General features: G+C 43.9%; 90 protein-coding genes, 2 tRNA genes and 1 riboswitch (1 of these 93 running past the window's edge). Of the genes, 38 read left to right on the top strand and 54 right to left on the bottom strand.

Annotated elements, in window-relative coordinates; genetic code table 11:
* The 13 genes from lpxA to rpsB all read right to left on the bottom strand — a co-directional run.
* Nucleotides 1–703: the 5' portion of an acyl-ACP--UDP-N-acetylglucosamine O-acyltransferase gene (lpxA, locus tag MJ764_RS06400; protein ID WP_239325656.1), read on the bottom strand. 74 nt of this gene lie to the left of the window's left edge; 703 of the gene's 777 nt are visible here — the first part of the coding sequence; its start codon is at nucleotides 701–703; the stop codon falls past the left edge of the window.
* A gap of 101 nt (nucleotides 704–804) precedes the next feature.
* Nucleotides 805–1263, bottom strand: coding sequence for a 3-hydroxyacyl-ACP dehydratase FabZ (gene fabZ / locus MJ764_RS06395; protein WP_239325654.1), 459 nt, complete (start codon nucleotides 1261–1263; stop codon nucleotides 805–807).
* A 4-nt stretch (nucleotides 1264–1267) separates the two neighbouring features.
* Nucleotides 1268–2329, bottom strand: coding sequence for a UDP-3-O-(3-hydroxymyristoyl)glucosamine N-acyltransferase (lpxD, locus tag MJ764_RS06390; RefSeq protein ID WP_239325652.1), 1062 nt, complete (start codon nucleotides 2327–2329; stop codon nucleotides 1268–1270).
* A gap of 9 nt (nucleotides 2330–2338) precedes the next feature.
* Nucleotides 2339–2839: an OmpH/Skp family outer membrane protein gene (locus MJ764_RS06385; RefSeq protein ID WP_239325650.1), complete on the bottom strand. Its 501-nt coding sequence runs from the start codon at nucleotides 2837–2839 to the stop codon at nucleotides 2339–2341.
* Between the two features lie 24 nt (nucleotides 2840–2863).
* Nucleotides 2864–5239 carry an outer membrane protein assembly factor BamA gene (gene bamA, locus MJ764_RS06380; protein ID WP_239325679.1) on the bottom strand — a complete coding sequence of 792 codons (2376 nt, stop codon included), beginning with the start codon at nucleotides 5237–5239 and terminating at the stop codon, nucleotides 2864–2866.
* 3 nt (nucleotides 5240–5242) lie between these two features.
* Complete coding sequence (rseP, locus tag MJ764_RS06375; RefSeq protein WP_239325648.1) at nucleotides 5243–6583, bottom strand: RIP metalloprotease RseP; 1341 nt, start codon at nucleotides 6581–6583, stop codon at nucleotides 5243–5245.
* A gap of 14 nt (nucleotides 6584–6597) precedes the next feature.
* Nucleotides 6598–7800: a 1-deoxy-D-xylulose-5-phosphate reductoisomerase gene (ispC, locus tag MJ764_RS06370; protein ID WP_239325646.1), complete on the bottom strand. Its 1203-nt coding sequence runs from the start codon at nucleotides 7798–7800 to the stop codon at nucleotides 6598–6600.
* The gene (locus MJ764_RS06365) at nucleotides 7800–8615 is read right to left on the bottom strand and encodes a phosphatidate cytidylyltransferase (RefSeq protein ID WP_239325677.1); all 816 of its coding nucleotides are present in this window, start codon (nucleotides 8613–8615) and stop codon (nucleotides 7800–7802) included. Before MJ764_RS06365 ends, ispC begins: the two co-directional genes overlap by 1 nt.
* Nucleotides 8616–8619: 4 nt before the next feature.
* Nucleotides 8620–9369 (bottom strand): isoprenyl transferase, encoded by a 750-nt coding sequence (locus MJ764_RS06360; protein ID WP_100137966.1) that lies wholly within the window; start codon nucleotides 9367–9369, stop codon nucleotides 8620–8622.
* Nucleotides 9370–9397: 28 nt separating this feature from the next.
* On the bottom strand, nucleotides 9398–9955 hold the full coding sequence (frr, locus tag MJ764_RS06355; protein WP_100137967.1) for a ribosome recycling factor: 558 nt from the start codon (nucleotides 9953–9955) through the stop codon (nucleotides 9398–9400).
* Between the two features lie 131 nt (nucleotides 9956–10086).
* Nucleotides 10087–10806: a UMP kinase gene (gene pyrH / locus MJ764_RS06350; RefSeq protein WP_239325644.1), complete on the bottom strand. Its 720-nt coding sequence runs from the start codon at nucleotides 10804–10806 to the stop codon at nucleotides 10087–10089.
* A gap of 174 nt (nucleotides 10807–10980) precedes the next feature.
* The gene (gene tsf, locus MJ764_RS06345; protein ID WP_239325642.1) at nucleotides 10981–11853 is read right to left on the bottom strand and encodes a translation elongation factor Ts; all 873 of its coding nucleotides are present in this window, start codon (nucleotides 11851–11853) and stop codon (nucleotides 10981–10983) included.
* A gap of 112 nt (nucleotides 11854–11965) precedes the next feature.
* Nucleotides 11966–12715, bottom strand: a complete 750-nt coding sequence (gene rpsB, locus MJ764_RS06340; protein ID WP_239325641.1) for a 30S ribosomal protein S2 — start codon at nucleotides 12713–12715, stop codon at nucleotides 11966–11968.
* A gap of 216 nt (nucleotides 12716–12931) precedes the next feature.
* Here rpsB and MJ764_RS06335 point away from each other — a divergent pair, with 216 nt between their 5' ends.
* Complete coding sequence (locus tag MJ764_RS06335; protein ID WP_239325639.1) at nucleotides 12932–13549, top strand: 5-formyltetrahydrofolate cyclo-ligase; 618 nt, start codon at nucleotides 12932–12934, stop codon at nucleotides 13547–13549.
* Nucleotides 13550–15280: 1731 nt separating this feature from the next.
* On the opposite strand, the gene nfsB is transcribed toward MJ764_RS06335, so the two are convergent.
* The 3 genes from nfsB to MJ764_RS06320 form a co-directional block, all read right to left on the bottom strand.
* Entirely contained in the window at nucleotides 15281–15925 is a 645-nt protein-coding gene (gene nfsB / locus MJ764_RS06330) for an oxygen-insensitive NAD(P)H nitroreductase (protein WP_239325637.1), read from the bottom strand.
* Nucleotides 15926–16257: 332 nt separating this feature from the next.
* Nucleotides 16258–17190, bottom strand: a complete 933-nt coding sequence (locus tag MJ764_RS06325; RefSeq protein ID WP_239325635.1) for a nuclease-related domain-containing protein — start codon at nucleotides 17188–17190, stop codon at nucleotides 16258–16260.
* 302 nt (nucleotides 17191–17492) lie between these two features.
* Nucleotides 17493–17577: transfer RNA gene (locus tag MJ764_RS06320), tRNA-Leu, on the bottom strand.
* A 207-nt stretch (nucleotides 17578–17784) separates the two neighbouring features.
* Between MJ764_RS06320 and MJ764_RS06315 the strand changes: the two genes are divergently transcribed.
* From MJ764_RS06315 to MJ764_RS06290, 5 genes are all read left to right on the top strand, one after another.
* On the top strand, nucleotides 17785–18432 hold the full coding sequence (locus MJ764_RS06315; RefSeq protein ID WP_239325633.1) for an SCO family protein: 648 nt from the start codon (nucleotides 17785–17787) through the stop codon (nucleotides 18430–18432).
* A gap of 102 nt (nucleotides 18433–18534) precedes the next feature.
* Entirely contained in the window at nucleotides 18535–19188 is a 654-nt protein-coding gene (gene hisG, locus MJ764_RS06310) for an ATP phosphoribosyltransferase (protein WP_239325632.1), read from the top strand.
* Nucleotides 19189–19218: 30 nt separating this feature from the next.
* Nucleotides 19219–20706: an NYN domain-containing protein gene (locus tag MJ764_RS11630; protein ID WP_420853936.1), complete on the top strand. Its 1488-nt coding sequence runs from the start codon at nucleotides 19219–19221 to the stop codon at nucleotides 20704–20706.
* Nucleotides 20707–20754: 48 nt separating this feature from the next.
* The gene (gene hisD, locus MJ764_RS06295; protein WP_239325630.1) at nucleotides 20755–22044 is read left to right on the top strand and encodes a histidinol dehydrogenase; all 1290 of its coding nucleotides are present in this window, start codon (nucleotides 20755–20757) and stop codon (nucleotides 22042–22044) included.
* Nucleotides 22045–23060: 1016 nt separating this feature from the next.
* Nucleotides 23061–23228, top strand: a complete 168-nt coding sequence (locus MJ764_RS06290; RefSeq protein WP_239325629.1) for a VOC family protein — start codon at nucleotides 23061–23063, stop codon at nucleotides 23226–23228.
* 170 nt (nucleotides 23229–23398) lie between these two features.
* On the opposite strand, the gene purB is transcribed toward MJ764_RS06290, so the two are convergent.
* The 5 genes from purB to queF all read right to left on the bottom strand — a co-directional run bounded on the left by purB (nucleotide 23399) and on the right by queF (nucleotide 28165).
* Complete coding sequence (gene purB, locus MJ764_RS06285; protein ID WP_239325627.1) at nucleotides 23399–24769, bottom strand: adenylosuccinate lyase; 1371 nt, start codon at nucleotides 24767–24769, stop codon at nucleotides 23399–23401.
* Between the two features lie 67 nt (nucleotides 24770–24836).
* Entirely contained in the window at nucleotides 24837–25649 is an 813-nt protein-coding gene (locus MJ764_RS06280; RefSeq protein WP_239325626.1) for a glycosyltransferase family 2 protein, read from the bottom strand.
* Between the two features lie 61 nt (nucleotides 25650–25710).
* Nucleotides 25711–26815 (bottom strand): peptide chain release factor 2 gene (gene prfB / locus MJ764_RS06275; protein WP_100090345.1). Its coding sequence is split into 2 segments (ribosomal slippage): nucleotides 25711–26733 and nucleotides 26735–26815, totalling 1104 coding nucleotides; the frame shifts between segments, so codons are not numbered across the junction.
* Between the two features lie 118 nt (nucleotides 26816–26933).
* On the bottom strand, nucleotides 26934–27593 hold the full coding sequence (locus tag MJ764_RS06270) for a 7-cyano-7-deazaguanine/7-aminomethyl-7-deazaguanine transporter (RefSeq protein WP_239325624.1): 660 nt from the start codon (nucleotides 27591–27593) through the stop codon (nucleotides 26934–26936).
* Between the two features lie 101 nt (nucleotides 27594–27694).
* Nucleotides 27695–28165: a preQ(1) synthase gene (gene queF, locus MJ764_RS06265; RefSeq protein ID WP_239325623.1), complete on the bottom strand. Its 471-nt coding sequence runs from the start codon at nucleotides 28163–28165 to the stop codon at nucleotides 27695–27697.
* Nucleotides 28166–28171: 6 nt separating this feature from the next.
* Nucleotides 28172–28216, bottom strand: a riboswitch (PreQ1 riboswitch).
* Between the two features lie 269 nt (nucleotides 28217–28485).
* On the opposite strand from queF, the gene aroG reads away from it, so the two are divergent.
* A complete protein-coding gene (gene aroG, locus MJ764_RS06260; RefSeq protein ID WP_239325621.1) occupies nucleotides 28486–29541 on the top strand; it encodes a 3-deoxy-7-phosphoheptulonate synthase AroG in 1056 nt (351 codons plus the stop codon).
* A 92-nt stretch (nucleotides 29542–29633) separates the two neighbouring features.
* On the opposite strand, the gene ftsX is transcribed toward aroG, so the two are convergent.
* A complete protein-coding gene (gene ftsX, locus MJ764_RS06255) occupies nucleotides 29634–30545 on the bottom strand; it encodes a permease-like cell division protein FtsX (protein ID WP_239325620.1) in 912 nt (303 codons plus the stop codon).
* Nucleotides 30542–31195: a cell division ATP-binding protein FtsE gene (ftsE, locus tag MJ764_RS06250; RefSeq protein ID WP_239325619.1), complete on the bottom strand. Its 654-nt coding sequence runs from the start codon at nucleotides 31193–31195 to the stop codon at nucleotides 30542–30544. The genes ftsX and ftsE overlap by 4 nt, the downstream gene beginning before the upstream one ends.
* Before the next feature lie 146 nt (nucleotides 31196–31341).
* Between ftsE and grxC the strand changes: the two genes are divergently transcribed.
* Nucleotides 31342–31599, top strand: a complete 258-nt coding sequence (gene grxC, locus MJ764_RS06245) for a glutaredoxin 3 (protein ID WP_239325617.1) — start codon at nucleotides 31342–31344, stop codon at nucleotides 31597–31599.
* Between the two features lie 87 nt (nucleotides 31600–31686).
* Nucleotides 31687–32151: a protein-export chaperone SecB gene (gene secB, locus MJ764_RS06240; RefSeq protein ID WP_239325616.1), complete on the top strand. Its 465-nt coding sequence runs from the start codon at nucleotides 31687–31689 to the stop codon at nucleotides 32149–32151.
* A 90-nt stretch (nucleotides 32152–32241) separates the two neighbouring features.
* Here secB and MJ764_RS06235 read toward each other — a convergent pair whose 3' ends face one another.
* Entirely contained in the window at nucleotides 32242–33537 is a 1296-nt protein-coding gene (locus MJ764_RS06235) for an MFS transporter (protein ID WP_239325615.1), read from the bottom strand.
* 214 nt (nucleotides 33538–33751) lie between these two features.
* On the opposite strand from MJ764_RS06235, the gene MJ764_RS06230 reads away from it, so the two are divergent.
* Nucleotides 33752–34771: a sulfate ABC transporter substrate-binding protein gene (locus tag MJ764_RS06230; RefSeq protein ID WP_239325613.1), complete on the top strand. Its 1020-nt coding sequence runs from the start codon at nucleotides 33752–33754 to the stop codon at nucleotides 34769–34771.
* Between the two features lie 94 nt (nucleotides 34772–34865).
* Here MJ764_RS06230 and cysI read toward each other — a convergent pair whose 3' ends face one another.
* Nucleotides 34866–36635: an assimilatory sulfite reductase (NADPH) hemoprotein subunit gene (cysI, locus tag MJ764_RS06225; protein ID WP_239325612.1), complete on the bottom strand. Its 1770-nt coding sequence runs from the start codon at nucleotides 36633–36635 to the stop codon at nucleotides 34866–34868.
* A gap of 165 nt (nucleotides 36636–36800) precedes the next feature.
* On the opposite strand from cysI, the gene MJ764_RS06220 reads away from it, so the two are divergent.
* Nucleotides 36801–37010 (top strand): DUF1653 domain-containing protein, encoded by a 210-nt coding sequence (locus MJ764_RS06220; RefSeq protein ID WP_239325610.1) that lies wholly within the window; start codon nucleotides 36801–36803, stop codon nucleotides 37008–37010.
* 133 nt (nucleotides 37011–37143) lie between these two features.
* Here MJ764_RS06220 and mnmE read toward each other — a convergent pair whose 3' ends face one another.
* Together mnmE and MJ764_RS06210 are read right to left on the bottom strand one after the other, a co-directional pair.
* Nucleotides 37144–38520 carry a tRNA uridine-5-carboxymethylaminomethyl(34) synthesis GTPase MnmE gene (gene mnmE, locus MJ764_RS06215; protein WP_239325609.1) on the bottom strand — a complete coding sequence of 459 codons (1377 nt, stop codon included), beginning with the start codon at nucleotides 38518–38520 and terminating at the stop codon, nucleotides 37144–37146.
* A 75-nt stretch (nucleotides 38521–38595) separates the two neighbouring features.
* Nucleotides 38596–38922, bottom strand: a complete 327-nt coding sequence (locus tag MJ764_RS06210; RefSeq protein ID WP_239325608.1) for an FKBP-type peptidyl-prolyl cis-trans isomerase — start codon at nucleotides 38920–38922, stop codon at nucleotides 38596–38598.
* A 96-nt stretch (nucleotides 38923–39018) separates the two neighbouring features.
* On the opposite strand from MJ764_RS06210, the gene MJ764_RS06205 reads away from it, so the two are divergent.
* On the top strand, nucleotides 39019–39954 hold the full coding sequence (locus tag MJ764_RS06205; protein WP_239325606.1) for a D-2-hydroxyacid dehydrogenase: 936 nt from the start codon (nucleotides 39019–39021) through the stop codon (nucleotides 39952–39954).
* A gap of 7 nt (nucleotides 39955–39961) precedes the next feature.
* Here MJ764_RS06205 and MJ764_RS06200 read toward each other — a convergent pair whose 3' ends face one another.
* The 10 genes from MJ764_RS06200 to MJ764_RS06155 all read right to left on the bottom strand — a co-directional run bounded on the left by MJ764_RS06200 (nucleotide 39962) and on the right by MJ764_RS06155 (nucleotide 56246).
* The gene (locus tag MJ764_RS06200) at nucleotides 39962–41137 is read right to left on the bottom strand and encodes a DUF2827 domain-containing protein (RefSeq protein WP_239325605.1); all 1176 of its coding nucleotides are present in this window, start codon (nucleotides 41135–41137) and stop codon (nucleotides 39962–39964) included.
* A gap of 77 nt (nucleotides 41138–41214) precedes the next feature.
* Nucleotides 41215–42345: a DUF2827 domain-containing protein gene (locus MJ764_RS06195; RefSeq protein ID WP_239325604.1), complete on the bottom strand. Its 1131-nt coding sequence runs from the start codon at nucleotides 42343–42345 to the stop codon at nucleotides 41215–41217.
* Nucleotides 42346–42348: 3 nt separating this feature from the next.
* Nucleotides 42349–43494 (bottom strand): DUF2827 domain-containing protein, encoded by a 1146-nt coding sequence (locus MJ764_RS06190; protein ID WP_239325602.1) that lies wholly within the window; start codon nucleotides 43492–43494, stop codon nucleotides 42349–42351.
* A 98-nt stretch (nucleotides 43495–43592) separates the two neighbouring features.
* Nucleotides 43593–49529, bottom strand: a complete 5937-nt coding sequence (locus MJ764_RS06185; protein ID WP_239325601.1) for an ESPR-type extended signal peptide-containing protein — start codon at nucleotides 49527–49529, stop codon at nucleotides 43593–43595.
* A 952-nt stretch (nucleotides 49530–50481) separates the two neighbouring features.
* A tRNA-Gly gene (locus MJ764_RS06180) sits at nucleotides 50482–50555 on the bottom strand.
* A gap of 768 nt (nucleotides 50556–51323) precedes the next feature.
* The gene (gene purD, locus MJ764_RS06175; protein ID WP_239325599.1) at nucleotides 51324–52604 is read right to left on the bottom strand and encodes a phosphoribosylamine--glycine ligase; all 1281 of its coding nucleotides are present in this window, start codon (nucleotides 52602–52604) and stop codon (nucleotides 51324–51326) included.
* A gap of 77 nt (nucleotides 52605–52681) precedes the next feature.
* Nucleotides 52682–53290, bottom strand: coding sequence for an IMPACT family protein (locus MJ764_RS06170; protein WP_239325598.1), 609 nt, complete (start codon nucleotides 53288–53290; stop codon nucleotides 52682–52684).
* Entirely contained in the window at nucleotides 53287–54339 is a 1053-nt protein-coding gene (locus MJ764_RS06165) for a threonine aldolase family protein (protein ID WP_239325596.1), read from the bottom strand. The genes MJ764_RS06170 and MJ764_RS06165 overlap by 4 nt, the downstream gene beginning before the upstream one ends.
* 201 nt (nucleotides 54340–54540) lie before the next feature.
* Nucleotides 54541–55485: an electron transfer flavoprotein subunit alpha/FixB family protein gene (locus MJ764_RS06160; protein ID WP_239325595.1), complete on the bottom strand. Its 945-nt coding sequence runs from the start codon at nucleotides 55483–55485 to the stop codon at nucleotides 54541–54543.
* Nucleotides 55486–55496: 11 nt separating this feature from the next.
* Nucleotides 55497–56246 carry an electron transfer flavoprotein subunit beta/FixA family protein gene (locus MJ764_RS06155; protein ID WP_239325594.1) on the bottom strand — a complete coding sequence of 250 codons (750 nt, stop codon included), beginning with the start codon at nucleotides 56244–56246 and terminating at the stop codon, nucleotides 55497–55499.
* Nucleotides 56247–57230: 984 nt separating this feature from the next.
* On the opposite strand from MJ764_RS06155, the gene tsaA reads away from it, so the two are divergent.
* The 7 genes from tsaA (at nucleotide 57231) to MJ764_RS06120 (ending at nucleotide 69257) form a co-directional block, all read left to right on the top strand.
* Nucleotides 57231–57950, top strand: coding sequence for a tRNA (N6-threonylcarbamoyladenosine(37)-N6)-methyltransferase TrmO (gene tsaA / locus MJ764_RS06150; protein WP_239325592.1), 720 nt, complete (start codon nucleotides 57231–57233; stop codon nucleotides 57948–57950).
* Between the two features lie 301 nt (nucleotides 57951–58251).
* A complete protein-coding gene (gene lpxC, locus MJ764_RS06145; RefSeq protein ID WP_239325590.1) occupies nucleotides 58252–59169 on the top strand; it encodes a UDP-3-O-acyl-N-acetylglucosamine deacetylase in 918 nt (305 codons plus the stop codon).
* A gap of 115 nt (nucleotides 59170–59284) precedes the next feature.
* The gene (locus MJ764_RS06140; RefSeq protein ID WP_239325588.1) at nucleotides 59285–59644 is read left to right on the top strand and encodes a hypothetical protein; all 360 of its coding nucleotides are present in this window, start codon (nucleotides 59285–59287) and stop codon (nucleotides 59642–59644) included.
* 826 nt (nucleotides 59645–60470) lie between these two features.
* A complete protein-coding gene (locus MJ764_RS06135) occupies nucleotides 60471–66371 on the top strand; it encodes an ESPR-type extended signal peptide-containing protein (RefSeq protein ID WP_239325586.1) in 5901 nt (1966 codons plus the stop codon).
* Nucleotides 66372–66842: 471 nt separating this feature from the next.
* Entirely contained in the window at nucleotides 66843–66992 is a 150-nt protein-coding gene (locus tag MJ764_RS06130) for a hypothetical protein (protein ID WP_174827964.1), read from the top strand.
* Between the two features lie 139 nt (nucleotides 66993–67131).
* Nucleotides 67132–68001, top strand: a complete 870-nt coding sequence (locus MJ764_RS06125) for a patatin-like phospholipase family protein (RefSeq protein WP_239325584.1) — start codon at nucleotides 67132–67134, stop codon at nucleotides 67999–68001.
* 56 nt (nucleotides 68002–68057) lie between these two features.
* Nucleotides 68058–69257 carry a CynX/NimT family MFS transporter gene (locus MJ764_RS06120; RefSeq protein ID WP_239325582.1) on the top strand — a complete coding sequence of 400 codons (1200 nt, stop codon included), beginning with the start codon at nucleotides 68058–68060 and terminating at the stop codon, nucleotides 69255–69257.
* Between the two features lie 23 nt (nucleotides 69258–69280).
* Here the strand turns inward: MJ764_RS06120 and MJ764_RS06115 are convergent, their stop codons facing one another.
* Nucleotides 69281–70054 carry a HesA/MoeB/ThiF family protein gene (locus tag MJ764_RS06115; protein ID WP_239325580.1) on the bottom strand — a complete coding sequence of 258 codons (774 nt, stop codon included), beginning with the start codon at nucleotides 70052–70054 and terminating at the stop codon, nucleotides 69281–69283.
* Between the two features lie 99 nt (nucleotides 70055–70153).
* On the opposite strand from MJ764_RS06115, the gene MJ764_RS06110 reads away from it, so the two are divergent.
* On the top strand, nucleotides 70154–70723 hold the full coding sequence (locus MJ764_RS06110; protein WP_239325578.1) for an L-threonylcarbamoyladenylate synthase: 570 nt from the start codon (nucleotides 70154–70156) through the stop codon (nucleotides 70721–70723).
* Nucleotides 70724–70827: 104 nt separating this feature from the next.
* Here the strand turns inward: MJ764_RS06110 and MJ764_RS06105 are convergent, their stop codons facing one another.
* Both MJ764_RS06105 and MJ764_RS06100 read right to left on the bottom strand, forming a co-directional pair.
* Nucleotides 70828–71724: a polyprenyl synthetase family protein gene (locus tag MJ764_RS06105; protein ID WP_239325576.1), complete on the bottom strand. Its 897-nt coding sequence runs from the start codon at nucleotides 71722–71724 to the stop codon at nucleotides 70828–70830.
* A complete protein-coding gene (locus tag MJ764_RS06100; RefSeq protein ID WP_100091087.1) occupies nucleotides 71708–71935 on the bottom strand; it encodes an exodeoxyribonuclease VII small subunit in 228 nt (75 codons plus the stop codon). Before MJ764_RS06100 ends, MJ764_RS06105 begins: the two co-directional genes overlap by 17 nt.
* Nucleotides 71936–72864: 929 nt before the next feature.
* Between MJ764_RS06100 and MJ764_RS06095 the strand changes: the two genes are divergently transcribed.
* Together MJ764_RS06095 and dnaJ are read left to right on the top strand one after the other, a co-directional pair.
* Nucleotides 72865–74739, top strand: coding sequence for a ribonuclease catalytic domain-containing protein (locus MJ764_RS06095; RefSeq protein ID WP_239325574.1), 1875 nt, complete (start codon nucleotides 72865–72867; stop codon nucleotides 74737–74739).
* Nucleotides 74740–75031: 292 nt separating this feature from the next.
* Entirely contained in the window at nucleotides 75032–76141 is a 1110-nt protein-coding gene (dnaJ, locus tag MJ764_RS06090) for a molecular chaperone DnaJ (RefSeq protein WP_239325572.1), read from the top strand.
* Nucleotides 76142–76677: 536 nt separating this feature from the next.
* Here dnaJ and MJ764_RS06085 read toward each other — a convergent pair.
* From MJ764_RS06085 to MJ764_RS06070, 4 genes are all read right to left on the bottom strand, one after another.
* A complete protein-coding gene (locus MJ764_RS06085; RefSeq protein ID WP_239325571.1) occupies nucleotides 76678–77097 on the bottom strand; it encodes an HIT family protein in 420 nt (139 codons plus the stop codon).
* Nucleotides 77098–77150: 53 nt separating this feature from the next.
* On the bottom strand, nucleotides 77151–79370 hold the full coding sequence (locus tag MJ764_RS06080) for a UvrD-helicase domain-containing protein (RefSeq protein ID WP_239325569.1): 2220 nt from the start codon (nucleotides 79368–79370) through the stop codon (nucleotides 77151–77153).
* 125 nt (nucleotides 79371–79495) lie between these two features.
* On the bottom strand, nucleotides 79496–80272 hold the full coding sequence (locus tag MJ764_RS06075; protein WP_239325568.1) for a 2-keto-4-pentenoate hydratase: 777 nt from the start codon (nucleotides 80270–80272) through the stop codon (nucleotides 79496–79498).
* Nucleotides 80273–80311: 39 nt separating this feature from the next.
* Nucleotides 80312–81244 (bottom strand): LysR family transcriptional regulator, encoded by a 933-nt coding sequence (locus tag MJ764_RS06070; RefSeq protein WP_239325566.1) that lies wholly within the window; start codon nucleotides 81242–81244, stop codon nucleotides 80312–80314.
* A gap of 296 nt (nucleotides 81245–81540) precedes the next feature.
* Here MJ764_RS06070 and metE point away from each other — a divergent pair, with 296 nt between their 5' ends.
* Nucleotides 81541–83814 (top strand): 5-methyltetrahydropteroyltriglutamate--homocysteine S-methyltransferase, encoded by a 2274-nt coding sequence (metE, locus tag MJ764_RS06065; RefSeq protein ID WP_239325564.1) that lies wholly within the window; start codon nucleotides 81541–81543, stop codon nucleotides 83812–83814.
* A 564-nt stretch (nucleotides 83815–84378) separates the two neighbouring features.
* Here the strand turns inward: metE and MJ764_RS06060 are convergent.
* Nucleotides 84379–85251 (bottom strand): LysR family transcriptional regulator, encoded by an 873-nt coding sequence (locus MJ764_RS06060; protein ID WP_239325562.1) that lies wholly within the window; start codon nucleotides 85249–85251, stop codon nucleotides 84379–84381.
* Nucleotides 85252–85368: 117 nt separating this feature from the next.
* On the opposite strand from MJ764_RS06060, the gene MJ764_RS06055 reads away from it, so the two are divergent.
* A complete protein-coding gene (locus tag MJ764_RS06055; protein WP_239325560.1) occupies nucleotides 85369–86031 on the top strand; it encodes an NADPH-dependent F420 reductase in 663 nt (220 codons plus the stop codon).
* A 63-nt stretch (nucleotides 86032–86094) separates the two neighbouring features.
* A complete protein-coding gene (locus MJ764_RS06050; protein WP_239325558.1) occupies nucleotides 86095–86883 on the top strand; it encodes an SDR family NAD(P)-dependent oxidoreductase in 789 nt (262 codons plus the stop codon).
* Nucleotides 86884–88347: 1464 nt separating this feature from the next.
* Here MJ764_RS06050 and MJ764_RS06045 read toward each other — a convergent pair.
* From MJ764_RS06045 to bioH, 3 genes are read right to left on the bottom strand one after another with little or no spacing between them, the layout of a single operon-like run.
* Nucleotides 88348–89238: a patatin-like phospholipase family protein gene (locus MJ764_RS06045; RefSeq protein ID WP_239325556.1), complete on the bottom strand. Its 891-nt coding sequence runs from the start codon at nucleotides 89236–89238 to the stop codon at nucleotides 88348–88350.
* A gap of 6 nt (nucleotides 89239–89244) precedes the next feature.
* Nucleotides 89245–90060: a class I SAM-dependent methyltransferase gene (locus MJ764_RS06040; protein WP_239325554.1), complete on the bottom strand. Its 816-nt coding sequence runs from the start codon at nucleotides 90058–90060 to the stop codon at nucleotides 89245–89247.
* Entirely contained in the window at nucleotides 90057–90809 is a 753-nt protein-coding gene (gene bioH, locus MJ764_RS06035; protein WP_239325552.1) for a pimeloyl-ACP methyl ester esterase BioH, read from the bottom strand. Before bioH ends, MJ764_RS06040 begins: the two co-directional genes overlap by 4 nt.
* On the opposite strand from bioH, the gene MJ764_RS06030 reads away from it, so the two are divergent.
* From MJ764_RS06030 to MJ764_RS06000, 7 genes are all read left to right on the top strand, one after another.
* Entirely contained in the window at nucleotides 90808–91518 is a 711-nt protein-coding gene (locus MJ764_RS06030; RefSeq protein WP_239325550.1) for a ComF family protein, read from the top strand. The two genes, bioH and MJ764_RS06030, sit on opposite strands and share 2 nt — an antisense overlap.
* Before the next feature lie 328 nt (nucleotides 91519–91846).
* Nucleotides 91847–92596, top strand: a complete 750-nt coding sequence (locus MJ764_RS06025; RefSeq protein WP_420853935.1) for a septal ring lytic transglycosylase RlpA family protein — start codon at nucleotides 91847–91849, stop codon at nucleotides 92594–92596.
* A 79-nt stretch (nucleotides 92597–92675) separates the two neighbouring features.
* A complete protein-coding gene (gene ruvA, locus MJ764_RS06020; protein ID WP_239325548.1) occupies nucleotides 92676–93254 on the top strand; it encodes a Holliday junction branch migration protein RuvA in 579 nt (192 codons plus the stop codon).
* 41 nt (nucleotides 93255–93295) lie between these two features.
* Nucleotides 93296–93844 (top strand): 5' nucleotidase, NT5C type, encoded by a 549-nt coding sequence (locus MJ764_RS06015; protein ID WP_239325546.1) that lies wholly within the window; start codon nucleotides 93296–93298, stop codon nucleotides 93842–93844.
* 38 nt (nucleotides 93845–93882) lie between these two features.
* On the top strand, nucleotides 93883–94497 hold the full coding sequence (locus tag MJ764_RS06010; protein WP_239325544.1) for a Type 1 glutamine amidotransferase-like domain-containing protein: 615 nt from the start codon (nucleotides 93883–93885) through the stop codon (nucleotides 94495–94497).
* Between the two features lie 184 nt (nucleotides 94498–94681).
* Complete coding sequence (ftsY, locus tag MJ764_RS06005) at nucleotides 94682–95971, top strand: signal recognition particle-docking protein FtsY (RefSeq protein ID WP_239325542.1); 1290 nt, start codon at nucleotides 94682–94684, stop codon at nucleotides 95969–95971.
* A 314-nt stretch (nucleotides 95972–96285) separates the two neighbouring features.
* Nucleotides 96286–97344 (top strand): hypothetical protein, encoded by a 1059-nt coding sequence (locus tag MJ764_RS06000; protein WP_239325541.1) that lies wholly within the window; start codon nucleotides 96286–96288, stop codon nucleotides 97342–97344.
* Nucleotides 97345–97435: 91 nt separating this feature from the next.
* On the opposite strand, the gene MJ764_RS05995 is transcribed toward MJ764_RS06000, so the two are convergent.
* The 3 genes from MJ764_RS05995 to MJ764_RS05985 form a co-directional block, all read right to left on the bottom strand.
* Nucleotides 97436–98539, bottom strand: a complete 1104-nt coding sequence (locus MJ764_RS05995; RefSeq protein WP_239325539.1) for a 5-methylcytosine restriction system specificity protein McrC — start codon at nucleotides 98537–98539, stop codon at nucleotides 97436–97438.
* Nucleotides 98540–98544: 5 nt separating this feature from the next.
* Nucleotides 98545–100248 (bottom strand): AAA family ATPase, encoded by a 1704-nt coding sequence (locus MJ764_RS05990; protein WP_239325537.1) that lies wholly within the window; start codon nucleotides 100246–100248, stop codon nucleotides 98545–98547.
* Nucleotides 100249–100546: 298 nt separating this feature from the next.
* Nucleotides 100547–102646, bottom strand: a complete 2100-nt coding sequence (locus tag MJ764_RS05985) for a M3 family metallopeptidase (protein ID WP_239325535.1) — start codon at nucleotides 102644–102646, stop codon at nucleotides 100547–100549.
* A gap of 129 nt (nucleotides 102647–102775) precedes the next feature.
* Here MJ764_RS05985 and MJ764_RS05980 point away from each other — a divergent pair, with 129 nt between their 5' ends.
* The 3 genes from MJ764_RS05980 (at nucleotide 102776) to MJ764_RS11455 (ending at nucleotide 103778) form a co-directional block, all read left to right on the top strand.
* Entirely contained in the window at nucleotides 102776–103315 is a 540-nt protein-coding gene (locus MJ764_RS05980) for a gamma carbonic anhydrase family protein (protein WP_239325533.1), read from the top strand.
* A 15-nt stretch (nucleotides 103316–103330) separates the two neighbouring features.
* Entirely contained in the window at nucleotides 103331–103471 is a 141-nt protein-coding gene (locus MJ764_RS05975; RefSeq protein WP_239325531.1) for a hypothetical protein, read from the top strand.
* A 181-nt stretch (nucleotides 103472–103652) separates the two neighbouring features.
* Nucleotides 103653–103778, top strand: a complete 126-nt coding sequence (locus MJ764_RS11455) for a hypothetical protein (RefSeq protein WP_275415260.1) — start codon at nucleotides 103653–103655, stop codon at nucleotides 103776–103778.
* 535 nt (nucleotides 103779–104313) lie between these two features.
* Here the strand turns inward: MJ764_RS11455 and MJ764_RS05970 are convergent.
* Nucleotides 104314–104823, bottom strand: coding sequence for a hypothetical protein (locus MJ764_RS05970; protein WP_239325529.1), 510 nt, complete (start codon nucleotides 104821–104823; stop codon nucleotides 104314–104316).
* 297 nt (nucleotides 104824–105120) lie between these two features.
* Between MJ764_RS05970 and MJ764_RS05965 the strand changes: the two genes are divergently transcribed.
* Nucleotides 105121–105354, top strand: a complete 234-nt coding sequence (locus tag MJ764_RS05965; RefSeq protein WP_239325527.1) for a hypothetical protein — start codon at nucleotides 105121–105123, stop codon at nucleotides 105352–105354.
* Nucleotides 105355–105698: 344 nt separating this feature from the next.
* On the opposite strand, the gene tldD is transcribed toward MJ764_RS05965, so the two are convergent.
* Complete coding sequence (gene tldD, locus MJ764_RS05960) at nucleotides 105699–107150, bottom strand: metalloprotease TldD (RefSeq protein WP_239325525.1); 1452 nt, start codon at nucleotides 107148–107150, stop codon at nucleotides 105699–105701.
* 393 nt (nucleotides 107151–107543) lie between these two features.
* Nucleotides 107544–108572 carry a UDP-glucose 4-epimerase GalE gene (galE, locus tag MJ764_RS05955; RefSeq protein ID WP_239325523.1) on the bottom strand — a complete coding sequence of 343 codons (1029 nt, stop codon included), beginning with the start codon at nucleotides 108570–108572 and terminating at the stop codon, nucleotides 107544–107546.
* A gap of 680 nt (nucleotides 108573–109252) precedes the next feature.
* Here galE and MJ764_RS05950 point away from each other — a divergent pair.
* Together MJ764_RS05950 and MJ764_RS05945 are read left to right on the top strand one after the other, a co-directional pair.
* The gene (locus MJ764_RS05950) at nucleotides 109253–110902 is read left to right on the top strand and encodes a leucine-rich repeat domain-containing protein (RefSeq protein ID WP_239325521.1); all 1650 of its coding nucleotides are present in this window, start codon (nucleotides 109253–109255) and stop codon (nucleotides 110900–110902) included.
* 369 nt (nucleotides 110903–111271) lie between these two features.
* Nucleotides 111272–115343: YobI family P-loop NTPase (locus MJ764_RS05945; RefSeq protein ID WP_239325519.1), on the top strand; the 4072-nt coding region annotated here is incomplete at its 3' end.

Genomic DNA, 115343 nt, shown 5'->3' with positions numbered 1-115343 from the left:
CTGCAATAATTCTGGCTTTGGCATCAGCATAACTTAATCCCTGCCGATAAAGAATTTTATACAAGCGTTTGATGTTGGCAATTTGTTCTGCTGTAAAGTTATGGCGGCGTAAACCTTCGGTATTAAGCCCGGCAGGTTCGGCGCGATAACCGGCGGCCATTACATAAGGCGGAACATCTTTGTGTACACCGGCAGCGAATGCGGTCATGGCATAGTCGCCAATATTACAAAATTGGTGTACCAGTGAGAAACCACCCAGTATTACATAATCACCAATGACAACATGTCCGGCAAGTGATGCATTGTTGGCAAAAACTGTGTGGTTGCCAACAACACAATCATGAGCCAGATGAACGTAAGCCATGATCCAGTTATTGTCACCTACACGGGTTTCACCAATACCGGTAATGGTACCGGTATTGAAGGTGGTAAATTCTCGGATGGTGTTGTTGTTACCAATAATCAGTCTGGTAGGTTCGCCACGGTATTTTTTGTCCTGTGGAATTGCCCCCAGCGAAGCAAACTGAAAAATCCGGTTGCCTGTTCCAATAGTGGTATGCCCATCTATAACAACATGCGATCCGATATCGGTATCGGCACCAATCTGCACATTGGCGCCAATTACGGTATAAGCACCCACAGATACGCTACTATCGAGTTCGGCTTTGGGATCAATAATGGCTGTGGGGTGAATCTGCGTCATGTATATTTCCTACAGTCGTGGTTTACGACCAGTTTAATCATATGTGATTAATGTTTCAGTTGTGCACTGAAGCTATTGTATTGTGTGGCTATGGGTAGCCTTTATTTGTCTACTTTGCGTTTGGCACACATGATTTCGGCCTCAGCTGCAATCTGATTTTCTACCCATGCAGTAGCTTTGAATTTGCCGATATCGCGTTTGTTTGCCAATAGTTTAACTTCAAATCTCAGTTGGTCACCGGGTATAACCTGACGTTTGAAACGGGCGTTATCAATACCAACGAAGAAATAAATTTCATCATCGTCACGACCACCATGACTAAGAATGGCCAGTGTGCCGCAGGCCTGCGCCATGGCTTCGATAATCAGAACGCCGGGCATAACTGGAAAATCGGGAAAATGACCCAGAAAAAAGTGTTCATTAGCGGTTACATTTTTGATTGCACTCAGGGTCATGGCTTCGCTATCGTAAGCGGTAACACGGTCAATCAGTAAAAATGGATAGCGGTGAGGCAGTAATTTTTGTAGGGTACGAACGTCTAATGGTAAAGACCAATCCATTGCTTTAATCCTGTTGGTTTGATGAATTGCCGTTCAACTCGGCTAATTTGTGTTCCAATGCTTTTATTTTCTGGTTCATTTCGTGTAAATGACGAATATGCGCAGCATTCTTTACCCAGTCACTGTGTTTTTGTAATGGGAATATAGAAGCATAATGGCCGCTTTCCTTGATACTGTGACTAACAGCAGTAGCTGCACCAATGGTTGTTTGTGGCGGTATGTTTAGATGACCGCCAATCATGGCTGCGCCACCAATAACGGAATAGGCACCCACTTCTGTGCTGCCAGCAATGCCGGTACAGGCCACAATGGCTACATGAGCACCGATTTTGCCGTTATGACCAATCATCACCTGATTATCAATTTTGGCGTCGTTTTCGATAATGGTGTTTTCAATGGCACCGCGATCAATTGTGGTATTGGCACCGATTTCAATATCATCACCCAAAACTACACAGCCAGTCTGAACAATTTTAAACCATTCGTTTTTCTGTTTGTCCCAGGCAAATCCAAACCCATCGGCACCAATAACACAACCGGAATGTAGTTCTACCCGGTTACCCAACTGACAGCCATGATAAATGGTTACGTTGGCATGAATAATGCAATCATTGCCTACTGTACAGTTTTCTTCAATGACTGTACCAGCCAGAATACGCGTATTTTCACCAATGACACAGTGCTCTCCAATAACTACATGGGCACCAATTTCACAACTGGCTGCAATTTGTGCTGTTGGAGCAATAACTGCACTGGGATGGACACTTGCTTTGGGCTGCGAGCGTGGATGAAACAGACGCGCAACGCGAGCAAAATAAAGATAGGGATCGTCGGTGATAATCAGGGAACGACCGGCCAAAATTTCAGCAGATTTTTCGGTAACAATTAATACACCAGCACGGCTGGCAATGGCTTCAGCACGCAGACGGGGATTACTCAGGAAGCTGATATCATGCGCCTGCGCCTGTTGCAATGAGGTTATATTGGTGATAGTGGCATCATCACCACGCAATTGTCCGCCCAGTTGTTCAACCAGAGCTGTGGCGGTTATTTGGTTCACTGCCATGATTCTGCCTTACTGTTTTTGTGCATTTAATGCTTTGATAACGGCATCAGTGATGTCAAATTTGCTATTGACAAATATGGCATCCTGAATGATAAGGTCATAACCCTCTTTTCTTGCCATATCGATGATGACTTTATTGGCATTTTGCTGGAGTGAGGCAAATTCTTCATTTCGGCGCAGATTGTAATCTTCTGCCAGTTCAGCCGCCGCTTCTTTATACTGCTGATCCATTTGCAGCATCTGTTTGATTTTTGCTTCCCGTTCTGGTATAGGAATGTTGCCGGACTCAATTGCTTCTTTGAGTTTCAGGCCTTCAGTTTGCATGGCTTGCAGTTTTTTCTGCCGTGGTGCAAATTCTTTATCCAAATCTTTCTGGATGGACTGCGCCTGAATTGATTGCTGATAAACCCGGCTAGTATCAATAAAGCCAAGTTTTTGTATGCTTTCTGCCCATGTCAGAGTACAGGAAAGCAGGGTAGCAGCAAATGTTAAGAGAATTTTTTTAAGCATGAGTTTGTCCTTATCTGACTACGATTAGAACGTGGTTCCTAACTGGAACTGGAAGCGTTGTAGCTGGTCTTCCGGCTTTTTGTTAATCGGATAGGCATAACTGAATTTCAGTGGTCCCATCGGCGATAACCAGGTAACAGCCAAACCTGCGGAGTAACGCGCTTCGTTACCAAAGCTGGATTTGTGTGCTTTGGAACCGCCATAAGGATCCTTTTCATCATGGTAGTTGTAGGTTTTGTTATCCCATACGCTACCTGCATCAGCAAACAGACTCAGGCGGACAGTATGCTGGTCTTTAATTCCCGGAAACGGAAATAACAGCTCCGCAGTTGCATTAGCTGTGTAATTACCACCATAACTGCTGGAATCACTACTGTAAGAACCATTACTGTAGCGATTGAAGTATTTGGGACCGAGTGTACCGGATTCATAGCCACGTACTGAACCTAAACCACCACCACTAAAGGCATACATAAATGGTAAATCTTTGGTTTTACCATAGCCGTCAGCATAACCGAGCTGGCCATATAGCATGATGGTGAAGTTTTTACTTAATGGGAAATACCAGCGTTGATCGTGATTGATTCTGTAATATAGTAAATCACCGCCAGGTAAACCGCTATCTATATTGGCATTCATTATGTAGCCGCGAGTAGGCCATAATGCACTGTCAGTGGTATTGCGTCCCCAGCCTACGGTACCTTTTAATATCCAGTTATCTTTACCATATTTCTGCACAAACTCAGCATAACGTTGCGGTGCGTAGTCACCATACAGGTTTACGGCCAGATGCTCGGCGCCAAGGCTGAAATTCACCCGATCGTATTCAGTAATTGGCACACCCATAGTCATGGCTGCACCGATGGTGGTGGTTTTGTAGTCCATGGAGTTACTATCGGATTTACTGGGGTTGTAACCACGATAGTACATGTTGTAACCCAGACTTACACCATCGGGGGTAAAATACGGATCGGTAAATGATAAGGCGGCAACCTGATTAACCTTGGAACGGGATAGTTGCAGGCTGGCAGATTTACCGGTACCAAACAGGTTATCCTGTGCAATACCTGCTGACAGCAGCAAGCCATCATCCTGTGCCCAGCCTGCACCAACATTGATGGAACCGGTTGAACGTTCTTTGACGCTCATATCCAGATCGACCAGATCGGGTGTACCTGCCACGGGCTTAACATCTACCTCAGCATTATCAAAGTAGCCCAGTTGTTGAATGCGTTCTTTGGAACGGTTAATTTTGGATACATCGTACGGAGCGCGTTCCATTTGCCGCAACTCACGCCGCAATACTTCATCGCGGGTTTTGTTGTTACCGGTGATGTTGATCTGATTAACGTATACTTTCCGATCTGGTACGACGTTCAGGACGAAATCTACAACATGGGTGTTGTCATCAGGCACTGGACGAACATTAACCTGACAGAAGGCATAGCCTGAACTGCCCATTTTTTCCTGAATTGCTCTGATGACATCAATCAACTGTGCGCGGTTATACCATTTACCCTGTTTGATTTTAACCAGCTTCTGTAACGATTCTGCCGGTACTTCGCGGGTATCACCGCCAATGGTTACTTTACCCCAGCGGTAACGGGCACCCTCATCCACCGTGATATTAATTATCCGCCCCGCTTTGTCTTCGTTATTGTTTACTTTGACATCGGCAATGCGAAAATTCAGATAACCATGATCTTGATAATAATTATTGATTTTATCCAGATCCTGCTGTAACTGGGTATCGGAATAACGGTCATCTCTGGTTAGCCAGCTTGTCCAGCTTTTCTGGCTCAGTGACATCTGATTGCGCAAGGTATGTGCTGAGAACTGTTCGTTGCCACTAAAATTGATGGATTTGATGGTTGTGGTTGAACCTTCGTCAATATTCAGTTCGAGTGCAACACGATTACGTTCCAGCCGAGTAACTTTAGGTGTGATTTTCACGGCATTTTTACCGCGCTGACGATATGCATCCTGCAAACCGAGCATGGCCTGCTCCAATGTCGCCGGATTAAACACGCGTGATTGACCCAAACCAAAGCCACTCAGGTTTTTCTTGATATCGTTATTGTTGATTGATTTGCCGCCGGTAACGTCAAAACTGCTGATAATCGGCCGTTCGACCACGGTTAACAGCACCTGATTGCCCATGGTTTCGACCCGGATATCATCAAAGAAACCTGTGGCATATAATCTTTTAATGATGTCTTCGCCTTCGGCATCGGTGAACGTATCACCAATTTTAACCGGCAGGTAACTGAAAACGGTTGTCGGTGCCGTACGCTGCAAACCTTCTACCCGAATGTCTTTTATGGTAAACGGTTCGACTGCCAACGCCAGTGAAGACAGGCCCAAAGCCATTAAACTGACAGTAATCTGCTTTAATTTCATCATTCATCCAAACAAGCGGGTAATATCATTGAAGAAAGCCACCAGCATCAACATTAACATGGCGGCGATACCAAAACGTAGTCCTATTTCCTGTATACGTAGACTCAGAGGCTTACCGCGAATCCATTCGATCGCATAATACAGTAAATGCCCCCCGTCTAACACGGGAATGGGTAATAAATTCAGCACACCAAGGCTTACGCTAACGAGTGCCAGAAATTCTGTATAACTCTGCCAGCCCATGGCCGCGGTTTTGCCAGCTACATCAGCGATAGTTAAAGGACCGGAAAGATAATGCAGCGATGCCTGTCCGGTGAGTAATTTGGCAAACATGGAAAGGGTTAGTGTAATGTAATCCCAAGTACGCTGCATAGCCAGTTGTACTGACTGAAAAAAACCGGGCTGATAATGCTGGCGAATCTGGGTATCCCAGGCTTTATCGCGCATGGCACCTACACCAACCTGTCCGATAATGGCACCATTTTCCACTACTGAAGCAGGTCGCAAACTGGTTTGTAGGGTCTGCCCGTTGCGCTGATAAGTAATATCCAGTTTAGCACCGGCACTGGCACGGATGCTATCCACCCAGTCCTGCCAGCCTGTGAGTTTGCGGCCATTAATGGTTAACAGGACATCACCGACACGCAGGCCAGCTTTTGCTGCAACGCTATCGGGTACAACCATGCCTATCTGGTTGATAACTTTAAATGGCATGATACCCAGATAACCGGTTTTGGCAACATTATCTGCGGCATCTGTACCGGCAATATTCAGCTGCCGCTGTCCGGCATGTCCTGTAGCAGTAATGACGTCAACCTGAACTTTACCACCATCCAGATTCAGCATGATTTTTGCCTGAGCATCTGTCCAGTCGGTGACGACCTGTCCATTCACTCTCACGATGCGGTCACCCGGTTGAAAGCCGGCTTCTGCTGCTACGCTTGCCGATTCAACCATGCCAATCCACGGACGAATCTGGGTAATACCGCCCACACTGAAACTGGCGGCATACAGCAATACGGCCAACACCAGATTGGTTAGTGGGCCGGCAACAACGATTGCAATGCGTTTCAGCGGGTGTTGTCGGTCAAAAGCGTAAGGCAAATCAGCCTCACTGACGTCACCTTCACGGGTATCAACCATTTTGACATAGCCACCGAGTGGGATTGGTGCCAGACACCATTCAATATTGGCTCGTTTGACGCAAAAAAATGGCTTACCAAAACCTATGCTAAAGCGCAGTACTTTGACCCCGCACCAGCGTGCTACAACCAGATGGCCTAATTCATGCAAACTTACGAGCAGTAAAATCGCTACGATAAAAGCAACTATGGTTAATAACATGGTTTATCCTGTTCTTATCTGGCAGCTCGGTTAGCTACCCATGTTTTTGCTACGCTACGCACTTGTGCATCCAGCCGTAGAAGCTCCTCTATGGATGATGCAGATTGCCCACTGAAATGTTGCAGACAACTGTCTACCACTGATGCCAGTTCGGTAAAGCAAATGAACCCATCCAGAAAGGCACCCACTGCAATTTCATTGGCCGCATTCAGTATACAGGAGCTGGCAGCGTGGCTGCTATGCAATACATCATAAGCCAGTTTGAGGCATGGAAAACGGACAAAATCTGGTGCCAGAAAGTTTAAGCCACTTAAACGGGTAAAATCCAGCTTTTTAACTCCTGAGTCAATTCTGTCTGGTAATCCAAGACAATGTGCAATCGGAATACGCATATCCGGCTCACCCATTTGTGCCAGCACTGAACCATCTATGTAGCGTACCATACTGTGTATCACACTTTGCGGATGGATAACTACTTCCAGCCGTTCGGCAGCGGCATTAAATAACCAGCGCGCCTCGATCAATTCTAGCCCCTTGTTCATCATGCTGGCTGAATCAACGGAAATTTTGCGTCCCATTTGCCAGTTGGGATGACGTATCGCGGCTTCTGGGGTAATGGCAGCAAAATCTGCCAGTGGGGTATGCAGGAAAGGGCCGCCTGATGCAGTTAAAATCAGCGAAGCCACTCCGGCCTGCTCCAAATCACCCTGATAATCAGCCGGCAAAGCCTGAAAAATGGCGTTGTGTTCACTGTCAACCGGTAACAGACGTGCACCATTTTGCTGTACAGTTTGCATAAATAATGCACCGGCAACTACCAGTGTTTCTTTGTTTGCCAGATAAATGATTTTACCTGCTTTGGCTGCGGCCAGAGTAGGCTTTAGCCCAGCAGCACCGACGATAGCAGCCATAACTGCATCAGTTTCAGTAGCCTGAGCGACATCACATAAAGCCTGTTCACCGAATAATACTTCGGTTGTCACTGCTGCTGCCTGTAATTGTACCTGTAAAATATTTGCCTGTGCTGCTGAGGCGACTACAGCATAAACCGGCTGAAAACGAATACATAATTCGGCCAGACGATCAATTTGCTGGTATGCAGTCAGCGCGAAAACAGCAAACCGTTCGGGATGGCGGGCAATAACATCCAGAGTACTCAGGCCAATACTTCCGGTAGCCCCCAGGATGGTTATGGACGTTGGATTACAACCACTCATCAGGAAATCACTTTACTAAAACAGGCCACTAAGGCTGCATAAACGCTTAGTACGGCAATCAGAGAATCTACCCGGTCAAATACTCCGCCATGGCCGGGTAAAAGCTGGCTGCTGTCTTTTACACCGCCAGCACGCTTAAGCCAGCTTTCCAGTAAATCACCACAAACACTCACAGCAGTCAGGATCACCGCCAGACATAGGTTTTGCCACCAGGGCAAGGTAATGGGTAGCCAACCTTGCTGTTGCAGAACAACTGTATAGATAGCAACACAGATAACAGCGCCAATGGCACCTTCCCAGCTTTTATTGGGGCTGATTGTCGGTGCCAGCTTTCGTTTACCCACTGCCCTGCCGACAAAATAGGCTGCAATATCGGCAATCCACACCAGTGCCATAATGGATAGCAGAGCAGTAGCTGCTGCGGTATCTGGCCGCAGGGATATTAAAGCCTGCCAGAAAGGTACCATTAACAGCCAGCCAATCAGAATACCAAACAGGTTTGCCCTGATTTTCCATTTAAATTTTAGCCAGACTGGCACGATAATCAGCCAAAACAGTAGTACTGTTATCTGTATCCACAGCGGTAATGCAGTCTGCTGATAATAGAAATAAAGACAATAGCCACCTGCAGCACTCAGTAGCAGATAGAGGGCGTTCTGGATGCTAGAGAAATGAACAATACGGGCGTATTCCCATAACGCCAATAATGCGATCAGACCGCTGAAAGCAGTCCATAAACTATTGCTGGCCCCAAACAACATACCTATCATTAGGGGCAATAAAACCAGAGCAGTGAGAATACGTTGTTTGAGCATAAAATCAGGGACGCTGTTGGGTAAGAGGCAACTGCTCCGAAGTTCTGCCAAACCGTCGCTCCCGCACCTGATAGGAGCGGATAGCAGTGTCTAGCTGGGATTCGTCAAAGTCAGGCCACAAAACCGGCGTGAAATACAATTCGGTATAAGCCAGTTGCCATAAAAGAAAGTTACTGATGCGGGTTTCACCACCAGTACGGATAAACAGATCCGGCTCCGGAGCATCACCAAGTGACAGATACGGTAGAATACTGGTCTCAGTCAGCTCGGTGGCACCAGCCGCAATAGCTTGATTGGCTGCCTGCAAAATATCCCAGCGGCCACCATAATCGGCTGCGATTGTGAGCGTAAGGCCAGTATTAGCGGCTGTTAATGCTTCGGCTTCTTCAATACCACGTACGATTTCTGCTGCAAAACGGCTACGATCGCCAATAACACGCAGACGCAGGTTATTTTTATGCAGTCTTTGTACCCGTTTTTGCAATGATTGCAAAAACAGGTTCATGAGAAAATTAACTTCATCAACTGGGCGACGCCAGTTTTCGGTAGAAAAAGCAAAGACAGTCAGATACTCTACGCCCATACGAGCGCAATTGGCTGTCATTTCTTCTAGCATTTCCAGACCTTTTTTATGCCCCATGATACGCGGCATAAAACGCTTTTTAGCCCAGCGTCCGTTACCATCCATGATAACGGCTATGTGACGCGGAATTTCAGTGTGATCAGGTACGCTTTGGGTACTGCTGGTAGTCAAAACACATCCTTTACGTCAATTAAAAAGTTTAGATTGCCATCAGATCGGCCTCTTTGGTGGCCAACATTTTATCAATTTCAGCAATGTATTTATCGGTAAGTTTTTGAATGCCCTCTTCGCCACGGTGTGCTTCATCCTCACTGATTTCCTTGTCCTTGAGCAGACGTTTGAGGTCATTATTGGCATCACGACGGACATTACGGACTACTACCCGGCCATCTTCCACTTCGCCACGGACTACTTTTATCAAATCCTTACGCCGCTCTTCAGTGAGCATTGGCATTGGCACCCGAATTAAATCACCCATGGCCGCTGGATTCAAACCCAGATTGGAGTTGCGGATTGCCTTTTCGATAACGGCAGCCATTTTGCTTTCATAGGGTTTAACCCCAATGGTGCGTGCATCCAGCAAAGTTATGCTGGCAACCTGACTAACTGAAACCATGCTTCCGTAGTATTCTACTTCTACCTGATCAAGTAATCCGGTATGCGCGCGTCCTGTGCGGACTTTAGACAGATTATCGCGCAATACTTCAAGGGATTTCTGCATTTTGGTTTCAGCGGTGTGTTGAATTTCGTTAATCATGAACATTCCTGTCTGAACTGGTTGCATTTATTTCAATTTTTTCGAAATTTTTGCTACCAGAAAATGGCAAACGCGCATACTAACGCAGTTATACGCGTCACCACAAGTTTAGTTAAGCACTCTGGTGGGTTTTATACGTGAACCAATGTACCTTCGTCCTCACCCATAATGACATTTTTCAGTGCGCCTGGTTTGAATATACCAAATACTACGATATTCAGTTTCTGCTCGCGGCATAAAGCAAATGCGGTAGCATCCATCACCTTGAGGTTCTGGCTAATCGCTTCATCAAAGGTAATCTCTTGATAACGTCTAGCCTCAGGATTGGTTTTGGGGTCGGCAGTATACACACCATCTACATTGGTAGCTTTTAACATAATATCACAATTCATTTCCACACCACGCAAGCTAGCTGCTGTATCGGTGGTAAAAAATGGATTACCAGTTCCTGCCGCGAAAATCACCACCTTGCCTTCTTCCAGATACTGAATGGCTTTGGGACGAGCATAGGTTTCTGCAACCTGCTGCATACTCAGGGCAGACTGAACTCGGGCTTTAACCTGCTGGGTTTCAAATGCCTCTTTCAAGGCCAGCGCATTCATCACCGTTGCCATCATGCCCATGTAATCGGCTGTTGCGCGTTCCATGCCTTTGGCTGACTGTGCCATGCCACGAAAGATGTTACCACCACCAATAACAATGGCTACTTCTACGCCCATCTCGACCACTTCCTTGACCTGTGCGGTGATTTGCATAATGGTATCACGATTGATACCAAATGCATCTGGCCCCATTAGAGACTCACCGGATAGTTTCAATAATACACGTTTGTATTTAGCTGGTTTAGTCATGATCATTCTTTCTGTCAGTTTGCCATTAGATAATTAACAGCTATTACTATAATTTTCAATGGATAAGGATGGGAACTTTTATTTCAGTTATCTCAACCGGAGCAAACAGATAACTCAAAAAAAAGCACCCTGATTCAGTATCCTGAATCCAGAGTGCCCGTGGCATTAACTGCCTTATACTTTAGAAGCAGCAGCGACTTCAGCAGCGTAATCTACTTCTTTTTTCTCAATCCCTTCGCCAACGTGGAAAGCAACAAAACGGCTTACTTCCGCATTCTGTTCTTTCAGGAATTTTTCCACAGTCTGATCAGGATTGATAACAAACTGCTGTCCCAGCAGGGTTACTTCAGCCAGAAACTTCTGTACGCGGCCTTCAACCATTTTTTCAATGATGTTTGCCGGTTTACCGGAAGCTGCTGCCTGTTCTTCATAGATGTGGCGTTCTTTAGCCACAATTTCCGGATCCACTTCAGCAGCAGAAACACATTGTGGCTTGGAAGCAGCAATATGCATTGCCACCTGACGGATAGCCTGAGTATCACCACCTTTATGCTCAACCAGTACACCGATTTTGGTACCGTGCATATAGGTAACCAGACTGTTGTCGGTTTCAATGCGTTCGAAGCGACGTACGGTAATGTTTTCACCCAGTTTGGCAATAACGGCTTTACGTGCTTCTTCAATAGTTACGCCGTCATCTGTTTTGGCTTCAGCCAGAGCTTCCAGAGTAGCAGGGTTATGTACGGCAACAGCTTTGGCCACAGCCTGAGCAAATGCCATAAAGCTGGCATCTTTGGCTACGAAGTCAGTTTCACAGTTAATTTCGGCAACGGCACCTACTTTGCCATCCACATAATCAGCAACTACGCCTTCTGCCGCAGTACGGCCGGCTAGTTTGCCAGCTTTGGCACCGGATTTGATGCGCAGAATTTCTTCTGCTTTTTCCATGTTACCTTCGGCTTCTACCAGTGCTTTTTTGCATTCCATCATGCCCAAACCGGTAGCAGCACGCAAATCACCTACCATTTTTGCAGTAATTGCAGCCATGTTTTACTCCTTAAACTTGTTTACGCTCAGCCGGACGGATATCAGGCTGAAAATTGTTTCAAAAAAAGGGGCACTGACGTCCCCTTCTTTTACAAAGATGCGAGATAACTGATTACTCAGCAGTAGCTGCAGCCTGTTTTTCTTCAGCAGCCTGAGCAGCCTGAACCACTTCCTGTAAAGACTGAGCCTTACCTTCCAGAATGGCATCAGCAATACCACGGCAATACAGACGGATTGCCTTGGCTGAGTCGTCATTACCCGGAATCACGTATTTAACGTCGTCAGGGCTGTTGTTGGTATCAACGATAGCGATAACCGGAATACCCAGCTTGGCTGCTTCTACCAGTGTACCTTTCTGATAGCCGGTATCGATAACAAAAATCGCATCCGGCAAGCCTTTCATGTCTTTGATACCGCCCAAAGAACGTTCCAGCTTAGCTACTTCGCGCTGCATTTCCAGCACTTCTTTTTTACCATAACCGGCTTCAGTGGCATTTTGCAGCGCTGCGGTTTTTTCTTCCAGACGTTTGATAGACTGTTTTACGGTTTTGTAGTTGGTAAGCATACCGCCCAGCCAGCGATGATCCACGTAAGGAGCACCAGCACGGGTTGCTTCTTCTTTAACGATATCACGTGCCTGGCGTTTGGTACCTACAAACAGAACCGTACCTTTGTTGGCAGCCAGACGGCGCACAACATCCTGTGCTTCTACAAACAGCGGCAGGGTTTTTTCCAGATTGATAATATGGATTTTGTTACGCGCACCGAAAATATACTCAGCCATTTTCGGGTTCCAGTAACGAGTCTGGTGACCAAAGTGTACGCCTGCTTCCAGCATCTGGCGCATGGTAATTTGTGACATAATTCGATCCTTAAAGGGTTAAAGCCTGACACCGCCACGCATAGAACTCTGCAATAGAGCACCCTTTCGCGTACGATGCGAGCGTTACTAAAATTTTTTACCGAGGTAAAACCATGGAATAATACAGGAAAAAATACATCTTCACAAGTATAGCAATCCATACTTTCTTATTCCATTGTCTAAAACCATTGTATATAAATTTGTTAGTTTAAATCCATGACTACTCACTCAGATAAACCACAATTACGGCAACTATTGCGCCAACGCAGGAAAGCATTAAGCCAAGAAACGCGTCGATTAGCGACCAAGAAAATCAACTGCCTCTTATACCCATTTATCCGTCGCCAGAAACGTATAGCCGTATATTGGGCTGTTGGGAGTGAATTATCCTTATGGCCATTAATCGTAACGGCACAAAAACGCGGCGCTCAGGTTTATTTGCCTTATATTGAACCTAAAAAACGCCAGCTATGGTTTACGCTCTGCCCTCGTTTGCCTCGCCGTCACGCTACTGTTCGTTATCTGAGCTTGCATCACCAGAATACTGGCAAGCATAAAATACCTCAGTTTAATGGATGCAAAATCAGAGCGCGCTATTTACATACTCTGCTGATACCTCTACTTGGCATAGATTATCAGGGTAATCGACTGGGACAAGGTGGCGGCTATTATGATGCAACTTTGGCAAAATTTCGCTATCGTCAGCCATTAGTGGTAGGTGCTGGTTTTAGCTGCCAGCAAGTGGATACAATTAAGTCAGAAGACCATGATATTAATATACCTATATTTGTCAGTGAAAATGGCTGCCAATACCTCAACTGCCAGCAAAATTAATGATCACTGACTCACAACTATGTAAAAAATATATTTGTATTGAAGTACGATATAAAATTTTACGCGTTTTGATTAATCTGTAGGGTGCCATTTTGAAATAATCGGCTTAGTGCTTATATTTTTATTATAAATAAGCTTAAAGTCCCTGCTTTATTGTAGAAAAATAAATATAAATTCTGAGTTAGAATATATTGAATTTCATATAATTATAACGCAATATGCCAATAAACTTAGCGGAAATAGATTCACTCATGCTATACATTATTCTACTCTAAGACAAGTGACGATAATTTGAAACATAGCTATATTTGCTACCTATGCCTCAAATGAGTATAACAATAAGGATTGGAAATTCTGTATTAGATACAGAGAATTTATCCATGTAAGAAATAAAGCACTTTTTTGGGTTATTCGTTTTATTTTTGCTATAGCGACAATATTTTTTGAGCAATCTGCTTTTGCTAAGAGGAAACGTTGGATTACAAATTCTTCTTTACTAAAAAATGCTTTTACTGTTTTCGAGCCATTATCCAACCAATTACACATAAAACAAGAAGAAATAATATAACATCCGTTATCCCATAAACCCTCGCTTCTTTGTTATATTAATCAATAAATTCTGTTTTCAAACCTTGCAAACGATACAAATTGTTAAAAAAACAATTATCGCCAGCAATAATGTCAAAATAAAAGCAATGGTGAAACTAAAAATTAATGCTTTTACTCGTACTTTATCTTCGTCAACGGTAAATTGTTGGCGTAAAGTAAAATAGCTAATCATGGTAACAATCAATACAAAATCGAATAAAAAGCAATAATTACGACATCACGTTCTAAAGATTCTGTAGCAATACCAAGAAAGAAATTTAAAATGAAGAATACATATAAAAGATTTTTTTGTAGGCCTGATAAATCGCATACCAGTGCAACGCTATTGCTGAATTAATAAAAATTACAACCAGATTTGCTATCTGATTAAAAGGATTAAGTAAGATTATACGAATAATTATTGATGCAAGAGAATTTACCGGAATATACGGCTTTAGCTTTGTCTAATTAAAAACGGTAGCGTCAACAAAAAATTCCCGTCCAATCAAAAAAGTGGTATCAAGCAGCCAATAAAACAGCATAAAAAAGAACGATAATTTGAAAAAGGTGGGGTTCATGTATTTTTTCTTATGGTAACAATTTGGTGAATTAATTATTGATATCCATAATCAACAACTTTAATTTCGTGTTGATTTCACTGTAAGCAAATTTTTTATTGAGCCAATGAGTCATCATGCCATTTGATATTATGAATCTGCTAACTGGATATTTTGTATATTAATTGCAGGCCTGACTTTGAAACCTAGTTTGTAGGGAGAATTTCCCTTTATACATTGAACTTAGCCTCAGCCATTAAACACATAGCGTATTAAACCACTTCAATCGGATACTGGCACTTTCTTCATCCAGATAATAGAAAATCAATGTTTTATTTTAAAATTCAATGATATAAATTAGATAAGATTTTCATGTTATTGCTGAAATATTAGGATTACGAGGCTAATACAAATAAATTTCGTATCAAATCTAACTGGTTATACTATCTGTTAACATCAAATATTATCATCTAAGTACGTAAATATTGTTGGCGTGGCTACTGCTAATACCGAATAGTCTTACATCAAAATAGATTCTTGCAGTTAACTGAAAGAATCTATTTTATTTATAAGCTCAGAAAATAAATTATATTTGGGTAAATATCTGTTCTATCGGCAGACGCGATTTCGGACGGCTGGCATTACTGTCATTAGCTGCACGATAACCGAGACTTACCACCAGAATGCTTTTTAAACCTTGTTGTTTTAATTCTAAAATATCATCCATTTTCTCGTCATCAAAACCTTCGATCGCCGTTGAATCAATGCCAATGGCCGCAGCAGCAAATAATAGCTGTCCCAGTACAATATATAACTGTCTGCTTTCCCATTCGAGCTGAGCTTGTGACGTAGTGCTGTTTTTATTTACGAAAAAATGGCGACCCTTATCCATCATTTCCTTGATTTCATCTTCTCCAAAACGCCCGTCTTTTTCTTCCTGAGCCAGCACAGTTTGTAAATGCTGTTCGTCCAGTGGTGTTTTGGCACAAAATATCAGGGTATGAGATGAATCTGCTATTCGTGGATGATTTATTTCCATTATTGCCGGCATGATTCTGGCACGTGCTGCATCATTATCCACGACAAAGAAATGCCAGGGTTGTGCATTTACTGAAGAAGGACTGTTTCTGATAACTTCGAATAATTGCGCCAATTGCTCAGCCGGAATTTTTCTGGTTTTATCATAATGCTTGGTGGTATAACGCTGTCTGGAAATATCGGCAATGTTCATGATTGGATTCCTGTTATTGTCTACAATATTGATATGACAATTCAAATTATTGAATTTATAGAGGAATAATATTTGTGATAGTTTCGTCAGTATGACTACTCATGGAAACAAATATCACCATTGCATATTACTTATATAAATTCAAAAGTCACATTGTCATATCTGATAATGATAGTATTGCATTTCTGTAACTTTTTTTACCAGTACCTATTGTGTAAAAAAATATTGGCTTTAATCCATACTGGCTATGGGCATCTGATATCAATCATTTTTGTTGACGATAAAAGCTAAGGTATATCAAACGAAAATACGGCAATTCACGCGTGATGGATTTATTGCTGTTGCAGTTTAATTTTTTGCTGGCATTGATAACAATAAGCTTTTCCACCGAATATATTTTTATGATTCCAGCAATAGTAAGCGGCGCTGGCGGTAATATCTTTATGACAGGCAATACAAAAGTAACGGCGAGCCGTTTTACTCTGAGTTTCAGTTTGTGATTGTGCCTCAGCAATAGGCTGAGCAAATTTATTGGTTAAATGATTCAAGCCAAAATAGCCTAACCAGTCATATTGTGCCGGTTGATGCTGCTGCACTAGCTGGCAGGCAAATTTATGCAGACTGGTACGCGGTATTGTGCGGACAAATCTGAATATACCCAAACTTTTGCTTAACTGGTGTACTTTTGTTTGCAACTGCTCATTTTTAATAACGCTATCCAGTTCTGGCATAGAAATTTTAGGACGCCGGATATAGGCATCATTGGAAACGAGTATCAGACTGTATATTGATGGTCGTAGCCGCCAGCCGAAACAGCTGGGCAACTGAATCAGATTTGTCTGCAATAGTTTGCTCAGTAAGGTGATATGGCGCTGGTTCTGTTCCAGTGGCGAAGGCATACCTTGTCCTTTGCCTTTATACATGCGTGAAAATTCACCCAGTTCGTTGATAATCAGTCCACCAGCTATTCTTTTGCTTTCACATACAAATATTTGCAGATGGCGGTTAATCAGTATATGGTCTATTTGTGCCACTTTACCCTGATATTGCAACCTCAAATCGTTAATAACTACCCAATCAGGGTGATTGTCAAAATGAAATCGCAACTGATAGGCAGATTCTGTTTCACCTTTAACACCTGCTCGAATTAATCGTATTTTTTGCTCAATACTTTGGCGTGTCTGTTGCGCCAAATCAGGCCATTGCAATAGCTGCTCTAGTGCCTCCAAATCTTTGTTTCTGCTATCAGCCTCTTTGATAATCATTTTTTTCAGTCAATTTTAATAATTTATCTGGAAAATTTTTCAGTAATGTCCGGCCTGAAATTGCATTATATTGAAAGTAAATGTATCCATGATAAACATGGGGCATTTATTATAATAAAGTCTGCAATCTGTGAAATCCACCATAAAAGCTGTGTTTTACAGACTGGATTTAACCACAAGGTTTTTTGTCTGTTTAACCATATATGACCAGCAGTCTGGCTCATTGCCTATTATCAGGGACATATAAAATCACTAGGTAACAGGCGTAAAAAAACCGCTGTTATCAGCGGTTTTTCAAAATCTGGTGCCCAGGGACGGACTCGAACCGTCACACCTTGCGGCGGGGGATTTTGAGTCCCCTGCGTCTACCAATTTCGCCACCTGGGCTAGCGAAGAAAACGGCATTATAACGGATTTTCCGATGTTGTAAAGAATTTTTTTATGGTTAAAAATTTTTTTTAATTATTTCCGGTTAAAATATTGATTTTATTTTTGGATTTTTTTATATTTTACTTATTAATTAGAGCTAAAAATCTGTATAGTATTGTTATCTGAACATTATAAATGTGCAATTTTTGTATTATTAATAAATTTATGCTTAAAATCCAATCTTTTCTGGCTGTAATGATATCTGCACTGATGCTGGGAGCATGCCAGCCACAGCCGGCAGCTTCTGCGGCACAAGCGGCAAGCACAAATGCTGTCGAGCCAAAGCAATACAGTTTTGAAGGCAGCGATGTACGTGATGCAGGCCTTGGTGGCAAAAATTTTTCTTTGCTGGGTGCGAATGGAAAAACAGTACATTTGCGTGATTTTCAGGGTAAAGTGGTAGCTTTGGTATTTGGCTATACTCACTGCCCTGATGTCTGTCCAACCAATCTGCTTGCCTATGCAGATGCAATAAATCAACTGGGGGAAAAGGGTAAACAGGTACAGGTATTATTTATTACTGTAGACCCTCAGCGTGACACGCCACAGGTTATGACGGCTTATGCATCCGCTTTTAATCCGGACTTTATTGGTTTAACTGTAGACAAACAGCAAATGGAAGCGCTTAATAATGTCATCGGTCAATATAAAATCGCTGTACACAAAGTAGCTGGCCGTAGCTCAAATGAATATTTAATTGACCACAGCACAGGTACTTTTTTGCTAGATAAACAGGGACATACCGTGGTTTATGAACCACACAGCCAGACGGCCACTCAATTGACCCATGACATAAAACAATTGTTAGATTAAAATTATTTAATTAATATTTTTATATTTTACGAAAATTTATTTTTACCCAATAATAAATTTATAGCTTAAAAAAGTTTTACTTTTCCTCTATACTGAAAAAAAATGACTGCACAATTAACCATAGCGTTATCCAAAGGTCGAATTTATGAAGAAACTCTGCCATTACTGGCAGCAGCGGGCATTCATGCAATTGAAGATCCGGAACAATCACGCAAACTGATTATTAATACGAATCATGAAAATATCCGTTTAATTATTGTTCGCGCAACAGATGTGCCAACATATGTGCAATATGGCGCGGCAGATTTTGGAATTTCCGGAAAAGATGTTTTAATTGAACATGATGGCGATGGGCTATATCAGCCTCTGGATTTAAATATTGCCCGATGCCGGATGATGGTGGCGGTACGCAAAGGCTTTAATTACGTGGCAGCTTCGCAGCCTGGTTGCCGTTTACGGGTAGCCAGTAAATACCCGAATATTGCTGCCGAGCATTTTGCCGCTAAGGGTGTGCATATCGATTTGATTAAACTGTATGGTTCGATGGAACTGGCTCCTCTGGTAGGATTAGCCGATGCAATCGTCGATCTGGTTTCTACAGGTAATACATTACAGGCAAATAATCTGCATGCAGTGGAACATATTGTGGATATTTCCAGTCAGCTGGTGGTAAACAAGGCGGCTTTAAAGCTGAAATATGCAGCCATACAACCCATTATTGATGTTTTTGCTCATGCAAAAAATCAACCAATTTAAACTTATTTATATTGAATAGGAACTCTTTAAATGACTACAGAAAATTCGGCCAAACTGGCAGTACTCATTGATGCAGATAATACTTCAGCCAGTACTGTGGAATCTTTACTGGAAGAAATTGCGAAATATGGCATTGCCAGTGTTAAACGTATTTATGGCGACTGGAGTAGTGGCTTGTCCAAATGGAAAGACGCACTATTACCACATGCGATTACCCCGGTGCAGCAGTTCGCTTACACCAAGGGGAAAAATGCCACTGACATGGCTATGGTCATTGATGCGATGGATTTATTGTACAGTAATACTTTTGATGGTTTCTGTATTGTCTCCAGCGATAGTGACTTTACCCGTCTGGCTTCACGTATTCGCGAAAATGGCCTGACCGTGTATGGCTTCGGGCAGAAAAAAACGCCAGAATCATTCCGCAAAGCCTGCGACAAATTTATTTATACTGAAAATCTGCTCAGCCATACTACGATAGAAATCGGTGAAGACAAAACCCAAACACCAATTTTCCGCAATAAACGCAAAAGCCCAGCCGAGCTGAAACAGGATACAGCACTAATAAATCTGTTCCGTAATGCGGTGAAGGAACATGCTGATGATGAGGGTTGGACATCACTGGGTGTGGTTGGCCAATATATCAACAAGGTAAATTCTGATTTTGATGCGCGCAATTATGGCTATACCAAACTTTCCTATCTGATTAATGCCATCGATATTTTTGAAACTCAGATGCATGGTAATCATTTATGGCTACGTCTGAAAAAACGCAATAATAATCTTGCTCCGAAAACAGAAAGCAAGTCTTATGCACCGGTTGGTGAACAAGCGGCTTTTCAGCAGAACAATGATGCACCGCTGGTAATTACCATTCCGGCAGTCTCTACAGCAATGCCGGCAGAAAAGGTCAGCGTAACCATTGAACCGGAAGAGAAAAAGAAAGATAAAGAACCGCTGCTGGTACAAGTTGAAACTCAGGAACCGGAATTTACCAGTTACGATAAAACGCGTGAAGACCAGACCAAGCGCGGTCGTGGACGTCCACGCAAAACCGTATTTGAAGCTACAGTAACCCCAGCCACCAGTGGCCGTGGTCGTGGTCGCCCGTCTAAATCTGCTTTCAATAGCCGTTCAGCCAAGCCCGGCCGCTCCAGTAACGAAACTTCCAGCCGACATCACTGGAATCGTCTGGTGCCAATGGTGCAGAAAGCTATTGAACGCACCTGTGATATCGAAGGCTGGGCAACAGTCAGCTCGGTTGCCCGTGAGCTGGTAACCAGCGATGGTGGCTTCAATGCCAGAGATTATGGCTTTGATAGTGCTAATAATGCCATTGCAGCCATCAGCAGTGAATGGGTAGACAGCCGCAAGGCCGGCCGTGGCTTACGGGTACGGGTAATTAAACCCTATGATGTTGAAGTAGATGGCAATACCATTCCGGCACATGAGCTGGCTGCCAAATCAATAACACCGGTTATTGATGAAGATGATGATAATTTTGGTAATAATCTTTAATTAATAATATCAGGATCGGGCAGCTTAGGCTGCCCGAAATACAAAGGTATGAAATATATTTCTACGCAGGATGCTGATTTTAAATCGCAGTTAACTGCACTACAGGCGTTTGAAACTGCACAGGATCCACAAGTGGATGCAGCCGTGGCCGCTATCTGTGCAGATGTACAGCAGCGTGGTGATGCTGCTGTAATCGAATACACCAATCGCTTTGACCATACGCAGGTTCAATCCATGGCTGAGCTGACTTTAAGTCAGGCAGATCTGGCCGCAGCCTTTGCCCGCCTGCCGGCGGATGTACAGATGGCTCTACAAACCGCAGCCAAACGGATTGAAAGCTATCATCTGCACCAGAAACAACAGTCTTGGCAGTATGAGGATGAAAACGGTACGCTACTGGGACAGCAGATTACTGCTCTGGATCGGGTAGGTATTTATGTTCCCGGTGGCAAAGCTGCCTATCCGAGCTCGGTAATGATGAATGCCATGCCAGCACATGTGGCTGGTGTGGCTGAAATTGTGATGGTTGTACCTATGCCTTATGGAGAACGTAATGATATCGTTTTGGCCGCAGCATATGTAGCCGGTGTAACACAGGTATTTACCATTGGCGGAGCACAGGCTGTAGCAGCACTGGCTTATGGTACACAGAGTATTGCTCAGGTTGATAAGATTACCGGCCCGGGCAACGCCTATGTTGCCGCAGCCAAACGGCGTGTATTTGGTGTGGTGGGTATTGATATGGTTGCCGGTCCAAGTGAAATTCTGGTTATTGCCGACGGCACTACTCCGGCTAAATGGGTGGCAATGGATTTATTCAGTCAGGCAGAACATGATGAAATTGCTCAGGCGATTCTAATTACTACCGATGCTGACTATGCGCGCGAGGTAGAAGCACAGATGCAGGCACTATTGGCACAAATGCCACGCAAAGCCATCATTGAAGCGTCACTGGCCAATCGCGGAGCCATTATTCAGGCACAGAATCTGGATGAAGCCTGTGAAATTGCCAATTATCTGGCACCTGAACATCTGGAATTATCGGTAGCCAACCCGCAAAATTGGACACCGAAAATTCGCCATGCAGGTGCAATTTTTATGGGACGGTATACCAGTGAAAGTCTGGGAGATTACTGCGCCGGCCCTAATCACGTCTTGCCAACCAGTCGCACCGCCCGCTTTGCTTCTCCTCTGGGCGTATATGATTTTCAAAAGCGTAGTAGCCTGATTCAGGTTTCTGCTCAGGGAGCCAGAGAGTTAGGCCAGATTGCCAGCATTCTGGCACATGGTGAAGGGCTGACGGCACATGCCCGTGCAGCGGAATTACGTATGGAATAAAAAATTTAATTGCTAATGCCAATGCTTTTTAAAAGCATTGGCATTTTTATATCTACCGTTTGCGTAATCGTTTTATTCCAAATGAGCTAAGTAGCGTTATTGAGCAGTTATCATATAATTTGCTATATACATTGATAATTAAAATATAAATCTTCCTGATACTGACTGACAGATACTGCTTACCATAAGTAAGCTGCTAAGATATTTATGCTATAAAAATATTTAATTGTAAATATTTTGAAAATTCAATTATTAACAGATAAACATTATGTAATGGCAATTGAATATAATTGCTATTATATATGACTATATAATGTATTTTGTCTGATATATTATCTTAGCGACAACGTATTTATGCCACATAAAAGGGATAACCATTTTAATAATCCCTGCTACCCAATTGACTGTATCATTTCTAGTACCTCTGCCATGCAGCTTTCTATTTTGGCGTATCGATACCAGCTCTTATCAAGCGCTACATTTGCACAGACTGCACAGATTTTATTTCAGATAAAATTGCATAGCGCTTTTTATTGGCTATTTTTTGAGCACAAACGTTAACACTGGTTCTAAGGATATTTAATTGTCTGTTACTAATCGTTAAGCAAAATAATTGTGTTAGTTCACTCATAGATAAATTGTAGGTTTATGAGCCAGCCATACCAATTGACTACAACTAATAGTGCTAACGAGCTTATTTCCTAAATCTGTAGCATAAAAATCCATATCTATATCAGGCAGATCAGATTTATACTGAGGCTAAAATCCAATACATTTCATGGTAAAGGAGCAGCTTATGCAGATTAAAGCACTGGATCATCTGGTATTAACCGTTAAAGATATTCAGGCGTCGTGCGCTTTTTTATGCCAATGTACTTGATATGCAGATAAGTACCTTCGCTGATAACCGCACTGCGCTGCATTTTGGTCAGATGAAAATTAATTTACACCAGCTAGGACATGAATTTGAGCCAAAAGCATAATATCCTACCCCGGGCTCAGCCGATTTGTGTTTTATGGTCGAAGAAACGCTGGATGATGTAATGGCCATCCTGCACCAGCATAATATTCCACTGGAACTAGAACCAAGCACCAGAACCGGTGCCTGTGGAAAAATCACTTCGCTTTATATTCGTGACCCGGATAATAATTTAATTGAGCTGGCAAACTATCCACATAAATGATAAGCGCCAATTAACTTCTGCCAAGTTATCCACAACTGGACAAAATCAATGCCAGTAACAGTGGTTCGGTATTTAATTGTGCTGCTGTTTTAGTCGTGGCTAGGAAGTTTCTCTAGTATTCAGATAAACAATAACGGTGGGCAGTGCCCACCGTTATGTCTGAAAAAGATTTAAATCCGTTCAGCCAGTTCCTGCGCTTTACCTACATATAATGCTGGTGTCAGTGCCAGTAACTGCGCTTTTGCTGTATCTGGAATAGCCAGTTGATTAATAAAGACCTGTAAGCTTTCGGGAGTAATGCCGTGTTTACCACGGGTAAGTTCTTTGAGCTGTTCATATGGGTTGGCTACGCCGTAGCGGCGCATGACTGTCTGAATCGGCTCAGCCAGTAATTCCCATGTGGCATCCAAGTCTGCGGCAAATGCGGCTGAATTGATTTCCAGCTTATTCAGGCCACGCAGATGGGCTGTTAGACCCAGTATGGTATAGCCAAAGCCCACACCCATGTTTCGTAGCACGGTACTGTCGGTTAAATCACGCTGCCAGCGCGAAACCGGCAGTTTTTCGGCTAGAAAACTCAGAATGGCATTGGCCATTCCCAGATTACCCTCTGAATTTTCAAAATCAATCGGATTGACTTTGTGTGGCATGGTAGACGAACCTACTTCGCCGGCTTTCACTTTCTGCTTAAAGTAACCAATAGAGATATAGCCCCAGATATCGCGGTTAAAATCAATCAGAATGGTGTTGATACGGCTGATGGTCTGGAAAAATTCTGCCATATAATCATGTGGTTCAATCTGAATGGTATAGGGATTGAAAGTCAGTCCTAGATTGTACTCAACAAAACGGCGGCAATGGCCTTCCCAGTCTATATCGGGATAAGCCACCAGATGGGCATTATAATTACCCACAGCACCATTGATTTTGCCCAGAAACTGCTGTTGCTGTATAGCCTGAATCTGGCGCTGTAATCGTGCCACCACATTGGCAATTTCTTTGCCAAGGGTACTGGGGGTAGCTGGCTGCCCATGAGTACGACACATCATCGGTAAAGCCGCATGGGTATGTGCCAGATTACGCAATACGGTTACCAGTTCGTTAAGCTTGGGCAACAATACTTCATCCCGCGCCTGTTTCAGCATCAAGGCATGTGACAGATTGTTGATATCTTCACTGGTACAGGAAAAATGAATGAACTCACTGACAGTCAGCACTTCTGGCACATTGGCAAAGCGCTGTTTCAACCAGTATTCTATGGCTTTAACATCATGATTGGTTGTTGCTTCAATGGCTTTAACTGCCTGAGCATCTTCGAGAGAAAAATCAGCAATGACGCGGTCAATCTCGGCAATGGTGGCCGCACTGAATGGTGGCACCTCGCTGATTCCTGCTTCGGCTGCCAGTGCTTTGAGCCAGCTCAGTTCTACCTGTACGCGCGCATGCATCAGACCATATTCGGAGAAAATCGGCCGCAGGTCGGCCACAGCCGGCGCATAGCGCCCATCCAGCGGGGACAGGGCAGATAACGGATTTATCATGTTTCTTCTACTTCCAGAGTTATAAAAAGACAAAATTCAGTTAACTATTTCACACAGTGTGAGGCGGTTAATCGGTAAAAAGCTGTAACGCTTGCTTACCCGGGTTGGGATAATCCAGTATCTGGCGCAAATTCTGCAAACGTTGCACTATGATTTGCGTAACGGCATTTGCCTGCTGCAACGCTGCATCATCACAATCAGAACGATTCTGCCCGAACAGCATGGCATCCAGCAGTTTACGTACATGCATGCTGTCGTGGCCATAAAAATCGACACCGATATCAGCCATACCGGCTTCATCAAAGAGAGTAGCCACCATACAGCTTTCTACTGTGGCCAGACCAAGGGCGCCGTCTTCGCCGCCCAGACGTCGGAACAGCGAATCAGCCGGAAAACCTCCACAGGCTAGAAAATAGGCGCGGTTAAAAACTGTATTGGTGGCCGTAATCATTTCAAAAGTACGCCAGACCAGAGCAAACTGCGCATGCTGGCGGTAATGTTCTGGAATATTGTGCCCGCTTACCGGCAAACGCAGCAAACCAGTCTGCGGACGAAAACGAAATACTGCACTGGCTGCCTGTAGCGCATGGGGCTGATAGGCATCATCGGCATCTAGAAAAGCAATATGGCTGCTGGCAGATAGCAGTGCAGCCCAGTTACGTGCCAATGCAGCCCCACGGTTAGTCGCCAGAAATTCTGCCCGAATCTGCTGTGGATAACGCTGCTGCCATTGCTGAATCAGGCTGGCAGTATTATCAGTAGAAGCATCATCAACCAGCCACAGGCAACCCAGTTCCGGCTGTACCAGCACACTTTTAATTGCCCGCGTCAGGGTGCTTTCTGCGTTGTAGCAGGGAATGATGACATCAATGCAGTTCATGCAACGTACCTTACAAAATTAAGGCTGCCCAGATACAACAGGCAGCCTTGTGACCCTTTATTTAAACACCTTGTTTCAGGCTGGCTTCGATAAAGCCATCAAGGTCGCCATCCATAACCGCCTTGATATTGCCGACTTCGTAGCCGGTACGCAAATCTTTGATGCGCGATGAATCAAATACGTAAGAACGAATCTGGTGCCCCCAGCCTACATCATCCTTACTGGCCTCGAGATTCTGTTTTTCTTCATTGCGGCGGCGCATTTCCAACTCAAACAACTTTGCCTTAAGCATATTCATCGCTTCTTCGCGGTTGCGATGCTGCGAACGGTCATTCTGGCACTGTACCACAATGCCGGTAGGTTCGTGCGTAATGCGCACGGCTGAATCGGTTTTGTTAATGTGCTGTCCGCCGGCACCAGATGCACGGTATGTATCTACGCGTAAATCTGCCGGATTGATTTCAACTTCAAAACTATCGTCCACCTCGGGATACACAAATACTGAAGCAAACGAAGTATGCCGTTTGTTATTGGAATCAAAAGGTGAATAGCGTACCAGACGATGGATACCAGTTTCAGTACGCAACAATCCATAGGCATACTCACCATCCAGCTTGATGGTAGCCCGGTTGACGCCGGCAATTTCACCCTCGTCTTCTTCGAGGATTTCTACCTTAAAGCCTTTGCGTTCGCCATAGCGCACATACATGCGCAGTAACATGCCTGCCCAGTCTTCTGCCTCTGTGCCACCGGCACCGGCAACAATATCAATAAAGCAGTTGTTGACATCGGCCGGCTGATTAAACATGCGTTTAAATTCTAGCTGTGCCACTTCTTCTTGCAAGGCAGTAATATCTGCCTGTACCGCAGCAAAGGCGTCGGCATCATTTTCTTCTACGGCCATTTGCAGCAGCATGCGATTATCTTCGATACCACTATGCAGGTGATCCAGCGTCAGTACAATGCCTTCGAGTACTTTGCGCTCTTTGCCCACTTCCTGCGCTTTTTTGGGGTCGTTCCACAACTCTGGGTCTTCTGACAAACCAATTACTTCTTCCAGACGGTCTTTTTTGCCAGCGTAGTCAAAGATACCTCCGTAAATCGTGACTGCGGGATGCCATATCATCCAGAATATTGTTTAACTGATTAATCCGCTCTGCTTCCATGATGTTCTCTTAGCCAGGTATTTGAAAATAGGCGCGTATTATAACAGAAGCTGCCATGGCAATCAGGCCACTTTTAAAGCGGCCTGAAGGATGACATATCATGGTTTGATACTGAATTTTACCCGTTTACGTTACGCGGGGATAAAGCTGTCAGCCGGTACAATAAATAGCGCAGCACAATTCCATAAGTAGGCAGAAAGAAAAGTGCGGCAACACTGATTTTAAAAGCATAATCTGTCAGGGAAATCTGTAACCAGTTGGCTGCCATAAATGCATCCGGGGAATGATAAAACGCCACGGCAAAAAACAGTAATGTATCGACAGCACTGCCCAGAACAGCAGAGGCACTGGGTGCCGGCCACCAGCGCTGACATTGCCGCAGCCGATTAAATACCAGAATATCCATCAGTTGGCCGACAACATAAGCAGCAAAACTGGCCAGTGCAATCCGTGCCACGAATAAATCAAAATGGCTTAATGCCGCCCAGCCCATCCAGTGGCCATCCTGAAACAGCACGGAAATGGCATAGGAAAACAGCAATGAAGGCAGCATTACCCAGAAAATAATCCGTCTGGCTAAGCCAGAACCAAAAATCCGTACAGTTAAATCCGTAGTAAGAAAAATAAACGGAAAGGTAAAAGCTCCCCAGGTATTGTGCAAACCGAACAAGGTAAAGGGAAACTGTACCAGATAATTACTGGCCACAATCACCAACATGTGCCAAAAACTGAGCCAGCGCAACGCTTTATGGCGCTGTGCAGCAGAAAATTCATACATATTTGTTCCTATCAATCAACCAGCCACTATCACATCAGGTAGCGCAAACCACATCAATGCGCTGAATCTGGCAAAAGGTATAGCAATGCAATGTGCGGCTATTATTTCACCTGAAACTGGAATAAACGCTGTACGGCCATATCGCTATAGCGCGTATCCGCTTCACCGTAATTGGCATACGGATGGATGGCAATACCGCCACGCGGCGTAAATTCACCATATACTTCAATATATTTTGGCTGCATCAGGGCAATCAGGTCTTTCATGATAATGTTGACACAATCTTCATGAAAATCACCATGATTGCGAAAGCTGAACAAATATAGTTTTAAAGATTTACTTTCCACCATGCGCAAACGCGGCAGATAATTGATATAAATGGTGGCAAAATCCGGCTGGCCGGTTTTCGGGCACAGGCTGGTGAATTCGGGACAGATAAATTTAACGAAATAATCGTTATCGGGATGTTGGTTGTCAAAGGCTTCCAGCAGCTCAGGCGCATAATCACTACGGTATTCCGTATGCTGATTACCCAGTAAGCTCACCGTGCCCAGATCATTTTGTGCACGCATATAGTTGATTTCCTAGTTTTTTAATGTGGGAGGTTTACGAACCACAGGATGGACGATTATACCGGAAATTTACTTGGGGTTAAAATCACGGTTGCAAGGTTTTAATTACTATGCAAAGACAACAAAATGGTTTTTATTAATATATTATTCCAATAATATGTACAAATCAGGCATAAAAAATGATTATCTGCCATATAAATTAATATTTGAGCAATAATATAGCTATGCGAAAGTTTAATCCTTGCTTTTTAAGCATATTCATTATAGCCTGATAGGTAAATCATTTAAATTTAGAATAATAGTGTTAAACAGGAATTATTATGAATCAGGTTGCATCTCGCCCAATAGATGACGTTAGAATTAAAGAAATTAAAGAACTGTTGCCACCTATTGCCCATTTATATGAATTGCCCATCACGGAACAAGCTTCTGAAGTAGTACATAATACACGCGACGAAATTGCTGCGCTGGTGCATGGCAAGGACAAGCGTTTACTGGTCATTATCGGCCCTTGCTCTATCCATGATCCAGCAGCCGCACTGGAATATGCACAACGGCTGAATGTGTTACGCAAAAAATATGCTAAAGAATTATTAATTGTGATGCGGGTTTATTTTGAAAAACCGCGTACCACCGTAGGCTGGAAAGGTTTTATCAATGATCCGCGTATCGATGGTTCCTACGATATTAACTATGGCCTGCGTCTGGCTCGCAAACTGTTGCTAGAACTGAACAACATGGGCATGCCGGCAGCTACCGAATTTCTGGACATGATTACTCCGCAGTATTTTGCCGACCTGATTTCCTGGGGCGCAATCGGTGCTCGCACCACGGAAAGTCAGGTACACCGCGAGCTGGCTTCTGGTCTAAGCTGTCCGGTAGGCTTTAAAAACGGCACAGATGGCAATCTGAAAATTGCCATTGATGCCATTGGCGCTTCCAGCCATCCACATCATTTCCTTTCCGTGACCAAAGCAGGCCATTCAGCCATTGTGCGCACCAGTGGCAATCCGGATTGTCACATCATCCTGCGTGGCGGGAAAACACCCAATTATAGCCATGAATATGTGCAGGCAGCAGTGAATGAACTGAACAAACATCAGGTAACAGCTAACTTGATGATTGATTGCAGCCATGCCAATAGCTGCAAGGATTACCGCCGGCAAATGGAAGTGGCACAGGATATTGCCGCCCAGATTCAGGCCGGTGAGCAGCACATTATGGGGGTGATGGTAGAAAGCAACCTGATGGCCGGAAGACAGGACAAGCCGGAAAATTATGGCCAGAGTATCACCGATGCCTGCATTGGCTGGGAGGAAACAGAAAGCATGCTTGCCTTACTGGCACAGGCTGCACAGGTGCGTCAGCAAAAATAATTTAGTATCGATACCGGAGAGTGTGCAAAAGCCGATTTTTTTTGCTGATATAGTCTTACTCAAAAATATCCCCGCTGCCTGCGGGGATATTTTTATCGTACGGATTTAAAGCTGAGTAAATGCTGGCGAGTGGCCAGCCATGCACCTAACATACCCAATCCACAAACCACCAGCAAAATGGCCAGCACTTCCCAGAGATTGAAAAAACGCCAGACAACATGCACCCCATATGGCTGCAAAATAGCACTGAGTAAGGGCTGAGTCTGATAGTTGAGCCAGTAACACAATCCAATACTGATGGCCGTAGCCAGGAGGCTTTGCCAGATAGCCAGATACAAGAATGGCCGACGGATAAAAGATGCCGGTGCTCCTAACAGCTTGGTGATTTCGATTTCTTCACGGTGGCTGAGAATCTGCAAGCGAATGGTGTTATAGGCCACCAGAGCAAACGCCAGCCCCAGTGTAATGGCCAGAAACCACAACAGGTGATGGACAAACTGATTAATCTGATACAGGGTTTGCATCCATTCAGTGTCCATTTTCACACTTTCTACCATTGGTAGCTGTGCGAGCTGAGTCTGTAATGCGGCCAGCTCCTCTGGTGTATCCACTTGTGGAGTAACGGTAAATGCGTCCGGCAAAGGATTGCTGTCAAGCATTGAAATCAGGTCCTGATTACCCATACTGCGCTGTAACTCTTCTAGCCCCTGCTGTTTACTTACAAACACCACTTTTTCTAGCAGCTTATTGCCACGCAAGGCTTTTTCAACAGCCTGATTGTCGCTGGCCTTGGCATCAATCTGCATATACAGGGTCATGGTAGGCACCTCATCCATCTGTCCCAGTACCTTCTGCCCACTCTGCACCCCGAGATATAAAGCCAATGGTAAAGTCATGGCAATTGCCAGCATGAGTAACACCAGCAAGGTTGCAACCGGCTGGCGCAGCAACTGGCGCAGTGCTTTACAACCTGCCTCTTTATGTAGTGAAATAAACTGATTCATGCGTATAACCTGCCTTCCTGCAAGCGGATGATACGGTGCCCATAATCAGCCATTAATGTTTCATCATGTGCGGCCACCATTACCGTGGTGCCTGCTTCATGAAATGTTTTGAACAGTTCCATGATATCCAGTGCATAGGCTCTGTCCAGATTAGCCGATGGTTCATCAGCAATCAGTAAGCTGGGCTGGTGTACAATTGCACGGGCAATACACAAGCGCTGCTGCTCACCACCAGACAGGGTAATCGGATCAGCCAGCTCACGCCCGCCCAATCCAACTTTCTCAATGGCCACCCGAGCCCGGCGCTCTGCCTGTTTGCGCTCATAACCGGTAATACGCAGCGGTAACATCACATTTTGTAACACATTGCGGTCAAACAGCAATTTATGGTCCTGAAACACAATACCGATATGCTGGCGCAAATAGCCGAGTTGGTTGTCATTCAGGCGCCCTAAATCCTGATTATTCAGCCACACTTTACCCTTGGTTGGTTTAACAATACCGCTAATCAGTTTAAGAATGGTTGATTTGCCTGCACCAGAATGGCCGGCAATAAAAATCATCTCACCTTTGTTGATAGAAAAACTGAGGTTTTTCAGTGCGGTAAAACCGCCCGGATATGTTTTCGAAACCTGCTCAAAACGAATCATCTGTATATGTCCGTTTGTTATATGAATATTGGCCAATTATACCGCAGCATACAGCCAAAGAAAGCCTGTACCTGTTCAGTATCGCCAGTTCGCGGTATGCTACTCTATTAATTAATCAGTATCCGTACGCAAACGAGGAAAGTACAATGCAACCGATTACCATGTATACCACGGGTGTATGCCCTTATTGCCAGATGGCCAAAGCATTACTCAAACAGAAAGGCGTAACCGATATTAATGAAGTCCGCATTGATACCGACCCACAAATCCGTGAACAGATGATGCAGCGCACTGGCCGTCGCACTGTACCGCAGATTTATATTGGTGAAGTACACGTTGGTGGCTTTGACGATTTGAATGCTTTGAATCAAGCAGGTAAACTAGACACTCTGCTGGCAGGCTAAGCACGTACTATCCCCTTTTCTCCTTCATCCTGCGCAGTAGGATGAATCTGCAACATTAACTTTTATCCCTTTGTTGAAAGAAAAAGCATGAGCAAAAAAGAAGAAACACCAGAACAAACTACACAACAACCGGTATTCAGCATTGAAAAAATTTACCTGAAAGATTTGTCACTGGAAGTACCACATGCACCACAAATCTTTTTAGAAAGCGGCGAACCACAAATCGAAATGCGCGTAGCTACTGCTGCTGAAAAACTGGAAGACGAATTTTATAACGTAACCGTTACCGTAACCGTTACCGCCAAAATGACCGAAGAACGTGTTCTGTTTTTGAACGAAGTGGCACAAAGCGGTATTTTCCGCATCGCCAATATTGCTGAAGATGATGTGGAAATATTGCTGGCCGTGGCCGCACCGAACATTCTGTTCCCATACGCCCGCGAAACCGTATCCAATACCATTACCCGCTCTGGTTTCCCGCCAGTAATGCTGGCTCCGATCAACTTCGAAGCCATGTATCAGGCCGAACAGGCCAATGCAGGCAATGCCTGATTTTTGTAGATAAAAAAGCTGCTTTATCCCAGTGCAGCAAGCACTGTGGATAAAGCAGCTTTTTTGCGACTGCCACTGATGGCTATTGCATCAGCGCTGATAACGGCACTGAAATGCATAGGCAGTCAGCATACCTAATACGCATAAAGGCAGAATATAATACATGGCACCAATCGGGCTAAAACTGCTTAACCATTGTACCAGCGGCAAGGTTAAAGCACCGACAATCGCATAAGCCACATTATAGGAAAATGAAATACCCGTAAAGCGAATAGCTGGCGGAAACATCCTAATCATGGCTGCTGAAATAATACCGGCCACACCAGTAGCCAGCCCCAGCAGCATATACAGGGCAAAAATCATACTCTCACCATATTGCCCCAGAGCTGGATAAAATACCACAACCATCAAACCGGTAAACGCAATCCCGCCAATCAGCATCCGCCCCGTACCCACACGGTCAGCGAGCAAACCAAAGATAACACAGCCAAGCATTTGCATCACAATAGCCATGCTCTGCATTTCAAATGCCTGAGTACTGGAAAAACCAAAGCTGCCGGTCAGTAATTGCGGCATAGCCAGCAAAATCACCACCACACAGCCGGTCAGAAACCAAGTGAGCAGCATACCAATAGCGACAGCAGTCTTATGCTGGGTAATCAGCACTTTAACCGGCATTTCCGTTACCAGCTCCTTGCGTTGCTGCATTGCCTTGAAAACCGGTGTTTCACGCAGATAACTGCGTAAATACAAAGTCAGCAGGCCAAACAGACCACCCAGAATAAAGGGAATACGCCATGCCCCCTCTAGAATCTCGGCGTTACTAAAAAGTTTTGCCATTACCAGCGCAATCAGCGAACCGAGCAAAATGCCCAGTGACAGACCCGCAGTAAGAAAGCCATTGGCCATACCGACATGTTTTTCAGGCACATGCTCAGATACAAAAGTCCAGGCTGCCGGAATTTCACCACCAATCGCCACCCCCTGAATCATACGCAACAGCAACAGCAATACTGGCGCAGCGTAGCCAATAGTAGCAAAAGTAGGCATCAGCCCCAGAAACAGCGTCGGCAGTGCCATCATCATAATAGAGAGCGCAAACAAACGTTTACGCCCGAATAAATCACCAAAATGCGCCATCACAATACCACCCAGCGGGCGGAACAGATAGCCGGCAGCAAAAATGCCATAGGTATTGAGCATCGCCCAGAACGGGTTTAATCCGGCCGGAAAAAACAGTTCAGATAACACTTTGGCATAAAAAACATAAATTACAAAATCATAAAACTCCAGCGCACCACCAAAGGATGACAGCATCAAGGTACGCACATCTTCCCGTGTTAACAGCTTTTTATCGGCTGCAAGCTCTGCATTCTGGCTATTCATGTAACCTTCTCAATCAAACAGATTAAAATCAAAAGCGGTTTATAACAGCCCCGTCCAACTTTTTCAAATCCATAGTAATCAACCATGCAAGCATGCTTGCACCCAGCCAGACCACCACCTTGTTTTTAGTTATAAAGAAACAAAAAAACAGTATTTCCGTTCTTATACCTGCATTGTTACATTAAAACATCCATTTACAAACAAAATTTCTGGCATGAACAAATTCCGCCACTATGGCCTGTTGGGGACGATATTGATAGGCATGACAGCATGCGATGGCAATAACAACAGCAAAACAACTCTACTTAATGCTTCTTACGATGCCACTCGTGAACTGTACCAGCACTATAATACTGATTTTCAGCACTACTGGTATCAGCAAACCGGCCAGAAGATTCATATCCGTCAGTCTAATGGCGGTTCCGGCAAGCAGACTATCGCCGTACAGAATGGCCTGAAAGCTGATGTCGTGACACTGGCACTGGCCGGCGACATCAACGCCCTGAACCGTGGCAAAAAAGTGTTACTAGAACCAGACTGGCAGCAGCGTTTACCTCATAACAGTACTCCCTATACATCTACCATTGTCTTTCTGGTGCGCAAAGGCAATCCCAAACACATCCACGACTGGGGCGACCTGATACAGAATAATGTCCAGATCATCACCCCTAATCCGAAAACATCCGGCGGGGCACGCTGGAATTTTCTGGCCGCGTGGGCATGGGCCAAACACCAGCCGGGTGGTAACGATGCCAGTGCTCAGGCATTTTTACGCGCCCTGCTCCAGCATGTGCCCATGATGGATACCGGCGCACGTGCCGCAACCATTACCTTCACCCACCGTCAACTGGGTGATGTATTACTGGCATGGGAAAATGAAGCCAGACTGGCACTCAAACAGGCACCAGATGAATTTGAAATCATTACCCCTTCCCTGTCTATCCTGTGCGAACCTCCGGTAGCAGTAGTGGACAGCAATGTAACTACCCCAGATAAGCGCAGGCTGGCCAGTGCTTATCTGCAACACTTATACAGCGACAGCGCACAGCGGCTGATTGCACAAAGCTATTTCCGGCCGGTTAATCCGAAAATCATGGCAGAATACCGCCATCAGTTTCCCCGTCTGCAACTGGTTAGCATTGATAAAGAATTTGGCGGCTGGACAGCAGCACAACAACGATTTTTCAGTGATGGCGGCATATTTGACCAGATTTATGCCAGCCCAAATTCATAAACCAAAAGCATAAATATTAAAATGGTCTGAACCAGCCATCAGCTATTCAGACCATTTACTTCAAACACAGTAACGCATCCGTCAGACTTATTCCTCACACAGGTACTTTGTCTGCATCCCAGAAATCCACTGCTGCATCCACTACCGGTTTGACAATACCGACACGAATGGCAAAATCGCCAAAATCTTCAGCTACATTACGTTCCTGTGCCCAGCGGGCAATCCACTGCTGTAAGATAACCAGCACCTCATCAACCGTAATATTCTCGCGGAACAAACGCGGAATACGCGTACCGGCACGATTACCACCAACATACAGATTGTAGCGGCCAATTGCCTTACCAATCAGCCCAATCTCGGCCAGCAATGCACGGCCGCAATTATTTGGGCAGCCTGTAACGCGCAGGATAATATGTTCCTGTGCCAGACCATATTGCGCCATCAGCGCATCAACCTGATCAATAAAGCCAGACAAAAAGCGTTCAGATTCTGCCATCGCCAGCGGGCAGGTTGGAAAAGCAACACAGGCCATGCTGTTTTTGCGCTGCTCCGTAATCTCATCATCAATCAGTCTGAATTGACGTGCAATCCGTTCAACCTCATCCTTATCTTCAGGCTGCACACCGGCCACAATCACATTCTGATTGGCTGTCAGCCGGAAATCACCTTTATGAATTCTGGCCAGCTCACGCATACCCGTTTTCAGCGGACGATCCGGATAGTCGAGCAAACGACCATTTTCAATAAACAAAGTCAGATGCCAGCGCCCGTCTTCACCGTGTACCCAGCCGATACGGTCGCCACGCTCAGTTAATTCATAGGGACGGCTGGCAGCGAATTTAAAGCCCTGTCGCCGCTCCACTTCCTCCTTAAATACATCCTCCCCCACACGCTGCAACGTATAACGCGTGCGCGCGTTCTTGCGATCACTGCGATTGCCCCAGTCCCGCTGTGTTGTTACCACCGCTTCCGCACAGCGCACTACCTGCTCTACCGGAATAAAACCAAAATCCTTGGCCGTATTGGGAAACGTACGCTGATTACCATGATCGATAGACAAACCACCACCTACCAGCACATTAAAACCAATCAGGCGGCCAGCTTCACCAATGGCCACAAAATTCAAATCATTGGCGTGCAAATCCACATCATTCAGTGGCGGAATAACCAGCGCCGTTTTGAATTTGCGCGGCAAATAAGTTTTGCCATTAATCGGTTCCACCGCATCACCACTGACACCCTCAGACAGAGGCGCGGCCAGTTCCGAACTGAGTACCTTCTCCCCGTCCAGCCAGATATCAGCATAAGCATGTGTGCGCGGCAATAAATGTTCGGAAATTCTGCGTGCCCATTCGTAGGCTTCCCGATGCAGACTGCTTTCAACCGGATTACTAGTACACAAAACATTACGGTTAATATCACCAGCTGTAGCAATCGAATCCAGCCCCAGTTGATGCAACCACTGGTGCATCGGCTTGATATCATGTTTCAACACCCCGTGAAACTGGAAAGTCTGGCGCGTAGTCAGGCGAATACTGCCATACAACGTATGTGCCGTAGCAAACTCATCTATTCCCAGCCACTGTTTTGGCGTAATAATTCCGCCAGGCAAACGACAGCGCATCATCACATTTTTCAATGGTTCCAGTCTGGCTGCCTGCCGCTGTGCACGCACATCGCGGTCATCCTGCTCATACATGCCATGAAAACGAATCAACTGGAAATCATCACCATTAAACCCACCGGTAATTCCATCATGTAAATCAGCAGCAATCTCGCCATACAGATAATTACTGTCACCTTTGAGCCGCTCATTGTCTGACAATGGCGCATCCGGCATTCTGGCACGTGGGTCATTATTCATGTTCTGTATTCCTTAATATGGCATCTTGTTATAATTCATTCAAAACATTGTATAATTAATCAGCAAGCAGCCAAAAGAATACCGAGTTGTAATCAAAGAGATTTTAGTTATATCACCCCGCCGTCAGAACACACCGGCACCATTCACCCAACGCAGGAAACACACATGCAACGTGGCATTTATCAGCATTACAAGGGCAAGCTGTATCAGGTTATCGGAACAGCACGCCATAGCGAAACCGAAGAAGAACTGGTTATCTACCAGTGTCTATATGGTGATTATTCAACATGGGTACGCCCCAAAAGCATGTTTAACGAAGCCATAACCATCAATGGCCAGACCCACCCAAGATTTGCCCTCTTACAACCGCTGTAACCAAATCAGTAATCCCCGCCCGCTTTATTATCACTATAGCAATTAAGCCACATCCAAAGCAGAAAAAAGCACTAACTATCCACCAAAAGCGATAGTTAGTGCTGCTGTCAAACAATCGTCTGCTGACAAAAGCTTATTTACCAATACAAAACCGGCTGAAAATCACCCCCAGCAAATCATCGGCACTGAATTCACCGGTAATTTCATTTAATGCATTTTGTGCCAGACGCAAATGTTCTGCGAATAACTCAACCTGATTATCCTGACACAAACTGGCATTCACCAGCTCCTGCTGAGCCTGTTCGAGTGCCTGAATATGGCGTGTTCGTGCCAGAAACAGCCCCTCACTTTCTCCCTGCCAGCCCACTTGCTGCAACAGCGCCTGACGCAGCAAATCCAGACCAATACCCGTTCTGGCGGACAGAGCAATCACCTGCTCTGCATCCGTAAACGCCTGTAGCTGGCCGGTTTCACGTGAAACACTCGCAGCATCTTCACCTGTTAAATCAATCTTGTTATGCACTTCAATCTTGTGCAAACCAGCCGGTAACTGCGCCAGAATCGCCGCAGTGGTGGCATTTATTCCTTCACGCTGGTCAACCAGTATCAGCGCCACATCCGCCTGCTGTACTGCCTGCTGGCTGCGTTCAATACCAATACGTTCAACCACATCCTCCGTTTCACGCAAACCAGCCGTATCAATAATATGTACCGGTACTCCATCCAGCGTAATCTGCTCTCTTACCGTATCCCGTGTGGTACCAGCAATATCAGTGACAATCGCCACATCATCACCGGCCAGTGCATTGAGGAGGCTTGATTTACCCACATTTGGCGCCCCTACCAGCACCACATTCATACCTTCACGCAGCAGCGCCCCCTGTTGTGCATGTTGCAGCACCTTATCCAACTGGCTGCGCAACTGTAGCAGCTTGCCACTGGCATCCGCTGCCTGTAGAAAATCAATATCTTCCTCCGGAAAATCCAGCGTTGCTTCCACCAGCATGCGCAAAGTAATCAGCTCATCCACCAGCCGGTGAATTTCCTGCGAAAATGCCCCTTTCAGGCTGCGCACCGCCATGCGTGCTGCTGACTGACTGGAAGCATCAATCAAATCAGCCACACTTTCAGCCTGTGCCAAATCCAGCTTGTTATTTAAAAAAGCACGCTTGGTAAATTCACCCGGTTCAGCCAGACGAGCACCCAGTTGCAGGCAGCGTTGTAATAACATCTGCAACACCACCGGCCCGCCATGCCCCTGTAACTCAACCACATCTTCACCAGTAAAGCTGGCCGGTGCGGCAAAATACAGCAGCAAACCATTATCAATAACCGCACCCTGTTCATCAACAAAATCAGTGTACATCACCCTGCGTGGTACAGGCGTTTTGCCACCACTTAATTTTTGTGCCAGAGACAGTAGATTTTTACCGGATAAACGCACTACCCCCACACCACCACGCCCGGGCGCAGTTGCAATCGCAGCAATAGTCGGATTATTCTCCATCATCAAAACCCCAGCTTATCAAAACAGTTCAGGCAGCCTGAAACAGCTGCCTGAACAAAACCTGTATACAACTGCAAATCAATCATCAACCTGCAATAATTCCACATCAAAAAACAGCGTCGCATCAGGCGGAATCACCCCGTCAACACCACGGCGACCATAGGCCATATGTGGCGGAATAGTCAGTTTACGTTTACCGCCCACTTTCATGCCGTCAAAACCTTTATCCCAGCCAGCAATCACTATACCAGCGCCCAAAGTAAATGTAAGCGGCTGCTGACGGGCAATACTGGAATCAAACACCGTACCGTCTTCCAGCATACCAGTATAATGTACCGTGATTTCCTTACCTTTAGTAGCCTCCCGGCCAGTACCCTGCTGCAAGTCTTCAATCACCAGACCCATACTCATTCATCCTTGACTAATAAATTAGCGTACACTGTAACACAGACATTTAACCCATGCATGCCACAGCAATCTTTTCATTTATCAGGAGACAACATGAATACCAGCGAAATTGTTTTTCTTGACCGTGCTACCTTACCCGAGTTCCCGTTCAACTTCGATTTTCCCCATCACATCACCAGCTACAGCCATAGTAGCCCAGATGAAGTCGCTGCCCGAATCGCTCACGCCAACATCGTCGTATCCAACAAAGTACGCATTAATGCAGAAGCCATCAGCAACAACCCGCAACTGCAATTAATTGCCGTACCTGCTACCGGACTGGATCACATTGATCAGCAGGCCGCACAACAGCACAACGTAGCCATCCGCAATGTCCGTGGCTATGGCAACGATACTGTTGCCGAGCATGCAATGATGCTGATTCTGGCATTAATGCGCCAGTTACCTGCCTACCAGCGCGATGTAGCGGCCGGATTATGGCAAAACAGCCCTTTTTTCTGCCACTTCGGGGCTCCTATACACGATCTGAACGGCAAAACACTGGGTATTTTCGGCAAAGGAGGCATTGGACAGGCACTGGCAACCCGAGCTCAGGCTTTCGGGATGCATATTCTCTGGGGGGAACACAAAAATGCCGCCAACTGCCGTCATGGCTACACACCATTCACCCAGCTTATACAGGAAGCAGACGTCATATCCCTGCATTGCCCACTGAATGAACAAACCCGTAATCTGATTGATGAGGCAGAATTAAAAATGATGAAACCACAGGCCATACTGATTAATGTCGGGCGCGGTGGTCTGGTAGCAGAACAGGCTTTGGTAGCCGCATTGAAATATGGCCAGTTAGGCGGAGCAGGCGTAGATGTATTGAGCGAAGAACCACCCGTACATGGTAATCCATTACTGCGTGCTCAGCTACCTAATCTGATTGTTACTCCGCATATGGCATGGGGCAGCGAAGAAGCCATACAGCGTATCTGCACCATGCTGGAGGACAACATCAATACTTTTATGCGTAAAAAATAATAGCAATTTAGCGTAATGGTCTGGCCACTACTTCTGCCAGCAAAGCAGAATAGCTGGCCACCAGATCAGAATTATTCGGCAGGAAGCGGGCGATCTGCTGACGCTGATCATACATATATTGAGCTGCGTTATAGGCATGATTGCTCATCGCTGCAAGCAACTGTTTGGCACCCGCCTGCACATCATTGCCAGGGTAATAATAGCCCAGATCAGAAATCAGCTCGGCATTGTGAATCAGAGGATAGCCCTGCCAGCATACTTCCAGATAGAAGTAGTTAAGCGGATTTTCCCACTGATGTGAAATTACTGCATCAGTGTTGGTAGCCAGAAATGTTGGCGTATCATAACGCCCCAGAAATACTGACTTGTGACCTTTCACAATATCCAGCCGATTCATCAGCGCAATGAACTCCATGCATTTCTGTGCCATTGGCAAAGTATTGCAAACCTGCAGAATATTAATGGCTTCAGGCGCACTGCGATATGCCATTTCAGCAATCAGAATCGGATACAGACAGAACTTCACTACATCAATATTCGGCTCCATTATCGACAAGCGCCAGCCCTTGCGCGAATCCGGCTGCTGCCATAAGCCCTCAAATGGCATGGCTGCGGTTTTCTGAAGCAGAAATACCGGACTCCAGACAAACGGTACCACACGTGCCTCATGGCGACGAAATACCTCAAAATACGCCCGACTGCAATTGGCAACCTGTGGAATCATCCAGATATCATCATAACGCTGGTTAATAAACAGATTAGCGCCACCCATATTGCGGGAAAACAAAATCGCTTCCATCATCTGAATATACTCAACACCACAGCAATAAGAAATCAGATGTACGCCTCTATCCTTGATATAGGCCGTCTGTGCAGCACTAATCTGTCCACCTAGCTCAATCAGTACATCAACCTGATCCTTGGCCTCAAAGAAACTTTTAGTCGGCCATATCTGCAAATCCCATGGAAAACTTGAGGTAATCGGTATATCAGTGGTGTTTACCAACACCACTGAGTCTACATTAGGACAATTTTTCAGTGCTTCAGCAAGAAAAACCGCATTCTGTTTAATGCCATTATTCCACAGCGTTTCTTTAGGATGACTCAGACCAATGGTAATCCCAATACGCAAACGTGCTGGCGTATGGCTGGAAATTAAATCCGGATTATTAGATAAATTCATGATTTCAACAGAAGTATATTATTGCAGACTGGTTTTATATATACCTGATACCAAGCAGTAAGCCAAATCAGTGTAACTTAGGCTTTAAACAGTGATTCAAGTGCCTCAGTGTAACAGCGGACATTACTTTCCGCTTCAGGATCCAGCGTTGCCAAAAAGACCTTTGCCCGCTCACGGTAACTGGCAAGATTTTCATCATGCATCTTATATGCATCCACCAGTTTCTGCCCACCTTCTTCACAGTCAAAATCATGATAGCGATATCCGCAATCACCAATCAAGTGTGAATTATGAATCAATGGATAGCCACCATACAAAGCTTCATAATAAATATAATTCTGCGCATTTTCCCATTGATGACAAACAATTGCTTCACAATAACGGGATACCACCTGCCAGATCGGATAACGACCTTCAAACGAAGTTAAGCCATGCCGCACAATGTTCAGACTCTGGGCAAACAAATTGAAAGTATTTTGCTTTTTCAGATTCATGGTATTACAGGCGTAAATATGCTCAATAAAATCAGGATTCAGCCGATGTGCGCTTTCACACACCAGCATGGGCATATAACTGGTTTTCACCATACACATATTGGGTTCAAACATACCCAGACGCCAGCGTCTGCGGCCAGGCTGATATGCAAACTGTTCGCTTTCAGGTAGTTTTTCACAGGCGCGATCCAGAATAATCGGGCTCCATAAATGCGGCATAAGCCGTACCGGAGCACGAAATGTACTGGCAAAATATGACATACAGGTTTTTTCGTATTCAGGTAATGTCCATACCTCATCATATGGTGCGCCCGTAATCAGCAAGGCAGATGGCTTATCAAACAGCATACGTTCAATATCAATCACATAATCATTACCCACGCGCATGCTAACTACTTTACCACCTTTGGCCTTGAAATTTATCATCCATTCCTTGGCCAGCTGGGCACTCATTTCAATCATGACATCCAGCTCATTCATGGCACTGGCCATATCAATCACCGGTACTGGTGAATCCTGCAGAAAATTCATTGCATCCTGCATATCCCCATCGCCGGAACCAGTCACCAGCACCACATGACCGACAATCGGTGATTTCTGTAGCAACATCGCCAGAAACAGACAATTCTGAAAAATGCCGTTTTCCCACAGCGACTGTGCTCCTTTGCGCACATAAATCGAAACACCTACCCGAAGTGAAGACACCGACGACATAGGTTAACCTCTTAATAATTCTGGACGATCTGCACACAGATTAGATAACAGTTGTGCATGGGCAGCAATATTGGCTTCAGCCAGAGGCGCCGTAGCCTTAAACAACGCCTGCGCGGCCTGACGCTGACTACCCAGATTTTCCTCATGATGCTGCCAAGCCTGAATCAATTGCCTGCCGGCCTCACGTGCATCAAAATCCGGATAATAATAACCAGCACCAGATTCTTTTAACCACGGCGAGTTGTGAATCAGCGGATAATCACCGTACAGCGTATCCAGATACAGATAGTTCTGGTCATTACACCATTGATGCGAAACCACAGCATTGGCATACTGCGCCATAAAACCGACTATATCATGGCGGCCATAAAAGCAGGCTTTATGCTCCTTAACCAGATTCAGTGAGTTGGCCAGATGCAACATCGTCAGATGGTCTTTCATATGCAGCGTATTGAGCACATGCATCATACCCACAGACTGCGGCTGCTGGCGATAAGCCTCATCACAGCCCAGCATCGGAATGGATGACGTTTTCACAACAGAAATATTGGGTTCAAAAATGGCTACATTCAAAGGTGTCTGAATACCATCATGCAAATTGCTGCGCCAGCCAAAATGAAAACCAAGCTCACCGATTTCCTGCTTGCGTCTGGATACAAATATCGGATCCCACAGATAGGGCGTAACATGTACCGGACGGCGATACATTGTACGCAGCATGGGAATATAAGCTTTATCTTTTGGTAATAGCCATACCTCATCAGAACGGTCTACTGGCGGGAAATTAGTCGGTTTTTCAAATATATTATATTCCACCAATCCTACATAAGGCTGGCCAACACAATAATACACCACCTTTTTACCACGAGCCCGCTGTAAAGCCAGCCATTGTGGACTCAATGCACCTGCCAGTTCAATAATGACATCGAAAGCATCACCAGCTTCCTGCTCTGACATTAAGCGCAAATCAAACAAATTTAAATCAATCTGTTCGGCCATATCCGGCTGCCCGCCCACATTAATCAGATCCACCGATTTAACAAACGGGATAGCCTTCAGACTCTGAGCCAAAAATATAATATTCTGACCCATGCCATTCTCCCAGATATTCTGGTTGGCATGAGTGATAACAGAAATACCGATGCGCATACAAATCCGTATTATGAGTAAAAATGCTATTACTGATAAACAAATAAGACTTCTGGCTTCACAGTGGAAGACCAGAAGTCTACTCAGTCAGAATTTTTTTACCACTTCAAGCCAAGTGCTGAGTTAACAGCTACTTCCTTACCAGTAGTGGAAACACCTGCGCCCCATGTAACCTTACCGTTTTTACTTGCCGCCTTATAATTTACACCAACGGCACCATAGCTACGATATGCACCCACACCGAGACCCACAGTCTGTCCACCAGAGTCCAGAGATGGCAGATAAGCACCGGATAAAGCCATGGCCATTGCTGTACCTGAATAGGCACGACGCTCAACATGGTGAATGTTATCATTTAGCTGGTTAACATATTCATTTACCTTGCCAATCTGATTATCCACAGCTTTAAGCTGAGCCACATTCACAGCATCCGTGTCTTTACTACCCGCAGCAACGCCGGTTATCTGACGGTAATTTCCCTCTTTTTCATTACCCACAGATACCGCGCCAGCCCAACTTGTCGTTCTATGGATGTCATCTTCCTGCTCCTTGGTTGCCGTTCCCGGTACAAAAGCTATCCTTCCGGCTTCCCTGTCCGCTATTGATCCAGCTCCCAGAGCCACACCTCCGGCCACCTCTACCTGTGCACCGCTACCCAGTGCTATACCATCTATCGCTTGTGCTGTTGCACCAGCACCTATCGCAATCGCCGAATTACCCTTGGCTTGCGCATTTTCGCCTAGTGCTATCGAATCAGAACCTGATGCACTTGCTGCTATTCCGTTCGATCCGTTCGGGGAGTTGACCTTCGCATACTTCGTACCATAATCCTGTATCTTTTGCAGTGCATCAGGCACATTAGTTACTTTCTCTATACTACCATCCGGCTTATGAATATCATATCCATTCAAATTAACGCCGTCAGACGGATTGTACGAAGCACCCAGACCTGATGCTATGGTGGCAATCTGGTTGCCAAGTGCAGTTGACAGACTAGTCAGAGCGTCTTGGGAGGAAATCTGGTTGCTAATTGCGAAAGCGTCTTGTGAAATACCGCCACCTGTAGGCAAGCTATCTACTCTCATAGACAGATTAGCCAGATCGTTTTTCACAGATGACAACTGACCAAAATTGACTGCATCGGTAGTTTCCTGACCGGCAGCCACATTGGTAATCCGCTGTGCTGTAGCTACACCATCAATTTTATGACGGGCATCATAAGCATGCAATGAATTATCCCACTGCAATGCATTTTCCTGTAAGCTAGAAATATTTACCTGTAGGCTAGAAATACTGCTACTAATCCCCCCTGTTTGCAACATATTGTTTATCGAAGACAAACTGCTTGAAGTAGCGGTAGACAAACTGGCCAGATCACTTTTCACAGTAAACAACTGTCCACCTGTTACTGCATCATGCGAATGCTCACTAATATCGCCATCGGCCACATTAATAATCTTGCCAGGCTCAGAAGCACGAGTGAGGCTGCCTGGTTTGCTGGCATCAAATGCGCCTTCACCTCCATTATACTCACTATTCCATCTCAGGCTGTTCTGGCTGTCCTCTTGCAGTTTAGCCACATTGTTGTGCATTTCCAGATAACCGGTAGACAGACTTTCTATGCGGGTATTGGTATCGCTCACCAGATTGTTCAGTCTATCATTTGTTGTACTCAGGCTCTCTGACAGACCCGAATATCCGCTAGACAGGGAGTTAGTGATACTACCGATTTCAGTAGGCATTGTCGTTGAAACTGCTGTCGACAAACTATCCAGATCGGATGCAATAGAGCTGGACAAAGTTGAGAGCTGGCTAAAATTAATCGCATCGGTAGCTTCCTGGCCGGCTGCCACATTGGTAATCCGCTGTGCCACCACTTCACCATTAATATTACGGCTGGCATCATAAGCTTGCAACGAATTATTCCACTGCATTGCATTCTGCTGTAATGCCGTCAGATTCTGATTAGTACTATCCAGACTAGACGACAGAATGCTCAGACTAGATGAGGTCGCCGTTGACAGGCTGTGCATCTGCATACCATTGATAGCATCAGTTGAAGTTTCACTGATTGCGCCATTGGTAATACCGGTTAGTTGCTGAGGTTTGCTTTCACGGGTTGCATCAAACACACCCTCAGTACCATTGGTACTCTTCCATTGCAATGTATTCTTCTGCAATGCAGTCACATCGTTACCGATTACGTCCAGCTTGTCAGATATAGCACTCAGACTACCAGCAATAGCGCTGGACAGACTGCCCGACTGGTTTTCGGTAAGAGCCTCCAGACTGGTCGACAGGCTGCTCAAACCTGTTGAGGAAGTGCCGGCCAGACTAAAGAGCTGGCTGCCGTTAATGGCATCAGTAGAATCTTCAGCCACAGCACCAGCATGGACATGGGTAATAAGCTGAGTACTACCGCCATGACTGGCATCATACATGCCTGTACCATCAGGATTAGACTTCCATTGCAATGCATTGTTCTGCAAACTGGCTATACCGCTGCTGATACTATTCAATTTTAATGCTGTATTTTCAGTCAGACTTGTCAGTTCAGTATTGGTTTGTTGCAATGAATTGGTTAAATCAGCTATGCTTTCATCGGATATGGTGCTCAGAGAGTTGGTTAAACTGCTCGCATCGGCGGCTACTTTGTCACCCAGATTACCGATGGCTGTATTGGTGTTATACAACTGATTACCAGTTACTGCATCTTTTGACTCTTTGCCCACCTCACCTTCAGCAACATTAGTAATTTTCTGATTTCCATCACTACTGTGTCTGGCACTGAATACTTTAGCACCCTCATCCCATTGCAAGGCATTCTGCTGTAGCGCAGGAATCTGATTATTTATTTCGTTCAGGCGCGTCTCGGTTTCGGCAGACAAATTATCCAGACCTGCAACAGAAGAATTTTGCAATATATTAGAGAGATTGCCCAGCTCAGATGTAGTTGCCTGTGCAAAGTCAGAGATTCTGTCAACGACTGAAGTAGAGAGCGAAGTTATCTGGCTATTCGTACTGTATAGCTGTGCACCAATTACGGCATCTGAGGAATTTTGCGCTGTACTTCCTTCGGCCACATTAGTAATGCGCCCTTTATTGCCATTAACATCGCTGGCATCATAGACTTTGCCATTCCATTGCAATGCATTTTGTTTTAATGCCGTTATATTCTCGTTGGCGGTTCTGAGACCTGAATCAATGTCAGTTGTCAGTCTGTTAATCTCTTCTATAGATGAACCATTTAGACCATTACTCACTTTCTGTATTTCTGAAGCAGTAGAAAGCGAGAACGAATAAATCTGGCCAACATTTATCGCATCAGTTGAACCTGACACCACATGGCCATCGGCCACATTGGTAATTCTCTGTTTTCCATCACTACCATGATTGGCACTGTATGCCTTAACTGTGTTATCCCACTGTAAAGCATCACTCTGCAAAGCACCAATACCTGTACCAACGCCATTTACAAGATTAGTTGCACTTTGCCGGATATTTTCAGAGTATTGGGTCAGTTGTGGAGCAAAATCGGACAGACCAGTACTGGTTGAAGTGGTTAATGTGTTCAGAGAGCCATTTGTAGAATATAACTGTGCGCCAGTAACAGCATCGCTTGAAGCACTGTCCAACGTAGCGTTTGCAACACCAGTAATTTTCTGATCTATTTTATCCCGCTGAGCATTGAAACTGTCACCTACAAGCCGCAACATTTGTTGCGGTAATTCGGAGATACTGTTATCTATTTTACTCTGGACAGATGATGAGAGCGTACTTACGCTGGTATCTATTGATGTGCTCAGATCATAGTACTGGCTACCGGTTACTGCATCAGTTGATGCCAAACTAGAAATATCACCAGCCTCGACATGAGTAATTTTCTGGTTTCCATCACTACCGTGTCTGGCACTGAATCCTTTAGCGCCCTCATCCCATTGCAAGGCATTCGCTTGCAAAGCGGAAACTTTTTCCTTAGTCTCATTCAGGCTAGCCGATATTTGCGTCGGATTGTGACCAGCTGCAGTAGACAGCGAACTGGACAAATCACTAAAACTGCTAGAAAAAGAACTGGACAGACTGCCAATATTGGTATTAGTAGTATATAGCTGCCCGCCATTAACCATATCAGTAGAATCAGCGGAAAGATTTTCGGAAGCCGCCACATTGATTATTTTATTCGTGGTTTGCCCGTCTGCACGGCCAGCATTATAAACACCATCTTGATACAGCAAAACATTCTGTTGTGATGGAATAATGATTCCAGATATTACACCTGCTTTGGCAGATATAGTTGTACTCAAGTCTATTAATTGAGGATTAGCCGTAGATGAGACAGTATCAATCTTTCCACTAAGCTTATTTACCTCAGTGTCTATTGAAGTGGAAACATTACCAATAGCAGTAACAGTATCATCAATGCTGATCGACACATTATTCAAACTGTTTGCAACAGACGAAGCCAATCCCTTTAACTGGGCGACATTGGCTGCATCAGTATCCGCCGTACCCGCCGCAACATCCGTTATCTGGCGTGTAATCCCCCCCTCTACGTTTCCTACGGCTACCGCACCGGCGATACTCCTCCATGCCGGCGAGCTACTAGGATCAATATCAGTTACACTGTTATCGGGATTAAAGCCAGCCTGATATGCGGCGGTATTGGCAAGCGAACCGGCCCCCAGAGCAACCGCACCAGCGGTTGTGGCCTGAGCATTAGTGCCCACAGCAATCGCATCAGTGGCACTGACAGAGGTTTGATTACCCAATGCCAAGCCATTGGTTGCACTGGCACTGGCCTCATTACCGATTATGGTTGCGTAATTGGAGGTACCAGCAGCACCTACTGTATTGCGGTTACCAATAATATGAACCTCATCAATAGCGTTGTTGATGGTATTATTGTTACCAAATATAGCGGTATTGGTTGCTGTAATAAATTCGCTGGAACCAGCATTACTGTTCCCCAGAGACAGGGTATAGTTGCCGCTGATACGGGTATTGTTGGTAGACTTATTTTCTACTGTACTGTCTGAATTGTATGTGGTGGCTGTTGCTGAATTGCCTATGGCAATTGATTGCACACCTGAAACCTCATTATCGGAACCAATACTGATGCTTTGCTTACCAGTGGCTTTATTGTTATTACCGATGGCTACAGCAGAATCCACTGAACCCTGCCCAGCCTGAGATTGCACCCCAACCGCTACAGTACCGTCAGCAGTCGCTTGTGCCTGCAAGCCAAGAGCCACGCTTCCTACGCCGTCAGAAGTGGCTACAGAACCTAAAGCCACCGCGGATACACCTGTAGCCTGTGAAACAACACCGATGGCATTGGAAGCACGGCCGCCAGCCAGCGCCGCTATACCAAAAGCCTGCGCACCGCCGGCTGTACTGGTAGCATTGGTACCAAAAGCAAGACTATGATTACCTGTTGCATATGCCCCACAGCCAAGAGCAAACGAATTAATACCATGGGCTGTTGCTAGCCTATTGGGGTCTCCGCCTGTGTGTGCGCCTTGATAGCCTGAATTACCAGTAGTGGTTCCACTCCCCCGCCAATCTTCTCGTTCCAGTGTTACATCATATGGATGATATTCTCTATTTCCTAAAACAAATTTGTGGTTTTTTGCAAAACGCCAATATTCATCTATTGGATCTAAGCCAGTGCCGGAGCCAAGTCCCGAACGGTATTTAATAAAATCTGCACCGCAATAATTATCATCTCCAGTCACAATGGTTGCATTAGTACTTGCATGAGTATTACCGCCATTTGGTGCATTACTACCAACCGAATTATGCCCAATTATACCTGCACGACCGGCTGCATAAACATTTGGAATGGCCAACGCCATATTCACAACCGAGGCAAGCAACCCCATCTTAAATGCAGTAATGCCAAATTTACCTAATAGCGATGACTTAACAGTCTGGCTGGAAACGGTATTTGCTTTAGTTTTACTCTTAGCCAATTCGGAAGCAGCCACCCAAGTATGAGTGGATTCATTCCATATCGCACGATATATTTTATTCAATTGGTTTACTCCTAAAATTTTGTAAAATCATGCGTTTATCAAAAATTATTTAATAACTTAAAAATACGTTAGTATTCTAAGTTAAACTATTAAGTAATATAACATAAATATTTGTATAAATGTGGTTAAACAAGTCCTATTGTTTGACTGACTGATTTATCACTCCATCCCATTCATAATAAATTTTCAGATTTTAAACAAAAAGTTATATAAAATTAAAACTTAAAAACATTTATTTGTACACATAATACATTATTTGTTTATCTATTATTAGATGTATTATAAAAGCGACAATATGCTGAATAATTTAGCATCTGTGTACTATCATTAACATTAGCAGTGTATTAAACAAATAAATAATCATTAATATTTTCATACTGATTTAGACAAATCTTTCTCATTTACCTACTCCAGCAATAAAAAATTAACATTTATTAAGCATACCGTTCATTGCACTGTAATAGTATAAAGTGTTTAACTCACAATAATAATGTTTTGTAGGTTAATTTATATTTCTTGACAGATTAAAAGTTAATTTTATTTACAACAAGCTAAACAACTAAAGTCTTAGTTGCAGAATTTTAAATATCTGTATCAACGTATACAGATAGATTGATAACTGAAATTTATACACAGTAGATTAAATTGCGTCAGTGCATATTTGTGGATAAATCTGTGGATATATGTTTATTCAGAATAATGCTTAATATCAGCCAAAGGCAGTTCATTATTTCTGAAGGCAGACTTTTTTCTGCAAAAACAGCCTATGCACTCTCAATCAGATAATTAGCCTGTGTATAAACACACCACAGACACTATCTTCATACCGGCCAGCCTTATACATGAATATGTCATTATTCAAACACTAGCTAATACTGATAAGCTTTATCAGGATATTTTTGCTAGCCATCGTTTTAACAATTTATTGAATCATAAACCGTTTTAAATCTGCTGGAGCGGATAACGGGAGTCGAACCCGCCCGAACTGCTTGGGAAGCAGTTATGCTGCCACTACATCATATCCGCACAGAAAATTCATCTTAGCGTTGTTAATACCATTGGCACGGCAGTAGCGGAAAGATAATAATTATCTCCCCTCATGATTAGCAAACAGCCATAAAAGATAGTGAAATGTGCGTACAAAGCACTGAATCAAATTTAGTTATCCACAATCACCATTGCCGTACCAATATAATATAGCAATCTAATATCAACAGCTTAAATCGGTATCCACTCCGTGTGCAAGATATTTTACCTGTACTACAGCAATATTTGTATATGCTGATGCCGGATAGTGAAAAATTTTTTCTAAATCTTTAGAAGTTAGCATGTCTTTACCTGAACAGAAACTGTTGCAAACAGGCAAGCAGACCACAGAAGCAGCGTAAGACATCTGAACCAAGCAAGCAAAAATTTATAAATCAGTATTTTATTTGAAAATTATAGATAACTGCATATTGTACAGATTTTTTCCCCTAATAACAGGCCATACAGACGCTATCTGTAGCAAATACGAATATATTGCCTTACTTTTATACTTATCAACAGCTAAGCTAAAAATTGCTGCTTCGTGAAATATTATCCACAGCCTATTTTATTAATAGATTAAAGCCATAACAGCAAAGATTTTAAAAGTAATAGTTGAACCGCAGCCATAACTGACAATCGACCTGTACAGATAACGCTGAAATCTGTATAGCCATATTGAATATATTTCTGACATCAGTCAGAACAAATTGCTGTTATAAAATACTGCCGGCAGATAGATGATAGACCCAGCAGTGAAAAACCAGTTTAGTTATCCACAGCATTCTGTGCTTTTGCTCCGATATCATGCCTGTATTGCATCCCGTCAAAATGTATTGGTGCCAGAGCAGCATAAGCCTGTTTCTGCGCAGCATTCACATCAGCGCCCAGAGCAACGACACACAGCACCCGACCGCCGTTGGTAACCAGTTCATGGCGGGAATTGAGTGCCGTGCCGGCATGAAATACTTTACCGGATTGATTGGCAGCAATAACACCGGAAATCACATCACCTTTACGGGGAGCCTGTGGATAACCGGCAGCAGCCAGTACCACACCAACAGCAGCCTGACTACTCCAGCTTGCGGTTACGGTATTAAGCTCTCCTGCCAGAGCTGCCTGTATCAGCTCGACCAGATCACTTTCTAATCGGCACATAATCGGCTGTGTTTCCGGATCACCAAAACGACAGTTAAACTCAATTGTATATGGCGCACCGGTTGCATCAATCATCAGGCCAGCATACAGAAAGCCGCGATAAGGATGGCCGGATGCCTGCATAGCTTTTACCACAGGCAGGATAATTTCATCCATTACCCGCTGATGCACAGCCGCGGTAACCACCGGTGCAGGAGAATAAGCCCCCATTCCGCCAGTATTAGGCCCTTTGTCGTGATCAAGTAAACGCTTGTGATCCTGACTGGTGGCCATAGGTAAAACATGTTCACCATCCACCATAACAATAAAACTGGCTTCTTCTCCGTGCAAAAATTCCTCAATAACCACTCGAGCCCCAGCAGCACCCATGCTGTTATCCAGCAGCAGATCGTCTATTGCCTGATGAGCTTCGGCCAGTGTCATGGCAACAATCACACCTTTGCCGGCAGCCAGACCATCTGCTTTAATCACAATCGGCGCGCCTTTCTGACTGACATACTGATGTGCGGCGGCGGCGTCTGTAAAAGTCTGATAGGCTGCTGTAGGTATTCCCTCTCTGGCCATAAATGCTTTGGCAAAATCCTTGGAACTTTCCAACTGGGCACAATACTGGCTCGGGCCAAAAACAGCCAGACCGGCAGCAGTAAAATCATCCACAATACCGGCAGCCAGTGGTGCTTCCGGACCAACTACAGTAAACGTAATCTGCTGCTCACGACAAAATGCAATCAGTTGCTGATGATCACTTATTGTAAGGTTGTGCAGTTTCGGCTCGGTAGCAGTACCGGCATTACCCGGAGCCACATATACTGTGCTCACTTTGGGCGACTGTGCCAGACGCCAGGCCAGTGCATGTTCTCGTCCGCCACCACCTATAACCAGTAATTTCATATATCCCCTTCTCCAGAAGATGGTTTACAGATTGTCAGTAAACCATTTCTGTATCTTTAAGCAACAATCCGTGTTATTCAGTTGTCCAGTTTAACATCAATTGCCCGCTGCTGACGTAAAACGGCCAGACCATTTTCCAGCAGTGCAAGCGGTATGCGTACATGCAGGCAGCACTGCTGCTGTAAATCCTGCTGCAATACTTGTGCCTGTTGCTGTTTACACCAGCGCAATGCTTCACTCAGGTGCGCATAGTCACAGTAAAGCCGCAGTTGCTGGCATACATCCAGACGGATTTTTTCAGCACTAGCGATCGCAGCAGCAGTTGCGGTTTTATAGGCATGAATCAGCCCCGGCACGCCAAGTAAAGTACCACCAAAATAGCGTATTACTACCACGAGAACATCTGTAATGGCCGCAGAATCAATCTGCCCGAGAATCGGCCTGCCGGCACTACCGGCTGGTTCACCATCATCATTAGCACGATAACGATTGCCGTCCACGCCCAGACGCCAGGCATAACAGCAATGACGTGCCTTATGATGCTGCTCACGCAATGTTTGCACATATCCACGGATTTCAGCTTCGCTCTGTACCGGCCAAGCGAAAGACAGAAAGCGGCTGCCTTTATCCTTGAACTCAGCCTGTGCCGGCGTTGCCAGCGTCGTATACTGATAAACCGTACTCATATTTTTGCTACAGCCAGCCTGATGGCAGCTACAAAAGCATCAACCTGCCCGGCAGTGGTATCAAAACTAGTCATCCAGCGCACTTCGCCTTTACTTTCATCCCAGTCATAAAAATGAAACTGCTGGTGTAACTGAGTGCGGGCAGCAACTGGCAAAATAGCAAATACGGCATTGGCCTGCGTTTTCTGCGTGAGAGTAACATGTTCAATTCCTGCCAGGGATGCGGCCAGACGTGCCGCCATACGATTACTATTGGCCGCTAAATTCAGCCACAGATCATCTTCCAGCCAAGCCAGAAACTGAGCAGCAACAAAACGCATTTTTGACCCAAGCTGAGCATTGATTTTACGTAAATATGGTATGGCTGCATGAGCATCAGCGCGCATACTGATAATACATTCGCCCTGTAACATGCCATTTTTAGTGCCTCCCAAATTCAGCATATCCACACCAGTATCAGTAATCATCGTTCTGACATCGGTATTTTCTGCAACCAGCGCATTTGCCAGACGCGCACCATCCACATATAGCTTCATATTATGCTGATGACAGTAATCGGCCAGCGCGCGGATTTCCGCCACACTGTAACAGGTGCCCAGTTCAGTTGTCTGGCTGATATAAACCACGGCCGGCTGGGCACGGTGTTCCATTCCAAAACCCCATGCCTGTTTTGCCACCAACTGTGGCGTTAATTTACCGTCGGTGGTGGCCACAGTTAAGAGCTTCACGCCAGCCATATGTTCAGGAGCAACACCCTCATCACATTGAATATGCGCACTATCGGCACAGATCACGGCACCCCAGCGGGGCAATAATGCCTGTAAAGCGGTTATGTTTGCACCTGTACCATTGAAAACCGGAAAAGCCTCAGCCTGTTCACCAAATAACTGTTTTATTTTCTGTTGCAAGGCAATGGTGTAAACATCTGCACCATATGCAGGCTGGTGGCCACCATTAGCCAGCGTCAACGCCTGTAGAATTTTCGGATGAACACCTGCGTAATTATCTGAAGCAAAGGCATAACTCTGATTATCATGTAAACAGTTCATTGATATAAGCCAGATAGAAAACTTTATGAACAGCATTATGAAAACTGCCTGAATAATACTCACTTTCAGGCAATTTACCAGTAATAAGGAGCAATAAAAAATATTTCTCCTCCCGAATAGGACTGCTGCTAATCAGTTTGCCGGATTCACTACATACAGCAATGTTTCACGTGAAACATTACCAAATCCGTAATCACCAATTCAATGCACGCTAGCCTTTATCTGCTGAATCAGTTCAGGAACCGCGGTATTCAGATCAGCGACCAGACCATAATCTGCCACCTTAAAAATAGGTGCTTCTGCATCTTTGTTAATTGCCACAATGACCTTACTGTCTTTCATTCCGGCCAGATGCTGAATGGCACCGGAAATACCAATGGCAATATATAAATCCGGTGCCACTATCTTACCTGTTTGCCCTACCTGATAATCATTCGGGGCATAGTCTGCATCTACAGCGGCACGCGAAGCACCAATAGCAGCATTCAGAGTATCAGCCAGAGGATTCAGCAGCGCTGCAAAATTTTCCGCACTGCCTAACCCTCGTCCACCACTAACCACAACTTTAGCAGTGGTTAATTCCGGATGCTCAGACTTAGTCAGACTACGCTCAATAAAACGGCTCAACTGCGGTGCCGCCACAGCAGCAATATTTTCAATTACCGCCTGCTCATCCGTTATTTCAGCCAGCGTAAAAGCGGTTGTCCGAATAGTAAGTAGCTGTTTTGCCTGTTCACAGCGCACAGTCTGTAAGGCATTTCCAGCATAAATCGGATGAACAAAGGTTTCAGTATCAATAATCGCAGTAACATCGGAAACCGGCGCACAATCAAGTAAGGCGGCTACGCGCGGCAGCAGATTTTTACCAAAACTGGTAGCAGCAGCAATAATATGACTATATGAATCAGCCAGTTGTACCACCAGTGGCGCCAATGTTTCAGCCAGAGTATGAGCATAGACAGATGCATCCGCCAGCAGAACTTTACGTACACCACTAATTCGCTGTGCCTGCGCAGCAATATCCACTACGTTGTGCCCTGCTACCAGAATATCTACTTCACCCAGTTGCCGGCCGGCCGATACCGCAGACAAAGTAGCCTCATCCAGACAAGACTGCTGCTGTTCAGCAATAATCAGTACAGACATCAGTATCTCCTTTAAAACACTTTAGCTTCGTTATGCAATCTGTCCACCAGTTCAGCTACATTTTGCACCACAATACCAGCCGCACGGGCTTCAGGTTCGGTCACTTTCAGCTGCACCAGCCGCGGCCTGATATCCACGCCCAGCTCAGCTACTGTTTTTTTCTCCAGCGGTTTCTTTTTTGCCTGCATGATATTAGGTAGCTTGATATAACGTGGTTCATTCAAACGTAAGTCAACACTAATCACCGCAGGCAAGGTCAGTGCCAGCCGTTCCTGCCCGCCATCAATTTCCCGCGTAAGCAGTATTTCATCGTTAGCCAATTCTATTTTGCTGGCGAAAGTCCCCTGAGCAAGCTGCATCAGAGCTGAAAGCATTTGTGCAGTCTGATTGGCATCATCATCAATTGCCTGTTTGCCCAGCAATAATAACTGCGGCTGCTCCAGATCGGCCACGGCTTTGAGCAGCTTGGCCACAGCCAATGGCTGAAGCTTTTCATCCGTTTCTACATGAATGGCACGATCAGCGCCCATGGCCAGAGCAGTGCGCAGGGTTTCTTCACATTGTTTTACCCCGAGCGATACCACAACCACTTCAGTAGCCTTGCCCGCTTCTTTTAAACGCACAGCTTCTTCCACTGCTATTTCGTCAAACGGATTCATCGACATTTTTACATTGCCAATATCCACATCAGATTCATCTGCTTTTACGCGTACTTTAACGTTGTAATCAACAACACGTTTTACCGCTACCAATACTTTCATCCGAACCACCTAATACAGAAAATCAGCTAATTAATATGATTCAATTGTTACCATAATTGTTAACTAACCGGATATAGTAACATAAGTACAATTAAACTGCCGATAATCAGCCAATAATATCATTCTGCTGACAGGATCAGCCTGTGGATAATATTTAACACACCGGTATGGATACTATTCTTACTACTCTTCATCCAATATATCCACAGTTCAGCAATAAACCAATCAATAGAGATAAACCCTATTTTCTGCCAGCTATATCTGTCTGGCTGATTAACGCTTAGCTCAGGATTGATGGTGCATCTGCATCGTGTTATTTTTTGCTGCTGAAATAAAACAGATTGTTGCTAAAGCAGACAGTATCGGCAGACAGAGAAATAATATAGTTATATATCAAAAAATTAACCCCTCCCCTACTCTATCAGACTTATCCACAAGTAGTGGATAATACTGTAATCAAACACAGCATTCCGGTTTTGTGCCTTAAGTTATTCAGTGTCACGGTCATGCAGAAGCAGTATCTGCACAATAATAGCCATTATGGCAATATCTATGTGCCAGTAATGCCAATTATCCACAATCAGTTTATTTATGGGTTTGAGTTGAGCCTGTTTTGCAGTCTCAACAGCAACGACATTGAATACAGATGTATTGTTAAGTTAGCCAGCAGAAACTACTGCCTGAAAGCACTGTGTCAGGTAACCAGTTTCTCAATTTTCGCTCAGAAATTGGCACAACATAGCCGGCAGATAAAGAAAAATTTAAAAATTATCAACATATTGAAATTAATTTATTCTGATTTAATATCAGGGATTAAGAGTAAAATTACCAATTAAGCAGTCATAAGCTGTGAAAATGGTGGCTAAAATTAAATACGAAACGAAACAATAAACTGAATACTTTATCCACAACTTATATACATATATATACACTTGTTATCCTATAATAGTTGCTACTCAGATAAATCATTATGTGTTCAGTTTTATGCCTCATTCTTCCACAACATCAAGTGAGCATTGGATAATCCAGCCAATTGGCTATATTTATTCTCCATATAAACAAAAATTTGGCGTAGCTCGACAACCCGGTCTGGTACCCGCAGCACAAGCTTATATAGATTTATCAGCTGAATTCACTGCTGATTGTGTGCGTGGATTAAGTGATTACGAATATATCTGGGTGCAATTTGTTTTTCATGCCACAGTTAAAGATGGCTGGCAACCTTTGATTAGGCCACCAAAATTAGGAGGCAAAGAAAAAAAAGGGGTTTTTGCTACCCGCAGTCCACATCGGCCAAACCATCTTGGGCTATCACTAGTGAAACTGGAACAGATTGAATGTGGCAAACAGATTCGTTTGCATGTAAGTGGGGTAGATTTTCTGGATCAGACACCAGTCATTGATATCAAACCCTATATTCCTTTTGTTGAAGCCAAACCGGATGCGGGCTGTAGTTTTGCTCACGAGCGTGAGTTACTGAATGTGCACTGGTCACAGGCCGCTTTAGCTCAGCTGACATTATTTTCTTTAGATTCAAATTATTATCAATTAGTTAATCAGAGTCTAGCTCAGGATCCACGACCAGCACATCAACAACGTGCAGACAAGATTTTTATCATGCATTTGTTTGATTGGGATGTTCTGTTTCAGATTAAAAATAATACGGTAGAGGTGACTGAACTGAGAAAGCATGTGGAGTGTTAAATTATTATTCAAATAGAAGTATAAATAATAAAAGGATGGGGACAAGGATGAAGTCATACATCCTGTGGAAAACTTAATATGTTTATATTAATCAAATTTTTATATATTAGCAAGTTCGGGTTTTTTTCTGGGAGTGGATTGTGGATTGTGTGGATAACTTTAATGGAAATTTCCCTGACTGTGAATAACTGGCAGTAATGAAGGCTAATAGCGATAATTTATCCACCTTTTGGCAAAATTCATTACCTCCACTGGCGAAATTCGCTACCATAGTGCAATCAGATTAAGCAGGAAGCAGAATATGTTGCAGCGTACATTAGCAAAAAGCATCAGTGTTACCGGAGTGGGGTTGCATTCCGGTGAACGGGTACGGCTTGGACTGTATCCGGCGGCATCGGATAGTGGTATACGCTTCCGGCGTACTGATCTGGCCGGAGAACAGAGCAGGATTGTGGAGCTGACGCCGGAACTAATTAACGATACACGTCTGTCTTCCACAATAGTCACTTCAGATGGTATTCGTGTCGGTACCATAGAACATATTATGTCGGCGTTTGCAGCCTATGGTATTGATAACATTCTTATAGAACTGAATGCGCCGGAAATTCCCATTATGGATGGTTCGAGCCTGCCTTTTATTTATCTGTTACAGGATGCCGGTGTTATCGATCAGCCTGCTGAAAAACGTTTTTTACGTATTAAACAGCCAGTGATGCTTGCTGAAGAAGATAAATGGGTAAAATTTACACCGTATGAGGGCTTCCGCGTTACTTTAACCATAGCTTTTGATCACCCGGTTTTTAATCGCAGTAACCAGACTTTTCAGATTGATTTTGCTGGCCAGTCTTATGTGGATGAAATATCGCGGGCACGGACTTTCGGTTTTATGCAGGAAGTAGAGCTGATGCGTAGCCATAATCTGGGACTGGGGGGAAATCTGAGTAATGCGCTTGTAATTGACGATGTGGATGTTCTTAATCCAGAGGGATTGCGTTATCCGGATGAATTTGTGCGCCATAAGATTCTGGACGCCATTGGTGATCTTTATACCCTTGGCCATCCGATTATCGGTGCTTTTGAAGGCTATAAATCCGGCCATGCAATAAATAATGCACTGTTACGTAAGTTACTGGCTCAGCCTGAAACATATGAATGGGTAACTTTTCCACACAACCGGCAATTGCCCCCTGCCTTTCATCATCTGCCTCAGGCTGCCTGATGGTGTAACTTAGTCTTATTTGGGTGTAAACATGCTATAATGGCAAACACCGTCAAAAATAGCATGGTCGGATAGATACCATCTGGCTTTATATTCACTATTCTGGGATAAAAAAATGAACTATCAGGCTGTTGTAGCCCAATTACTCAATGTAGAAGGTGCGCTGGCAGCTGCAGTGGTTGATTATGATAACGGTATGCTGATGGCTGGTAGTGCTATCGATAAAATTGATCTGGAAATTGCCGCAGCCAGCAGTACCGAAGTTATCCGATCAAAAATCAAAACCATGCAGATGCTGGAGCTGAATGATGAAATTGACGATATACTTATTACTCTTGATCATCAATATCATTTGATCCGGCCGCTGAAAAAATTTGGTAGCTTGTTTTTGTATTCTGTACTTGATAGCAGTAGAGCCAATCTGGCTTTATCCCGTCGTGCGCTCATTGATGTTGAAAAGCAGATGGCGCAGTAAAGGTATTTGCTATACCTGTTATTAAGTTAACCGGAAATTTATTGTTTTACAGACAGGCCTGCTCGGCATGCTATTTATTTTGGCAGTATACTCATGCGGCAATAGAGTTGCATATTGGTCAGAGCAAATTAATACCTGACTAAACAAATTAATAATTATTCTGATCCGGAGTAACTGGCAAAATTTTCTATATGCTTCAATACAAATAGCTAGGTGTCTGGCTTACGGCATGTGGCAGATATACTGAAAGTAGCTGGATTGTGTAAAAATCAGCTACTTTTTTATATTGTGGTAAATTTTATTATTACCTAGGTATAAACAGTATAGACAGCATAATGTCCATTTAAAGCTGTTTTTAAAGTATAGTTAATAGCGTATTGACTGGTTTTAAATAAACTATAAATATTCATTTGTGTTATTATTTCATTATCATGCGGAACAATAAATGATTTCCTGCCGCAATTTAAATATATATCAACCCGTAAATTATTTTTTTTATCAGCATAAACAGTCATTAAGCGGGCAATTGTGGCATTAATAAGACAATAATAACATCTAAACAATGTGGTTAATAAACATAGATATACGTAAACCTAAAAAAACAAATCTTAAAATACATATATATTTCAATTGTTTGTAATTGTATAAAAAGGTTGTTTATTAACGATGGTAATTATTATCTGGTTTTATTTAATACATGCAAACAAATATTTATGTTATATTACCAAAAGATTTAAATTAAAATAATTTAACATTTAACTAAATATCTTTATATAGTTATCTAGAATTTTGTTTGACAGCATGATTTCTAATCAGGAGTAACCAATTGAATAAAATATATCGTGCTATATGGAATGAAACAACCCAGACATGGGTAGCAGCTTCCGAATTAGCGAAAAGCAGAACCAAGTCTGATACCGTTTCCTCTTTGCCCGCTGCTGCCTCTGTAAGCAGCAAGTCCAAATTGGGTGCGCTTTTTAAACTGGGTCTTATAGCTTCATTTCTGAATATGTCGTTACTGTCATCACATGTATATGCTGCCAATGCAGCGATTATTGGTGGTAGTAATGTGGGTGATAATAGCCCACATCAAAACAACTACAAAGACCAGCAGGGAAATTTGCTGGCAAGTCATGGTTCCATTATTCTTAATGGGGCAAACGATTTTGCAGCAGATGGTAGTCCACGTTCTCCTTATACTTGTGGTGCAGATGAAGTTCAGGGCAGAGGCGTTACTGGCCGTACTATTACCGGTACTGAAATAACGGCACTAGACGAATATTTACGATTTGCTAAAAACCAAGCTTTTGATGGCAAAAATCCCTACGGTACAACGAGTGACGCGACAAATGCTAATAATGCAGCCATGCAGGGGAAAAAAACTGGCGGAGCTGAAAGTAAAATGCCTGTAGCTTATGGCGTGTATTCTTTTGCCTCTGGTTGTGGTTCTTTTACAACCGGTAACTATTCAATGGCTTTCGGCACCAATGCTACAGCTCTGGCTGGTGGCGCGATGGCTATTGGAACGGCGGCCTTGGCTTCTGGGCGTGCTTCGATTGCTTTTGGTGTTGGTGCCGAGGCTACTGGTGTTTCCAGTGTGGCTTTGGGTTCGGTAGCTTCGTCTAATGGAGTGGGCAGTGTGGCAGCTGGTCTGCTGTCGCAGGCCAAGGCAGATGGTACTGTCGCACTGGGGGTACAGGCGCAGGCTCTACAGCATTCAGCTGTGGCTATCGGTAATGCAGCACAGGCAACAGGCGAGCAGAGTATCAGTATTGGTTCGGCCAATCAGGTTAGCGGCAAGGCATCTGGTGCTATTGGCGGCTCTGCTGAAACTACTAGCTATGATAAGGATAATGGTACTCAGAAAACTGCTGCTACCGGTGTAACAATAGTAACAGGTGATGGAAGCTATTCTTTCGGTAATCAGAACGGCACCATCGCAGCTAATAATACTGGCGTATTTGGTAATTACAATACCATAGAAACTGATTCAACAGGTACAGATAAAGCCGACAATATCAGAATATTGGGTAACCACAACACCGTTTCTGCCAAAGCTAGCGGTGCCATGATAGTGGGTAATCGTGCTAATGTCAGTGCTGTCAATGGTCTGGCACTGGGTAACAATACCAAGGTTAGCGCCACTAATGGTGTGGCCTTGGGTGAAGGTGCAATGGTCAGCGTTGACGGCGGTGTCGCCCTGGGCAGCGGTTCTGTGGCTTCTACAGGGAGTGGTGCGGCCGGATTTAATCCTGACGCCAGTGCCGAAACAGCAGTAACACCCGTCTGGAAAAGCACAGCCAATGCAGTGGCTATTGGCGATGCTGCTAACGGCCACACCCGGCAGATTACCGGACTGGCAGCAGGTACGCAGGATACTGATGCTGTAAACGTGGCGCAGCTAAAGAGTTTAAGTAATGCCACATCAAATAGTATTGCTTCTCTGTCTACTTCCGCAGAATCCAGTTTAGGTACGGTCAACGAAAAATTAACTGAGCTAAGTAATTCTGCTTCTTCAAGTATTCTTTCAACTAGTAATAAGCTGAATTCTCTTTCAACTTCTGTAGATACACACATTAATGATACTCAAATCGCTTTAGATGAGTTACAAAGGTCGACCTCTACCAGCATTCAGCATCTGCAAGAAGATGCATTACAATGGAATGCAGGCGAAAATGCTTACGATGCAGCTCATCTTGCATCTGGCGCAAAAACCGCAAAGATTATTAATGTTACTGCTGGGGATATTAGCTCAGCAACATCCACAGATGCTGTGAATGGTGGCCAGCTGTATACAACTAATGTGAGCCTGTCCACTTTAGACACCAAAGTTTCTGACGGACTACAGACTCTGCGAGAGCAGATGAACAATTTAAATATAGCAGATATTGGCAGTCTGTCTACAGTGGCCAGTAATATCAGTACTGATGTTGCTAGCCTGCAAAGTAATGCCCTGCTGTGGAAAAACGGCGCATATGATGCCAGCCATAATGATGCGCCACAAAAAATTACCAATGTTGAAGCTGGTAGTATTGCTCAAGGATCAACCGATGCGATTAACGGTGGCCAGTTATACAGTCTTTCTACAGCTACTGTAACCAACCTGGCTGAAATTACTGCTAAGCTGGATGACAATGACAATAAAATAACTGAAGTAAAAAATCAGGCACTGTTATGGAATCAAAGTCTAAATAATGGTGAAGGTGCATATGATGCTCGTGATCGGAAAATTACCGGTGTTGCCAGCGGCGCGTTAGATGCAACTTCTTCTGATGTGGTTATTGGTGCGCAGCTACATGAGACCAATACTGCTGTGAGCGCATTGTCTACATCAACTTCAACCGGTTTGCATAGCTTGAGCACGGCTTTACAGGATTCTTCCACATCAATTATCAACAGCCTGTCTTCACTTGTGGATGGCAGCAACGGCGATATCGCAGCCCTGCAAAAAACGGCTTTGCAATGGAGTAGTGCTGATCAGGCATACAGCGCCAAATATGAAAATGAAAATCAGCGCATTACCAATGTACTGGAGACAGAGCTTGCATCCAACTCAACCGATGTTGCAACGGGTAATCAGTTGTATACTCTTTCCACCGCGACACAAGAAAGTCTGACTAGCTTATCTTCTTCGCTAAATGGGATTTCTGCAGACGGGGTCAAAAGTTTATCTACTGGTTTGAGTACTGCTAATAGCAATATTACAACCTTGCAGCAGGATGCTTTACAATGGAATGGCCAAGCCTATGATGCCAGTCATGGTGTGACAGACGGGCGGGGAAAAATTACCAATGTAGCTGATGCCGATTTATTATCAACCTCAAGTGATGTAGTTACTGGTGGCCAGTTGTTTACCACCAATAGCAACTTGAGCAGTTTGTCCAGCACAGTTAATACCGAGCTGAATAATCTTTCCCAATCAACATCAACTAGTATTAATAGTCTATCCACTGCTCTGAATGATTTTGCCGATAACGCAGTAGGCAGTCTGTCTACAGTTTTTGATAACAAGCTGGCTGCAACCCACTCCAGCCTTTCGTCTCTGCAACAGAATGCATTGTTATGGAATGCTGACCTAGGAGCATATGATGCTACCCACAATGGGCAGGCTCAGCGCATTACCAATGTGCAGGCTGGAGATGCAACTGCCGGATCCAGTGATGTAGTTACCGGTGGCCAGTTGTTTACCACCAATAGCCAGCTTAGCTATTTGTCTGGCAGTGTAAGTACTACTCTCAATTCGTTGTCAAGTTCACTGCAGAACATTAGCGATACTAGTCTGGCCGGTTTGACCAATGAGTTGAGCGATACTAACAGGAAGCTGGCTGATCTGAGTTTGTCAACATCAATGTCTTTCATCAGTACCAATGCCAATATTGAGTCATTGCAGCAGAATGCACTGTTGTGGAATGAAGACTTAAATAATGGTAGTGGTGCCTATGATGCCGGCCATGGCGGTAGTAGTGCTCAGCTTATTACTCATGTCCGCGCTGGTGCTGTGGCTGAAGATTCTACTGATGCCATTAACGGCAGCCAGCTCTTTAGCCTGTCCAGCTCTACTTCAACAGGTTTGAGCAGTCTGTCGACCAGTCTGCAAACCTTTACCGATGCCCAGATGGGCGATCTGGGTAAGGTAACTAACAAGCTTAACACAGTTGAGAGCAATGTGGTTGCATTGCAGGGCAATGCATTGCAATGGAACAGTAACAGTGGTACTGAGGGTGCCTTTGATGCAACCCGTGGAGGCAAATCTCAGCAACTAACCGGTATTGCCAATGGCGCAATCAGTGAAACTTCAACTGATGCCATCAACGGTATGCAGATGCACAGCTTGTCAACGGCGACCTCATCTAGTCTGAGCAGTCTGTCGTCCAATCTGAATGACAGTCTGGGTAGTACTAATCAGAACCTGACGGCATTACAGCAGAATGCAATGCAGTGGAATAATTCGCTGAAGGCTTATGATGCCAGCCATAATATTAATGGTGAAGCTGTGGCACAGCGGATTACCAATGTGGCTGCCGGCCAGGAAGCTACCGATGCGGTTAATTTTGGCCAGCTCTCAACTCTGTCCAGCTCTACCTCATCCAGCGTGAACAGTTTGTCGACAGCAGTTTCAACGGCAATGACTGCTGAAATCGGTAACATCACTAACATCACTAACTCCCTGTCTAGCGGATACTCAGGTCTGTTAGAGAGCCTGAGTACAACAAATGATAGTCTGAATAATCTGGTGAGCGATACCAATACCCGCATAGAAAGTCTGTCTACCGGTTATGTGGAAATGCACAACAATGTGGCTAAATTGCAAGAGGACAGCCAGAACAACCTGAGATGGAATAGTGAGTATAATGGAGGTGAAGGCGCATTTGATGCCAGCAAACCAGGCAGCCTCACTCGTGCTTCTGAGCCTGGCAAGATTATTAATGTGGCCGATGGCGATATTAGTGAGCATTCGCATGATGCAGTAACAGGTGGACAGTTGTTTACTGTGAAAAGTGATCTGGCCAGTTTATCTACCGCTACTTCAAGCAGTTTGTCTTCGATAAACAATGTGCTGCAAATAGGTGGGATTAGTAGCAGTATTTCTAGCCTGCAGGTAAATGCATTGCAGTGGGATAATTCATTGCATGCTTATAATGCCAGCTATAATGGTGACCCACAGCGGATTACCAATGTGAAGGCTGGTCAGGAAACTACCGATGCAGTCAATTTTGGTCAGTTGTCATCTGTGCAAAACGATCTGGCTAATCTGTCTACAAGAGTAGATAACTTGCCCACAGACAGCGGTATTTCACAAGAGGCGCTGAACAGTCTGTCGACTGCACTGAGCAACCAAATTTCCTCCATAACATCAGGTCTGGGTGCTTCGTACAATCCGTCTGAAAACAAAGTTGCTTTGCATGACTATGAAATTACTAAGCCAGATGGTAGCAAAGAGATAGTAAATGATGTGGCTAAAGTACTGGAAAATATGCAGAATAATGGTACGATGTATGCACGCTTCGGTCCGACAAACAACAAACCCGGGGCAGTTGCATCAAGTGCTAATTCGATAGCACTAGGCGGAAGTGCGCAAGCCAGGGAGAAATCGGCCATTGCGATAGGTTCTGATGCAACTGCATCAGTGGAAAATGGTGTAGCGCTGGGTAAAGGCGCAGCAGCAATGGCGACTGGAGGTATTGCTCTGGGAGCTGAATCAAAAGCGAAGAGGAAAGGCGGAGAGAAGCAAGAAGTATATGTACCGGGAACGGCAACCGACGAGCAGAGAAGAGTTATTGAAGCCACGCAGAGTGCGGATGACTGGGGTGCGGTATCTGTGGGTGATGAAGATAATAGAAGATACCGTCAGATAACCGGCGTTGCTGCGGGTAGTGAAAACACAGATGCTGTGAATGTGGCTCAGCTTAAAGGTGTTAATAATAAGATTGATAACATCAATAAGTATGTGAATAAAGTAAATGAACGTTTACAGCGTACGGAACGTCGTGCTTATTCAGGTACTGCTCTGGCCATGGCATTATCCGGTGCTTATCTGCCATCTCTGAATGCTGGTGAACAGGCTGTTGGTGTTGGTGTAGGTACTTACCGTGGCTATACTGCTGTAGGTGCCAACTATAAGGCAATCAGCAATAGCGGTAATATTGGCTGGGGTGCAGGTGTTTCCACCACCGGCAAAGAAGTTGGCTTTAATGGTGGTGTAGGCTTCAAATGGAGCAGTAACTAAACCATTTTGCTGCATAGCTAAAGTAACTTCCGGATTTCTTCTGAATCCGGAAGTTTTTTATGGCTTGGCAATACGCTAAAGTGCGAATGATTTTGGTGTGAAATATTTGCTTTAGCTAATTTGCACCTGCGTAGTCTGGCTGAATTAATGGCTTGAGCATATTGGGTTGCTGCGGCTAGTGAAGAGAAGAGTTAACCGGCTTGGCTGATTTTTACCTGCTAGACTGCTGTTTTAGCCGGTTGTGGGGGATAGCTGTCCTGTCTGCTATAAGTATTCCAGATAACAATCTTATTAACTGGATAACAGCAGAATTGTTTACAGCCTTTGCTCGGTTTTTACTTGATATGCTGGGCTGTTCTGACTGTGGCGCTGGAAATTTTCAGTTAACTGTGCCGGTTTTCTTCAATCAAAGGGCTTGTGACGATATACAAGCTATTGTCTTTATTTTTTACTACTTATGGCAGAACAGTTTTGCTTGTACCGTGGAGGCTGTATAAAAATGCAGCTAATCTGGTGCAGGCTGTCATTATTGTGGGTGTTTACTCGCCGGATAGACAGAATAATGCTGCCAGAGGAGTATGTTTAAATGGTATGCTGATTGTTTTACTGGCAGATGTGTAAACGGGCAGGCTTAGGTGCTTGCAGGCAGCAGAACGCTGAGGTGAAACTACCTGCTGGAAGCTTCATTGATTTAATCCGGCTAGTATTATATATTTAATAATATTAATTTAACATTACATAAGAGTAGAAATGGTAAATAATGCCTGATACTGAGCAGGAACCAGCCAGAACGCAGACTGCGCTGGTTGTGGAAGGCGGAGGGATGCGCGCTGCATTCAGTAGCGGGGTTACTGATGCTTTTTTGCAGGCAGAATTTAATCCATTTACTTTGCTGGTTGGGGTGTCTTCCGGAGCCAGTACCATTGCCAGCTATCTGGCCGGACAAGAGGGGCGCAATCTGGCTGTTCTGCTGGATCAGTCGTGCCGGCCGGAATTTATTCGCTGGTCACGCTTTATCCGCGGTGGTGATCTGATGGATATCGACTGGTTATGGCGGGTTGTACAGCAGGAAAATCCGCTGGATTGTGAGCGCATGTTTGCACAGCAGCGTGATTTCCGCATTGTACTGAGTAATGCAGTTAGTGGTCGGCCACAATATGCTGTTGCCCAACCCGAATCTTTTCTGGACGTGTTGCGTGCTTCCAGCTCAATTCCTTTTATTATCCGCAAGCCAGTACAAATCGGTAGTGAAAGTTATTTTGACGGCGGCGTGGCAGATGCCTTACCGGTACAGTGGGCGCTGTCGCAGCCGAATATCGGCCGTGTGGTGGTTATTCGCACCCGTACGTATGATTATATTAAGAACGGTGGCCTGAGTGATGCTTTGCTGGCACGGCGCTTACCTGCCGGTGGATTTGCACAGGCGTTACGGCAGCGGGTAAAACATTATAATGCTACGCTGGCATGGATGCGGCAGCCTGAAAACTGTCGCTATATTATTGAAATTAATCCCCCAAATGATAGCAAAATGGCCGGACGCCTGTGTCGCGATGCCGGTCGTTTACGTTATAGTTATGCAGCGGGTCTGGAATGCGGCCGTGCCTTATTGCAGCAATGGCCGCAAAATTAAATGGTTTCTTCAGTCTTAATCGGTAGGATTAAGGGTAACGGTAATTTGGTGAAGTAATGAAAACAGATTCGGCTGTATCGAAAACACAGCATCTACTAAGTCTTTTTGTGGCGATTCTGGCGCTGGCCTTGGTTTTGCGTGGGCCTCTGACTGGTGTGGGGCCTTTGTTGCAGAATATTCAACTCCAGCTCCAGATTAGCAGTACGCTGGCCGGGCTGCTGACTACAGTACCGTTGCTGACATTTGGTCTGTTTTCTATTTTTATCCCCAGAATGGCAGCGCGGCTGGGCGCGGAGCAAATGATATTTTTTGCTTTGTGGGTTTTAACTCTGGGGCTGGTGCTGCGTTGTGGTGGGGGACTGTTTCTGCTGCTCACCGGTACGGCTTTGCTTAGCTGTGCCATTGCGGTGGGGAATGTGCTGATTCCCAGCATGGTAAAACAGTATTTTCCATTAAAAATGGGGCTGGTTACGGCATTATATGCACTGGTTATGAATATTGGCGGGGCGGCAGGCTCTGCTTTAAGCGCGCCACTGGCTCACGGTAATCTGTGGGGCTGGCGCGGTGCGCTGGTAATCTGGGTGCTGCCGGCACTGGTGGCAATGGTTATCTGGTGGCTGCCATTTAAGGCCGCCAATGCCATCCCCAGAGCGGCTGTCCGTTCGCGGCCGGTAACGATACATCTGTGGCGTAATCCGCTGGCCTGGCAGGTAACTCTGTTTATGGGGTTTCAGTCATTTCTATTTTATTCAACGGTTAGCTGGCTGCCGCAGATTGTGGCCAAAGCCGGGGTGTCTGCAACAGAAGCCGGTGGCTGGCTTGGATTGATGCAGTTGGTGATGGTACCAACTAATTTGCTGATACCGATTTATGCAGCCAGATTAAAACAGCAGCACTGGATTGGTGCGATGTGCGGGGTGGCGTTGATATTGTCGGTATTATTGCTGATGTCGCCGTGGCGCAGTTGCTATTTACCAGCGGTACTGCTGCTGGGGCTGGGAATCAGTGGGGCTTTCTGTCTGAGTATGATGTTTTTCAGTCTGCGCAGCGGTAGTGTTACTGAGGGAGTACTGTTATCCGGAATGGCACAAACCTGTGGTTATCTGTTTGCGTCGGTGGGGCCGGTATTAATGGGTGCTTTGCACGATATGATGCATTCTTGGTTTCCTGCATTATGGTTAATGCTGTTTGCCGCACTGGTGATTACTGTATCCGGCTGGAAAGCCGGTCAGGATCGTAAGCTGTCTGATTTTTAGAAATAATACAGATATCCACAGCTTTATCCACAGGGTTTTGTGGATAAGGCTGTTTGTCCACATACTGGGCAGTCCGGATTGGCCGCTAGCTGCAAACGTTGCCACTGAAAGCGATGAGCGTCAAAACAGTGTAACCAGCAGCCGAGAGGATGAATACCAGCGATTACCTGCAATGCTTCGCTTGCCTGTGCTGCGCCCATTATGCCCAGTAACGGAGCAAAAACGCCGTTTTTGGCACAACTGGCGCCTTCATCATTCATTTCTTCTTCAAACAGACACTGATAACAGGGGCCATGGCCGTCACGGAAATCATATACGGCCAATTGGCCGGCAAATACTAAGGCTGAGGCTGAAACCAGTGGTTTGCGCGCATTAAAGCAGGCCTGATTAATCAGCCGGCGGCTGGCAAAGTTGTCGGTACAATCCAGAATAATGTCGGCATGTTGCACCAGTTGTTGTAACAGGCTGGCATCTGCTCTGGCCACAACTGGCTGTAATTGAGCCTGCGGGTGATGTGCCTGTAGCTGCTGGCACAATACACGGGCTTTTGCCTCACCAATATCCCGATCATTAAACCAATACTGGCGTTGTAAATTGCTGATTTCGATGCTGTCGTTATCCACAACGGTGATGTGCCCTACTCCGCTGGACACCAGATACGTGAGTGCCGGATGTGCCAGACCGCCGGCACCAATCACCAGTGCCCGTGCGGTAAGAATGGCTTCCTGTCCGGCAATATCCAGTTTATCCAGTAAAATATGACGGCTGTAACGCAATAGTTGTTCATCAGTAATCATGGTAGCCTCTGGCGATTGAATGCAGTATCTGGGGGCATGAGTAGTCTGGTTGATTCTGCACTGCTATTATAATAGTTTGGTTTATTTCTCTGAATATTTATGCGCCATCCTGTCCGGCCGGCCGGCCGGTTTTTACATCGTCTGCGCGCCCATCTGTATCGTGGCGGTCTGATTGCCTATCCGGCGGAAGGCAGTTATGGACTTGGTTGCCTGCCCGATTATGCGCTGGCGCTGCGTAAGCTGATTGCGCTGAAGAAACGGCCGCAACATAAAGGTCTGATTGTTATTGCTGCTGATTTGGCGCAACTGCAACCTTTGCTGGCACCATTGTCTGCCACCGACGTGGCGGCCATCAGTCAGCAGTGGCCGGCTCCTAAAACCTTGCTGTTACCGGTACGGCAGCGGGTGTTGCCAGTGTTGCGCGGGCGTGGCCGGCAAACGCTGGCGGTACGCATTCCTGATCTGGCCACTGCGCGCTTTTTGTGCCGCGCTGTCGGTACGGCGCTGGTGTCGACTTCATGTAATCGAGCCGGCAAAAAAGCCTGTGGTACAGAACGAGAAGTCAGACGCCAGTTTGGACGTCAGGTGATGATTGTGGGTGGGCGCACTGGCGGGCGCAAACAACCCAGCCAGATTATTGACTGGGTATCTGGTAAGCGGCTGCGTTAGTTATTCCGGCTACCGGCTGATAGCTGAATATCTGTGCCGGTAGCTGCAACAGCAGAATGGGCATTGCTACTGCTATGGTTGTTCATGTCACGCAGGGTGCGACTTTAATGATTGCGGGCAACAACAAATTGGGCGAGCGCGCGCAGATGAGTTGCACGCTGGTCAAAATCAGCCAGCGCATCAATGGCTTTTTGTACCAGATTTTCGGCATACTGGCGTGCTGTAGCCAGTCCCATCAGGCTAACGTAGGTGGGTTTGTTGGCCTGAGCGTCTTTACCGGCGGTTTTGCCCAAGATGTCACTATCCTGCTCATAATCCAGTACATCATCAATAACCTGAAAGGCCAGCCCCAGATGGGTGGCATAGCTGTCGAGTGCTGTCAGTGCCTGCTGGTCGATGTCCTGACAGCAAAGACCGCCCAGTGTGACGGCTGCCCGAATCAGGGCACTGGTTTTCAACTGGTGCATGTGCTCAAGTTCGGTTTGGTTCAGGCTGAGACCCACATGAGCCAGATCAATGGCCTGTCCGCCAGCCATGCCAGTACAGCCAGCGGCCTGTGCCAGTGTCTGTATCATGCGTAGCTGGCGTGTGGCTTCGAGACTGGTTGGCCGGCTCAGCAGGCTGAAAGCCATGCTTTGCAGGGCGTCGCCAACCAGTAAGGCTGTTGCCGGTGTGTATTGTATGTGGCAGGCCGCTTTGCCGTGACGCAGGCTGTCGTTATCCATTTCCGGCATGTCGTCGTGCACGAGCGAATAAATATGAATGCATTCGACTGCGGCTAGAGCATAATCCACTGCTTCTGTAGTGGCAGTGCCCAGCTCGGCCGCAGCCAGTACCAGCATCGGGCGCAAACGTTTGCCGCCATCCAGTGTGGCATAGCGCATGGCTTCAATCAGTGGGGCGGGAAGCTGTGTGGCTGGTGGTAATAGCCGGGTTAAGGTTTGTTCGGTGTGTGTTTGTGCCTGTTTCTGCCAGCCGGTAAAATCACTCCTCTGCTTCAAGTTTCAGCTCCTTTAATTCACCGTGATCCAGTAGCTGTAGTTTTTGTTCTACTTCAGCCAGTTTCTGCTGGCAGTATTGCACCAGTTCCTGACCATATTCATAGGCTGCCAGTGATTCTTCTAAAGGCAAGTCGTTGTTTTGCATGGATTCGGTAATTTTTTCCAGTTGCTGGATGGCTTCTTCATAGCTTTTGGGCGTTATTTTCTTCATATCGTGGCTCTTTACGCGAATTGATGGCTATTGTAACACTGGCGTCGCTGCTGTTGCTGTGGATATCTGTGAGATGAAACGGTAGCTTCCCGGTTCTGGTAAGCTGCTGGCTGGTATGTTATCAGACTGTTACTGAGAAAATGGAGCTGGTGTCTAGATGAATGAGTATAAACATTAGGAATTCTAATGATACTTTTGTTAATGGTTTTTGGGTGTATAACTAAGTTGACACAGATGTTTTCTTTAAAAGCTTTATTTGTTTAAGTTATTTATTTTACTTAATTAATATTTTGTTTTTTTGAATATTAATAGTTTTGTTATAAATACTATTGTAATATTGAATTTTATTTAAATGTAATTAATTTTCAAATGCTGATTGCGGATCTGATGCTGGTAGAACTATCATCAGGCCTGATCGATAAAAGCGGGTAAAATTTGGTTTTTACGAATTATGTTAAAAGCATAAATTTAGCCCGATGGTCTGGATTGCGGGCATATCTGCTTGTGTACGTAGTCATTTTATTGATGATGTTTGGTTGATTATTTGTTTGGCATTGTATAAATTTTTGTTTACTATTATGAATAGTATCAGATAAGAAGAGTTTTTACTGTTTATTTATCTGGTTTTAAAGCATAATATTGTTTAAAGCATAATTATATTGTGCTAACTTTGAGTGATAGTTTTATTAAAAAATTAAAACATGGAATTATTTAATGTGTATGTTTTAATACTTGATATATGGAGAACAGGAAAACCAGAGGGGAAGTAATGGTGAACTATTTGTACTGGCATGGCTGTATGGATGCACAATGGTAGTTCCAGTGTAAAATTTGAAATGCTGTAAATTTGTTTATTATCGAAATAATGGGTGGTTTTTCAATCTTTTTTACAGGTTACTTGGGTAGTTTCTTTGGTTTAAGTAGGCGTTATGGGTAAACATATTTTTTATGAGGAGTCAGGTCAGTTTAAAGTAGCGGAGGTGGTACAGGAAAATGATGCTACTTTTCTGGTTAATACGCAGCACGGTAAACGGGCAAAAATCAAGGCCAATCATGTGTTTCTGGCATTTGATAGCGATGCTGCGCAGTTTTTACAGCAGGCCGCCGATGCTGCCGCCGGTATTGATATCAGCCTACTGTGGGAAGCGGTGGGTAGTGAGGCTGAATTTACCGCAGCCAGTGCAGCTACGGAATATTTTGGCAGCAACAGCGGGAATGTTGAGCTGGCAGCCACATTAATGGCTCTGTATGCAGCACCTATGTATTTTTACAAGAAAAATAAAGGGGTATTTAAGGCTGCACCGGCAGAGACCTTACAGCAGGCTCTGGCGGCGATTGAACGGCGCAAACAGCAGGAAGCGCAAATGAATAGCTGGATACAGGAGTTGCTGGCTGGCAGTCTGCCTGCCGCCATTGCTGCTGATGCTAAGATGATTCTGCATGCGCCAGACAAACAGAGCCAGAGTTACAAGGCGGTGATAAAAGCTGCTGAACAGAAAAAAACATCACGCTTTGCCCTGCTCCAGAGTGTTGGCGCTGTGCCGCCCCTGCCTGAGTATTTTCTTGATGGTTTTTTACTGACCCAGTTTCCTAAGGGTGTGGACTGTGGCGATTATGCTGTGCCGATTATCCACAACCTGTCTGCTGCTGATACAGCAGTGCAGGCATTTTCTATTGATGATATTGACACCAATGAGGTGGATGATGCGTTTAGCGTGCGTGATTTGCCCAATGGTAACAAACTGGTTGGTATTCATATTGCCGCTCCTGCTCTGGCCATTACTGCTGAATCTCCGCTGGAAAAACTGATATTTGAACGCCAGAGTACGGTATATTATCCCGGTGGCAAAATCACGATGCTGCCGGATAATTGGATAGCTGCTTTCAGTCTAGATGAAGGAGCTGCACGGCCGGCAGTCAGTCTGTATGCTGAAGTTAATCCGCAGTTTGAGATTGTGCAGTGTGAATCGCGGATTGAATCGGTTTATATAGACTGTAATTTACGCATTGAAAATATTGAGCAGGCATTTCAGCCCCAGCACACGCGCGGTGATACCGAAGTTTTTGCTCATCAGCATGAAATGAACTGGTTGTATGATTTTGCCATAGCCAGAATGCAGGCACGGGGTAAATATGACCCGGAACGTTTACCTCAATACGATTACGGGATTAAGCTGGAAACCGAGAATAAAGTACGCATCAGTGTACGGGAACGTGGTGCCCCGATTGATACGCTGGTCAGTGAACTGATGATTTTTGCCAACAGTACTTGGGCGCGCATGCTGGATGAGGCGGGTATGGCTGGTCTGTTCCGGGTGCAGCCAACTGGCAGGGTGCGTATGAGTACCCAGTCTGAGCCACATATTGGTTTGGGGCTGAAACATTATGCCTGGTTTACTTCCCCATTACGGCGTGCTACTGATTATATTAATCAGAAGCAATTAATCAGTTTACTTGATCCGGACGCCCCATCCCGCTTTGAACCACAGGATGCCATGCTGTTTGCGGTGCTGCGCGATTTTGAATCGGCTTATGCTGCTTATAATGATTTCCAGCGTCATATGGAAGCGTACTGGAGCCTGATATATATCCAGCAGGAACAATTGCAGGAACTGACTGCCCAGTTAATACGTGATGATTTGGTTCGCATTGAGGGGCTGCCTCTGGTTAGCCGTGTCACTGGCGTGCCAATTGATGCTCTGCCCAAATGCCAGATGAAGGTAGCGATAACTGGAATTGATCTGGAGCAGGTAAATGTCGGACTCAACTATGTCAATGTTCTGGTGCCGGTTGCCGGTGTCTGATTGTGTGGGTGAATTATTAAGCAAGATTTTATGATTGGCGGCTGGCTGGTCAGAATTTGATGCGTTGTTTTGCTGGCCGGATAAATATCCTGTTGTATCCTTTGTGTTGTTTGTCTGTGTATAAGTAAGTTGGCCGATTGCCCGTGTTGCTACATTTAGAAATAAGTTTCGCTTAAAACCTTGTTTTTATACATGCAGCCCATATATGGGTTGCATTTCTATTATCCGGTTTTGCTTTTCAGGCAGCCTGCTGTACAGGAACAGGTTGCCTGCAAACATTTGGAATAAAATTATGACTGAAGTAGATTTTTATGAAGTGCTGGGTGTAACCCGTACTGCAGGGGATGAGGAAATCAAAAAAGCTTATCGTAAGCTGGCCATGAAATACCATCCCGACCGTAATCAGGGCGATAAGGGCGCTGAAGAGAAATTCAAGGAAATACAGCGTGCTTATGAAGTATTGTCTGATGCGCAAAAACGTGCTGCGTATGATCAGTTTGGCCACGCCGGCGTAGATGGCAATATGGGTGCTGGTGGCGGTGGTTTTTCCGGCGGTTTTGATTTTGGCGATATTTTCAGCCAGATGTTTGGTGGCAGTGCTGGCGGACGGCAGCAGAATCATCAGGGGGCTGATTTACAGTATCATGTGGAAATCAGTCTGGAAGAAGCGGCTCGCGGTATCAAGAAAAAAATCACTATTCCTACGCATGAAGAATGTGATGTCTGTCATGGCAGTGGTGCCAAGGCAGGTACTTCTGCTACTACCTGTAGCATGTGTGGCGGTAGCGGGGTGGTGCATGTACGGCAGGCCATTTTCCAGTTGCAGCAAACCTGTCCTACCTGTCGCGGCAGTGGCAAGCAGATTAAAGACCCGTGTGTTAAATGCCACGGCGAAGGGCTGGTAAAAACACGCAAGACAGTTGAGGTTTCCATTCCGGCCGGCATTGATGATGGCCAGCGTATCCGGCTGAGTGGTGAAGGTGAGCCGGGTAAGCATGGTGCACCGGCCGGTGATTTGTATGTGATGGTGAATGTACGTCCGCATCAGGTATTTGAGCGTGACGGCATGGATTTGCACTGTGAATTGCCCATCAGCTTTACCACAGCAGCACTTGGCGGTGAGGTTGAAGTGCCAACGCTGGATGGTAAGGTAAAACTGAATATTCCGAAAGAAACGCAGACCGGCCGCCGCATGCGCGTGCGGGGTAAAGGAATTAAATCCGTGCGTTCGGCTGCGGTAGGCGATTTATATTGTCACATTGTGGTGGAAACTCCGGTGAATCTGACCGAGCGTCAGCGCGAACTGCTGGAAGAGTTTGAGAAAATCTCTACTGGTATGGATCGGTCGCAAACGCCGCGCCAGAAATCTTTCATGGATAAGCTGCGCGACCTGTTTGAATAAGCAATTAAAACACAATAGTTCAGGTGTGTTTATTCCTGATATGTGAATTATTAATGCTGGTGATGCGGTGTAAGTCCCGCTGATTGTAGATAATCAGCGGGATTTTGTTATGCACAAAAAGACATAAGCAGTTTAATGCTCAAGCTTGATGGTGCTGGCCACAGAGGATGGTTTGTCGCTTTATTGTTGAGGAAAAGGGTAAGTCGAAGTTTGGACTGTTTAAAGTTTGCTAAATACGCAGAATGTGGCTGGTATGAAATAGCAAAGCTATTTAAGCTGCAATCTACTGATGGGCTAGCCCGATATCGCTTGGGAAATAAATTATCGCTCCTCTACCCGAGTGGTACAGGAGCGATGTGAATGGTTTGGCACAATGGATAATTTATTGTGGACAAATTTAATGTGTTTGGCTGAATAAAATTCAGCATGTATGCTTAATCCCTTATAAAACAATGGATATAGCGTAGATGGTGCTGTTTATTTTGTTGCTTATCTGTGGATAAAGCTGTGGATAAATTATCAATCAAACTGGTAGCTCAGGCCAGCTCGGTGCGTAATTGTGCCGCCAGTTGTGCCAGTTCTGCCTGATCAGCAGCCACGCTTTCGTGTTTTCCCAATTCATGAATATGGCCGGGAATTAAATGGATATGATAATGAAATACAGATTGGCCAGCCTGCTCACCAGATAGCTGTAACTGCACAACACCATCGCGGTGTAAAACTTTACGTTGTGCACCAATGATTTTCTTGGCTGCACTGAATACCGCAACAAGATAGTCTTGCGGCATATCGGTTAACTCGACTGCTTCGCATTTCGGAATCACCAGCACGTGGCCACGTGCCTGTGGCATCACGTCCATAAAGGCCAGTGTCTGTGCGTCTTCATAGACTTTATGGCAGGGAATTTCGCCGCGGATAATTCGCGCAAATATATTGTTACGGTCATATTGTTGCATTGTCTGTCTCCTCTCAGGCCTGTTTGCTTACTAGCTGTTGCCTGAGCAACGGTTTAAGAAATAATGGTTAGCTTGCTTTTGGCAAATACGGTATCCAGCTCTTTAATCCCCTGTTTGCCGAAATTAATAGTCAGACGTGCGCCTTCAGCCTTGTGGGTAGCGTCTATAATCACGCCAGTACCAAAACGTTCATGGTGAACATTCTGTCCGAGCTGGAACCCGTCAAAATCAGTACTGGCTGGTGTTTCTGCCAGTTTGCTGCGACTGTGAAACGGATTGGTGCGCTGTGTCGTCTGTTGTCTGCTTACCAGAGCGTTTTTATGTGCTGACAGATATTGCAGCACTACCTCAGGTATTTCATCCACAAAGCGTGACGGCAAGGCAAAGTGAGTTTGCCCGTGTAACAGGCGCTGTTCCGCCATAGTTAAATACAGGCGTTTGCGTGCTCTGGTAATGGCTACATACATCAGGCGGCGTTCTTCTTCCAGCCCGTCCCGCTCTGCCATGCTGTATTCACTCGGGAACAAACCTTCTTCCAGACCCGTGAGAAATACACCATCGAATTCCAGCCCTTTGGCCGCATGCACTGTCATTAACTGCAAGGCATCTTCGCCCTGCCCGGCCTGATGCTCACCTGCTTCCAGTGAGGCTGTACTTAAAAAGGACAGTACGGCGAATAACGGATCGTTTTCATCATATTCTGGCTCAATATCAAAACCGGATTCCTGTGGTTTGAATGCCACGGCAGCATTCAGTAATTCTTCCAGATTATTGATACGCTCCTGCTGCTCACCTTTCTGGGTGCGGTAATATTCCATCAGGCCACTATCATAAATGGCTGCGGCCATCAGCTCCGGCAGGGAAACTTGCGCAGCCTGTGCCTGCAAATTTTCAATCAGGTGCACAAAAGCGGCAATTTTACTGTTCTTGGCGGCCAGACTGGTGGCGGCCTGCCACAGCGAAATACTGGTTTCATTGGCTGCCGCCTGTATATTTTCAATGCTGCGTGCGCCGATACCGCGTGCGGGTACATTGATTACCCGCAATAATGCATTATCATCATTGGGATTGACCGCCAGCCGCAGATAAGCCAGTGCATGCTTGATTTCCTGACGCTCATAAAAGCGTAAACCGCCGTAAATTTTATAGGGTATGCCGGCACGAAATAGCGCCTGTTCCAGCACGCGGGATTGAGCATTACTGCGATAAAGCACCGCCATCTGCATGTAATCCAGCCCTTCACGGTGTAAAGCCTTGACTTCATCAACCACAAACTGGGCTTCTTCTATATCATTGATTGCCTGCAGCACGCGGATTTTTTCACCGCTACCCGCTTCTGTGTGCAGATTTTTGCCCAGACGGCTGGCATTATGTGCAATCACGGCATTGGCTGCGGTAAGGATATTGCCTACGGAACGGTAATTCTGTTCCAGCCGGATGGGTTCGCTTACACCGAATTCGTGTAAAAAACGCGTCATATTCGCGACTTCGGCGCCGCGAAAGCGGTAAATACTCTGGTCATCGTCACCGACGGCAAAAACTGCTGCGTGTTCTCCGGCAAGCAGTTTCAACCAGGCATACTGTAATTTGTTTGTATCCTGAAATTCATCAATCAGAACATGATTAAAACGATTTTGGTAATGGCTGCGCAGTACTTCATTGCTTTGCAGAATTTCATAACTGCGCAACATCAGCTCAGCAAAATCCACCACACCTTCATTCTGGCACAGGCTATCGTAAGCAGCATAGCATTCAATCATCAGCCGTTGATGCGGGTCGTGTGCCGTCAAACGGGAAGCACGCAGGCCATTTTCTTTTTGCGCATTAATAAATCCCTGCAAACTGCGCGGTGCAATTACTTCATCGGCAATATTCAGTTGTTTGAGCAAACGCTTTACTACAGCCAGTTGGTCGCCAATATCAAGTATCTGGAATGTTTTCGGCAAGCCGGCTTCCTGATAGTGCAGGCGCAAAAAGCGATGGCACAGGCCATGAAAAGTACCCAGCCACATTGCGCGTACTGAAAATGGCAATAGCGCACTCAGGCGCAATTGCATTTCCTTGGCCGCTTTATTGGTAAAGGTCACGGCCAGAATGCTGTGTACACTGGCCTGACCAGTCTGCAACAACCAGGCAATACGGGTGGTTAAAACTCGGGTTTTACCACTTCCAGCCCCTGCTAGCACCAGCGCAGGTTGCGCAGGCCAAGTTACGGCTGATAATTGTTCACTATTAAGGCCGGCCAGCAGGCCAGCAGAAGATAAAATTTCCATAGTGCTTATTGTAGCTGATTAAGGCCGAAAAAGCGCTGTGAAAAATATGCCTATAGCCTAGGGTGTGAATATTTAAATAACTGAATAATAACGCTTACTCTGCTGTTTGAGCGCGCTAAGCCAAATCAGGGCAATACATGCAGGGTTAAACTCTGGTTGATGGCGCCAGTAAAATGAGCACTGTATTCCCCCGCCACCAGCTTATGGGTCAGAAAAAAGGCACCGGAAGATACTACCTCGCCTGCATGTAAACTCAGGCCATGCTCAGCCAGCTTTTTCAGCAACCATTGCAAAGCATACAGTGGATTGCCCATCACCGCACTGGCCTGAGCAGTGATCACTGTCTGGTTATCCAGAGTAAGCTCAACCTGAATATCGCTCAGTTCATCTACCTGTAAATCATGGCCGTCAATATGGTCACCGTAGACAATATAACCACCTACTGCACCATCAGCTACAATCAGATATTTATTCAGCGCCGGAAACCAGTGTGCAAAGCGAGAGTCGGGAATTTCCATACAGCCGGTTACCCAGACACGCTTTAACAAATCTGCGTCGCTTATACCGTAGCTTAAATCAGTTTTGGCAATAAAACCCAGCTCGGCTTCAATCAGTGGCGCATTCATCTGTGCCAGTGACAGCGTGGCCGGTGCACGCAATATCTGGCGATGTTCTAGCTGCCCATACAATGGTTCGTCCATGCGGAGCAGCATTTGGGTAATTTTATTGGTTAGAGAAATTTTATAGCCGCCCAAAGGCGTAGTCTTGCCAGCAGTAAACATATGCTGTATCTGATAGGCATCATTTATATCACGCACACTTTCGGTATAGTTGAGCATGCTTAATGGCTGCTGTTGTTCATACGCCTGTAGCAAAGATGCAGCCAGTTTCTGATAATCCATCCTGCTCCTTGTTGTACCGATCAGAATCCCCAGTACAGATTAATCTGGTGTACTGAGCGGGCTGAGCCCCGGTAAATCAGCAAAACTGCGCTCGCGTACAATTTGGCAGAAATTATCCAGATAGCTTTTATTACCGTCAGATTCACGTATGGCTGCATATAGCTCACTTTGCAGCGGTATATCGCCAATCTGCCGCGCGACCACATAGCCCTTTTCCAGATAGGGCATTACCGTCCAGTAAGGCAAGGCAGCAATACCACGCCGGCTTGATACCAGTTGGATAATGGCAATGGTTAACTCACTGTTGCGCCGCGCGGGCTGCACACCTGCTGGTTTTAATACCTTGCGCAGTAAATCCAGCATATCGTCTGGTACCGGATAAGTGATAAGTGTTTCATCCACAAAATCCTGTGCCTGCCATACGCTTTTAGCAGCCAGTGGATGATCCTTGGCACAAATACCCACCATTTCATAGGCAAACAGCGGTTGAAAAATAATACCCGGCTGTGGTGCATATTCAGACACAATCGCCAGATCAGCCCGATGAGTCAGCAACAGCCCCACTGGGTCTGCCTGAAAGCCGGACACAATATCCAGCTCCACTTTCGGCCACAGTGGCCGGAAAGCATCCATAGCAGGCATCAGCCAGTCAAAACAGGTGTGACATTCCACCGCTACACGCAGCTCCCCTGCTTCCCCCTCAATAATCTGCGCCATATCCAGCTCGGCTACCGTTACCAGTGGCGTAATTTCACGTGCCAGTTGCAACAGACGCACCCCAACCGGTGTAAAGTGAATTGGGTTGGATTTACGCTCAAACAGCGGAGTGCCATAAAATTGTTCCAGAACACGAATCTGATGTGACAGCGCAGACTGGGTCAAAAAAACCCGCTTGGCAGCCATTGAGACACTACCGGTTTCTTCCAGAGCCAGCAAAGTGCGTAAATGACGCAGTTCAATAATCGACTCCATGTTTTCCACCCTTGATTAGCATTTTAACTACAAACACAAGTTAAAAAATTCATAAACAGCCGCATTGTTTATAAACAAAAATTGTATGGCTAACATAATTATCACCTTGCGGATAGCCACTTATCTGTTTCCAGACTAGACGCTTACATACCATATCACATTCTCGCATTGCATTGTGCTGAAATGCAGTATTAAAAATATTCATACATAACTGCAAAATTTATCGCTTGTGGTCATGTCATAACTCACGCACACTGATAAATATTGAAATTCATCATCGATAGGGAGAAATAAATATGAATACATTCCATCTGTCTGGTTATCCACGTGTTGGAGCCAAGCGCGAACTAAAATTTGCAGTTGAAGCCTTCTGGAAAGGTAGCAAAAGTGAAGCCGAGCTGCGCCAGACTGCTGCTGATATCCGCCAGAAAAACTGGGCTACCCAGATTGCTGCCGGCGCAGACTTGCTGCCTGTAGGTGATTTTTCCTATTATGACCACGTACTGGATACCCTGTGTGCACTCGGAGCTATTCCCGCACGCTTCGGTTTTGATGCAGCCAAGCTGACACTAAGCCAGTATTTCGAACTGGCACGCGGTAATGCTACTCAGGTAGCTATGGAAATGACCAAATGGTTTGATACCAACTATCACTACATCGTGCCAGAATGGCATCAGGATACCAGCTTCAAAGCCAACGCAGCCAACCTGATTGCCCAGATAGAAGAAGCCAAAGCCACCGGTCACGATATCAAACCCACTTTGGTAGGCCCGCTTACCCTATTATGGCTGGGTAAAGAAAAAGATGCCGGCCATAACCGGCTGCAATTATTGCCGCGCCTGTTGCCTGAATACCAGAAACTTTTACGTGAACTGGCCAATGCCGGTGTCGACTGGATTCAGATTGACGAACCGATTCTTGCCGTCGATATTACCCGCGAATGGCTGGATGCTTTCGCACCTACCTATCAGGAACTGGCCATCACCGGTACACGCATCATTATCGGCACTTATTTTGGCAGTGTTGCCGAACATCTTAATTTACTCAAAAGCCTGCCAGTAAACGGCGTACATATCGATTGCGTACGTGCACCGGAACAACTGGCCGAATTTGCCAATGCATGGCCGGAAAACAAAGTACTGTCTGTTGGCCTGATTGACGGACGCAACGTCTGGCGTGCCAATCTGCGTGAAGTGATTGATTTACTCGCACCAGTTGCTACCCAGCTAGGCAACAATTTGTGGATTGCCCCGAGCTGTTCACTGTTACACAGTCCGCAGGATTTAAGCGTAGAAGAGAAACTTAACCCCGAAATCAGAAACTGGCTTGCCTTTGCTGCCCAGAAATTGCAGGAACTGGGCATCATCAAACAGGCACTGGCACACGGTAAAGACACCGTACAAGAAGCGCTTGCTGCTTCCGATGCGGCGGCTGCCGGACGCAAAACCAGCAAACTGATTCATAATGACAAGGTGGCAGAGCGCGTAGCCAGCCTGCGCGCTCATGCCGACCAACGCCACAGCCCGTTTGCACAGCGGATTGAAAAACAGCAGGCATGGATGAATCTGCCTTTGCTGCCAACCACGACCATTGGTTCATTCCCACAAACTCAGGAAATCCGTCAGGCACGTGCAGCCTTTAAAAAGGGCGAACTGAGTGCGGCTGATTACGAAGCTGCCATGAAAAAAGACATTGCCTACTGTGTTAAACAGCAAGAACAACTGGATATCGATGTACTGGTGCATGGCGAAGCCGAGCGCAACGATATGGTGGAATACTTTGGTGAGCAACTGGATGGCTACTGCTTCACCCAGTATGGCTGGGTGCAAAGCTACGGTTCCCGCTGCGTTAAACCGCCGATTATTTTTGGTGATGTTGCACGCCCCAAAGCCATGACCGTTGCCTGGTCTGCCTATGCCCAGTCTCTGACCAAACGGCCGATGAAAGGTATGTTAACTGGCCCCGTAACCATGATGAAATGGAGCTTTGTGCGTAACGACGTACCATTGAGTCTGGTATGCAAACAAATTGCGCTGGCACTGAACGACGAAGTGCTGGATCTGGAAAAAGCCGGCATCCGCGTTATCCAGATTGATGAGCCAGCCATTCGTGAAGCCTTGCCGCTGAAACGTGCACAATGGGATGAATATCTGGCCTGGGCATGTGAATCATTCCGCCTTACCTCAACTGATGCCGACGACAGCACTCAGATTCACACCCATATGTGCTATTCCGAATTCAACGACATACTGCCCGCCATTGCCAGCATGGATGCCGATGTAATTACCATTGAAACCTCACGTTCCGATATGGAATTACTGGATGCCTTTGTGAAATTCAGCTATCCGAATGACATCGGCCCCGGCGTTTACGATATCCACAGCCCGCGTGTACCTACCGAAGCAGAAGTAGAACACCTGCTGCGTAAAGCACTAAAAGTAATCGACCAACGGCGTTTATGGGTAAATCCGGATTGCGGCCTGAAAACCCGTGGCTGGCCAGAAACCACCGCAGCACTAGAAGTGATGGTGAAAGTAACCAAAAAACTGCGCGACGAATTAAGCGCCTAAACCCCGCTTAGTCCAGCATAATTCAGCCGCTCCAGCACAACCGGAGCGGTTTTCTGTATCCGCTTGCTAAATTAACGCTCAGGAAAATACCAATAAATAATTAATTTAATAATTCCATAGGAATAAAATGCACATATAAAAGCCTCTATATTATTCAGGCACATTTCCTCAATAAATATACAGTCATGCTACATGATGGCTATAAAGCCGTAACAAAAATGTAATGTAAGCCACCACTTTAATTTAATGCAAGCCACTTTCGCTATACTGGTAAACAGACCAGCATACACACCGCCAAGCTTGAGTACAGGATTATATTGTTGCAAGCTGAAAATATTGTAGCTCTTTAATAAAGCATCCTGTTATAGCCGATATCAAGCATAGGGCACAAAGTATTTAAAATGCATATATTATACCTTTTGCCCATTACGGTATATGAGTTGATATAGTGAAAAAAGCGATTTAAGCGTTGTTTTACTTCTGGCTGAATTGAGAAATTATTATCTGAATCAAAATCAATTGTGACCTTAATATTGATTCATCAATGTAACCGAATAATAGACCCTAAGACATAGAATCAAGCACAAATTCAATAAAAATATTAAGCTTTGATGGCCGTTGCCTGTCGGCAGGATAAAGTAAATGTACTTCTCTTGCTGGTGGTAAAAAATTTTGTAATATGGGTAGTAATTTATTTTGTGTAATAGCCTCTCTAAGCATAGATTCAGGTAGCATGGTGATACCTAATCCTTCGATTGCTGCGGTTGCTAACGCCAAAGTATCATTGCTTGTCAACGAACCTGATATGGGAAGGTGAACTAGCTTTCCATTAATCGTAAAAGGCCAAAGGTAATCTTTTTTACTTGGATTAACATATTGATAAATCAGGCACTGATGTTTTTTTATATCATTGGGAACAGATGGCACACCATATTGAGCCAGATAACTGGGCGAAGCCGCAAAAATGAGTTGATAAGGATTTAGTCTACGAGCTATTAAACCTGAATCAGTTAATTCACCAACACGAAACACAATATCAAAATTTTCCTGAACTAAATCAACATAGCGATCATTCAATTGAATATCCACACTCATTTTTGGATAGCGTTTCATAAAATGGCTTATTACTAGTATTACATTAAAATGTCCGTAGCTTACCGGAGCACTAATTTTTAAATTTCCCCTCGGTTCATCACTATATTGTTGTGCAAGCGTTTTAGTTGCTTTAATTTCTCCTAAAATAAACAAACATCTTTCATAATATTGTTTGCCAAACTCGGTAAGATTTTGTGACCGAGTTGTTCTATTTAATAGCTTTAAGCCCAAATAATTTTCTAAAAATGCAATATATTTAGCGATCATTTGTGGCGATGTATTTAATGAAATAGACGTCGCCGCAAAAGAACCGGTTTTCACGGTCAAGACAAATGCCTCCATACATCTAAATAAATCCATATTGCCAACTCTAAGTTGTTAGTAAATCAATTATAACAATATTTATTATGTTTTAATTTGTAATGATAATACGAATAACTGTCCAAAAAAGGAAATATTATGCTGAAAAAGATTGGTATTATTGGTGCAGGATTTGTCGGCCAAGCCTATGCGACTATATTTATGCGGGCAGGCTATCAAGTTATGTTAAGTAACTCACGAGATAAAAATACACTATTTAGTGTGAGCAGTAACATAGGTTGTCAAATTGGCAGTCGAGATGAAGCCATTGAATTTGGAAATGTTATTTTGATCGCGATTCCATTTATTAATTATTCACAACTACCCGCTAATTTAATGGATAATAAAATAGTGCTTGATGCAATGAACTATTATCCTAATCGTGACGGGCATTTTCAGCAATTAGATAACTATGAAATCACAACCAGTGAATTGGTTGCTCAGCATCTTTCTAAATCCAAAATTGTTAAAGTCTTTAATGCAATTCTGGCAAAAGATATTGTTAAAGATGCCAAACCAGATGATAAGTTGAATAGAAGAGCAATCCCTGTGGCTGGCAATGATTTAGCAGCCAAACAAACTGTTTTTAATTTACTTGAACATGTCGGCTATGATTATGTTGATGTTGGTCTTTTATCTGATAGCTGGAAATTTGAACGAGCTAAGCCTGCGTATTGCTTCCCATTAAATGTTCAACAGTTACATGATGCACTAAAGCAAGCACAAAGAGACATCGAATTACCAGAAAATTCATGGAAATAAGTGATTAAAAATTTGAATATTACTAATCAATAATCATAATTATTCTAAAAAGGTAAATAAGATATGAAAAGCAGAGATAATAAATATACTGTTATCACCGGTGCCAGCTCTGGAATAGGCTATGCAACAGCCATCGCTTTTGCCAAGCGAGATAAAAACCTTATTGTGATCGCCAGACGGAAAGAAAAACTGGAAGCATTAAAGCAAGAAATAGCAAGCATTAATGCTAATGTAGAGGTTGTGATTAAAGTATGCGATTTATCCAGCGCGACAAATACTCATTCGCTGTTTGATGATTTAGAAAACTATTTTATCGAAACGTGGATAAATAATGCCGGATTCGGACATTATGGAAGCGTTAAAGATCAAGATTTAGATAAAATAGAAACCATGCTTCATCTCAACATTGAAGCATTAACAATTCTCTCTACCCGTTATGTCAGTAAATATCAAAATGAGCCAGGCACTCAAATTATTAATATTTCATCGCGCGGAGGATATACAATCGTACCCAATGCGGTTACCTATTGTGCCACTAAATTTTATGTTAATGCCTTTACCGAGGGATTGGCACATGAATTAAAGCAGGCTAAAGCCAAATTGGTGGCAAAAGTACTTGCACCTGCTGCAACAGAAACAGAATTTGCTCACGTAGCAAATAACACATTTGAATATGATTATAAAAAACAGTTTAATCAGTTTCATACAGCCGATCAAATGGCGGGCTTTTTAATAGCACTTTATGATAGCGATAAAACGATTGGTGAAATCAGTACCAAAGACTTTTCATTTAGTCTAAAAGATGACGTCTTGCCTTATTCTGATAATCCTTTGCAGAATCAAAAATCCTAATTGCTATTTGCTTAACACTAAATGATATTTTCAACCTGAAACATCTTAACAAGCATTGTGCTTGTTAAGATATCGATTGAAAATCAAAGATTACTAAATCCGTATACATGTCCAAACAGCATTAGGCGGTGATAGCAGATAAACACCATCACTATTATTTTGAATACTTATACAAAGCACCATACTTTCTGCAATCTCAAAACACATTCTACGTGATAGCAAGTTGGTAATCACAATGATTAATTATCCAGTTAATACGTCTAGATTAGGATAATATTATGTGAGGTCGGAAATTACATTACGGGTTGATTATCCATATCTAACATCAATTGTAATCATTTATAAGCTCATGACAAAAGTTGGTGGCTTTAACTATTGCTATAAACATATTAATATTGCTGCGTTTTTTTGTCAGTTTTACTGGTTATTAGTATTTTGCTGACCGGCTTCTTCGTTATTCGAGTCTGTTTGTCCTTTAAATTTTTTGACATTTTCTGGTGCAGCTGAAGCTATTCTGCCCATGGTTTCCCTGAGGATTTTTCCATCATCTAAGCTTATTAGATGAAAAGAATAACCAAATTAAAATCAGAACAAGGGTGAAATTCATTGGCATAAATTGAAAAAATTATTTATAATCAAATTTTTATAATTGAAACGTTTGATGCCTGCCATTATTCAGCGTGCAAAAGAACACAGTACAAATTAGCTTGTTATTAATTTGACTTTAATAAATTATTTTCCATAAACTATTAATATATATTTCATTTTTTATAATCTAGCTGAACTATCCGTTGATATACAGTGAAAAAGTAGAAAAATTTCTAGCATAAAAACATAAAAGAGGATTAAATATGAAAAATGACTGAGTGCCAAAGCGTATCCATATTAGAAGCATAAGCTGTATTTCCCATAATAAAATCTACTCTAAAAATGGCATGGATAATTCACTTTTTTATCCATAATGAAAAAATATGAGGTATGAAGACACTGATATTAGATCATGAATGGTTTTTAGGAACCAAAAGCGGAAACTTAAATAGATATTTGCGAAACTCATTTTAAAACCAAAGCTTCATGAAGAAATCGTAAAAAGTTAACGGCTTCACCATAAGTATCGCATTGAGTGCTAGATTGGTTTTTTTAACCATCTGTTCAAAGCTCAATCGAAACTAAACTATTAGTTGCTATATGCCATATTAATATAACAATAAAATTTTCATGTTTATCGTGTCAGATTTAAAAATTTAACCATTATGTTTTATACCTGTTTCTTGGTTAAATACAGCGGTTAGATTTTTAAAAGTACCAACAGATATTGCTGAGTATGGGTAATAATTAATTGTACTGCTTAATAAGCATTAAATTTCAGCTACTGATTTTGTCCTATTTTTAACAAAATTAACCTGAATAAAAACGCAGACTACCACATAGGCAGTCTGCACCGACTGTTTTTAATTTATATACCTAGTTAACCTGATATTTGGCCAGTACCGCGCGAATCTGTGGTAAAGCAGCACGTGCCGCCTGTTCTCCTAGCTGGATAGCCTGAGTTTTCTGGTCAAAGCCGCCAACAGTACCCAGCTTCTGTACCTGTGGACTGATAATCACCTGTGCTTTACCCAGCTCGCTGCTTAGCGCTGATGCACTCATGATGTTAAGGCTCTGGTCGAGGTAAGAGAAAAAACCTTCGCTAGTCAGACGTGCGGGCTTGGCCGAGATATCTACAGCAATCACCACATTGGCGCCAAGCTGTCTGGCGGCACTAACGGGTACAGGGGCAACCAAACCGCCATCGACAAAACGCTTATTACCGATAACAGTAGGCTGAAAAATATTGGGAATACTGGCAGAAGCCCGTACCGCCTGCCCAGCATTGCCACTGGTGAAAACCGCCATGCGTCCAGTACCAAATTCAGTGGCTACTGCGCCAAAGCGGATAGGAAATTGCTGAATCGGTTTATTACGTACTTTGGCATTGATGTAATCTTGTAGTTTCTGCCCTTTGATAAAGCCGGAAGTAGACAGCACCGGGTCGACCAGATCGGATTTATTCAGTATTTCGGCTTCTAGTTCCAGCCGGTCGGGGCTCATACCGGAAGCGTACATGCTGCCCACAAGCGCTCCGGCGCTGGTACCGGTAACAACATGTACCGGAATGTGGTTTTCCTGTAATACTTTAATGACGCCAATATGGGCAAACCCTTTGGAAACGCCCCCACCAAGAGCCAGCCCGATAACAGCGCGAGGCTTGGCAGGTGCCGGCGGTGTGGCCGGAGCAGTGCTTTTGCAGGCAGTAATGGTAAAAAATGTGGTAATAATCAGTACGCTATTGCGCAGCAACGCTGTGAATTTCATATGATATTAAGGTTCGGATGTTTTGGTTGCAGATGATGAATAAAATTGTATAGGTACAGCATTCTCTGGCAGTACCTGTTTTTTAACGCCATGTCCATACACAAGCTCAAGCGTTACGTTATGGATGTCATTGTTTTTCCAGGCCTGAGCCAGAATGCGCACCGCATCAATTTCGTTATCAAATTGCAGGCTCTGCCACAGGCCGGCCGTGCGCATATCATCAATAAAGCGCTCTGCCCTGGTGTATTGCAGAGTAAGCATGTTCATGTCCATCACTGGATCGTAAAAGCCGTGCTGGTACAGCATGTCCCCAAGGTCGTGCATGTCAAGCAGGCGCGGAGTTTTGACAACTATACCCTCTGCGCGCCACAGTGTCAGAACTTCTTTCAGGGTATCCGGACCAAAATGGCTGAAAAACAACAAACCATCCGGCTGCAAAGCTTCTGCCCAGTTTTTTATCACCGCTATTGGATCCGTCTGATGAATCAGGCCGAGATTACTCCATACCATATCGGCAGCCTGATTGCCGGGAAGCTGGTCAGAAACAGTTTGTGCAGGCAAACTGCCATTCAGCTTCTGCCACCAGCTCAGTTTGGTCTTGCGCATAGCCTGTGCTGCCTGTAAATAGGTATCACGGCTGTCAAACTCCTGAAACCGGGCATGTGGATAACGCATTTTGAGCAGCCGATAGCTTTCATTGCCGTCTGCGGCGGCCAGCAGGATGTGCTGCGGTGGTTGTTTCAGAATACTCAGGCGTTCGTCCAGAGTAGCGGCCAGATGCGCATGGAGAAACCAGTCTGGCTGGTGCGGCAGGGTTGTCATGAATGTTGTTCCCAAAACTGACCCAGTACCCGGGCAAATTCATCAGGATGGCTTAAAAATGGTGTGTGTGCAGCCTGCGGCAGGAGACACCATTCGCTTTGCGGTAGCTGCTGATGCAGATATTCACCCATGCGTGGCGGGGTAATGGCATCGCGGCCACCATAAACCAGTAATACCGGACAGTTTATGCTACTGAGTAACGGGCGTAAATCAGCCTGTTCCAGCGCATGCAAAGCAGCGTTAAGAGCAGTTGGCGGCCCATACTGACAGATGGCGTCCACCAGACTATTGATACTTGTACGTGCACAAATATCTGCATACAGCATCTGCAAGTGTAGAAACTCATGCATGTATTTGGGATAATCTTCGCTGAACTTGCTGGCCATCATATTAAGGCTAACGCGTTGCAGACCTTGTGGATAGTCGCTGCTGGCCATTAGTTTGGCCAGACTGGCCGTCAGGCACAGCGAGGCTACTTTCTCTGGATAGCGTGCCGCCAGACTTAATGCCACCATGCCTCCCAGCGACCAGCCAAGTAAATGGGTACGGGCGGTTAGTTGCGCGGCTAGTCGGTCGGCAATGCTGTCTATATTGAAAGTGCCATCAAACGGTGCGCAGCCATGGCCGGGTAAATCTGGGATACACCAGTTTTTTTGCCCTGTGGCCGGCAGATGCGCCAGCAAGGGATCGAATATATGGTGATTGGCGCCCCAGCCGTGAATTAATAAAGTTTGGGAAGGTGTAGTCATGGGTATGATTTCATTACTCACTTCATTCTGGCACGCATGTATCGGTATGCCACATTGCTTATTATGCCACGATTATGCACATGTCTCAGGTTTGTGCCGGGCGTGCTGGCATGATATGGCCGCTTTGCAGCGTACCGATACAGATATATGTCCGCGTTGCCGTGGTGGCCGACTAGTGGCCGGACTTTGCGAGCAGTGTCAGCAGCAATGGCCGTTTACCACCTTGTATGCCAGTTACCGCTACGCAGCGCCATTGCAGCAGATGCTGAGCGCATTCAAGCATCAGCGACAGCTCGCCTTGCTGGATACACTGGCGGCACTGATGCTGGCACAGCCGCCGCAGTGGCTGGCGCAAGTAAGGATAGATGCTGTACTGGCCATGCCACTAAGCCGCAAACGTCTGTTTGAACGCGGTTTCAACCAGAGCCAACTGCTTGCCGCCATCATTGCCCGGCATTACGCGCTACCTGTGCTGCGGCCAGACTGGGTACAACGTTGTTACCGGCCGCCACAATCCACTTTGAAAAAATCAGCACGCCAGCGCAATGTACGCGGTGTATTTCGGCTTAATCATGCAGTAAAAAAACGTAACCTATTATTAATTGATGATGTTGTGACCACTGGCGCAACAATTACCGAGTTGGCTCAAACCCTTAAAAAATCGGGCGCTTCACGGATTTATGTCTGGACACTGGCACATCCGGAATGAAAAATCTTTGACAGACAAAGGGCTATTTGGCATAGTGTCGCCCTGTTAAATAACTGATTCAATTATTAACTGCGTTACAATTTTGGCATTTTGCCAATGAGTTAGTAAGCAACTTTTTGAACCCGCCAATGTGCTGTAATAATTAACAGCCGGTGTTTGTTCTTGCCAATTGAGGTTACAGCCTCTCCCGCCACATTTTAAAGTGGCCACCGCTGTTTTTTGCTGTCTTAGTATAAATTCAGTTTTTACCGGACAAAGTATTGTTGTGAACAACAATGGTTGTGCGTCTGGTTTTTGCGTCTTTTACTCAAAGAAACGGAAATACGGTTTGATCAGGATTAAAGTATTATTTGTTAGTGTGGCAATGATGTTTGGTTTCAGTATGGCTTATGCCAAACAGACCAATAATTTATCAGCGCCGGTTTATCATACTAAAAAATCAGTATCTAATCTTACAGTAGTACCAGCAGAACATCTGCACAAAACAGCTAATCTTAGCTATCAGGTAGCGGGCAAACGTTATTACCCGCTGCAAAAAGTGGCCAGTTTCAGTCAGGTAGGCCGAGCCTCCTACTATGGTCAGAATTTTCAAGGGCGTCGCACTTCATCTGGTGAGCGTTTTAACAGCCAGATGCTTACTGCTGCTCACCCAACCTTGCCTATCCCCAGTTATGCCCGGGTAACCAATCTGTCCAATGGCAAGACAGTGGTCGTACGTGTCAACGATCGTGGCCCATTTCACGCTAACCGGGTAATGGATTTATCCTATGCCGCAGCGCAACAGTTAGGTTTCGTCCGTGCCGGTACTGCTCAGGTACGGGTAGAACAGATTGTGCCCGGCGAACGTATCCAGCCGGCTGGCACAGGTGGCAATATTTATGTAGACCTACAGCGGTTTGGCAGCAAAGAAAAAGCCCAGCAATATCTGAAAGCAACCTCACAGCATTTGCTGGCGGCCGGAAGCCAACATCAGGCCAAGCTAGTAAAAGTCAAAGACAGCTATGTTGTCCGCATGGGGCCTTTTCAGCAACAGCAACGTGCTGATGAAGCGAAAAAATCAATGTTAACCGCATTGTAAACCCTGCTATCAGGTCTGAAAAAAGCCCGTGGTATCATGCACGGGCTTTTGTTTATTTGCTAGTTGGAAAAGGAATATAATGATTGGTCGTTTACGTGGAATTATACTGGAAAAAAATCCGCCTGTAGTCGTACTAGATGTTCATGGCGTGGGCTACGAGACTCAAGTATCCATGCAAACCTTTTACACCTTGCCGGCCGTGGGAGAAGAGGCGGCACTGTATACACAGCTAGTGGTACGTGAAGATGCCCATCTGCTATTTGGCTTTGGCTCCCGCGAAGAACGGGAAACATTCCGAGCTCTGGTAAAAGTAAGCGGTATTGGTGCCAAAAGTGCTTTGGGCATATTATCCACCCTTACTAGCGATGAATTGGCTACAGCGATTGCCACCGAAGACATTAAACGCCTGACAGCCGCGCCCGGTATCGGTAAGAAAACCGCCGAACGCATGGCGCTGGAATTACGTGGCAAGCTCGCCGGTGGTAGCAATGCCGCTGGCCTGTTTACCCCAGAAGCCACTGGTGGTAACGAAGATATTATCAATACACTGCTTGCCTTAGGCTATACCGACAAAGAAGCCCGTATTGCCTGCAAAAATATACCGGCGGGCACTGACATCAGTGAAGGTGTACGGCTGGCCTTAAAAAACATGCTATAACTATTTGTTTGATAATGACACAAGCCACCATAGGAAATTGTATGGCCTCTAAATTGATTTTGCTGGATCAGGATGGCGTGTTAGCCGACTTTGAACAGGGAGTACGGCAACTATGGCAGCAGACTTATGAACAACCACTGCCACTGGCTGAGCGCAGGCATTTTTACCTGTGTGATGATATGGCACCCCAGTATCACCAACAGCTAGCCCGGATTTATAGCAGCAAAGGTTTTTTCGCCTCCTTACCACCCATGCTAGATGGTATTGCCGCGGCCAGACGCTTACTGGAAGCCGGTCATGATGTGCGTATCTGTACCTCACCCATTCAGGCTTATCATTACTGTGTAGCTGAAAAATTTGACTGGGTATGCCAGCATCTGGGCGAAGACTGGCTACAGCGCATTATTTTAGCCAAAGACAAAACATGGGTACGTGGCGATATTCTGATTGATGACAAACCACAGATAAGCGGCAGCCTGATACCGCAGTGGCAGCACTGGATTTACGATCAGCCTTACAACCGAACTCAGACCAAGTTGCACCGGGTAAACTGGACGCAACCCGAAACCTGGTCTGAATTATTGCAATAAAGACCATACAGAATAAATAGAAAGGTTGGAGACTAGCAGTGAAAACAATATTTTTAACCTCCTATATTGCCGGAACAACCCAGCAGCTTGCAGATTTTATTCAGAAAAATCAAATAAACAGTAAAAATGTCCTGTTTATTCCCACTGCTGGCAATGTTGAAAGTTACACCGGGTATATAGATGAAGGCAAAGCAGCACTGCAACAACTTGGATTTCAGCTTGAATTACTGGATATAGCCAGTGCCGATACCCAGCACTGCCACCAAGCCTTTACAGCCGCAGAAATAATCTGCATAGCCGGCGGCAACACATTTTATTTATTGCAGCAACTAAAAAGAAAAAATCTTGATCAGTTACTTGTACACAGAATTGCACAGGGCTGCATTTATATCGGCGAGTCGGCAGGCGCAATTATTCTGGCCGCTGACATTGAATATAGCAGTATGATGGACGACAGCAGTCTGGCGCCTGAACTGGATAACTATGCCGGTTTAAACATCATCGATTTCTACCCCTTACCGCATTATATCGAGGAACCTTTTGTAGATTCGGTACAGCAAATCTATGCGAAGTATAGCAATCGTTTAAAGTTAATACCTTTTAATAATCAACATGCTATTATTGTAAATAATCATGATTATACGGTGGTATAAATATTCATGAATATAAATAGCCAAAAGAATTACGTGGATAAACAAAACCGTCTGAATAACATAGCAATCATGTCATGATGTATTATCAAACAAGCATCTGCTTGGGCTACAATAGCACAATTAATTCATTACCAAAGACAAGAGTTTATTGAACTTTGGTTTACCCTAGTATCAGGAATACCCCATGTTTCGATTTTTTAAAAGAAAAAAAAATACAGAACCAGCAGTGGAACAACCAGCATCCACGCCCAGCCAGCCAGAGAATGTACAACAGCTACAGGAGGTAATTGTTGAATCAGCTCCGGCTGAAACAACTGTTAAAACTGAAGCGGAAACCATCCACCCTACCACAGCAGAACCAGCACCAGCTGACGAAGCACCTGCCCAACCGGCCGCAGAGACAGCCGAAGAAATCATTGTACCGACAGTGGTGGATGAACCGGCAGCCATTGCCACAACCACAGAACCAGTACCAGCTCAGACACCGGCAAGCGAAAATGCCATGGTTATCCCGGTTGCACCAGCAGAAACCAGTAGCGAGGCAGATAAACCGGCCAAGCTGGGCTGGGCAGCACGCTTAAAACAGGGGCTGAGCAAATCGCGTAACCATATGGCCAAATCGCTGGCTTCCGTGTTTGGCGGTGGCAAAATCGACGAAGACCTGTACGAGGAGCTGGAAACCGTACTGCTCACCAGCGATATGGGTATCGAAGCCACCGAAAAACTACTGGCACAGGTACGCCAGCGGGTGACCCTGAAAGGGCTGAAAAACGGTAACGAACTGCGCAGTGCCCTGAAAGAAGCATTGTATGAATTACTGCTACCCCTACAGCAACCCCTGATTTTACCCACAGATAAAAAGCCGTTTGTTATCATGATGGCTGGTGTGAATGGCGCAGGCAAAACCACCAGCATCGGTAAACTGGCCAAATATTTCCAGAGCCAAGGTAAAAGCGTACTATTGGCCGCTGGTGACACTTTCCGAGCTGCTGCGCGTGAACAATTGCAGCAATGGGGTGAGCGCAATAACGTTACCGTGATTGCGCAGGCTTCCGGCGATTCGGCTGCCGTTTGCTTTGATGCACTGGAAGCCGCCAAAGCACGCGGTATTGATGTGGTACTGGCCGATACCGCCGGCAGATTACCTACCCAGTTACATCTGATGGAAGAAATCAAAAAAGTAAAACGCGTACTACAAAAATCCCTGCCCGAAGCACCGCATGAAGTGATGCTGGTACTGGACGCCAACGTTGGCCAGAATGCCATTAATCAGGTAGTCGCATTCGATGACGCCCTTGGTTTAACCGGCCTGATTGTTTCCAAACTCGATGGCACCGCCAAAGGCGGTATTCTCGCCGCATTGGCGGCCAAACGCCCTATTCCGGTACGTTTTATCGGTGTAGGTGAAGGCATCGATGATTTACGCCCGTTTGATGCACGCGCGTTTGTGGATGCGTTGATTGAGGATGAGTAATATTTAAGCACAGAAAGATATGATAAGAGAAAATTTAAATATTGTTTTAACTGATAAATGAATATCGTCTGATTATTTCAATAAGTAAACTAGGAATTTTTTTAATTAATTTATAGAAGTTTTAAGTATGAAAGAAGACTGAACACCAACGCGTAACTATATTCAGAGAGGCTAAAGCAAACATTCCGGTTAAGGAGCTCATGAGGCATTAAATAATATGATACTGATTGAATATAAAGTACTTAAATATGCAGCATAATCTTCTACGGAATTTGTTTGCTAAATTTTTGTGTATGTAATATAGGAGTATGCTTATGGTAAAAAAAATATGGGCATATGCTAAAAATAAACAAAACGATTTTATTCAACACCAACACTCAAGCCTGAGAAAATTTTATATATGGGAGGTTTTGAAAATGAAACAAAATTTTCCTGAAGAATATAATAAATTAACTTTTTATAGTACTCAGACAAATGAATCAAATCGCTCTAGAATGACTCCAGTTAAAAATGGTTTTTTTAGATATGCTGAAAATATGAAAGGTGGCAATAACCAAAATGGAGATAATGAATCAATTTCTCATTCTGTGGCTATTTCAGTTTTATCGGAATTAAAAAAAATAAAATTTGTAATAGGACAAGAATGTTACCATTTAAATTTTTCACATCTTCAAGAGGGGCCGCGGCTCCAGTTTGAAAATGGGAGATTTTATTTCCCTGATCTGATTGGATATTTTGATTCTGAATGTGAGCTGGCCAATAAATGGAATGGTAAAGTGGCAATTGAAGTTGTTGTAAATCATAAATGCGAACCCCAGAAAATAAAAGATTTCTTTAACCATAATATACCAATAATAGAAGTTTATATATCAGAAAAAATTCAGTTTTTAAAAGAAGTCAAAAAACAAAGATTTGATAGTACAGATGTGGAGAATTACCATCAATTTTTAACAAAAACATTTACAGAACGGGTTTATGGACGTATCGTTTCAGATCCTAGTTCAGATCTATATTACCAAAAACAATTGAATTTAAAAGAAGAAGAGCTTAAATCATATATAAAACAAATTCAGCTATGCAAGCAAGAAAAGAACGATATAAGTGATAAATACAAAAAGATAGAAGAAGATTTAAATTTTCAGAAGCAGAATTTTCTGTGTTCAGAAAATAAATTAGAAGAATCTAGCAGATTAAATCAGGAATTACTTTATAAATACACAAAGATGAATGAAATGCTTAATATTGCAAATGAAAACTGTCAGTCCTTAGAAATTAAGTTAGTAGAATCTGAAAGAATAAATAAAGAATTACAAATTAAATTACAAAAATTGGAATCTATGAGCTGGTGGGAAAAATTAAAATCATTATTTTAGTCGCTATTAAATATATTATTGTAAACTAATATTTGTTAATTATTTCGTGCTAACATATTTTAAATAAAAAACAAAAATCCGAATCGATATATTAACAGGCACATTTACTCAATAAGGTTAATAGATTGTTTCTGATAAGAGCTGTGTCTAGGCTTAAATCAATGGTATTAAAGCTTAAGTGATGACCCTGAATGAATACTTGTTCTCTAACTTCACTGTCTATAGTAGGGTACAGTAACATTCCCGAAGCATTTAGAGAAGCTGAATCAGTGATATTCTCTTGGCTTTTGAGATAAGCAAACAGTTGATAAATATGATTACTGCTAAATGTTTTTTCGCTGAACCGAGATGGTTTTAGGATATTTGTGCATTTGGTATCAATAATCAGCCGATGATTGCAGCTGCGATGCTCAATAATCAGATCTGTTTGCATATTAGGCAGAAAATTTTTTATGCCAGAGCTAGCCTGTTGCTGCTGCCAGTATAACCGTTTGCCTGTGCTTATTTTCCAATCGTTGCTATTCAGGTTTGCCCGGCAAAATCCAGCTACTGCTTTTTCAAATAAATGCCGTAACCAGTGATCGTTTTTTTCTACCTGTTCGACCTGATGTATACCTGCCAGCTCAGTAGGAATGGCCAGATTAAAAATAAGCCGGCACAGGGTGAGCAGGGTTTTATCCTGTTTGCCTGACTGATCGAAATAGTCGGTTAAATAGTTATAGTGAGTTGACTGGCCTATTTTCAGCACCGTAAAACGGCTGATGATTTTCTGGCATTGTCGAATTAATATCTTATCCTGTAACTGTGGCAGCAAGGCATGTGCAGCCGCATGGATATAACGGTTTTTAGGTGTATCAATGGTTAAATTATCAAAATAGCATTTAATTCGGCCTTTTTCCAGTAGTTGTTGTCGTGTTGTGACAAGCATATCTATTTTTCCCCTGACACGATTCAGTACCTGAGTATGTTGCTGATAGCCACAGGATAATGAGCGCATCAGCCTTTTACCTACGGCCTGACAATACAGTTTGGCCACCAGCTTGATCAGATCCTCTGGGTTATTTTCCAGTTGTACCCGTTGCTGTTTGCCAAGTGTCTGGTACAGGTCAGAAGCATAGAGTAAAAGCAGCCAAATGTTTCTAATAGGTACAGTGGCTACGGTAGTTTTTACTGTTGATTGATTAGACAGATTCATAACAGCTAGCTGGCATCAGACAGTAATAATTCTATGGCATCTTTAATTTTATCCGGTTCATCAAACCAGTATTCCGCCAATAAGGGCTGGATTTCAGTTTGAATGATATGCCTAAACCAGTTGTCAGCGTCTGCTATCGGCTTATTGCTGGTCAGGTAGCTGTGCCCGATCGTAAATGCAGCTCCCAGCATGGGATCGTCACTGATTAGCTGGTTCAGTTGGTGCATACGTTGCTGCCAATCCTGTAGTTTTTCTGGTGAAATAGTGGTTTTTTCAGTCATGTATTCTCGCCACATATCACCAAAATGTGGGTGCAGATTGAAGAATGCAAAGCGGCGCCGCAAGGCAAAATCAACCATCGCCAGTGAACGATCGGCAATATTCATGGTACCAATTACATACAGATTATCTGGAATAAAAAAGCCCTTTTCATGTTCGCGTTTATAGGTTAATTCCAGTGCTTCTTGAGCAGTACGCTTATTAGCTTCCAGCAGGGTTAGCATTTCTCCAAAAATCTGTGCCGGATTACCACGATTGACTTCCTCAATTACGACTACATAGTTTGTATTGGCATCGTTTCTCGCCCGATTGGCTATTTCGATAAAAGGGCCATCAATTAATTCAAGCTTGCCATTACTGGATGGGCGATAGCCACGGATAAAATCCTCGTATGACATATTCGGATGAAACTGGATCGCTTTAATATTATCAAAATCGCGATAGCCAACTATTACATGAGCCAAGCGTTTGGCAAGCCAGGTTTTTCCTGTACCGGGTGGCCCCTGTAAAATCAGGTTTTTCTTTTCAGTTAATCTTGCCTGAATGATTGCTAACTGATCCGGATCGATAAAGCAGCCTTCTGCTATTAAGTCGTTCAGAGTATAAGGTTCTCTGACTATAGGCTGGTCAATACTCTTCAGAATATCAGTATCTTTTTCATCTGTAGTATCAGAATTATAATCTGATAGTTTGTATTGCCCATTTCCCTTAAAAAACAAAATTTTTTTATCGCGTAATTCCTGCAAGGTTCGGCTCACGGATTGGCCTATTGTTTTATTATTTGGGTATAGTATTTGCAGCTGCTGCTGATACTGATTCAGAAATTGTTGCCGGGTAAAAATACCGCTATCATTTTGCTGACAAAGCTCCTGAATGAAACCCAGTACTGTTTGTTGCCAGCCATTATTTTCCTGCACCTGATTTATAATGTCATTTAATTGTTGTTTGGCAAGATTGATATCACCAAAACGTTCCCGCCAATAGGGTGCGTTGCAAAATCTGTTGATATCCTGTGGCTGATTATGAAAGGTGAAATTAACCAATTGCTCAGATTGCCAGCTGGAAATATTTACCTGCCAGATGGTTTTTAAGCTGGTATAAAAATACCATTTTTTTTCAGGAGTGCATTTTTGCCACTCGATTTTCAGGGATTTACCATCGCCCGGATTGTCGATAACAGTACCGATGGCTTTAATTTTCATTACCGAAACAGGGTAGCCTTGTGTATCGAAAGGCAAATCATCTGTTTGTACGTAAGTAGCCTTGATTGCAACCTGATCACCAGTGCTAATTAAACGAATCAGCTCTATATCCTTGCTATTATTGCCGTTGTATAGCCATTCGCCTTTGTTGATAAAATGTTCACTCTGGTCATCATTATCATTAAAACAAGCCCCTAAAAACCAATAGTTTTTATTTGTATTAACCATTTTCTTCATCTATGCAAATTGTCATAAGCAGTAGCCAAATCATATCATGTTAATTATTTTTTATTAATATAGCTAATTTTTAAACATAATTACGTTAAGTAGTAATAAGCCGGTTTTTTTAAGTACAGAATGTTTTTAATAATAAACTTTAGTTTATCAGCATAGATTTAATGGTAATTATTTTGAATACAAGCAGAATTTCTGTCTGGTTCAGAATAGCTAATACAATATCAGCCCCAAACTCTGGTCAAATAAAAACGCGGTGTGATACACCGCGTTGTCTGTATTGAGCCTAAATTCAGGCTGCTTCATTAAAACCACAATGACGCAACAGCGCATCAATTTGTGGCTCGCGGCCGCGGAAAGCTTTGAATGACGCCATGGCCGGGCGGGAGCCGCCTACCGCAAGGACTTCACGCCAGAAACGCTTACCTGTGGCAGCTGCATCAGCTTCTTCCTCAAACGCAGCATAGATATCAGCAGAAAGCACTTCTGCCCAGCTATAGCTGTAGTAACCGGCAGAATAACCACCGGCAAAGATATGGCTGAACGAATGGGCAAAGCGGTTAAAGTCTGGCTGTGGCATCACCGCTACCCTGCGGCGCACTTCCTGCAAGGTTTGTTGCCAGTCGCAGCCCGGATGGCTGTAGATTTCCATATCAAACTGGGCAAATTCCATCTGGCGCAGCATAAACAGGCCGGTCTGGAAGTTTTTAGCCGCCAGCATTTTGTCGTAAAGCTCTTTAGGTAAAGGCGCGCCGGTATCCTGATGGCTACTCATGCCAGCCAGCACATCGTATTCCCAGACAAAGTTTTCCATAAACTGGCTGGGCATTTCTACAGCATCCCACTCCACGCCATTAATGCCGGATACACCCAGCTCATCTACCTGAGTAAGCAGATGATGCAGGCCGTGACCAGTTTCGTGGAACAGAGTCAAGATTTCATCGTGGCTTAAGCGTGCAGTATTACCGGCTACGGGTGGGGTAAAGTTGCATACCAGATAGGCAATCGGTGTCTGGAGCTGGCCGGTATGATCTCCGCTGGTGAAACGGCGGCGGCCGCGGTAGTCATTCATCCATGCGCCACCGCGCTTACCGGCACGGGCATACAAATCCATGTATACACCGCCAATAATGGCACCGCCCTGTTCCAGCTCATAATAGCGTACATCCGGGTGCCATACCGGTACCTGCTTTTCAATAAAATGCACGCCATATAGTTTGTCAATCTGGGCAAACAGACCGGCCAGTACGCGGTCGGCGGGGAAATATTTTTTTACTTCAGTCTGGCTGAATGCATACTTGGCCTGACGCAGTTTTTCGCTGGCATAGGTAACATCCCATGGCTGTAAATCATCCAGTCCGAGCTGTTCATGGGCAAATGCTTTAACTTCGGCCAAATCTTTTTCGGCAAATGGTTTAGCGCGACTGGCCAAGTCTTGCAGGAATGCCAGTACCTGCTGCGGCGTATCGGCCATTTTGGTGGCCAGAGACAGTTCGGCATAATTCTGAAAACCCAGTAATTGTGCTTCACGTGCGGCGATTTGCAGGATACGGTTGATATTGGCGGTATTATCCCATTTGGCGTCACCCAGCTCGCTGGCACGGGTTGAGTAGGCATGATAGAGCTGCCGACGCAGTTCACGGTTGTGCGCGTATTGCATTACGGCCAGATAATGCGGCATTTGCAGGCCGATTTTATAGCCGGTTTTACCTGCGGCTTCGGCTGCGGCGGCAAACATGGCCAGAGCTTCTTCTGTCAGCCCGCTGATTTCACTGTCGTGGGCAAAATCGGCAGCGGTGCTGCTGTGGCTGGATGCATTCTCTTTGCCGGCCAGTGCTTCTCCATTGGCAAAATACAATGCAAACGCGTCGGTGGCATCAAGTACATTCTGGCTGAATGCAGCAGAAAGTTGTGCGCCTTCAGCCTGCAAGGCTGCAAATTCGGCTTGTTCCTGTGCCGGCAATTCGGCGCCGCTCAGAACGAAATCGCGTAAATCATGATTCAGTTTGGTTTGCTGTGCTGCGCTCAATTGTGCATATTCTGCACTGGCCTTGATATTCTTGAAGCGCTCATATAAAGCGATATCCTGACTGATGGCAGTGAAAAATTCGCTTACTTTTGGCATCAGGGCATTATAGGCTGCGCGTAATTCAGGCGTATCGGCCACGCTGTTTAAATGGGCAACCACCCCCCAGATACGGCCGACACGTTCGGTGATATTGGTTAATGCTTCTACCGTGTTATTCCAGTTTACGCCAGATTCTGCTTTCAGCGCGGTAATGGCGGCATTGGCCTGATTCATGGCTTCAGTCATGGCCGGTTCAATATCAGTGGCGCTGATGGCATCAAAGCGCGGTTCGCTATCCAGATTCAACAAAACATTTTCAGACATAGTATTCTCATGAGAAAAATACCTGTAAATTTGCGGCTTTTCAGGTAAATCGGGTGGATGGGACAGGAGCTGCTGTTTATCTTCTGCTCTAAATGATGTTGTATAATGTAATAGGATAAGGTCAAAACCATGAAAAACAATATTCGTTCTTATTTAGATACGCAACCACAAATTGCTGATAGTTGTTATATAGATGATATGGCAGTGGTTATCGGGGATGTGGTGTTGCACGAACAGGTATCTGTGTGGCCATTTGCGGTGATTCGTGCAGATGTGAACCGGATGCAGATTGGCGCCAGAAGCAATATTCAGGATCACTGTATGCTGCATGTAAGCCATAAAACAGCGGCAAAGCCGGATGGTTCACCCCTGCTGATTGGTGAAGATGTAACCATCGGCCATCATGTTAATCTGCATGGCTGCACCATTGGTAATCGCGTTCTAGTGGGTATCAATTCAATCGTGCTGGATGACGCTATTATTGAAGATGAGGTGATGATTGGTGCTGGCAGTTTGGTTCCGCCACGCAAACGGCTGGCCAGTGGCTATTTGTATATGGGTTCTCCCGTGCAGCAAATTCGCCCGTTAACAGAAAAAGAACGTGAGTTTTTGCCATATTCTGCGATGCATTATGTCAAACTGATGCGAAACTACCAAGTTAACTCTTAATGTAAGGATGATGGAATGAAGAAATTTTTATCTCTAGGCTTGTTGTGCAGTGTACTGGTGTTAGCAGGTTGTGCCAGCCATGGTACCGGCGTTGGCCAGACTGAAGTATATGGCAATCTTAAAGGTGGGGTGGAATCATCTCATACTGGCCATTAAATTTACTGCTTAAATAACTTGGCAAGTATAAATTATTGTCCTATATGAATTAATTAGTGTCGTAAAATGGGTATATTATGCAGTTGGAAAATGCAAAATTTGTATGGACTGATTGTTATAGTGGTAGAGTTAAACTGGATTAGCAAAGCAGTTTTTCAAACCAATCACAAAGGACACTATGATGAAAAAATTATTAGGAATCGGGGCTTTATTGGCTGCTATGGCACTGTCTGCCTGTGCAACGACACATTCCGCTACTAAAGAAGCTCCGTATAGCGATGTACAGGCCGCAGTAGAATCTAATTAATTGTTGTATTGATCAAAAGTGGTTGTGTTTGCCAGAAATGTTTATCTGGCGAATGCAACCACTTTTTTGTTTTATAGGTTTGATTGTACAGATTTGCAATCTGGCCGTTGCTATAGTCATGGTTATAACTGGCCTGTTAAGAAAGATACAGAAAAATATAAAAACAGGTACCGCTATCTGGTGTGGATTTTGCTGGTGGCCAAGGGCGAAAGTTGGGGAAATGCAGGCAGACTTGAAGTTTCTTTTGGAAGTATCAGCAAATGCTTTGTTTTCTGTATACAGAAAATCAGGAAATGGGCACCTTGTGTTCCCACTGCTATCCGAAAAATGCCTGATTGACAGGTTTTGTTAAGAGAGAGATATATAGCTGCGGGTATTTTATTTATCCAGATAGTTTCAAATTTTATGTAAACGTTTAATTTTACCAGCCAGTGGCAACATGGCCAGTTGGCTGGCTTAAATCATTATGGCTATAGCCGCCTTAAATCTGTGACTATGAATGTAGTCGCGAATAAGGCAGCACTAGTTTGTAATTTTAGTGGTCAGCAGATTCTTCTACGTTAACCAATGGTGTCGTTGAACCATCTGCATTTACCTCCAGCAGAATAACACCACACTGGGCGGATGTGGAAGCAGCAATAGCTTCGTAATCTCTACCTGGTCTGGCCACAAATGTGAGCTTGTTACTCTGGCATGATGGCTGGTAAGTAATTATTTTTCCATCATGATGGGTATCGTTAACGTTGGTTAGGCCAATAATGGCGTTGGATATGGTAATGGGTACGTTGGCCGGGATAGTGAATTCACGGTAATACAGCTTCGACAGATTGTGATTATGCTGCCTCATGGTATCCAGAGTGGTAGTGGCTGGTATGCCGATAGTGCTGTTACGGGCTACACCCAATAATGAAGCAAATGCACCGCCCATATTGCCACCGGTTGATTCTTTTACCACATGTCCCTGAAAGCTGTATTTCATATTGGTAGGCTTGCCGTTTTGCCCGAATATACGTATCCGCGCCTGTGGGGCTGCATCGTTCGGCATATCCTGCGCCATGGCAAGATTAAAGTTTAAACTTAATAAAGTGCTGACTATCAGGAACTTTATCAGGCTGGGCTTAGATTTGATTTTTCGGGTAACAAACATATGGCGGCTCACAGAATAGCTTAGGTTAAAGAAGTAGCTTAAAAAGGTGTTATGGAAACAATTAATAAATATTACTATTATGTTCCTGCAAACGAAACAAAATTTTGCTATATCAAAAATTTACTTGCAGAATATTTACCTGCATCGAAAATTGACCAGTTAAGGGGGCGGTACCAAATTGGTGTCGATAAATTTATGTACAAGCAGTACAGCCGGATAGTGCTGTTGTTGGCATTGGAACCACCTGCTCATTGTGACATAACGATAACCGATGACTACATCCAGCCGTATCGTGATTATTGCGACAGTATTGCGGATAAAATTTTTATTTGTGGTTTGTGGTGCCGAGAAAGCAAAGTATGTGTAGAAATCATTCCCAAACGCTACCGGCTGATGTTATGTGGTGAACGATGCATCAGTGCAGTTTAGCCAGTACGCTGCTGAAATCCGTATGCTATGCTGATTGATGCGGGAACAATTGCATCACAGTAATAAAAGCTTAATACAGCGTAAAGAAAAAAATCATCAGACAGCTTGTTCTGGTCATTAGGGACATGGTGGCTGGACATGTTTAATAATACTAGCGTAGATAAATATTTATCTGCACCAGACAAAGTGCGAATTTTAGTATAATAACCGCGATGAAAACCTGAATACGATTCTACTCAGGCAGTTTAAGCGCAGGCCATAATAAAGTTACACCCATGGCCAGAGTAAAAACAAAAACGGGCGCAGAAATGCTCGCCCGTTTTTGTTTACTGGTTTGGTGCTGATTAAGTTTGGCTACCGCCAACGGTAAGGCCAGCATCAATACGCAAAGTGGGCTGCCCCACACCTACCGGAACGCTCTGGCCGTCTTTACCACATACGCCCACACCACTGTCCAGACTGGTGTTATTACCAATCATACTGACATGTTTTAATACCTCAGGGCCGCTGCCGATGATGGTGGCTCCTTTAACCGGGTACTGTAGCTTGCCGTTTTCAACCCACCATGCTTCCGAAGCACTGAATACAAACTTGCCGCTGGTAATGTCTACCTGTCCGCCACCAAAATTCACTGCATATAAGCCTTTATCGACAGAAGCAATAATTTCTTCAGGATTAAGCTGGCCGTTTTCCATATAAGTATTAGTCATACGCGGCATCGGTGCTGAAGCATAGTTTTCACGCCGGCCATTACCGGTTACCGGTACCCCCATCAGGCGGGCATTGGTTTCGTCCTGCAAATAACCGCATAAAATACCGTCTTCAATCAGCACAGTGCGTCTGGTAGCATTACCCTCATCATCGATGTTCAGAGAGCCGCGGCGTTCAGCAATATTACCCTGATCCACCACTGTCACCCCCTTCGCGGCAACACGCTCACCCAGTCGGCCGGCAAATGCACTGGTACCCTTGCGGTTAAAATCACCTTCCAGACCATGGCCAACAGCTTCATGCAACAATACACCCGGCCAGCCGTTACCCAAAACCACCGTCATCGAACCTGCTGGTGCCGGACGCGCCTCCAGATTAGTCAACGCCTGTGCCACAGCTGTATCCACATACGATTTAAGCATGGCTTCATCAAAATAGCCCAGGTCAAAGCGGCCGCCACCGCCACTGCTGCCCTGTTCACGCCGCTCACCCTGTTTGGCAATTACCGTCACTGACAAGCGCACCAGCGGGCGAATATCAGTATGTATCCGTCCATCCAGCCGTGCCAGATAAATCAGCTCGTGTTCGCATACCAGTCCGGCCATTACCTGCACAATGCGCGGATCTGCTGCTTTTGCCAGTGTTTCCACCCGCTGCAATAAAGCCACTTTGGCTGCCGCATCCAGACTTAGCATCGGATTGGCCATACTATACAATGGTTTGGCCAGCGGTGGCGTAGTCAGGCCAACTGATCGCTGCTGCCCGGCCTGACCAATCGCCCGTACCGCCTGCGCAGCATTGGTTAATGCCTGTACATTCAGATTATCGGCATAGGCAAACGCCGTTTTTTCCCCACTTACCGCGCGTACCCCCACGCCCTGCTCAATCTGGAAACTGCCTGATTTCACCATGCCTTCTTCCAGATGCCAGCTTTCATAAGTACTGCGCTGGCAGTAGATATCGGCATAATCAATGTGGTGAGCACCCATCAGTGACAATGCATGAGTAAAATCAGCCACGGCCAGCTCGTTATCGGCCAGTAGCTGTTGGTGCACAAGTTGAGCAGTTTGAGTAGAGATAGGCATGAGCAATAAAAGGTTGAGTTGTGACAAAAGCACAAACAGGGAAATGGTTTAACCAGAATACAATTGTGGGCAATTATACCGAAAACAAGCTGTCTCTGTGTGACAGCCATCTGTCGCATCAAAAGCAGAAGCAGAATTGTTTTAGCGACAGGAAAAAACATTATGTAAAAATTACTACAATGATATTGATAATTATTATCATTATATTATAATATGTCTTACCAGTTAGTTAGCGATAGTTAACCGGTAACGATCTCAAGTATCTTTAAACCTATTTTTCAGGAGCGGCTTAGCGATTAGCGTTAAATTTTGCATCAAAACTCAAAAACCGAAAACATCAAAGCCACTGATATCCTCAGTGGCTTTGATGTTTAAATATAGGAATGGCAGCAATCAGGCCAAATCAGCACTGCCATAACCTTGCGGATTGAGTTCTTGCCAGCGCCAGGCATCGGCCATCATACAAGCCAGATCACGCTGTGCCTGCCAGCCCAGTTCCTGTGCAGCGCGCTCAGGATTGGCATAGCAGCTAGCTATGTCGCCGGCGCGGCGAGGAACAATCTGATAAGGAATTTTCTGGCCGCTGGCTGCTTCAAAAGCGCGCACAATTTCCAGTACCGAATAGCCCTGACCCGTACCCAGATTGTAAATATGTACACCCGGCCGATTGCCCGTAGCGCGCATAGCACTTAAATGCCCATCGGCCAGATCCATCACATGAATATAATCACGTACACCCGTACCATCGGCAGTAGGATAATCATCACCAAATACCGATAATTGTGCCAGCTTGCCTACCGCTACCTGACAGATATACGGCAGCAGATTATTCGGAATGCCATTCGGGTCTTCACCAATCAGGCCGGATTCATGCGCACCTACCGGATTGAAATAACGCAGTAAGGTGATACTCCAGCGCGCATCTGTCGCCTGTATATCCATTAACATCCGCTCTACCATATATTTGGATGTACCATATGGATTGGTTGTGCCACCGGTAGCAGCGCTTTCATCAATCGGAACTGTATCCGGCGTACCATACACCGTGGCGGAAGAGCTGAACACCAGATTAAATACCTCGGCTTTCGCCATTTCTTCCACCAGAATCAAACTACCACTGACATTATTATCATAATATTTCAGTGGCTCGCGCACACTTTCACCTACCGCTTTCAAACCGGCAAAATGTAGCACATGCTCAATGCAGTGACGGGTAAAAATATCTTGCAGCAAACCGCGATCACGAATATCTCCCTGATAAAATGTTACTTCTTTACCAGTAATCCGGCTTAAACGCGGTAATACCGCAGGTGAAGCATTGCACAGATTATCAATAATAACCACATCGTGGCCGGCATTGAGTAACTGTACAGAGGTATGGGAGCCGATAAAGCCGGCGCCGCCTGTTACCAGAATGGCCATAAATTATCCGTAATGCCTTTTTGAACAAAACAAAGTAATAACCAGAAATCAGGCAGCAGTGTGCCACCTGTATAGTCTGACTACATCAATTAAAAACTCATGTGTGAGCAGCATCCTGTAATTATAGCGAGATTGAATTAATAAAAAGTGACTAATTTATAGCGGCAAAGGATGCTAGCCAGCATCGAAACGTAACAACATAATTTACCTGAATAAGCTCTGGCAGCAGTGTATGGATGACTATTTAAGATGTTTTTAACCAACACTTCGTAAATAGTGGCCCTTTATCATCAGAAGATTATTTACACATATTATTCTTTGGTGTACATTTGCAGTACCTCACTACTGCTAGAGCTAGCAGTTAAACAACTTTCAGCAATGTATTATTTCTATATTGTAGCTGTATTAATTTTCTTTCTTTCAACAACCACAAAAGCAGCCCGATTCCGGCTAAACTGCACGTGTTTATTTCTTTCTCAAATAAATAAAAATTATTTTTTTGAAGAAAAATACACAAAATCGTGTGCTATCAAATTATAGATTATATCTATTTAACATATTTATCAAATTAGTTTTGCATAAATATCATCAACCCAACACATATTACATATGCATAAATAATTTGAATAAATACCTATATCATATTTTATTAATGTTTATAACTACACAGATTTAGACAAATGGAAAAATTTATTGAAATATTAGATCAAAAACAAATTAAATATACTATTGCAAATCACACTATTAGTGTACTTGAAAATCTAAATTTAAGACAAATCGGTCTGGAAAAATTACCTGATAATTTAACAGTTTATGGTGATTTAGATTTATATGGCAACAAAATAGAAAAACTGCCCAATAATTTGATTGTACAAGGGGGGTTATATTTGATATCTACACAAATTAAAGCACTACCGGCAGATTTAAAAATTGGCGGTAGCCTGAATTTGAGTTATACACCTATTGATGCATTACCAGAAAATTTAACCATCAATGGTTACTTGCATATATTTCATACTAGAATTGATGTATTACCAGAAAATTTGACGGTAATGGGCGATTTTGACGCTTCAGAAACCGTCATTACCAAACTACCAGAAAAATTCAATATAAAAGGTAGCATATGTCTGAAAAACTGTCCAATCGATATTTTACCTGATGATTTATATGTACATGGTGATCTGGATTTAAGCAGTACGCAAATTAAAGTACTTCCGGCAAATCTCAATGTGGCCGGTAGCTTGGATCTTCGTAGTACCAAAATAAAAGAATTTCCTGATGATTTAGTTGTCAAAGGTAGTTTAGATTTATGCAATACTGGTATTGAAGAATTGCCGCCTAATTTAACTATCAATGGAGATTTAAATCTGAATGCCACATGGATTAAAAGATTACCGGTAAATCTTACAGTAAACGGCTGGCTGTCATTGTCCGGCACAAAAATCTATCAAATGTTGAAAAATTTTAATGGCAGATTTGATAGTTTAGATATCTCCTGTAGCAAAATAAAGAAACTTCCAGATAATCTGAAAATAAAAGATAGTTTAAATCTGGAATTTTCTGAAATTAAAAAATTGCCGAAAAATTTAAGTGTAGGTGGGGAGCTATATCTTGAAAGCACAGATATTAAAAAGCTGCCTAAAAACCTTAGCGTTGGCGGTACCCTTAACTTGCAATGTACCAGAGTTAAAAAATTACCCAAAAATTTCAATGTTAAAAATGGACTGGATTTAAGTTTTTCCCCAATTGACAGGCTACCGGAAAATCTGCAAGAAATAAATGAACTGGTTTTAACTGGTACCAAAATCAGAAATTTACCTGATAATCTGCGCATAGAAACTGATTTAAGAATAAGTGACAGCAAAATAAAAAAACTGCCAGACAATCTATATGTAGGTGATACACTGGATATAAGCAAAACCAAAATTAAATCTTTACCAGCAGGTTTGAAAGTAGAAAAATGCATGTTACTGAATGACACTAGAATCAGTAAATTGCCGAATAATTTGAAGCTTAGTCATGGCATCAATCTAAAAAATACTGCCATCAGATATTTGCCTGAAAATCTGGATGTCAGATGGCTGAGTCTGAGCCTTAACAAGATAAAAAACATTGCCTACAGAAAAAACTGTACTTCCAGAAAAAAAGCGATTTTTGCTGCCTATCTGTATGAAGAATTTAAAATTTTTATGAATGAATTCCTCATTGGCAATCTGGAACAATTCGAACAGTATGTCAACAAAGAATTTATCAATCCAGAAGCCAGTGAACTTAAACAGGCAGCAAGAGATTGTGTCGCGCAGTTGCAGCAAAAACTATCTTTTAAATAATATCTGCTAAGTTGAAAGATTCTTTGATTCTGGCGAGCATCAACTGATGATTGCCAGAATTTAGTAAAAATCTCTGGATATTTATTTAAGCATGGTTGAAGTATTTTAAAGGGGATAACAATATAGGTAATGTATTTTAGCTAACTAACTTGGTTTTTAAACTGATTGGCTTGTGCACCGATGGTGGCAGATATCCAGGCTTATTGTGTAGCCTATAAAAGGAATGACTTGGATATTATAGTATTCAAAATTATTTGCAGCAATAGCTAGCGGCAAATATCAATGTTTAGAATATTGATTTTTAGTAAAAATATACACTAAAATGCAAATTTGTATATTACTGGCTGAATAATTCTAAACATGACTAATATGAATATTAAATCGTCTTTAAAAAGGAGGTGGAGTTGGATTCGGAACAAAATAAATCCAAATAAGCAGAAAAATTCTGCTGATATACAAAAAGAGAAAAAATATGAGTATCAGAAATTAACACCTTATACCGATGTAAAATTAGATGCTTATCAAGAAGCATTCGATTATGTGTTTGAACACGAAGATGTCAGAAATGTAGGAATATCAGGCGCATATGGTTCGGGTAAAAGCAGCCTGATTGAATCGTATAAAGAGGAGATTAAACGTATTCAAGTAAACAACCGCCAAGACGAAAGCCAGAGTAAAAACAAAAAGTTTTTGCATATATCACTGGCTCATTTTCGTTCAGAAAATAATCAATTATCTGCACACCCAAACGACAAAGAAAATTCAGTACATGCGACTAATGAGTTAGCTGTTCTGGAAGCTAAGATTCTTAATCAGCTGATTCATCAAATTCCAGCGGAACAAATACCGCAAAGCAATTTTGCTGTTAAAAGAATAATCAGTAAAAGAGATTTATTGGGTATCACTATAAGTAGTATTATTTTTATTCTTCTGATGCTGGATATTATTTTCTCGGCGGCATGGAAAGCGTTTGTTTTATCTTTGGATGATAGTTGCTTAAAAGATTTGTTACTAACGTCAACAACTAATAGCTTCATATTGTCTTGTGGTATATGGAATATTGCTTTGTTTGCAATTTTTCTCAACTATGTAATTAAAATCCAGAAACATAAAAATATATTCAAAAAACTAAAATTACAGGGCAATGAAATAGAAATTGTCACGGAATGCAGTGATTCTTTTTTTGACAGGTATTTAAATGAAGTAGTGTATATATTCGCCCATGCTAATGTAGATGTAATTGTATTTGAAGATATCGACCGGTTTGAGAACCGGCATATCTTTGAACGGTTACGGGAAATCAATACTCTAGCGAATAATCAGCTTAAACAGTATCAGAAAAAGCATACATTGAGATTTTTCTATTTGCTGCGTGATGATATCTTTTCCACCAAAGACAGAACAAAATTTTTTGATTTTATTATTCCGGTTATTCCTGTTGTTGACGGCTCGAATTCCTATGATCAACTAATAATATTTTTAAAGGGGTATGTAGATAATCATGAAATAGATAAAGGTTTCTTGGAAGGAATATCTTTATATATTAATGATATGAGGCTACTAAAAAATATCTGTAATGAATTTCATCTGTATTTTTCCAAATTAAATCACACACAACTTAATGCCGATAAAATGTTTGCATTGATTACCTATAAAAATCTGTTTCCAATAGATTTTGCATGTTTACAGCTTAATCAAGGGTTTGTCTTTACTGTCTTTAATAATAAACCACTTTATACTAAGGTTGAAAGAGAAGAGTTATTAAAAAAATTAGATAAACTAATGCAATTGAAAGAAATTGAAGAAAATAAACATGGAGAAAAAATAGAATCGCTTCAAGAAGAAATAAGGAATATTCATATAGAAATATTCTCTTTACAAGATAAAAAATTAAAGCGTATTCTTAATAAGGAGAATATTGATCAAATTTTTTCTGGATGCTTAGAGCATTGTGATAAAAATAAAGAAATTTTAGATATAAAAGCTAGTCCATACTTCTCTCTATTAAAATATTTGATTCGTAATGGCTATATTGATGAAACCTATGCGGATTATATGACTTATTTCTATCCTAACAGTTTGACTATAGCAGATAAAACTTTTCTTCGTAGTGTGACAGATGAAGTAGCTAAGGAGTATGAATATAAACTAAATAATCCTAAGTTAATTACTGGAAAACTTCAGCGCCAGCAGAGCATATTTGAAAAATCAGAGGTATTAAATATTAATTTACTTAATTATCTATTAAATTGTTCTCAAGACTATATTAATGAATTAGTTGCTGTTTTGAATCAATTGGCGCATGAAGATAATCTGAAATTTATCAATGCATTTTGGCCGTCATCCAATGAGAAAAATTTAGAACGATTTGTACAGTTATTAAATAAGCATTGCCCACAGGCTTTTATGCTTATGTCAAATAGCACAACAGTTTCAAAAAATATAATTAAAGATTATTCGATAAAAACCTTATATTTTTCATCACGGGATATTATTGTAAAAATAAATACAGATAGCTGTATTTTAAGCAGTTATATTGCCAATACCAGTGATTATTTAAATATTACTGATCCTGATGTAACACAGTTGATGCAACAATTCAGATTTCTGGAAATCAAATTTAAGGAAATTGAATATGAAACTGCTAATAAAGATTTATTTGATGCTGTTTATCAGAATAACTTGTATGAGCTGAATTTTACCAATATTCAATTAATGCTGGCTACGCAATATTCTTCTGCAAACAATGATGATATTCTTCATAAGAATTACACAAGTATTATAAGTGAGACTGATACCCCTTTAGCCCAGTATATTGCACAAAATATAGACGCCTACATGCATATACTATTGGCTAATTGTCAAAAACAGATAAAAGATGATGAAACAGAGGTATTACAACTGTTAAATCACCAAGATATTACTGAAGAACACAAGCTGGAATATATAGATTATCTGTGTACAACCATTACTAGATTAGATACGGTTGAAAATACAGAGTTATGGCAAAAATTATTGTATCCGGGCAAACTTGACTATAACGAAGAAAATATTCTGTGTTATTTTCAACATGCGCAAGAAGTGGATGAACCTTTAATTGAATTTATAAACAGTAATAAAAAAGTTCTAGATTTTAAACCAATCCGTAATGATGAAAACGTAGAGGTGAGACGTAAGTTTTTTGATAAAGTAATTATTAATCAAAATATCAGTGATAATAAATATAGAGAAATATTATCAACTTTAGGTTTTTGGCAACCCAATTTCAATATTGATAGTATAAGTAGAAATAAATTTAAAATCCTGATTGATGAAAAAATAATTTGTTTGGAACTAGAAAATGATAAATCAGAGAGTATAAATACCTTGAAATTTATCAGAAATAATTATGATGAAGAGGATGCTTTATACTTTATCCAGAAAAATTTTACTAACTATCTGGATTTAGTAGCTGAAAATACCGAATTGTTTGATTATGCGGAGGCATTGAGGCTAATTACAGTACCAATAGATGATAATAGTGCAATCAGGTTACTGGAATGTACTGATAAAGTGGTATCTGTTATTGAGCATTCTTTTTCACCAGCGGTAATGACCTATGTGCTGGAGAACAATTTTGATACTGATGATTTGGCGGATTTAATCAATAATTATAAGCAATATGATACCGCTATTCAGGCGCTTATAGTAAAACAGGCGAATGAACATATTGATTTAGTTTCAATCAAGCAAAATGCTCAGGCTTTGGAATTTATAAGGGCGCATTGCGGTGAAGAAGCAGTTTTCGATTATCTACAGGCTAATATTGCAGACTATATAGATTTAATCGCTGAAAATGCGGAATTGTTTGATTATGCGGAGGCATTGAGGCTGATTACAGTACCAGTTGATGATAATAGTGCAGTGAGGTTACTGGAATGTACTGATAAAGTGGTATCTGTTGTTGAGCAAGCTTTTTCACCAGCAGTAATGACCTATGTGCTGGAGAAGAATTTTGATACTGATGATTTGGCGGATTTAATCAATAATTATAAGCAATATGATACCGCTATTCAGTCGCTTATAGTAAAACAGGCGAATGAACATATTGATTTAGTTTCAATCAAGCAAAATGCTCGGGCTTTGGAATTTATAAGGGCGCATTGCGGTGAAGAAGCAGTTTTGGATTATCTACAGGAAAATATTGCAGACTATGTGGACTTAATCGCTGAAAATGCGGAATTGTTTGATTATGCGGAGGCATTGAGGCTGATTACAGTACCAATAGATGATAATAGTGCAGTCAGGTTACTGGAATGTACTGATAAAGTGGTATCTGTTGTTGGGCATTCTTTTTCACCAGCAGTAATGACCTATGTGCTGGAGAAGAATTTTGATACTGATGATTTGGCGGATTTAATCAATAATTATAAGCAATATGATACCGCTATTCAGTCGCTTA

Origin of the sequence: Snodgrassella gandavensis (assembly GCF_914768025.1) — a bacterium.
GTDB lineage: Bacteria > Pseudomonadota > Gammaproteobacteria > Burkholderiales > Neisseriaceae > Snodgrassella > Snodgrassella gandavensis.
This window is presented reverse-complemented; position numbering and strand designations above follow the sequence as displayed.

Coding starts and splice junctions, on each gene's coding strand:
- tsaA (WP_239325592.1), top strand. CDS start 57,231: ATGCCTCATTCTTCCACAACATCAAGTGAGCATTGGATAATCCAGCCA.
- MJ764_RS06290 (WP_239325629.1), top strand. CDS start 23,061: ATGGTCGAAGAAACGCTGGATGATGTAATGGCCATCCTGCACCAGCAT.
- MJ764_RS05985 (WP_239325535.1), bottom strand. CDS start 102,646: ATGTCTGAAAATGTTTTGTTGAATCTGGATAGCGAACCGCGCTTTGAT.
- MJ764_RS05990 (WP_239325537.1), bottom strand. CDS start 100,248: ATGGTTAATACAAATAAAAACTATTGGTTTTTAGGGGCTTGTTTTAAT.
- MJ764_RS06095 (WP_239325574.1), top strand. CDS start 72,865: ATGGGTAAACATATTTTTTATGAGGAGTCAGGTCAGTTTAAAGTAGCG.
- MJ764_RS06210 (WP_239325608.1), bottom strand. CDS start 38,922: ATGGGTCTGGTGATTGAAGACTTGCAGCAGGGTACTGGCCGGGAGGCT.
- purB (WP_239325627.1), bottom strand. CDS start 24,769: ATGATAAATCCGTTATCTGCCCTGTCCCCGCTGGATGGGCGCTATGCG.
- MJ764_RS06055 (WP_239325560.1), top strand. CDS start 85,369: ATGCTGAAAAAGATTGGTATTATTGGTGCAGGATTTGTCGGCCAAGCC.
- MJ764_RS06270 (WP_239325624.1), bottom strand. CDS start 27,593: ATGTATGAATTTTCTGCTGCACAGCGCCATAAAGCGTTGCGCTGGCTC.
- rpsB (WP_239325641.1), bottom strand. CDS start 12,715: ATGTCACAAATTACCATGCGCCAGATGCTGGAAGCAGGCGTACACTTT.
- MJ764_RS06070 (WP_239325566.1), bottom strand. CDS start 81,244: ATGGAGTCGATTATTGAACTGCGTCATTTACGCACTTTGCTGGCTCTG.
- pyrH (WP_239325644.1), bottom strand. CDS start 10,806: ATGACTAAACCAGCTAAATACAAACGTGTATTATTGAAACTATCCGGT.
- MJ764_RS06015 (WP_239325546.1), top strand. CDS start 93,296: ATGGCCTCTAAATTGATTTTGCTGGATCAGGATGGCGTGTTAGCCGAC.
- MJ764_RS06190 (WP_239325602.1), bottom strand. CDS start 43,494: ATGCGCATCGGTATTTCTGTTATCACTCATGCCAACCAGAATATCTGG.
- MJ764_RS06080 (WP_239325569.1), bottom strand. CDS start 79,370: ATGGAAATTTTATCTTCTGCTGGCCTGCTGGCCGGCCTTAATAGTGAA.
- nfsB (WP_239325637.1), bottom strand. CDS start 15,925: ATGAACATTGCCGATATTTCCAGACAGCGTTATACCACCAAGCATTAT.
- MJ764_RS06230 (WP_239325613.1), top strand. CDS start 33,752: ATGAACAAATTCCGCCACTATGGCCTGTTGGGGACGATATTGATAGGC.
- bioH (WP_239325552.1), bottom strand. CDS start 90,809: ATGACTACACCTTCCCAAACTTTATTAATTCACGGCTGGGGCGCCAAT.
- MJ764_RS06220 (WP_239325610.1), top strand. CDS start 36,801: ATGCAACGTGGCATTTATCAGCATTACAAGGGCAAGCTGTATCAGGTT.
- MJ764_RS06205 (WP_239325606.1), top strand. CDS start 39,019: ATGAATACCAGCGAAATTGTTTTTCTTGACCGTGCTACCTTACCCGAG.
- MJ764_RS11455 (WP_275415260.1), top strand. CDS start 103,653: ATGAAAAAATTATTAGGAATCGGGGCTTTATTGGCTGCTATGGCACTG.
- hisG (WP_239325632.1), top strand. CDS start 18,535: ATGACTGCACAATTAACCATAGCGTTATCCAAAGGTCGAATTTATGAA.
- MJ764_RS06110 (WP_239325578.1), top strand. CDS start 70,154: ATGCGCCATCCTGTCCGGCCGGCCGGCCGGTTTTTACATCGTCTGCGC.
- MJ764_RS06155 (WP_239325594.1), bottom strand. CDS start 56,246: ATGAAAGTATTGGTAGCGGTAAAACGTGTTGTTGATTACAACGTTAAA.
- MJ764_RS11630 (WP_420853936.1), top strand. CDS start 19,219: ATGACTACAGAAAATTCGGCCAAACTGGCAGTACTCATTGATGCAGAT.
- dnaJ (WP_239325572.1), top strand. CDS start 75,032: ATGACTGAAGTAGATTTTTATGAAGTGCTGGGTGTAACCCGTACTGCA.
- MJ764_RS05995 (WP_239325539.1), bottom strand. CDS start 98,539: ATGAATCTGTCTAATCAATCAACAGTAAAAACTACCGTAGCCACTGTA.
- MJ764_RS06335 (WP_239325639.1), top strand. CDS start 12,932: ATGACTACTCACTCAGATAAACCACAATTACGGCAACTATTGCGCCAA.
- bamA (WP_239325679.1), bottom strand. CDS start 5,239: ATGAAATTAAAGCAGATTACTGTCAGTTTAATGGCTTTGGGCCTGTCT.
- MJ764_RS06115 (WP_239325580.1), bottom strand. CDS start 70,054: ATGATTACTGATGAACAACTATTGCGTTACAGCCGTCATATTTTACTG.
- MJ764_RS06000 (WP_239325541.1), top strand. CDS start 96,286: ATGGTAAAAAAAATATGGGCATATGCTAAAAATAAACAAAACGATTTT.
- MJ764_RS05980 (WP_239325533.1), top strand. CDS start 102,776: ATGAAAAACAATATTCGTTCTTATTTAGATACGCAACCACAAATTGCT.
- ftsY (WP_239325542.1), top strand. CDS start 94,682: ATGTTTCGATTTTTTAAAAGAAAAAAAAATACAGAACCAGCAGTGGAA.
- MJ764_RS05970 (WP_239325529.1), bottom strand. CDS start 104,823: ATGCCGAACGATGCAGCCCCACAGGCGCGGATACGTATATTCGGGCAA.
- lpxD (WP_239325652.1), bottom strand. CDS start 2,329: ATGGCAGTGAACCAAATAACCGCCACAGCTCTGGTTGAACAACTGGGC.
- lpxC (WP_239325590.1), top strand. CDS start 58,252: ATGTTGCAGCGTACATTAGCAAAAAGCATCAGTGTTACCGGAGTGGGG.
- MJ764_RS06365 (WP_239325677.1), bottom strand. CDS start 8,615: ATGCTCAAACAACGTATTCTCACTGCTCTGGTTTTATTGCCCCTAATG.
- queF (WP_239325623.1), bottom strand. CDS start 28,165: ATGCGTGCACAAAATGATCTGGGCACGGTGAGCTTACTGGGTAATCAG.
- frr (WP_100137967.1), bottom strand. CDS start 9,955: ATGATTAACGAAATTCAACACACCGCTGAAACCAAAATGCAGAAATCC.
- purD (WP_239325599.1), bottom strand. CDS start 52,604: ATGAAATTACTGGTTATAGGTGGTGGCGGACGAGAACATGCACTGGCC.
- MJ764_RS06060 (WP_239325562.1), bottom strand. CDS start 85,251: ATGGAGGCATTTGTCTTGACCGTGAAAACCGGTTCTTTTGCGGCGACG.
- MJ764_RS06140 (WP_239325588.1), top strand. CDS start 59,285: ATGAACTATCAGGCTGTTGTAGCCCAATTACTCAATGTAGAAGGTGCG.
- grxC (WP_239325617.1), top strand. CDS start 31,342: ATGCAACCGATTACCATGTATACCACGGGTGTATGCCCTTATTGCCAG.
- rseP (WP_239325648.1), bottom strand. CDS start 6,583: ATGTTATTAACCATAGTTGCTTTTATCGTAGCGATTTTACTGCTCGTA.
- MJ764_RS06385 (WP_239325650.1), bottom strand. CDS start 2,839: ATGCTTAAAAAAATTCTCTTAACATTTGCTGCTACCCTGCTTTCCTGT.
- fabZ (WP_239325654.1), bottom strand. CDS start 1,263: ATGGATTGGTCTTTACCATTAGACGTTCGTACCCTACAAAAATTACTG.
- MJ764_RS06160 (WP_239325595.1), bottom strand. CDS start 55,485: ATGTCTGTACTGATTATTGCTGAACAGCAGCAGTCTTGTCTGGATGAG.
- mnmE (WP_239325609.1), bottom strand. CDS start 38,520: ATGATGGAGAATAATCCGACTATTGCTGCGATTGCAACTGCGCCCGGG.
- MJ764_RS06200 (WP_239325605.1), bottom strand. CDS start 41,137: ATGAATTTATCTAATAATCCGGATTTAATTTCCAGCCATACGCCAGCA.
- MJ764_RS06170 (WP_239325598.1), bottom strand. CDS start 53,290: ATGAGTACGGTTTATCAGTATACGACGCTGGCAACGCCGGCACAGGCT.
- hisD (WP_239325630.1), top strand. CDS start 20,755: ATGAAATATATTTCTACGCAGGATGCTGATTTTAAATCGCAGTTAACT.
- tldD (WP_239325525.1), bottom strand. CDS start 107,150: ATGCCTATCTCTACTCAAACTGCTCAACTTGTGCACCAACAGCTACTG.
- metE (WP_239325564.1), top strand. CDS start 81,541: ATGAATACATTCCATCTGTCTGGTTATCCACGTGTTGGAGCCAAGCGC.
- MJ764_RS06085 (WP_239325571.1), bottom strand. CDS start 77,097: ATGCAACAATATGACCGTAACAATATATTTGCGCGAATTATCCGCGGC.
- MJ764_RS06125 (WP_239325584.1), top strand. CDS start 67,132: ATGCCTGATACTGAGCAGGAACCAGCCAGAACGCAGACTGCGCTGGTT.
- MJ764_RS06120 (WP_239325582.1), top strand. CDS start 68,058: ATGAAAACAGATTCGGCTGTATCGAAAACACAGCATCTACTAAGTCTT.
- MJ764_RS06075 (WP_239325568.1), bottom strand. CDS start 80,272: ATGGATTATCAGAAACTGGCTGCATCTTTGCTACAGGCGTATGAACAA.
- MJ764_RS06195 (WP_239325604.1), bottom strand. CDS start 42,345: ATGTCGTCGGTGTCTTCACTTCGGGTAGGTGTTTCGATTTATGTGCGC.
- MJ764_RS06100 (WP_100091087.1), bottom strand. CDS start 71,935: ATGAAGAAAATAACGCCCAAAAGCTATGAAGAAGCCATCCAGCAACTG.
- MJ764_RS06315 (WP_239325633.1), top strand. CDS start 17,785: ATGCTTAAAATCCAATCTTTTCTGGCTGTAATGATATCTGCACTGATG.
- MJ764_RS05950 (WP_239325521.1), top strand. CDS start 109,253: ATGGAAAAATTTATTGAAATATTAGATCAAAAACAAATTAAATATACT.
- ispC (WP_239325646.1), bottom strand. CDS start 7,800: ATGAGTGGTTGTAATCCAACGTCCATAACCATCCTGGGGGCTACCGGA.
- MJ764_RS06235 (WP_239325615.1), bottom strand. CDS start 33,537: ATGAATAGCCAGAATGCAGAGCTTGCAGCCGATAAAAAGCTGTTAACA.
- secB (WP_239325616.1), top strand. CDS start 31,687: ATGAGCAAAAAAGAAGAAACACCAGAACAAACTACACAACAACCGGTA.
- MJ764_RS05975 (WP_239325531.1), top strand. CDS start 103,331: ATGAAGAAATTTTTATCTCTAGGCTTGTTGTGCAGTGTACTGGTGTTA.
- ftsE (WP_239325619.1), bottom strand. CDS start 31,195: ATGATTCGTTTTGAGCAGGTTTCGAAAACATATCCGGGCGGTTTTACC.
- MJ764_RS06045 (WP_239325556.1), bottom strand. CDS start 89,238: ATGAAATTCACAGCGTTGCTGCGCAATAGCGTACTGATTATTACCACA.
- ruvA (WP_239325548.1), top strand. CDS start 92,676: ATGATTGGTCGTTTACGTGGAATTATACTGGAAAAAAATCCGCCTGTA.
- tsf (WP_239325642.1), bottom strand. CDS start 11,853: ATGGCTGCAATTACTGCAAAAATGGTAGGTGATTTGCGTGCTGCTACC.
- MJ764_RS06050 (WP_239325558.1), top strand. CDS start 86,095: ATGAAAAGCAGAGATAATAAATATACTGTTATCACCGGTGCCAGCTCT.
- aroG (WP_239325621.1), top strand. CDS start 28,486: ATGAATCAGGTTGCATCTCGCCCAATAGATGACGTTAGAATTAAAGAA.
- ftsX (WP_239325620.1), bottom strand. CDS start 30,545: ATGAATCAGTTTATTTCACTACATAAAGAGGCAGGTTGTAAAGCACTG.
- MJ764_RS06280 (WP_239325626.1), bottom strand. CDS start 25,649: ATGAACTGCATTGATGTCATCATTCCCTGCTACAACGCAGAAAGCACC.
- MJ764_RS06040 (WP_239325554.1), bottom strand. CDS start 90,060: ATGACAACCCTGCCGCACCAGCCAGACTGGTTTCTCCATGCGCATCTG.
- galE (WP_239325523.1), bottom strand. CDS start 108,572: ATGGCCATTCTGGTAACAGGCGGCGCCGGCTTTATCGGCTCCCATACC.
- MJ764_RS05965 (WP_239325527.1), top strand. CDS start 105,121: ATGTACAAGCAGTACAGCCGGATAGTGCTGTTGTTGGCATTGGAACCA.
- cysI (WP_239325612.1), bottom strand. CDS start 36,635: ATGAATAATGACCCACGTGCCAGAATGCCGGATGCGCCATTGTCAGAC.
- MJ764_RS06165 (WP_239325596.1), bottom strand. CDS start 54,339: ATGAACTGTTTACATGATAATCAGAGTTATGCCTTTGCTTCAGATAAT.
- MJ764_RS06030 (WP_239325550.1), top strand. CDS start 90,808: ATGGGTATGATTTCATTACTCACTTCATTCTGGCACGCATGTATCGGT.
- MJ764_RS06325 (WP_239325635.1), bottom strand. CDS start 17,190: ATGATTATCAAAGAGGCTGATAGCAGAAACAAAGATTTGGAGGCACTA.